Annotated in this window: 100 protein-coding genes (1 of these 100 running past the window's edge); 40 read left to right on the top strand and 60 right to left on the bottom strand. The window is 62.9% G+C overall.

The window, feature by feature from the left end:
* Positions 1-969, top strand: the 3' portion of a protein-coding gene (locus tag AO692_RS28925; RefSeq protein WP_054313494.1) for a YeaH/YhbH family protein. It extends 342 nt beyond the left edge of the window; 969 of the gene's 1311 nt are visible here — the last part of the coding sequence; its start codon lies beyond the left edge, outside the window; it ends in the stop codon at positions 967-969.
* A gap of 111 nt (positions 970-1080) precedes the next feature.
* Positions 1081-2613: a SpoVR family protein gene (locus AO692_RS28920; protein ID WP_054313493.1), complete on the top strand. Its 1533-nt coding sequence runs from the start codon at positions 1081-1083 to the stop codon at positions 2611-2613.
* Positions 2614-2694: 81 nt separating this feature from the next.
* Here AO692_RS28920 and AO692_RS28915 read toward each other — a convergent pair whose 3' ends face one another.
* Entirely contained in the window at positions 2695-11217 is an 8523-nt protein-coding gene (locus tag AO692_RS28915) for an autotransporter-associated beta strand repeat-containing protein (RefSeq protein WP_161808145.1), read from the bottom strand.
* Positions 11218-11548: 331 nt separating this feature from the next.
* Between AO692_RS28915 and AO692_RS28910 the strand changes: the two genes are divergently transcribed.
* On the top strand, positions 11549-13285 hold the full coding sequence (locus AO692_RS28910) for a winged helix-turn-helix domain-containing protein (RefSeq protein WP_244483540.1): 1737 nt from the start codon (positions 11549-11551) through the stop codon (positions 13283-13285).
* A 64-nt stretch (positions 13286-13349) separates the two neighbouring features.
* Here AO692_RS28910 and AO692_RS28905 read toward each other — a convergent pair whose 3' ends face one another.
* Entirely contained in the window at positions 13350-15440 is a 2091-nt protein-coding gene (locus tag AO692_RS28905; protein ID WP_054313491.1) for a TonB-dependent receptor, read from the bottom strand.
* Positions 15441-15776: 336 nt separating this feature from the next.
* Here AO692_RS28905 and AO692_RS28900 point away from each other — a divergent pair, with 336 nt between their 5' ends.
* Positions 15777-16565, top strand: coding sequence for an IclR family transcriptional regulator (locus AO692_RS28900; protein ID WP_054313490.1), 789 nt, complete (start codon positions 15777-15779; stop codon positions 16563-16565).
* Positions 16566-16573: 8 nt separating this feature from the next.
* On the opposite strand, the gene AO692_RS28895 is transcribed toward AO692_RS28900, so the two are convergent.
* Both AO692_RS28895 and AO692_RS28890 read right to left on the bottom strand, forming a co-directional pair.
* On the bottom strand, positions 16574-17848 hold the full coding sequence (locus AO692_RS28895) for an NtaA/DmoA family FMN-dependent monooxygenase (RefSeq protein WP_054313489.1): 1275 nt from the start codon (positions 17846-17848) through the stop codon (positions 16574-16576).
* On the bottom strand, positions 17845-18669 hold the full coding sequence (locus tag AO692_RS28890; protein ID WP_054313488.1) for an ABC transporter ATP-binding protein: 825 nt from the start codon (positions 18667-18669) through the stop codon (positions 17845-17847). Before AO692_RS28890 ends, AO692_RS28895 begins: the two co-directional genes overlap by 4 nt.
* Before the next feature lie 182 nt (positions 18670-18851).
* Here AO692_RS28890 and fepB point away from each other — a divergent pair, with 182 nt between their 5' ends.
* Genes fepB through AO692_RS28875 form a run of 3 tightly spaced genes read left to right on the top strand, consistent with a single transcriptional unit; the run spans position 18852 to position 21900 of the window.
* The gene (gene fepB, locus AO692_RS28885; protein WP_244483539.1) at positions 18852-19811 is read left to right on the top strand and encodes a Fe2+-enterobactin ABC transporter substrate-binding protein; all 960 of its coding nucleotides are present in this window, start codon (positions 18852-18854) and stop codon (positions 19809-19811) included.
* Between the two features lie 2 nt (positions 19812-19813).
* Positions 19814-20863 carry an iron ABC transporter permease gene (locus tag AO692_RS28880; RefSeq protein WP_054313487.1) on the top strand — a complete coding sequence of 350 codons (1050 nt, stop codon included), beginning with the start codon at positions 19814-19816 and terminating at the stop codon, positions 20861-20863.
* Positions 20860-21900, top strand: a complete 1041-nt coding sequence (locus tag AO692_RS28875) for an iron chelate uptake ABC transporter family permease subunit (RefSeq protein WP_054313486.1) — start codon at positions 20860-20862, stop codon at positions 21898-21900. The genes AO692_RS28880 and AO692_RS28875 overlap by 4 nt, the downstream gene beginning before the upstream one ends.
* On the opposite strand, the gene doeB is transcribed toward AO692_RS28875, so the two are convergent.
* The 10 genes from doeB to AO692_RS28825 all read right to left on the bottom strand — a co-directional run bounded on the left by doeB (position 21897) and on the right by AO692_RS28825 (position 31683).
* Complete coding sequence (doeB, locus tag AO692_RS28870) at positions 21897-22901, bottom strand: N(2)-acetyl-L-2,4-diaminobutanoate deacetylase DoeB (RefSeq protein WP_200911803.1); 1005 nt, start codon at positions 22899-22901, stop codon at positions 21897-21899. The genes AO692_RS28875 and doeB overlap by 4 nt on opposite strands.
* A 2-nt stretch (positions 22902-22903) precedes the next feature.
* A complete protein-coding gene (doeA, locus tag AO692_RS28865) occupies positions 22904-24082 on the bottom strand; it encodes an ectoine hydrolase DoeA (protein ID WP_054313484.1) in 1179 nt (392 codons plus the stop codon).
* 37 nt (positions 24083-24119) lie between these two features.
* A complete protein-coding gene (locus tag AO692_RS28860; RefSeq protein ID WP_054313483.1) occupies positions 24120-25112 on the bottom strand; it encodes a cyclodeaminase in 993 nt (330 codons plus the stop codon).
* On the bottom strand, positions 25109-26089 hold the full coding sequence (eutB, locus tag AO692_RS28855) for a hydroxyectoine utilization dehydratase EutB (protein WP_054313482.1): 981 nt from the start codon (positions 26087-26089) through the stop codon (positions 25109-25111). The genes AO692_RS28860 and eutB overlap by 4 nt, the downstream gene beginning before the upstream one ends.
* Before the next feature lie 5 nt (positions 26090-26094).
* Positions 26095-26874 (bottom strand): ectoine utilization protein EutA, encoded by a 780-nt coding sequence (gene eutA, locus AO692_RS28850; protein WP_152980017.1) that lies wholly within the window; start codon positions 26872-26874, stop codon positions 26095-26097.
* Positions 26871-27530, bottom strand: coding sequence for an ectoine/hydroxyectoine ABC transporter permease subunit EhuD (gene ehuD / locus AO692_RS28845; protein WP_054313480.1), 660 nt, complete (start codon positions 27528-27530; stop codon positions 26871-26873). The genes eutA and ehuD overlap by 4 nt, the downstream gene beginning before the upstream one ends.
* The gene (ehuC, locus tag AO692_RS28840) at positions 27530-28189 is read right to left on the bottom strand and encodes an ectoine/hydroxyectoine ABC transporter permease subunit EhuC (RefSeq protein WP_054313479.1); all 660 of its coding nucleotides are present in this window, start codon (positions 28187-28189) and stop codon (positions 27530-27532) included. The genes ehuD and ehuC overlap by 1 nt, the downstream gene beginning before the upstream one ends.
* A 175-nt stretch (positions 28190-28364) precedes the next feature.
* A complete protein-coding gene (gene ehuB / locus AO692_RS28835; protein WP_054313478.1) occupies positions 28365-29216 on the bottom strand; it encodes an ectoine/hydroxyectoine ABC transporter substrate-binding protein EhuB in 852 nt (283 codons plus the stop codon).
* 80 nt (positions 29217-29296) lie between these two features.
* Positions 29297-30082 carry an ectoine/hydroxyectoine ABC transporter ATP-binding protein EhuA gene (gene ehuA, locus AO692_RS28830; protein WP_054313477.1) on the bottom strand — a complete coding sequence of 262 codons (786 nt, stop codon included), beginning with the start codon at positions 30080-30082 and terminating at the stop codon, positions 29297-29299.
* A gap of 215 nt (positions 30083-30297) precedes the next feature.
* Complete coding sequence (locus AO692_RS28825; RefSeq protein WP_054313476.1) at positions 30298-31683, bottom strand: PLP-dependent aminotransferase family protein; 1386 nt, start codon at positions 31681-31683, stop codon at positions 30298-30300.
* Positions 31684-31767: 84 nt separating this feature from the next.
* Between AO692_RS28825 and AO692_RS28820 the strand changes: the two genes are divergently transcribed.
* On the top strand, positions 31768-32256 hold the full coding sequence (locus AO692_RS28820) for an Lrp/AsnC family transcriptional regulator (RefSeq protein WP_054313586.1): 489 nt from the start codon (positions 31768-31770) through the stop codon (positions 32254-32256).
* 68 nt (positions 32257-32324) lie between these two features.
* On the opposite strand, the gene AO692_RS28815 is transcribed toward AO692_RS28820, so the two are convergent.
* Positions 32325-32777, bottom strand: coding sequence for an ATP-binding protein (locus tag AO692_RS28815; RefSeq protein WP_244483538.1), 453 nt, complete (start codon positions 32775-32777; stop codon positions 32325-32327).
* Between the two features lie 244 nt (positions 32778-33021).
* Between AO692_RS28815 and AO692_RS28810 the strand changes: the two genes are divergently transcribed.
* From AO692_RS28810 to AO692_RS28800, 3 genes are read left to right on the top strand one after another with little or no spacing between them, the layout of a single operon-like run.
* Entirely contained in the window at positions 33022-34521 is a 1500-nt protein-coding gene (locus AO692_RS28810; RefSeq protein WP_054313475.1) for an NAD-dependent succinate-semialdehyde dehydrogenase, read from the top strand.
* A 30-nt stretch (positions 34522-34551) separates the two neighbouring features.
* Complete coding sequence (locus AO692_RS28805; protein WP_054313474.1) at positions 34552-35931, top strand: aspartate aminotransferase family protein; 1380 nt, start codon at positions 34552-34554, stop codon at positions 35929-35931.
* 9 nt (positions 35932-35940) lie between these two features.
* On the top strand, positions 35941-37038 hold the full coding sequence (locus AO692_RS28800; protein WP_054313473.1) for an alcohol dehydrogenase family protein: 1098 nt from the start codon (positions 35941-35943) through the stop codon (positions 37036-37038).
* Between the two features lie 69 nt (positions 37039-37107).
* Here the strand turns inward: AO692_RS28800 and AO692_RS28795 are convergent, their stop codons facing one another.
* The 6 genes from AO692_RS28795 to AO692_RS28770 all read right to left on the bottom strand — a co-directional run bounded on the left by AO692_RS28795 (position 37108) and on the right by AO692_RS28770 (position 43762).
* Positions 37108-37974, bottom strand: coding sequence for a carbohydrate ABC transporter permease (locus AO692_RS28795; protein ID WP_054313472.1), 867 nt, complete (start codon positions 37972-37974; stop codon positions 37108-37110).
* A complete protein-coding gene (locus AO692_RS28790; protein WP_054313471.1) occupies positions 37971-38867 on the bottom strand; it encodes a sugar ABC transporter permease in 897 nt (298 codons plus the stop codon). Before AO692_RS28790 ends, AO692_RS28795 begins: the two co-directional genes overlap by 4 nt.
* Positions 38864-39982, bottom strand: a complete 1119-nt coding sequence (locus tag AO692_RS28785) for an ABC transporter ATP-binding protein (RefSeq protein WP_054313470.1) — start codon at positions 39980-39982, stop codon at positions 38864-38866. The genes AO692_RS28790 and AO692_RS28785 overlap by 4 nt, the downstream gene beginning before the upstream one ends.
* A gap of 149 nt (positions 39983-40131) precedes the next feature.
* Complete coding sequence (locus AO692_RS28780; protein ID WP_054313469.1) at positions 40132-41394, bottom strand: ABC transporter substrate-binding protein; 1263 nt, start codon at positions 41392-41394, stop codon at positions 40132-40134.
* Between the two features lie 44 nt (positions 41395-41438).
* On the bottom strand, positions 41439-42380 hold the full coding sequence (locus AO692_RS28775) for a carbohydrate kinase family protein (RefSeq protein ID WP_054313584.1): 942 nt from the start codon (positions 42378-42380) through the stop codon (positions 41439-41441).
* Positions 42380-43762, bottom strand: a complete 1383-nt coding sequence (locus AO692_RS28770) for a glycosyl hydrolase (RefSeq protein WP_054313468.1) — start codon at positions 43760-43762, stop codon at positions 42380-42382. Before AO692_RS28770 ends, AO692_RS28775 begins: the two co-directional genes overlap by 1 nt.
* A 161-nt stretch (positions 43763-43923) precedes the next feature.
* On the opposite strand from AO692_RS28770, the gene AO692_RS28765 reads away from it, so the two are divergent.
* A complete protein-coding gene (locus tag AO692_RS28765; protein ID WP_054313467.1) occupies positions 43924-44670 on the top strand; it encodes a GntR family transcriptional regulator in 747 nt (248 codons plus the stop codon).
* 18 nt (positions 44671-44688) lie between these two features.
* Here the strand turns inward: AO692_RS28765 and AO692_RS28760 are convergent, their stop codons facing one another.
* Complete coding sequence (locus AO692_RS28760; protein WP_054313466.1) at positions 44689-45501, bottom strand: SDR family NAD(P)-dependent oxidoreductase; 813 nt, start codon at positions 45499-45501, stop codon at positions 44689-44691.
* Between the two features lie 11 nt (positions 45502-45512).
* Positions 45513-46355, bottom strand: a complete 843-nt coding sequence (locus AO692_RS28755) for an NAD(P)-dependent oxidoreductase (RefSeq protein ID WP_054313465.1) — start codon at positions 46353-46355, stop codon at positions 45513-45515.
* 252 nt (positions 46356-46607) lie between these two features.
* On the opposite strand from AO692_RS28755, the gene AO692_RS28750 reads away from it, so the two are divergent.
* The 3 genes from AO692_RS28750 to AO692_RS28740 all read left to right on the top strand — a co-directional run bounded on the left by AO692_RS28750 (position 46608) and on the right by AO692_RS28740 (position 49141).
* Positions 46608-47252 carry an isochorismatase family cysteine hydrolase gene (locus AO692_RS28750; protein WP_054313583.1) on the top strand — a complete coding sequence of 215 codons (645 nt, stop codon included), beginning with the start codon at positions 46608-46610 and terminating at the stop codon, positions 47250-47252.
* A gap of 49 nt (positions 47253-47301) precedes the next feature.
* Positions 47302-47829: a MarR family transcriptional regulator gene (locus tag AO692_RS28745; RefSeq protein ID WP_054313464.1), complete on the top strand. Its 528-nt coding sequence runs from the start codon at positions 47302-47304 to the stop codon at positions 47827-47829.
* A gap of 112 nt (positions 47830-47941) precedes the next feature.
* Complete coding sequence (locus AO692_RS28740; protein WP_054313463.1) at positions 47942-49141, top strand: amidohydrolase family protein; 1200 nt, start codon at positions 47942-47944, stop codon at positions 49139-49141.
* Positions 49142-49195: 54 nt separating this feature from the next.
* On the opposite strand, the gene AO692_RS28735 is transcribed toward AO692_RS28740, so the two are convergent.
* Complete coding sequence (locus AO692_RS28735; protein WP_054313462.1) at positions 49196-49780, bottom strand: amino acid synthesis family protein; 585 nt, start codon at positions 49778-49780, stop codon at positions 49196-49198.
* On the bottom strand, positions 49777-50361 hold the full coding sequence (locus tag AO692_RS28730) for an amino acid synthesis family protein (protein WP_054313461.1): 585 nt from the start codon (positions 50359-50361) through the stop codon (positions 49777-49779). Before AO692_RS28730 ends, AO692_RS28735 begins: the two co-directional genes overlap by 4 nt.
* Before the next feature lie 239 nt (positions 50362-50600).
* Between AO692_RS28730 and AO692_RS28725 the strand changes: the two genes are divergently transcribed.
* From AO692_RS28725 to AO692_RS28700, 6 genes are all read left to right on the top strand, one after another.
* Positions 50601-51608, top strand: coding sequence for a BMP family ABC transporter substrate-binding protein (locus AO692_RS28725; protein WP_054313460.1), 1008 nt, complete (start codon positions 50601-50603; stop codon positions 51606-51608).
* Positions 51609-51725: 117 nt separating this feature from the next.
* Positions 51726-53306, top strand: a complete 1581-nt coding sequence (locus AO692_RS28720; protein WP_054313459.1) for an ABC transporter ATP-binding protein — start codon at positions 51726-51728, stop codon at positions 53304-53306.
* Positions 53303-54343, top strand: coding sequence for an ABC transporter permease (locus AO692_RS28715; RefSeq protein WP_054313458.1), 1041 nt, complete (start codon positions 53303-53305; stop codon positions 54341-54343). The genes AO692_RS28720 and AO692_RS28715 overlap by 4 nt, the downstream gene beginning before the upstream one ends.
* Positions 54331-55320 carry an ABC transporter permease gene (locus AO692_RS28710; protein WP_054313457.1) on the top strand — a complete coding sequence of 330 codons (990 nt, stop codon included), beginning with the start codon at positions 54331-54333 and terminating at the stop codon, positions 55318-55320. The genes AO692_RS28715 and AO692_RS28710 overlap by 13 nt, the downstream gene beginning before the upstream one ends.
* 17 nt (positions 55321-55337) lie before the next feature.
* Positions 55338-56351 carry a nucleoside hydrolase gene (locus tag AO692_RS28705; RefSeq protein ID WP_152980010.1) on the top strand — a complete coding sequence of 338 codons (1014 nt, stop codon included), beginning with the start codon at positions 55338-55340 and terminating at the stop codon, positions 56349-56351.
* Positions 56352-56359: 8 nt separating this feature from the next.
* Positions 56360-57292 (top strand): nucleoside hydrolase, encoded by a 933-nt coding sequence (locus AO692_RS28700; protein ID WP_152980009.1) that lies wholly within the window; start codon positions 56360-56362, stop codon positions 57290-57292.
* 217 nt (positions 57293-57509) lie between these two features.
* Here the strand turns inward: AO692_RS28700 and AO692_RS28695 are convergent, their stop codons facing one another.
* The 7 genes from AO692_RS28695 to AO692_RS28665 all read right to left on the bottom strand — a co-directional run bounded on the left by AO692_RS28695 (position 57510) and on the right by AO692_RS28665 (position 65054).
* Complete coding sequence (locus AO692_RS28695) at positions 57510-58256, bottom strand: SDR family NAD(P)-dependent oxidoreductase (RefSeq protein WP_054313454.1); 747 nt, start codon at positions 58254-58256, stop codon at positions 57510-57512.
* 37 nt (positions 58257-58293) lie between these two features.
* Positions 58294-59472, bottom strand: coding sequence for an alanine--glyoxylate aminotransferase family protein (locus tag AO692_RS28690; protein ID WP_054313453.1), 1179 nt, complete (start codon positions 59470-59472; stop codon positions 58294-58296).
* Between the two features lie 25 nt (positions 59473-59497).
* Positions 59498-60304 (bottom strand): 4-pyridoxolactonase, encoded by an 807-nt coding sequence (locus AO692_RS28685; RefSeq protein ID WP_054313452.1) that lies wholly within the window; start codon positions 60302-60304, stop codon positions 59498-59500.
* A 47-nt stretch (positions 60305-60351) separates the two neighbouring features.
* A complete protein-coding gene (locus tag AO692_RS28680) occupies positions 60352-61287 on the bottom strand; it encodes an ABC transporter permease (RefSeq protein WP_054313451.1) in 936 nt (311 codons plus the stop codon).
* Positions 61288-61290: 3 nt separating this feature from the next.
* Positions 61291-62388 (bottom strand): ABC transporter permease, encoded by a 1098-nt coding sequence (locus AO692_RS28675; RefSeq protein WP_054313450.1) that lies wholly within the window; start codon positions 62386-62388, stop codon positions 61291-61293.
* On the bottom strand, positions 62385-63947 hold the full coding sequence (locus tag AO692_RS28670) for an ABC transporter ATP-binding protein (protein WP_054313449.1): 1563 nt from the start codon (positions 63945-63947) through the stop codon (positions 62385-62387). The genes AO692_RS28675 and AO692_RS28670 overlap by 4 nt, the downstream gene beginning before the upstream one ends.
* Before the next feature lie 78 nt (positions 63948-64025).
* Complete coding sequence (locus AO692_RS28665) at positions 64026-65054, bottom strand: BMP family protein (protein ID WP_054313448.1); 1029 nt, start codon at positions 65052-65054, stop codon at positions 64026-64028.
* A gap of 99 nt (positions 65055-65153) precedes the next feature.
* Between AO692_RS28665 and AO692_RS28660 the strand changes: the two genes are divergently transcribed.
* The gene (locus tag AO692_RS28660) at positions 65154-65579 is read left to right on the top strand and encodes a hypothetical protein (protein WP_054313447.1); all 426 of its coding nucleotides are present in this window, start codon (positions 65154-65156) and stop codon (positions 65577-65579) included.
* Positions 65580-65613: 34 nt separating this feature from the next.
* Here the strand turns inward: AO692_RS28660 and AO692_RS28655 are convergent, their stop codons facing one another.
* The 14 genes from AO692_RS28655 to AO692_RS28590 form a co-directional block, all read right to left on the bottom strand.
* Positions 65614-66624 carry an ABC transporter substrate-binding protein gene (locus tag AO692_RS28655; protein ID WP_054313446.1) on the bottom strand — a complete coding sequence of 337 codons (1011 nt, stop codon included), beginning with the start codon at positions 66622-66624 and terminating at the stop codon, positions 65614-65616.
* 36 nt (positions 66625-66660) lie between these two features.
* Positions 66661-67470, bottom strand: coding sequence for an ABC transporter permease (locus AO692_RS28650; protein WP_054313445.1), 810 nt, complete (start codon positions 67468-67470; stop codon positions 66661-66663).
* The gene (locus tag AO692_RS28645; protein WP_054313444.1) at positions 67467-68297 is read right to left on the bottom strand and encodes an ABC transporter ATP-binding protein; all 831 of its coding nucleotides are present in this window, start codon (positions 68295-68297) and stop codon (positions 67467-67469) included. The genes AO692_RS28650 and AO692_RS28645 overlap by 4 nt, the downstream gene beginning before the upstream one ends.
* Positions 68298-68355: 58 nt before the next feature.
* Positions 68356-69279 carry a 5-formyl-3-hydroxy-2-methylpyridine 4-carboxylate 5-dehydrogenase gene (gene fhmpcd1 / locus AO692_RS28640; protein WP_054313443.1) on the bottom strand — a complete coding sequence of 308 codons (924 nt, stop codon included), beginning with the start codon at positions 69277-69279 and terminating at the stop codon, positions 68356-68358.
* Entirely contained in the window at positions 69279-70913 is a 1635-nt protein-coding gene (locus AO692_RS28635) for a choline dehydrogenase (RefSeq protein ID WP_054313442.1), read from the bottom strand. Before AO692_RS28635 ends, fhmpcd1 begins: the two co-directional genes overlap by 1 nt.
* 109 nt (positions 70914-71022) lie before the next feature.
* Positions 71023-71745: a class II aldolase/adducin family protein gene (locus tag AO692_RS28630; protein ID WP_054313441.1), complete on the bottom strand. Its 723-nt coding sequence runs from the start codon at positions 71743-71745 to the stop codon at positions 71023-71025.
* 72 nt (positions 71746-71817) lie between these two features.
* Positions 71818-72276, bottom strand: a complete 459-nt coding sequence (locus AO692_RS28625; RefSeq protein WP_054313440.1) for a YbhB/YbcL family Raf kinase inhibitor-like protein — start codon at positions 72274-72276, stop codon at positions 71818-71820.
* 22 nt (positions 72277-72298) lie between these two features.
* Positions 72299-72889, bottom strand: a complete 591-nt coding sequence (locus tag AO692_RS28620; RefSeq protein WP_054313439.1) for an amino acid synthesis family protein — start codon at positions 72887-72889, stop codon at positions 72299-72301.
* Positions 72890-72952: 63 nt separating this feature from the next.
* Entirely contained in the window at positions 72953-74092 is a 1140-nt protein-coding gene (locus tag AO692_RS28615) for an NAD(P)/FAD-dependent oxidoreductase (RefSeq protein ID WP_054313438.1), read from the bottom strand.
* 64 nt (positions 74093-74156) lie between these two features.
* Positions 74157-75011, bottom strand: coding sequence for an ABC transporter substrate-binding protein (locus AO692_RS28610; protein WP_152980008.1), 855 nt, complete (start codon positions 75009-75011; stop codon positions 74157-74159).
* 107 nt (positions 75012-75118) lie between these two features.
* Positions 75119-75886 (bottom strand): ABC transporter ATP-binding protein, encoded by a 768-nt coding sequence (locus tag AO692_RS28605; RefSeq protein ID WP_244483536.1) that lies wholly within the window; start codon positions 75884-75886, stop codon positions 75119-75121.
* Positions 75887-75920: 34 nt separating this feature from the next.
* The gene (locus AO692_RS28600) at positions 75921-76703 is read right to left on the bottom strand and encodes an ABC transporter permease (RefSeq protein WP_082407621.1); all 783 of its coding nucleotides are present in this window, start codon (positions 76701-76703) and stop codon (positions 75921-75923) included.
* Entirely contained in the window at positions 76696-77460 is a 765-nt protein-coding gene (locus tag AO692_RS28595; protein WP_054313434.1) for an ABC transporter permease, read from the bottom strand. Before AO692_RS28595 ends, AO692_RS28600 begins: the two co-directional genes overlap by 8 nt.
* Positions 77461-77478: 18 nt before the next feature.
* The gene (locus AO692_RS28590; RefSeq protein WP_054313433.1) at positions 77479-78315 is read right to left on the bottom strand and encodes an alpha/beta hydrolase; all 837 of its coding nucleotides are present in this window, start codon (positions 78313-78315) and stop codon (positions 77479-77481) included.
* Between the two features lie 181 nt (positions 78316-78496).
* Between AO692_RS28590 and AO692_RS28585 the strand changes: the two genes are divergently transcribed.
* The 4 genes from AO692_RS28585 to AO692_RS28570 all read left to right on the top strand — a co-directional run bounded on the left by AO692_RS28585 (position 78497) and on the right by AO692_RS28570 (position 81659).
* Complete coding sequence (locus tag AO692_RS28585; RefSeq protein ID WP_054313432.1) at positions 78497-79168, top strand: GntR family transcriptional regulator; 672 nt, start codon at positions 78497-78499, stop codon at positions 79166-79168.
* A gap of 148 nt (positions 79169-79316) precedes the next feature.
* Positions 79317-80879, top strand: coding sequence for a GMC family oxidoreductase (locus AO692_RS28580; protein ID WP_054313582.1), 1563 nt, complete (start codon positions 79317-79319; stop codon positions 80877-80879).
* 112 nt (positions 80880-80991) lie between these two features.
* A complete protein-coding gene (locus AO692_RS28575; RefSeq protein WP_054313431.1) occupies positions 80992-81234 on the top strand; it encodes a type II toxin-antitoxin system prevent-host-death family antitoxin in 243 nt (80 codons plus the stop codon).
* Entirely contained in the window at positions 81234-81659 is a 426-nt protein-coding gene (locus AO692_RS28570) for a type II toxin-antitoxin system VapC family toxin (protein WP_054313430.1), read from the top strand. Before AO692_RS28575 ends, AO692_RS28570 begins: the two co-directional genes overlap by 1 nt.
* Before the next feature lie 127 nt (positions 81660-81786).
* On the opposite strand, the gene AO692_RS28565 is transcribed toward AO692_RS28570, so the two are convergent.
* Positions 81787-83757, bottom strand: a complete 1971-nt coding sequence (locus AO692_RS28565) for an oleate hydratase (RefSeq protein WP_054313429.1) — start codon at positions 83755-83757, stop codon at positions 81787-81789.
* A gap of 249 nt (positions 83758-84006) precedes the next feature.
* Between AO692_RS28565 and AO692_RS28560 the strand changes: the two genes are divergently transcribed.
* The 3 genes from AO692_RS28560 (at position 84007) to AO692_RS28550 (ending at position 86595) form a co-directional block, all read left to right on the top strand.
* Complete coding sequence (locus AO692_RS28560; RefSeq protein WP_054313428.1) at positions 84007-84585, top strand: TetR/AcrR family transcriptional regulator; 579 nt, start codon at positions 84007-84009, stop codon at positions 84583-84585.
* Between the two features lie 132 nt (positions 84586-84717).
* The gene (locus AO692_RS28555) at positions 84718-85212 is read left to right on the top strand and encodes a hypothetical protein (protein WP_054313427.1); all 495 of its coding nucleotides are present in this window, start codon (positions 84718-84720) and stop codon (positions 85210-85212) included.
* Positions 85213-85422: 210 nt separating this feature from the next.
* A complete protein-coding gene (locus AO692_RS28550; protein ID WP_082407620.1) occupies positions 85423-86595 on the top strand; it encodes an ABC transporter substrate-binding protein in 1173 nt (390 codons plus the stop codon).
* A 53-nt stretch (positions 86596-86648) separates the two neighbouring features.
* Here AO692_RS28550 and AO692_RS28545 read toward each other — a convergent pair whose 3' ends face one another.
* Positions 86649-88415 (bottom strand): iron ABC transporter permease, encoded by a 1767-nt coding sequence (locus AO692_RS28545; protein WP_244483535.1) that lies wholly within the window; start codon positions 88413-88415, stop codon positions 86649-86651.
* 93 nt (positions 88416-88508) lie between these two features.
* A complete protein-coding gene (locus tag AO692_RS28540) occupies positions 88509-89549 on the bottom strand; it encodes an extracellular solute-binding protein (protein WP_054313425.1) in 1041 nt (346 codons plus the stop codon).
* A 429-nt stretch (positions 89550-89978) separates the two neighbouring features.
* Here AO692_RS28540 and AO692_RS28535 point away from each other — a divergent pair, with 429 nt between their 5' ends.
* From AO692_RS28535 to AO692_RS28515, 5 genes are read left to right on the top strand one after another with little or no spacing between them, the layout of a single operon-like run.
* Complete coding sequence (locus tag AO692_RS28535) at positions 89979-91202, top strand: DegT/DnrJ/EryC1/StrS family aminotransferase (protein ID WP_082407619.1); 1224 nt, start codon at positions 89979-89981, stop codon at positions 91200-91202.
* Between the two features lie 9 nt (positions 91203-91211).
* Positions 91212-92888, top strand: a complete 1677-nt coding sequence (locus tag AO692_RS28530) for a lipopolysaccharide biosynthesis protein (protein WP_054313424.1) — start codon at positions 91212-91214, stop codon at positions 92886-92888.
* Complete coding sequence (locus tag AO692_RS28525; RefSeq protein WP_054313423.1) at positions 92875-93927, top strand: GNAT family N-acetyltransferase; 1053 nt, start codon at positions 92875-92877, stop codon at positions 93925-93927. The genes AO692_RS28530 and AO692_RS28525 overlap by 14 nt, the downstream gene beginning before the upstream one ends.
* Positions 93928-93980: 53 nt before the next feature.
* Positions 93981-95168 (top strand): acyltransferase, encoded by a 1188-nt coding sequence (locus tag AO692_RS28520; RefSeq protein ID WP_054313422.1) that lies wholly within the window; start codon positions 93981-93983, stop codon positions 95166-95168.
* A 21-nt stretch (positions 95169-95189) separates the two neighbouring features.
* Complete coding sequence (locus AO692_RS28515; protein WP_161808143.1) at positions 95190-96278, top strand: acyltransferase; 1089 nt, start codon at positions 95190-95192, stop codon at positions 96276-96278.
* Positions 96279-96346: 68 nt separating this feature from the next.
* Here AO692_RS28515 and AO692_RS28510 read toward each other — a convergent pair whose 3' ends face one another.
* The 4 genes from AO692_RS28510 to AO692_RS28495 form a co-directional block, all read right to left on the bottom strand.
* Positions 96347-97273 carry a glycosyltransferase family 2 protein gene (locus AO692_RS28510; RefSeq protein ID WP_161808142.1) on the bottom strand — a complete coding sequence of 309 codons (927 nt, stop codon included), beginning with the start codon at positions 97271-97273 and terminating at the stop codon, positions 96347-96349.
* Between the two features lie 30 nt (positions 97274-97303).
* Positions 97304-98275: a glycosyltransferase family 2 protein gene (locus tag AO692_RS28505; protein ID WP_054313419.1), complete on the bottom strand. Its 972-nt coding sequence runs from the start codon at positions 98273-98275 to the stop codon at positions 97304-97306.
* The gene (locus AO692_RS28500; protein ID WP_244483534.1) at positions 98272-98793 is read right to left on the bottom strand and encodes a polysaccharide deacetylase family protein; all 522 of its coding nucleotides are present in this window, start codon (positions 98791-98793) and stop codon (positions 98272-98274) included. Before AO692_RS28500 ends, AO692_RS28505 begins: the two co-directional genes overlap by 4 nt.
* A 574-nt stretch (positions 98794-99367) precedes the next feature.
* On the bottom strand, positions 99368-101002 hold the full coding sequence (locus tag AO692_RS28495; RefSeq protein WP_054313418.1) for a hypothetical protein: 1635 nt from the start codon (positions 101000-101002) through the stop codon (positions 99368-99370).
* A gap of 122 nt (positions 101003-101124) precedes the next feature.
* Between AO692_RS28495 and AO692_RS28490 the strand changes: the two genes are divergently transcribed.
* From AO692_RS28490 to AO692_RS28475, 4 genes are all read left to right on the top strand, one after another.
* On the top strand, positions 101125-101610 hold the full coding sequence (locus AO692_RS28490; RefSeq protein WP_054313417.1) for an acyltransferase: 486 nt from the start codon (positions 101125-101127) through the stop codon (positions 101608-101610).
* A gap of 292 nt (positions 101611-101902) precedes the next feature.
* Entirely contained in the window at positions 101903-102928 is a 1026-nt protein-coding gene (locus AO692_RS28485; RefSeq protein ID WP_054313579.1) for a Gfo/Idh/MocA family oxidoreductase, read from the top strand.
* A 3-nt stretch (positions 102929-102931) separates the two neighbouring features.
* Positions 102932-104035, top strand: a complete 1104-nt coding sequence (locus AO692_RS28480) for a DegT/DnrJ/EryC1/StrS family aminotransferase (protein ID WP_054313416.1) — start codon at positions 102932-102934, stop codon at positions 104033-104035.
* Between the two features lie 68 nt (positions 104036-104103).
* A complete protein-coding gene (locus AO692_RS28475; protein ID WP_054313415.1) occupies positions 104104-105099 on the top strand; it encodes an NAD-dependent epimerase/dehydratase family protein in 996 nt (331 codons plus the stop codon).
* A 21-nt stretch (positions 105100-105120) separates the two neighbouring features.
* Here AO692_RS28475 and guaA read toward each other — a convergent pair whose 3' ends face one another.
* From guaA to AO692_RS28455, 4 genes are all read right to left on the bottom strand, one after another.
* Positions 105121-106677 carry a glutamine-hydrolyzing GMP synthase gene (guaA, locus tag AO692_RS28470; RefSeq protein ID WP_054313414.1) on the bottom strand — a complete coding sequence of 519 codons (1557 nt, stop codon included), beginning with the start codon at positions 106675-106677 and terminating at the stop codon, positions 105121-105123.
* 106 nt (positions 106678-106783) lie between these two features.
* Positions 106784-107434, bottom strand: coding sequence for a 5'-methylthioadenosine/S-adenosylhomocysteine nucleosidase (locus tag AO692_RS28465; protein WP_054313413.1), 651 nt, complete (start codon positions 107432-107434; stop codon positions 106784-106786).
* Positions 107435-107529: 95 nt separating this feature from the next.
* Positions 107530-107988, bottom strand: a complete 459-nt coding sequence (locus AO692_RS28460; protein ID WP_054313412.1) for a PaaI family thioesterase — start codon at positions 107986-107988, stop codon at positions 107530-107532.
* Between the two features lie 132 nt (positions 107989-108120).
* Positions 108121-109410: an RsmB/NOP family class I SAM-dependent RNA methyltransferase gene (locus AO692_RS28455; protein WP_054313411.1), complete on the bottom strand. Its 1290-nt coding sequence runs from the start codon at positions 109408-109410 to the stop codon at positions 108121-108123.
* A gap of 177 nt (positions 109411-109587) precedes the next feature.
* On the opposite strand from AO692_RS28455, the gene AO692_RS28450 reads away from it, so the two are divergent.
* Positions 109588-110265 (top strand): MIP family channel protein, encoded by a 678-nt coding sequence (locus tag AO692_RS28450; RefSeq protein WP_054313410.1) that lies wholly within the window; start codon positions 109588-109590, stop codon positions 110263-110265.
* 100 nt (positions 110266-110365) lie between these two features.
* Here AO692_RS28450 and katG read toward each other — a convergent pair whose 3' ends face one another.
* Positions 110366-112543 (bottom strand): catalase/peroxidase HPI, encoded by a 2178-nt coding sequence (katG, locus tag AO692_RS28445; protein WP_054313409.1) that lies wholly within the window; start codon positions 112541-112543, stop codon positions 110366-110368.
* A 232-nt stretch (positions 112544-112775) separates the two neighbouring features.
* On the opposite strand from katG, the gene AO692_RS28440 reads away from it, so the two are divergent.
* Positions 112776-113693 (top strand): hydrogen peroxide-inducible genes activator, encoded by a 918-nt coding sequence (locus AO692_RS28440; RefSeq protein WP_054313408.1) that lies wholly within the window; start codon positions 112776-112778, stop codon positions 113691-113693.
* A gap of 72 nt (positions 113694-113765) precedes the next feature.
* On the opposite strand, the gene AO692_RS28435 is transcribed toward AO692_RS28440, so the two are convergent.
* Together AO692_RS28435 and AO692_RS28430 are read right to left on the bottom strand one after the other, a co-directional pair.
* The gene (locus tag AO692_RS28435; RefSeq protein ID WP_054313407.1) at positions 113766-114203 is read right to left on the bottom strand and encodes a VOC family protein; all 438 of its coding nucleotides are present in this window, start codon (positions 114201-114203) and stop codon (positions 113766-113768) included.
* Between the two features lie 135 nt (positions 114204-114338).
* A partial coding sequence (locus AO692_RS28430) for an ornithine cyclodeaminase (RefSeq protein WP_152980007.1) occupies positions 114339-115343 on the bottom strand: 1005 nt, incomplete at its 5' end.

Here is a 115343-nt window from a genome sequence, read left to right as displayed (position 1 = left end):
CTTTCGCGCGAGGAGTTTCTCGATCTTTTCTTCGAAGACCTCGAACTGCCTGACCTCGTCAAGCTCAGCCTCAAGGAAATCGTCGCATTCAAGCCGCGCCGCGCCGGTTTCACCCAAAGCGGTGCCCCGACCAACATCAATGTCGGGCGCACGATGCGAAACAGCTACGGCCGTCGTATCGCCCTCAAACGTCCCAAGCGCGAAGACATTGAAACGATCGAACAGGAGCTCGCATTTCTGCAAGTCCAGCCACCCAGCGAGGCAATCATCCAGCGCATCGCTGCCTTGAGTGAAGAACTCGAGCGACTGGAGCGGCGGCGCAGAAAGATTGCCTATGTCGATCCGGTCGATATCCGCTTCAACCGCTTCGAACCGCAACCTCTGCCCAATGCCAATGCCGTCATGTTCTGCCTGATGGACGTGTCCGGTTCCATGGGAGAGCGCGAGAAGGACCTCGCCAAGCGTTTCTTTGTGCTGCTGCACCTGTTCCTGCAGCGTCGCTACAAACGCACCGAAATCGTCTTCATCCGCCATACCCACGAAGCGCATGAAGTGGACGAGGAAACCTTCTTCTACTCCACGCAAAGCGGCGGCACGGTCGTCTCCACGGCGCTCGAAGAGATGCATCACATCATCGCCAAGCGCTATCCGGTGAGCGAGTGGAACATCTATGCGGCGCAGGCTTCGGATGGCGACAACTTCTTTTCCGATTCCGAGCGATGCATTGCTCTGCTCGATGGCGAGTTGATGCGCCTGTGCCAGTATTTCGCCTATATCGAGATCATCGACGAACGCGAAAGCGAGATTTTCGGCGCGACCGAAAATGGAACATCGCTGTGGCAGGCCTACAGCAAGGTCGCCGGCCGCTGGCCGAATTTCCAGATGAGCCGGATCGCCAAGGCAGCCAACATATATCCGGTTTTCCGGAAGCTCTTCACCAAACAGCCGACGATCGGCAAAAGTACCTAGAGCGGAATGCGATCAAGATGAACCGTTACTCCGCTCTATCTCTTTGTTTTATCGCATGATCTTTGTCCGAAAAGTCTGTCAACTTTTCGGGATCATGCTCTAGGAGGTACCATGCCAGCGAGCAAGGCGCGCCTGCTCTTTTCCGGTTCCGACTGGGACTTCAAGAAACTGTCGCAGGTTTACGAAGCGATCGAGGAAATCGCCGTCGAGGAACTTCAACTCGATGTCTATCCAACTCAATTGGAGATCATTTCGTCCGAACAGATGCTCGACGCCTACGCATCGGTCGGTATGCCGCTGATGTATCGTCATTGGTCGTTCGGCAAGCATTTCCTCTATCAGGAGTTGCTCTACCGCAAAGGCGGCCGTGGACTGGCCTATGAGCTGGTTATCAATTCCAACCCCTGCATCGTCTATCTCATGGAAGAAAACACGATGGCCCTGCAGGCCCTGGTCACGGCGCATGCGGCGCTCGGCCACAATCATTTCTTCAAGAACAATCATCTGTTCCGCCAGTGGACCGACGCGGCGATGATCCTCAGCTACCTGGACTTTGCGAAGGACTATGTTGCTCGCTGCGAAGAGCGTCACGGTCTTGCCGCCGTCGAGGAGATCCTGGATGCAGCGCACGCATTGAAGGAGCAGGGCGTATTCCGCTATCAGCGGCCGCCCAAACTGTCGTCGGAGCAGCAACGCAAGGGATTGCGCGAACGGTTGGAATACGAAGAACGGTCCTACAACGACCTATGGCGTACACTACCGGCGTCGCGGGGAAGCAGCGAAGACCAAAATCAGGCCGAGCGGAAAAAGAAACTCAATCTGCCGGAAGAGAACCTGCTCTATTTCCTGGAAAAGAACAGTCCGACCCTGGAACCCTGGCAGCGCGAGATCATCCGCATCGTGCGGGTCATCGCACAGTATTTCTACCCGCAGCGGCAAACCCAGGTGATGAACGAAGGCTGCGCCACTTTCGTGCACTATACGCTGATGAACATGCTGTTCGATCGCGGCCGCATCAGCGAGGGCGCCCTGCTCGAAATGCTAAGCAATCACTCGAATGTTGTCTTCCAGCCAGGCTTCGACGATCCCCGTTTTTCCGGCATCAACCCCTATGCGCTCGGGCTTGACATGATGCAGGATATCAAGCGCATCGCGACAGAGCCGACGGAAGAGGATCGCGACTGGTTCCCAGATATCGCCGGTAGTGGCGATTGGCGAAGAATATTGCTGGAAGCCTGGGCCGACCACCGTGACGAGTCCTTCATCCGCCAGTATCTCAGCCCTGCCCTGATCCGAAAATGGCGGTTGTTCCTGTTGGTCGACGGCGCTGACGAACCCCACTACAAGGTGGCCTCCATCCACAACGAACGTGGTTACGAGAAAATACGTTCCGTCCTGGCGCATAGCTACGAGGTCGGTGCAAACAGACCGGACATACAGGTCGTGGATGTCGATCTGCTCGGCGACCGCCACCTGCGGCTGCAGCACGAGGTGAGGAACGGCGTTCTTCTGGAAGACAAAAGCCGCGACGACACGCTGCGTCATATCAGAAGGCTTTGGGGTTACGAGGTCAGCCTGGCATCCGTGGATGCCGAAACCGGAGCGACGATTGCCGATCGCGCAACCAGCCAGATCGCAGGATGAGCCTCGAAGACCATAATCAGTGCTGAATGGACCGCTCTTTCTCGTTAAGCCTCTCGCCACAAGGCCCTGGCCAGTCGTCCCTCACCATTTCATCCCGATTTTTACGGTTCCTGCGATGTTGTGGACATTTCGGGAGACCTCGCCCTGGAGCGTTGCCGCGGCAAAGAAGCCGTTGGCGGTTGCGTATTGGACACCGGCATCGATGAGTGCGCTGTAGCGGTCCGGATTGGCCCCTTCGATGCTGAAGCTGGTGCCAGGCAGGGCCTGGAAGCCGGCGACGAAGCCGATTGCGTCGCCGCCATTGATGGCAAGGGCGGCACGGCCCGAGAGCGTCAGCGTTGCATCGTTGTCGAGGCCGATGCCGTGATCCAGCCTGGCGCCGAGTTCAGTGCGGGTGACGGTCGTGGTGTTGCCCTTGTAGGTCAGCCCGAAGCTGCCGGCACCGGTCTCGGAGTAGCCCGGCATCCGGTAGGCAATGGCCTGGAAGGCGGCATAGGGGGTCAGCGTCGCCAGCGATGTCTCGATGTCGTAGCCGGCCTCGATACGCCCGGAGAAGGCATGGGCGTTGAAATCGCCCGACAGCACAGTGCCGAGCACAGTGCGGCTGGTCTCGACATCGTAGAAGCTGTAGGCGGCGGCAGCCGCGACATAGGCGTTGCCGACCTCCTGCCGGCCAAAGGCACCGGCATTGAAGAAGCGCGCGCTGCCGCTGCCGAGCTTGTCGGCAAGATGGAAGTCCGACGAGCCGCCGCCCAGCGCGATGCCGAGCGTGGCGTCATCCCATTTGCGGGCAATACCGCCGGCCAGTCCAAATGTCTTCAGGTCGGTGTCATGGGATCCGGCAGCACCGTCGCCACCGATCTCGGAGGTGCCGCCATAGGTGGCACCCCAGCTGCGCCAGCGGCTGTCGAAGACCCTTGCGACAGGACCCGCCAGACGATCGGACTTGGCACCGAGGGCAGCCAAGGCTTTGTCACCGTCTCCTGCTGTCTTCTCGTCTGCAAAGGCAGCCACTGTGCTGCTGGAGGAAGTGCCCTGCCCGCCACGATCCGCCAGCGCCTCGCCCGACAGCAGGCCCAGGAACTGATCGGTGCCCTGGATGCCGGCGCCGATCGCACCGGCCGTCGGTTCACCGGAGACCAGCGAGAGGCCGGCGCTGTCGAGCGCACCGAACTCCGCCTGGATGCCGCCTTTGGCATCGAAATAACCGACGATGGCATTGGCCACCGAGCGCTGGTTGCGGTTGAGCGGATCGAAGACCGGCCTGCCGCCAGGATTGCCCGGCTCACGCATGTCGAGATCGAGTGCCAGATAGGCATTGTTGCCGTCATAGGCGAGCTTGTGCGTGAAGCCGGTCGGGGCAGTGCCGGTCAAGCCGGCGAAGGTGGTGCCGCCCAGTCCGCCCTGTGCATTGAGGATGGTGTAGGTCTTCTGGATATAGGTGGCCGCCGCATAGCTGGTGGCGACGGTACCGCCGGAGAGATTGGCGGTTCCTGTCACATTGGTGCGATCGGCGGAAGCCGGGTCGAGCTCGATCGCATAGGTCGAGCCGGCACCCATCACCAGATTGCCGGCGATGTTGACGGTGCCGATCGAATTGCCCGGCGCCAGCGTGCCGCCATTCATCACCGTCACCGAAGCCAATGTGCCGGTGCCGCCGAGCGTGCCGCCTGTTTCGACGGTGATACCCGACGAAGAGGCGATCGAGCCGTTGACCGACAGCGTGCCCTGCTTGACGAAGGTCTGGCCGGTATAGGTGCTGGTTCCCGACAGCATCAGCTTGCCGGTGCCGGACTTGGTGAAGGTGCCGCCGCCGGAGAGAGCGCCGGAGAAGGTCGAGTTGCTGGTCTCGTCGACGGTGAGGTTGCCACTTCCCATTGCGACGTCGCCGGCCCCCGACAGCGTGCCGATGACCTGGTCGAGGCTGCCAAGATCAAGCTTGGCGCCGCCCGCCACCGACACCGCGCTGCGGGCCGAGAAGGAGTTGGCGACACTGGCCTTCAACATGCCTTGCGAGACCGTGGTGGTGCCGCTGTAGTCGTTGTGGCCCGACAGCGTCAGGGTTCCTGCCCCCGCCTTGGTCAGGCCGCCGGCACCGGTGATGTCGGCAGCGACGCCTGCCGCGAAGCCATTGCTGTCGAAGGTGCCGCCGCCTGCCTGGAGCGTGACCGCGCGACTTGCCGCGACATCGAAGACTGCGTCATAGCGCAGCGCGCCGCCATCGAAGGTGAGCGCGCCGGCGGCATCGCCGAGATTGCCGTCGCTCGAAGCGGCGATCGTGCCCTTGTTGAAGAAGGTGCCGCCCGAATAGCTGTTGGTGCCCGCAAGCACCACCACGCCGGTGCCGTTCTGCACGAGCTGGCCATGGCTGCCGGCCTTGTCCGAGACGACACCGGAGAAGGTGTAGGTGTCTGAGCGGTTGAAGGCGAGCGTGCCGCCGAGCTCTACATCGCCAAGGATCGAGCCTGTGGTCCCGCCATTGCCGAGCTGCAAGGTGCCGGCCTCGACCACCGTGCCGTCGCCATAGGTGTTGTCATTGGTCAGGATCAGCGTGCCGGCGCCGGCCTTGTGCAGGGTGCCGGGATCGGTGGCGTCGGCAATCACGCCGGCAATGGTCATGGTGTGGCCGTTGGTATCGACCGTGCCATAGCTCGGGCTGACCTCGAAACGGTTGGCGAAGGAAAGACCATCCGCGCCCGCCTGGAACAGGCCGGCATCGTTCAACAGCACACGGCCACTACCGACCGCATGATCGTTGGTCACGATGAGTTTGGTGCTGCCGGGGGCTCCGAAATACCCCACGGTGGTACCACCGGTGTAGGTGTTGACACCGGTCAAGGTCAGCGTGCCGCCACTCAGCGTGAGCGAACCGCCGGTCGAAGTGTTGAAGCAGTCGGTACCTGTCGCCCCGCAATCGCTGATGACGCCGGAGAAGGTGCCATCCGCATTCACGATGCCGAGGTTCCTGTCGCCGAGATAGACCTGGCCGCTGCCGGTCAGCGCTTTGATCCCCGGCCCGGATCCGGTGCTCTGCGCGGAAATGTCGAAGACGCCATTCGCGATGACACCGCTGGAGGCAAACAAGCTGCCATCGCCCGAGAGCTGCAAGGTGCCCCCCTGCTCGATCGTCGTCGAGCCGGTGAACATGTTGACGCCCGAGAACATCTGGGTCGCGCCATTGGCGATCACGACGTTGCCGCCGGTGCCGCCACCGATGCCGCCCTCGCGGATCGAACCGCCAAACAGGGAGCCGTTGGTGATGGTGAGCGTCTTCGAACCGAGTGCCACGATGCCGTCGCCCGTCGCACTGAACAGGCCGGCAATGCGCGCGCCTGCGGTCGTCTGCGAAATGTCGAGAACCCCGTTGGATACAAAGCCGACATAGGCAGAGCTTGCGATCGACCCGCTGCCCTTCAGGGCCAGCGTGGCACCGGCATCAATCTGGGTGGCGTTGGTGTAGGTGTTGACGCCTGACAGCGTCTGCGTGCCGCCGGCGATCTCCACTCCGCCGCTGCCCTTGATGACGCCGGCGAAATCGGTCGAACCGTTGGTGATGACCAGGCCCTTGCTGCCGAGCTCGACCGTTCCGGAAGAGGTTCCGGCGAGGCTGGTGATGGAAGAGAACGGCAGCGTCGTTCCGGAAATGTCGAATGTGCCGTTTTCGATCGCCACGACATTGGATTTTGCGAGGCTGCCATTGCCCGACAGCGCCAGCGTGCCGCTCTTGATGGTGGTGGCGCCGGTATAGGTGTTGACACCCGAAAGGATCAGCGTGCCGCTGCCGAACTTGTCGAGGCCGATGCCGGCAGCACCCGTCAGCGCCGAGGCGATCTCGGCCGTGGCGCCGCCATTGACGGTGACGAAGCTTGCTGATGTGTTGTTTGCGCTGTCACCGCTCAGCGTCAGATCATCGCCTTCGATCTTGTAGCCGTCGCTCGCGAACTGGATGCCTTCGAAGCCGACAGGTCCGCTGACCTTCACCACGCCGCCAGTTCCCGAAAACACCGCGACAGAGCCACGCCATTGATCGTTGAAATCGGCACTGCCAGGGGCGCCGGTCCAGTTGGTCCCGGCTGCACTCCATATACCGGCGCCACCGTCGACGGTGCCGTTACCGATGCTGTCGCCGCCGTCCCAGAACTGCACGATCTGGAGGCCATTCTGGATGAACAGGTTTACCTGATGCGGGATCGCGGTCTGGACGCTGGCGTTGATCGGCACGTTCACATAGTTGCCGGAGACCGTGCCGTCGACATCGAAGAGCCTGTAGTAGCCCGACACTGCGCCGGGCGTCAGCAACGTGCCGTTGAGCACAAGGTTGCCAGTAACGTAGACGAGGTCATTGGCGGGACCGCCGACAATACCCGGCGCACCCAGTTCGAACAGGCTGGTCGACGTCGAGCCCAGGGTGAGATCGCCGGCGACCGTCAGCTTGCCGGGGCTGTTGCCGGCCGAGAGCGTGCCGTTGACGACAGTGCTGCCAAGCGTGCCGCTGCCGCCGATCGTGGCGCCATAATCCACCGTCACGCTCGAAGACGAGGCGATGGAGCCATTGACCGAAAGCGTGCCAACCGCGACCTTCGTCGCACCTGTGTAAGCGCTGGTGCCGGCAATGGTCAGCGTGCCGGAGCCAGTCTTTGTGAACCCGCCAGTCCCGCCAACGCTCTGCGAAACAGTGGTGGCGAAGCCGTTGGTGTCGATCGTGCCACCACCGCTGTTGAGCATGATCTGGCGCGTGGCGGCGAGATCGAACGACGCGCCCAGCTTGAGCGCGCCGCCATCGAAGGTCAGGGCGCCGGAGGCATCGCCCAGATTGGCGTTCCTCGAAGCCTGCACGACGCCCCCCAGCAGCGAAGTGCCGCCGGTATACGTGTTGTCGCCCGACAGCGTCAGCGTGCCGGCGCCGGTCTTGGCAAGCGAACCGCCGGTGCCTGCGGAGCCGTCCACGATCGTACCGCTGACCTCGGTCGACTGATCGTTGGAGCCGACCGTCAGCTTCTTGGATCCAAGATAATATGTGCCAGCGCCTTCGATCGAACCGGCGGTCGTCCCCGCAGAGGTCAGGTCTCCGATCTCGAAACTGCCGCCATCTTCTATGACAATGCGCGCATTGCCGCCGCTGCTCATGTCGTGGAATTTGACCGAGCCTCCCGAATTGATCGTAACGGCCGCGCTTTCTGCATTGCTGTTGCCTTTGAAATCCACCGTTCCCCTGGCGGAAATTTGGGCCGTTCCCGCCGTGCTGTCGCCTGCAAAAACCGTGATACCGTCGCTTTCGATCCTTGCGCTGCCAGCCGTGCTGCGGTCATCGAAATTCATGGCGGACATGTTGCTGATGTGGGCTTGGTCAGCGGAGCTGTCGCCGTTGAAATTAATCCTCTGAAGATTGAATATCTCGGCGCTTGCTGCCCTGCTGCTGTCGTTGAAATTGAGAACGCCGCTGCTGTTGTTGATGTTAGCGCTGCCACCGGTGGCGGTGTCGTGGAAATTCAGCGTGCCAGCATTGATCCTGATGGTGTCGCCGCTACCGCCGGCGCTTGTGGCATTGCGGAAATTCGTCGTGCCACTGCTGGTGATGGACAGGGCACTGCTTGAGTTGATGTTGACGATGTCGAAGGTGCCACTCGCGGTCACATCGACGGAACCGGTAATCTTGCCCGCAATGCCGCCAACACCGATCGTACCGAGCTGCAGCGTGCCGGCATTGACGGTCGTGCCGCCGCGATGGCTGCTGGTTCCGGTCAGCGTCAGCGTGCCGGCGCCGATCTTGCTCATGGTCAGGGAGCCAGCACCAGCATCCTGGATCGTCCCACCGAAAATGGTGGAGCTGTCATTGCGCCCGACCGTCAATGCCGCATCGGAAATACCGGTGTTGGTGACAAGTCCATCGCCCGTCAGCGAGCTGATCTCCTGATCGAACCCACCGAGATCGATGGTCGCGCCGCTGGCGACGCTAAACGCGCCAATTGACGAAAACGCGTTGACCTTGCCGCCTTGCAGCGTGCCGGCGGAAACCGCTGTCAGCCCGGTATAGGTGCTGGTGCCCGAGAGCTTCAGCGTGCCATTGCCGATCTTGACCAGCGAGCCGCCGGTACCGCTGATCGTGCCACTGACCTCGGTCGAAAGGTCGTTCGAACCGACGGTCAATTCGTTGTCGCCAAGCAGATAGGAGCCACCGCCAGCGATCGAGCCGGCGCCGAGCTTCTTGTCACCGTTGGCGCCAGTCGAACCGGAGAAATCGACGGTGCCGGCAACGTTGTTGATCTCGGCATTGCCGGCATTGCTGTTGAAGAGGAACGCAACATTGGAATTGTTGGTGATTTTGGCACTGCCGGCCGTCGCAGTGGAGCGGAATGTCAGGCTGCCGTTGTTCATGATCTCGGCGGAGCCCGCCTGGCTCGCATCATAAAAAGTCAGATCCTGATCGTTGGTTATGTCGGCATTGCCCGCAGAGCTGTTTCCATAGAATGCCAGCGTGCCGCCATTGGTAATGTGCGCAGCGTCCGCGGAACTGAAATTATCGAAGTTCAGGAAACCACCGTTGTTGTTGGTGATTGCGGCGTTGCCCGCCAGACTGTTCTGATAGAACAGAAGCGTGTTGTTGTTGGTGATATTGCTTGCGCCGGCCTTGCTGCCGTCGTGAAACTCGACAAAGAAGTTGTTGGTGATCCTGGCGCTGGCGGCGCTGCTGGTGTCGTAGAAATACAGCTCGCCCGTATTCGTGATCGTGGCGCTGCCTGCGGTGGTGTTGTTGTAGAAATTCGTGGTGGCCTTGTTCGTGATGCCTGTGATGGCCGTCGTGTCGGCATTGGTCAGGTTGAATGTGCCACTGTTTACGGTCACCGCCCCACGGATGGAGCCAGCCGTGCCGCTGGTGCCCAGTTGCAGCCCACCGCCACCGCTCACGGTGGTTCCACCGGTGTAGGTGTTGTTGCCGGTGAGAATGACCATGCCGGAAGGACCGGTCTTGACCAGGCCGGCGCTGCCCGCCAGCGTCGCGCCAATCGTGCCCGCCCCCAAGAGGTTGAGATTGTTGGCGGCTTCGATGATACCGGTGCCCGAGATAGTGCCGCCGTTGAAGGTGAGTGTCCCCAGGCTGAGCTTCCGGCCGGCATCGATGGTCAACGTCGCGGTGTCGGAGTTTGTAAACGTGGCCACATTGAACATATCGCCGCCGGTGAGCCACACCGAACCGCTACCAAGGTTGTTGAGGTTGCTCATCTGCACGTCGACGGTGGCACCGCCGGCGACGTTGATCTGGCCGCGATTGTTGACGCTATAGCCAACTCCAGGAGAGAGTGTCGCCGTACCGCCCGGGCCGTTGAAATTGATCGTGCCAGTGGCATTGTTGTTGATGTCGCCATTATCCATCACGACGCCGTCGGTAGCGACATTGATGACAGAATCGTTGTTGAGCGTGTTGCCTGTGCCGAAGAGCCTCGCACCGACGCCCAGGGTGATCCCTCCCGCACCGGCATTCGCGATCGTCCCGGCCGACAGCATGCTGCCGGCGCCGATCGTTACAGTGCCGAAATTGTTGAGACTGGTGAACCCGGTCGCATCGCCGGCGGCATCGCTCACCGTGAGTGTGGCGCCACCATTCACCTGAAGGACGTTCGAGTATATGCCGGAAACGGTCGTCGTGCCCGCGGCAAGCTCGATCTTGCCGATATTGCTGCCGGCAAGCGCCTGGATGCTGTTCGTCCCGCCGGTGATGGCGATGGCGGAAGTGAGGTTTCCGGTAAGGCCGCCGGCGCCGCCACGCGCGCCGCCCAAAATGGTCCCGCTGTTGATGATCGTCAGGTTCTGGCCGATGATTCCGTAGCCGCCGGCCTGAGGGCGATAGGGCTGGAAGTTCTGGAAATCCGTGCCGCCACCACCTCCTTGGATCGTACCGGAATTGTTGATCGTCAGGCCATTGGTGGCGGTTGCAGTAATGCCGTTGCCGCCCAGCCCTCCCGCGCCATTGCCAGAGGGATCGGCAAATGGGTTGCTGATACCGGGACCGACCACGGATGCCCCACCACCGCCATTGCCGCCGGTTACGGTGCCAGTATTGGTCAGACTGCTCCCCGTCGTGACAATGATGCCGGACCCGCCACCGCCACCACCGCCGCCGCCAGCATAGTTCCAGGATTGTGAATAGTTCGCGGCGCCGGAACCACCGTTGCCGCCGTTACCTCCCTTGATCGTAGCGCTATTGACAATATCAGTCGTCAGCCTGAGACCGGCGCCACCCGCACCGCCACCGCCGCCGCCCGCGCCTAAGCTATATCCCGCTCCCCCGCCGCCGCCGCCGTCCGAGCCACCTCCTGAACCGCCACGATTGCCAGAACCGCCCGTTGCGCCGCCACCGCCACCAGAGCCCGTCGCGCCGCTGCCGTCCCCGGCATTGCCGGCGGCTCCGCCGCCGCCCGGAGTGGAATAGTTCGGCGCTCCTCCACCGTTTGAGCCATTCTGACCAATACTGTCCGGCCATGCCGGTCCCGCGGCGGCGATCAGCGCCAACGGCGCCACTGAGGCAGTCAACAATGCCATACGCATGACAGCCGACCGCAGCGCAGCGCGGTTGGCTTGCGTCAGGTTCTTCTTCCCAGAAATCACGAAAATGCTCCGCATGCTTTGATGTCGGCGGTGGAATTGGAGAGGGGCGGCCGACGCGTCACGCGAGGCAGATGCACCCGAAAAAAGTCAGGCGCGGCAACTGCGGGATATCTGCCGAAGCGGCGTGCAAATCGCGGCTCCAAGCGGTCAACGCCGCCTTCAACATCCTTGATTTCAAAGTAAGTTCCCCGCACAAGCAGCCCTGCCCTGAAACGGCATCCCGGGCATTTCATCTCATTGAAGGTGCGGAGCCGTCCTGAAGCGGCGTCGAAGACTTTCTGAAGATTTTCTGATATTTGAACGATACGCGGCACTGCTACGGAAGGTGGGGGTGGAAGTGCTCCGGTTCGCCGGCTTTGAGCTCGATCAGCGACGTGCGGAGTTGCGGGATGCCGATGGCAGCCCGGTTCGGCTGCGTCCGAAAACCTTCGACATGCTGTATCTGTTCGCCGCCAATGCTGGACGGATCGTCAGCAAGCAGGAACTGATGGAGGCAATCTGGCCGAACATCCATGTCGGCGAGGACAGCCTGTTCCAGTGCATCCGCGAAATACGGACAGCGCTCGGTGACGAAGAACGCAGCCTGATCAAGGTCGTCTCCGGGCGTGGCTACATGTTCGATGCCGAAGTGACGGGCGCGCCTGCCGATCTTGTTGTTCAAACGGAGTCTGTATCGACCGCGACAAAGGAGGAGCGGACAACTGCCCCGTCAGCGGAAATGCACGCAGCGCCAGCGGCACGACAGCAATCCTTCCGTGGCTTGCGCGGCTGGGCTGCCATCGTCGTGAGTTTCTGCGCGATCCTCGGCTTGGCGGCCGCGGCGCCGGCGATCGCGCCAAACTTGATTTTCTCGCGCAAGCCGCCCGTGGTCATGGTGATGCCGATCGCCGCAGCAAACAGCGATGCGCAATCGGCGTCAATGGCGGGAAATGTGACCGAGCGCCTGAGCGACGGCCTGGCTAGGATCGACACGATCCGCGTGGTCACGTCACGAACAAAACCGGCGACGGCATTGCTGGCCGGTGTGTCGGCCTCCGTCGTCGATGCCGATTTCCTGGTGAACGGCGAGCTGCAGCGAAGCCCCAATGCCTGGACATTGGAAGCGCGCATGACCGACACCGCGACCGGCGAGGTAAAATGGACGACGTCGGTTTCGGTCGGCACAGACGAAATCGAGACGTCCGTTCAGCAATCCAGGCTCGCCGCCGGCCTCGGTCATGAGCTCGCGCTGCGCATCAACGCATCGCTTTATCCCGATGCCGGGGGAATCGCACTCAATTCACCCGCCGACAACGCCAAGGTTGTCGTCGAGCAGGCCGTCGCCTCGATCAACCAGACGACGCGCGAGCGCTTTGCCACGGCACAGGTGATGCTGGAGAATGCGCTGACCGAGGAACCGGACAATGTCGACCTGCAAGTCACGCTCGCAGCGTTGCAGACGCGCGGCATCCAGATGGTCTGGTATGGCCCGGTCGAAATGACTGCGTCGGAAACACGGGCAAGGTCTTTGCTGGAACGCGCGCTGCACGCAAAGCCGCGCTACTTGCCTGGCCTGGAAGCCTATTGCCGTTTCCTGACCGCAACCAACAATTTCGTCGAAAGCCTGGTGGCCTGCGCACGTGTGCTGAACCTCGATCCCTGGAACGGCGGTGCGCTCTACCAGCTTGGCCTCACGCAGCTTCAACTCGGCCGCACCGAGGATGCACTTGCAACGTTCAAGCAGGCAGATGGCTTCGACACCCCTGCCGTCTCCCGCTGGACCTGGAAGATCGGCATCGGCTGGGCCTATCTCATGCTCGGCCGCAATGACGAGGCGGTGGAATGGATCAAAAAATCCATCGCCATTACGCCTGCCTCGGGGCGCCCCTACCTGTTGCTGGCTGCAGCGCTTCAACGCGCCGGCCACCCGGATGAGGCAAAGGCCGCGCTGGCCAAAGGGATGGCACTGCGCCCGAATTCAACCGCGCTGAACGTGCGGCCACCAGACCGCAACGCCAGCCCGGCCTTTGTGGAAGCGAGCGTGGGCATCGTCCAGACGATGGTCGATGTAGGGCTGCCGCGAAACTAAAAGCCCTTCAGAAATCGTTGAGCACAGAGCCACAGGACTCCGCGCTCATTCTGATCGGCTTGCCCTAAAAACTCCCTCTCACGCCAACACCAAGGGTGCGCGGCATGGTCATGCTCGCCTCGACGCCACCGATGCCGCGGTTCTGCTGCATGTAGGTCGGCGCGCGTTCGTCGAAGATGTTCTTGACGTAGCCATAGACCTGCAGGTGCTCGTTGAAGTCGTAGCTCGCACGAGCATCCGCGATCGTATAGGGCTCGATCAGATAACTCGGCGTGTTGGCCGTATCGGAATAATACCTGTCCATGTGGCGGACCTCGCCGGAGAGGTTGAACTTCTCCGTCACGTCCCAGCTGGCGCCGAAGCTCAGCATATAGCCGGGCGACTTGGCGAACTCGTTGCCTTCGTAGCTGACATTGCTGGCGATCCTGTCGATGCGCGTGCGCAGCAAACCTACGCTTGCCTTGAGCGTCAGATTGTCGAGTATCTGGTAATCCGCTCCGACCTCCAGCCCATAGGCATGGGCCTTTTCGGCGTTGATCGTGTAGGACTGCGCAACGCCGGAGGAGATGACGACCGGTATTGTGTACTGGGCGTTCTTGAAATCCATGTAGAACAGATTTCCATTGAGTGTCAGCGTGTCGTCCAGCAGGCTGGCGCGCGTGAACAGCTCATAATTCCAGAGTGTTTCTTCCTCGAAAGGCATCCACTTTCGTGCGTTGAGGTTCAGCGATACGCCGCCCGGATTGTAGCCACGGTTCACCATCGCACCCACGGTGAGGTCAGGCGTCACCGCATAGGCCAACGAGACTTTCGGCAACACCGCGCTGAAGGTGGTGTCGAAATCGACCGACTGCGGCGCAAAGACCGATTTGCCCTCGCGCTGGATATGATCCTGCTGATAGCGCAGGCCGCCGGTCAGCGTCCAAAAATCGGTCAGCCGGTAGCTCGCCTCCGTGAAAAGGCCGAGATTCTGCTTGGTGTCATCGAAGGTCGACAAACCGCTGAGATAGAGCACCTCGTCGCTCTTGGTGTGGGCGTAATAGACGCCCGCCACACCGCTCAAGGCATCGCCCTGCTCGCCGAAGGTCACGCGCGCTTCGTTGGAGGCGTTCTTCTGCTCGACATCGGCATCGCCATTGTTGACGAGCCCGGTGGTTCGGTGAACGGACGATGCCGAATACTGCGTCTGGTTGAAGAATTTGAAGCCGTTGCCGACGTCATAGCTGATGTCGAAAATGCCGGTGTTGGTGTCCTGCTTCCAGGTCGGCATCGTTGTGGTGATGTGTTCGAGGTTCTCGAACGGCATCGACGCAGCTTCCTGCGACGGACGGTTCGACCCATTGTGCGAATAGGTGAATTTCGCTTCCAGGCCGGGGATTTCGGCCGGTTGCCACAACAGCTTGAAGCGGGCATTCAGCGCCTCGAAATCCTGGTCGGTGTCGCCGTGCTGGAATTTGGTGCTGATGTAGTCGATGAAGGTGTCACGGCCGGAATAGTCCACCGCAAGGCGCGCCGCGAGTTCGTTGTCGACGATCGGACCGGACAGCATGAACGAGGCGCGCTTGGAATTGTAGCTGCCGATCTCCGCCTGATAGGCGGCCTCGGGCGTGAAGGTCGGATCCTTGGTGTTGACGATGATCGCGCCGGCGATGGCGTTGGCGCCTTGCGAGGTTGTCTGCGGTCCACGGAATACCTCGATGCTGTCCACATCCCAGGCCGACGCCGCACCGAAATAGAACTCGTTGTAGTTCAGGTAGTGGCCGTCGAGATTGATGGTGGCGCGCGGTACCGTGCCACCCCAGAACGATCCCTGGCCGGTGAGCGGACCCTGCGTGTCCTGTCCACGGATGATCGGCGTGCTGACAGTGTCGGTGAAGACGACATTGGGCACGTCCTGGATCACCTCGGACACGGAAGAATCGCCGGTCTTTTCCTTCGCAATCTGCTTGCCGGTGATGACCGTGACAGACGAGGCCGTGTCCTTGAGGCTGCGTGCGATCTTCTCGCCGGTGATGACGATGCGCTCGAGCAAGGTAGCGCTTTCTGCCGCAGCCGGCGGTTTTTCCTGAGCCGAAGCGGCGGTCGCCGCGAACACCGACAGGATCGAAAGCGCACTGACGCCAAGCTTTAGTGGCGTAATAAGATGAGATGGCATGAAGTCCCCGATCGCCCAGACAAGAAACGCTGGCTAGGAACGGACCGTGGCTCGCGGAAGAATTCCACAATGCATAGCGCATTCCGCATGTCAACATGAGACCAGGCGTCTGAGATGAACCTCGTTGAAACTGTCGCAGGGAAAAAGAGCCCATGAGGAAACCGGGGCAACGGCAAGCCGGAGCGATTGATCGCAGACCCGAAGCACCGTAACGTCACCTCGTCCGTTAGCCGAAACACAGTCGCCGATCTTTATCCTCGCCACTGTCAGCCTTGATCTTGTCCGCATGATTGCCCCAGCCCCCAGGCCCTTGCCGGTCGCCACGGAACAGAACGCGTGAAACCAGACAGGTCCGACGACGAGGAAATCAGCAGCGGCAAACGCTCCACGACCATCCAGTCGGTGTCCATCGCAGCACGCTTCCTGGATATTCTCGCGAGAGCCGACGGCCCACTGGCGCTTGGCGAAGTCGCCCGGCAGGGGCGGACAGGCACCTCGACGGCGCATCGCTACATGCAAAGCCTTGTCCGCGAACGGCTGGTTGCCCAGGACCCGATGACCGGCCGCTACGATCTGGGGCCGGCCGCGCTCAGCATCGGCATCGGCGCGTTGCGGCGCATCGAGCCCATCGAAGTCGCGGCACGCCTGATGAAGACGCTGTCGTCGGAAATCGCGGCCAGCTGCGGCGTCGCGATCTGGACCGATCAGGGACCGACCATCATCCGCTGGTACCGCAGCTCGGATTTCTCGATCAGCACGGTTTCGCTCGGCGATGTCCTGCCGCTTGACAACACCGCCTGCGGCCTGGTGTTCCAGGCCTATCTGCCGCGCGAGACGGTCGCCGCGGCGCGCAAGCGACAACCCGCAACGTTCAGGGGCAGCCCGCCCTCGAAAGAGACGCTCGATGCAGCACGCCAGGCCGCCGGCGTCGAACTCAACGAGCATCTGTTCTCTCTGCTGACCGGCAAGGCAGCACCGGTGTTCAACGCGCAGAACGAGATCGCCTGCGTCGTCACCACCGTCTCCTTCGTCAAGACGGCCGAAGCCACCGGGCACTGGAGCGCTCTGCGCGCCATGGCCACACAGGCCTCGCTCGAATCCGGGGCTTCTCCGCATCGCGGGTGAACAACACCTCACCGGATGCCCAGGTGCCCCCGCAATGTGGAGCTTTCATACTCACCGCGGAACAGGCCGCGCCGCACCAGTTCGGGAACCAGTTCTTCGAAGAAAAGCTTGAGCGAACCCACCGAACCGCCGGGGAGCGCGATGAAGCCGTCGAGTGCACCCGCCTCGAAGCGCTCGACGATGTCGTTCAGGACATCGTCGACTGTGCCGACGGAAACCCAGTGCGCGGAGCCGACGACTTCAGGCCGTGCCAGCACCTCCTCGACAGTCGGGCTGTTCGCAGCAATGAAGCGGCGCAGCAGTTCGGCATGGGTTCGGCTGCGGACGGGATGGTCGGAAGCAGGCAGAAGATCAGGGCTGACGCGGCTGCCCGGGGCAAGCGCGCCGACATCCAGTCCAAGCACGCTCTTCAACGCTTCCACGCGGCGCTCGCGTGTCAGATGTGCGTGCGCGCGTTCGTGCAGTTTCCAGGCTTCCTCGCGCGTCCTGGCAAGGAAGAAATAGAGCCCGGGCAAGACGCGGACGGCATTCGCCGGGCGTCCTTGCCGTTCTGCCCTGTTGCGCAGATCCGCGCGCAGTTCGATGCCGTCGCCGATGTCCGGCATGGCGGCAAAGGTCGCATCCGCGACCGACGCTGCGAAGCTGCGGCCGATTTCGGACGCGCCGGCCTGAAACAACGGCGGCGGGCCGGCCTCATGCCCCGGAACATTGAGAGGTCCCTTCACATGGAAGAACTCGCCGGCATGGTCGATCGTCCGGACCGATGCCGACGACGAAACGCCGGGGTAGCTTGCCCATAGCTGCCGCACGAGATCAGTGAACTCCGCGGCCCTGCGATAGCGGACTTCCGGCGAAGGCATCGGCTCGTTGCCGAAATTCTCGGCACCCTCAATCGAGGTCACGATGTTCCAGCCGGCCCTGCCTTTGCTGATCCAGTGCAGGGACTGGGTCTGGCGGGCAACGACATAGGGCGGATTGAAGGTGGTCGAGGCCGTCGTGACGAGCCCGATCTTCTCGGTCTCCCGCGCGATCGCGGCCAGCATCATCGTCGGGTCGAGCCCGACATGGGTAGGCGAATGCGCCACCATGGCCTGGTTCATGACGAGATAATCCGGCCTGAAGACGAAATCGAGCTTTGCTCTTTCGGCCGCCTGGGCGAGCTCGACATAATACTCGACCGGTCCCATGCCCGCCGAGAGCGCCTCATCCGGATGCGGACGCTGTCCCTTGAGCCAGGTGGGCGTCAGGCTCAATCCGATGTGCAGTTTCCTGTGCGTGCTCATGCCGATTGTTTTCTGCTGTCTGGACCATGGATTGCGGGAACCGGCCGTCCTTTCGGGATGACCAGCGGGGTTGCCGAGACCGGATCGGCGATGATGACCGAAGGCAGGCCGAAAACCGCCTCGACCAGTTGCTCGGTGACGATCTCGACAGCCCTGCCTTCGGCGACGATCGCACCATGCTTCATGGCGATCAGATGGGATGCATAGCGGCAGGCATGGTTGAGATCGTGCAGGACGGCGACGACGGTGTGGCCCTGGTGGTGGAGGTCGGCCAAGAGGTCGAGCAATTCGATCTGGTGCGCGATGTCGAGGAAGGTGGTTGGTTCGTCGAGCAGCAGGATGGGCGTTTGCTGCGCCAGCACCATGGCGATCCACGCCCGCTGCCGCTGACCGCCCGAAAGCTCATCCATCAATCGATCGGACAGATCCGTCATGTGCGTGGCTTCCAGAGCGGCGGCCACGGCTTTTTCATCAGCCTTCGACCATTGCCTGAGGAAGGATTGGTGAGGATAGCGCCCCCGCGCGACCAGGTCCGCGACGGTGATCGCATCGGGAGCGACGGAGCTTTGCGGCAACAGGCCAAGGCGGCGGGCCACTTCCTTCGCCGGAAGCTCGCCGATGCTCCTGCCGTCGAGAACCACGCGACCGGCCGAAGGCGGCAGCAGTCGCGACAGCGCACGCAAAAGCGTGGATTTGCCGCAAGCGTTCGGCCCGATGATGACGGTGAAGGACCCATCGGGAATCGCCACCGACAACCCAGTCGAAATCAAACGCTTGTCGTAGCGAAGCGTCACGCCATCGGCATGCAGACGATGCGCCATATTGCCCTTCCTGCCTGACCGTGGCCCTGTGAGAACTGCGACCTCGATATCGCATTACGGAATGCATATTGCATTGCGGGATACAATGCCTATTGTGGAATAAACAAGTCAAGTTTAACACCCCGTGCGATGACGCAAGGTCGCACCACGGCTTCCCTTCAATCCCGACCCGATCCTCAACGATGATGCCGATCCAGAAATTCGTCCTTTCCCTGCTGGCCGTCGCGGCAATCGCGACGATGCCGGACCGCGCGCTTGCGCAGGAGCAGGACTGGCCGAGGACGATCGCCCAGACAGGCGGCACGCTGACGTTGAAATCGAAACCCCAGCGGATCATCTCGACCACGCCCAGCGTCACCGGCATCCTGTTGGCCATCGGTGCGCCGGTGATCGCCACGGCCGCGACGACACCCACGATCCTGACTGACAAAAAGGGCTTCTTCTCGCAATGGGCTGCGGCGGCCGACGAACGCAGCGTCGAAGTCCTCTACCCCAACCTCAACTTCGACATCGAAGCCGTCATCGGACAAAACCCGGATCTGCTGATCGCCTCGGCAACAGGCGCCGACAGCGTGGTACAGCACAGGGCCGAACTTGCCGCGCAAGGCGTCCCGACGATGGTCGTCAACTATTCCAACCGGAGCTGGCAGGAGATCGCCGTCGAACTCGGCAAGGCCACCGGCCTTGAAGCGAAAGCAGGCGATGCCATCAAGCGGTTCGACGACTATGCCGTGCAGGCAGCAGTCTCGATGACACGCCCGAAAGGAAAGGTCAGCATCGTCGGATACAATATCGGCGGCAGCTATTCGATCGGCCGGCCTGAAAGCCCGCAGGCCAGATTGCTGACGGCACTCGGCTTCGACGTGGTGGGACTGCCCAAGGACATCGAAGGCGATGTGACGCGACGCTCGGACTTCGACTTCATATCGCGCGAGAACCTTTCCGCGGCCATCACAGGCGACACCGTCTTCCTGCTGCGCGGCACCGACAAGGATGTCGATGCCTTCGTCGCCGATCCCATGCTCGCCAATCTGCCCGCCGTCGCGAACGGGAAGGTCTATGCGCTTGGGCCGACATCGTTCCGCATCGACTATTATTCGGGGCGCCAGATGATCGATGCGGTCGCCGGGCACTTCCGATAATCATGGATCGTGGAGACCGGCGGGAAGTCGAGAGGCCGTCTCGGCTTGTTCAACGGCGAAAGCGCCTCTGGGGTCTCGCCGGTGCGGTCCTGACGCTCGCGGTTGTCAGCCTGCTCAGCCTGGCCGTCGGCTCGCGACCGGTTCCATTCGCCGAGCTGCTGGATACGTTCCGGGCCTATGACCCTCTCGATGACCGGCATCTCGTCATCTGGGAATTGCGGGTGCCACGCACCATCGTGGCGATCCTTGCCGGACTGGCGCTGGGGATCGCCGGAGCCGTCATGCAGGCGATCACCCGAAACCCGCTCGCGGAGCCCGGATTGCTCGGCATCAATGCGGGCGCGGCGACGGCCGTGATCATTGGGATCGCGGCATTCCATCTGACGGCGATGATCCAGTATGTCTGGTTCGCTTTTGTCGGTGCGAGCTTGGCGGGGATTGCCGTTTTCATCCTTGGGCAGGCCCACGAAACAGGCACCAATCCGGTCCGCCTCGTGCTTGCCGGTGCCGGCCTTTCCGTGATGCTGGGTTCGCTGACCGGCATCATCATGCTCAACGCACCGCTGGAGGTGGTCGACGATTTCCGCCACTGGTGGGCCGGTTCCATCGAGGGACGCGGCTTCGATGTCGCCGCCATACTTGCCGTCGCGGTGACGATTGGCCTTGCGGTCGCCCTATTCATCTCGAGGGACCTGAACGCCGTGGCGCTCGGCCGTGACCTCGGCGAGGCGCTGGGCGTCAGGCTTGGCCGGACATGGGTACTCGCCTGCCTGTGCGTGATGCTTCTGGCGGGTGCGGCGACAGCGGGCACCGGACCGATCGGTTTCGTCGGGCTTGTCGCACCCCATATCGCCCGGCTCATGACCGGTCCGGACCATCGTTGGCTATTGCCTTTTTCGGCGTTGTTTGCGGCAATCCTGCTGCTGTGCGCCGATATCGTCGGGCGCGTCGTCGTCGCTCCTGCCGAAGTCGCGGCAGGCATCATCGCCCTGCTTGTCGGCGGACCGTTCTTCGTCGCTGTGGTGCGCCGATACCGATTGGCCAGGCTATGAGACAGCCCGGCTCCCTCATCGGGCTCCGCATCGGCGGCCTCTCGTTGCGGCTGCGGCCACGCGCGGTTGTGGTCTGCGGCGCACTCACGCTGATTGGCCTGATGCTTGGCATCCTGCTGCTTGGAACCGGAACGCTGCACTTAACCCCGTCCGAAGTAATCGGTAGCCTGTTCGGAGCCGGCGGCAACCCGACTGCGGAGCGCATCATCCTGCGCATCCGGTTGCCGCGGCTGGTTACGGCTGCGCTGGTCGGCGCAGCGCTCGGTATGGCCGGCGCGATCTTCCAGTCGCTTTCGCGCAACGCCCTCGGCTCGCCCGACATCATCGGCTTCACCACGGGCGCCGCGACCGGCGCCATCCTGCAGATCATGCTTTTCGACGCAGGCCCGCTCGGCGTATCTCTTGCGGCGTTCGCCTCTTGCGTCGCGACAGCCGTCGCCGTGCTCATGCTGTCCATGAAGAATGGCGCGACCGGCGGCTACCGGCTCGTTCTCATCGGTGTCGGGGTCGGCGCGATCCTGTCCGGCATCAACACCATTCTCCTGGTGAAGGGTGGTCTCGACCAGGCCGCAGCCGCCCAGCTCTGGCTGGCCGGTTCCCTCAACACACGCACATGGGCGCATGTGATACCAGTGGCATTGGGCTTCGCGGCGATCGTTCCCGTTGTCGTCCTCAACGCCCGTCAAACGACCCTGCTGGAGATGAGCGACGACACTGCAAGCCAGCTTGGCGTCACTCCGGAGCGCACGCGGCTGACCATGGTCCTGGCAGCCGTCGGCCTGACCGCGATCGCGACCGCAGCCGCCGGTCCGATCGCCTTCGTCGCGCTGGCGGGACCGCAGCTCGCCAGGCGCCTCACTTCCTCACCCGACCTGCCACTGATGAGTGGGGCACTGATGGGGACTGTGCTGCTGCTGCTTGCCGACCTGGTCAGCCAGCGCACACCCTTTCACGTAAACATGCCTGTGGGCCTGACCACAGGCATGTTGGGCGGGCTCTACCTGCTCTGGCTGCTGAAGCGGAAGAGAACGATTTAGACCGGCGCACCTTCGACAACAGCCACCACCGACACACAATCCCCTGCCTTGACCAGGCCGGGGAAATGCCGGGCCGTCAGCAGGCCGGAGATCTTGGCCCTGATCTCCTGTGGCGCCTGCCCGGTGCGGCCGGTCGAATGGATGCGCGCGACCACGGCACCGGCATCGATCGGCTCACCGAGGTCGACCATCGTCTCGATCATGCCATCCTCTTCCGCAAAGCAGAAACAGTCGCCTGAAGGCATATCGAGCCAGGAAGTTGGAGTCTTCTCGACAGCACCATCAACGATGCCTTCATGGCGCAGCACGTTCAGGATGCCGCGCCTGGCGATGCGCACCGTTTCGGCCCGCGAGGTGCCGCCGCCACCAAGCTCGGTGGTGACAAAGACCTTGCCCATCTCCTCCGCGGCGGTGTCGTACATGCCGACCGCATCGATCTCGAGCATCTTCATCGAAAAGGGCGCGGAGAAAGCCTCGACGGCTGCGAAGGCACGCGCCTCCTGCGCTTTGTCCGGCAGGATATGGGCGGCGCAGAACGGCACGAAATCCAGCGTCCGCCCGCCGGAATGGAAGTCGAAGACGACATCTGCGCGCGGCAGCAGTTCACGCTGGAAGTAATCCGCGATCTTCTCCGTGACCGTACCGTCGGGACGGCCAGGAAAGCTGCGGTTCATGTTGCCCTTGTCGACAGGCGAGGTCCGCGTGCCCGCACGGAAGGCCGGATAGTTCATCGCCGGCACGATGATCACCGTGCCGGAGACCGCCTTCGGGTCGAGCGTGCGGGCGAGTTCGTAGAGCGCCAAGGGCCCCTCATACTCGTCGCCATGATTGCCGCCGGTGAGCAGTGCGGTCGGACCGCTGCCGTTCTTCACCACGCAGATCGGGATCATCACCGAGCCCCAGGCGGAGTCGTCACGGCTGTAAGGCAGGCGCAGGAAGCCGTGCTGGACACCGCCACGGTCGAAATCGACCGTGGGAGAAATAGGAGAGGGCCGCGACATCGTCAGTCCTTCACCACCAGCTTGCGCGGCACGTTGGCCAGGCACTCGACCCCGGTCTCGGTGATCAGGATCGATTCCGTGATCTCCAATCCCATCGTTTCCAGCCACAGGCCGGTCATGAAATGGAATGTCATGCCGGGCTTGAGCTCGGTGCGGTCGCCGGGGCGCAGGCTCATGGTGCGCTCGCCCCAGTCCGGCGGATAGGAGATGCCGATCGGATAGCCGGTGCGGTTGTCCTTGACGATGCCGTACTTCTTCAAGACGGCGAAGAAGGCATTGGCGATGTCCTCGCAGGTGTTGCCGGGCCTCGCTGCCGCCAGGCCGGCCTCCATGCCTTCGAGCGTCGCCTTCTCGGCGTCCAGGAAGGCCTGTGTCGGCTTGCCGAGGAAGACGGTGCGCGAAAGCGGGCAATGATAGCGGTGGTAGCAGCCGGCGATCTCGAAGAAAGTGCCCTCGCCCGCCTTCATCGGCTTGTCGTCCCAGGTGAGGTGCGGCGCCGACGCATCCTCGCCCGACGGCAGCAGCGGCACGATCGCCGGATAATCGCCACCGAAGCCATCCGTGCCACGGATGCCGGCATCGTAGATCTCGGCAACGAGATCGCATTTGCGCATGCCGACTTCCATCCTGTCGACGATGCGCTGGTGCATCGCTTCCACGATTCGGGCGGCCTTGCGCATGTAGTCGATCTCGGTCGCGCTCTTGACCGCGCGCTGCCAGTTGACCAGCGCGGTGGCATCGACGAAGCGGGCGTTGGGCAGGTGCTGCTGCAGCGACGCGAAGGCCTTGGCCGAGAACCAGTAATTGTCCATCTCGACGCCGATCCGCTTGCCATCCCAGCCGCGCTTGGCAAGCAGTTCGGCGAGATAGTCCATGGGGTGGCGCTCGGTCGACTGCACATAGTGGTCGGCATAGCCGATGATGTTGTCGTGGTTCAGATAGGCGGTGCGCTTGGCGCCGTTGGCATCCTGGCCGCGCCCGTACCAGATCGGCTCGCCATGCGGCGGCACGATCACCGCCTGATGCACGTAGAAGGACCAGCCATCATAGCCCGTCAGCCAGGCCATGTTGGAAGGGTCCGAGCAGATCAGCACATCGACACCCTTGGCTTCCATGGCCGCGCGTGTCTTTGCGAGGCGCTGCGCATACTCCTCGCGCGAAAACTTCAAGTTGGGCTGCATTCTTCCAGTTTCCTCGTTTTGACCCCTTACAGGGCCATCAGCTTTCAAAGATTGTTCCGGCACCCGCCGCCCTCGCCCGATCCCGCGCGAGCGTGGCGATGGCGGTATCCTGCACACCCGTACCGGTAAGATCGGCAAGTGTGATGTCGGCCGCGGTGCGGCGGCCATGCCTGCGTCCAGCGATGATCTGGCCGAGTTCGGCGACCTCGGCATCGGCCGCGATCAGACCGGCGTCGATGGCGTGGTGCAGTTCGCCGAGCCGGCGTGTCTGCCGGGCGCTGTCGGCGACATAGAGATCAGCCATGCGGATCACCGCCGGCGCGATCTCGTTCTTGTGCTCGGCGTCGGAACCCATGGCGGTGATATGCTGCCCCGCCGAGACAAAGCCGGCATGGATCAGCGGCTCGGTCGCCGGTGTCGTCGTCACGATCACATCCGCGCCGGCTGCCGCTTCCGCCGCATCGGGCTCGGCGCGCACGTCGATGCCCAGCCTCTCGCGCAGTTCGCCGGCAGCCGCCTCCGCCCTTGCGGCATCGCGGGCCCAGATGCGGGCTTCCGTGATCGGCCGCACCAGCTTCAGCGCTTCGAGCTGCAGTTTCGCCTGCATGCCGGCACCGAAGATGGCAGCTCTTGCAGCATCCGGCCGGGCAAGATGTTTTGCCGCCACAGCACCGGCGGCGGCGGTGCGGATATCGGTGAGATAGCCGTTGTCGATCAGAAGCGCTTCGGTGACGCCGGTCGTTGCCGACAAAAGCACCATCAGCCCGTTGGTGCTCGGCAGGCCGAGCGTGGGGTTGTCGAAGAAACCGGGACTGATCTTGATGGCGAAGGCGTCGATGCCGGGCACATAGGCGGTCTTCACATCGACCTCGCCTCGATGCTCGGGAATGTCGAGCCTGAGGATCGGCGGCATCGCCACCTTCTCCGTGGCGAGTGCGCGGAAGGCGTTTTCCACGCAGGCCACGGCTTCGAGGTCGAGTTTGACGAGACGGCGCAGGTCCGTCTCGGTGAGGATGGTCATTGGCCTCATGCCGCCAGTTCCTCTTTCCCGCAGACGATGTCGCGATGCCGGCCCATGTCGATGTTGCGACCGGAGAGCACCAGCACGACCGGGCCATGCGATTTGACCTTGCCGGCCAGCAGCGCCGCGATGCCGACCGCGCCGGCCCCTTCGACGATCTCGCGTTCCTGGCTGTAGGCGTGCGTGATGCCGGCGGCGATCTCCGCTTCGGACAGCAGCACGACATCGTCGAGCAGGTCGCGGCACATGGAAAAGGTCAGCCGGTTGTCCAGGCCGATGCCGCCGCCGAGCGAGTCCGCCAGGGTCGGCACTTCCTCGACTTTCACCGGCCGTCCGGCATCGAGGCTGGCCTTCATGGCCGCACCGCGCTGCATCGAAATGCCGATGATCCTCGTGTCCGGCTTGGCGCCTTTCACCGCCGCGGCGATGCCTGCCGCCAACCCACCGCCGGACAGCGGCACCAGCACGGTCGCGACATCGGCAACGTCGCTCACGATCTCGAGCCCGAGCGTGCCCTGCCCGGCGATCACCGCCGGATGGTCGAAGGGCGGCACCATGACCAGCCCCTCTTCGGCCACCAGCCGATCGACTTCGACCTGGGCATCGTCCTGGCTGTTGCCGACGATGCGGATCTCGGCACCTAGACGCCGGATCTCCTCGACCTTGTTGGCCGGCACCAGCTTCGACATGCAGATGACGGCGCGCATGCCTTCCAGCTTCGCCGCAAAGCTGAGCGCGCGGCCGTGATTGCCGGTCGAAGCGGCGACGACGCCGCGTTTCCTGTCTTCGGCGCCGAGCCACGCGATCGCATTGGAAGCGCCGCGCAGCTTGAAACTACCAGTCGTCTGGCGATGCTCGAGCTTGAGATGCACCGGGACGCCGAAGCGCTCCGATAAGCTGGCCGAAACCACGACCGGCGTCGCGGCGACCTTGCCCACGATATGATCGCGCGCGGCAAGGATGTGCTGGAAGGTGACTGCATCCATGGCTGTCAGCCGCGCGGCAAGGGGCTGGTCATCAGCCGACCCCATTCGGGATGGGGGGTATCGTCGCCACAGAGCCTGAGGCAATTCCAGGCGCTCGCCTGGTTGGACGTGACGACGGGCCGACCGATGGCCTCCTCGATCGCGACGGCCGCGAGTGCCGAGCGCAGCGCCGTGCACGACACGAACAAAGCTTCCGCATCGGCATGCATGGCCTGGCGCGCCAGATCGACCAGCGCCGAAGGCGCGATACGCGCCATCTCGCGATCATCGTCGAAGCCGAGGCAAGTGAAGGACGCGATGTTGAAACCGTGGCGGACAAAATAATCCGCCATCGGCTGGCTGGTCTCGACTGTGTAGGGCGTGAGCACACTGATGGTCTTGGCGCCCAATGTCCTCAGTCCCTGCATGGCCGCCATCGGCGGCGTCACCACGGCCACGCCGGGCTTGGCGGCTTGTATCGCGGCCTCGATCTCGAGGTCGCCGATCACGACCGAGGCCGAGGTGCAGGAATAGCAGATGGCGTCGAGCTTCTCGTCCGGCAGGATAAGAGCGGCGGCCTCGGTCAAGGCCGGCTGCATCTTGCGCAGGTTTTGCGGCGTGGTCGGGTTGGCGTAGGCGACGCGCGCGACATAGACGCCGATACGCTCGCTCGCCACCATGCGCCGATAGTCCGGCTCGGTGGTGTGATCGGTCGCCAGGATGATCAGGCCGACGCGCTTTTCCAGCGGGCGCGGGTCGAGCGCCGGACGGTCCGGATGCAGGTGGATATCGGGTGCCATGTCTATCTCTCCACCTTGCCGTAGCGCCGTTCCAGCCATCGCAGCAGCACCACCGAGAACAGGCTGATCACCAGGAAGAAGGCGCCAACCAGCGTCATCGGCTCGACATAGCGGTAGTAGGTGTTGGCGACGCTTTTGGCCTGGTTCATCAGTTCCAGCACGGTGATGGCCGAAAGCAGCGGCGTTTCCTTGAACATAGCGATGAAATAGTTGGCCAGCGCCGGGATCATCGGCGGGATCGCCTGCGGCAGGATGATGTGCGTCCAGGTCTGGCGGCCGTTGAGGTTGCAGGCCTTGGCCGCTTCCCATTGCCCACGCGGCACGTTGTCGATGCCGGCGCGATAGACCTCGGCCGCATAGGTGCCGTAGTGCAGGCCAAGCCCGATGACGCCCGCCGTCAGCGGCGGCAGCAACAGACCGAAATCCGGCAGTACGTAGAAGATGAAGTAGAGCTGGACCAGGAGCGGCGTGCCGCGGATGAATTCGGCGAGGAAGCCGACCGTGCGCGAGACGATCCGGTTCTCCGAGCGCCGCAGAAGCGCGATGGCAAGTCCGAGTGCCGCCGCCAGCGCGGAGCCCAGAATGGTCGCCAGGATGGTGATCTTCACCCCCTCGAGGAGGGTCGGCATGATCTCGCGAACGAAGGCCCAATCCCATTCCATCAGACGCGCACTCCGTCGAGACCGCGCGACAGGCGGCGTTCCAGGCGGCGCGTGCCCCAGGAAATCAGCAACGCCAGCACGAAATAGATGATGAGGATGGTGGCGAACGGCACCAGCGTGTTGCCGGTCTGGGCACGGACCACCTGCGCCTGGAACGTCAGGTCGGCCAGCGAGATCAGCGACACCACCGAAGTGGCCTTGAGCAGCTCGATGGCATTGTTGCAGAAGGTCGGCAGCATGACCAGGAAGGCCTGCGGCAGGATGACGTGACGCATGCCTTGCCAACGGCCGAGATTGAGCGCCGTGCAGGCTTCATATTGTTCCTTGCCGATGGACTGCACGGCACCGCGCACGACCTCGGCCGCATAGGCGCCGACATTGAGGCCGAGCGCGAGCACACCGGCCTGCAGCGGCGTGAGTTCGAAGCCGAGGATGGGCAGGACGAAATAGGCCCAGAAGAGCTGGACGAAGATCGAGGTCCCGCGAAAGAACTCGATATAGACCGTGGCCAGCGCACGCACCGCGAAGAAACGCGAGAGCCGGCCAAGCCCGGCCAGGAACGCCATGATGAGCGCCAGCACCGACCCCATCAGCGTCAGCTTGATGGTGACCAGCGCTCCTTGCAAAATCAGGTCGAGATATCCGGACCAGGCGGTCATAGCGTCTTCCGGTTGATGAAAACGGGATCACTGCGCTCTTCTCCCCGTTCACGGGGAGAAGATGCCGGCAGGCAGATGAGGGGTGGCATGAACTTCTCAAAACGGACACAGCTCCTCATCCGGCCCTTCGGGCCACCTTCTCCCCGTGAACGGGAAGAAGGAAGGATGCCAAGTCTCACTTCGCCGCGCAGAGCTTGTCGCGCGTCGTCGACAGTGCCGCCTTGGCAGAGAAACCGTAGGGCTCGACGATCTTGGCGAACTCCCCGGACTTCTTCATCTTCGCCAGCTCGACGTCGAAGGCATCGCGCAGTGCCGTGTCCTTCTTGTTGAAGGCAGCACCATCGCAATAGACGGGCGCGCCCTGCACCGGCGCGATGACCTCGAGGTTCGGATCGTTGGCCTTCTTCATCAAGTCGTTGATGGAAAGCACCGGCAGCGAATAGGCGTCGATGCGGCCGTCCTGCAGCATCTTGATGCCGCTCTGGCCATCCGGCACCACGATGACACGGTCGCGCGGCACGCCGGCGTTCAGCGCCAGCTTCTCCTCGGTGCCGCCGCCCGGCGCGCCGATAGTGGCGGCGGTGTCCTTGGCGACATCCTCGTAGCTCTTGAAGCCCTTGGGATTGCCCTTCTTCACCAGCATGGCTTCGGCATCGCACAGCACCGGCTCGGAATAGGCGACGGCGGCGCAACGCTCGGGCTTCATGAACAGGCCTGCGGTCACGACGTCGAAGCGTCCGGCCTGAAGACCCGGGATCATCGCTCCATATTCGGAGATCGAGGCGGCGACGTCGGCCACGCCGAGACGCTTGAAGATCTCCCGCGCGACGTCGGGAGCGGCGCCCGAAACCTTGCCGTCTGCCGCGACCGCCGTATAGGGCGGCTCATTGGCGATCGCCAGGCGGGCAAAACCCTGGCTCTTCAGTTGTTCGAGCTTGCTGTCGTCGGCACGGCTGCCGACGGTCGTGGCAGCCAAAATACCCAGCGCGAAACCGGCGACGGCTACCGTTGTTGTAAATGTTCTCATTGTTCCCAGCTCCATGTTTTTCGGTTTTTGTTGGTGGTCGTGATGCCGCCTGCGCGGCAACCATTCGCTTCCGCCTACGGTCAGACGCGATGTCCTGCCGCGATGATCTTCTTCAGGAAGCTCTGTGTGCGCTCCTGCTTGGGATGACGGAAAATGTCGTCGGGCTTGCCCTCTTCCACGATCTTGCCGCGGTCGAAGAACAGCACCCGGTCTGCGAAGTCATGGGCAAAACCCATCTCGTGCGTGACCAGCAGCATGGTCATGTCTGTCTCGGCAGCGAGCTTGCGCATGACGTTCAGCACTTCGCCGACCAGTTCCGGATCGAGCGCGGAGGTCACCTCGTCGAAAAGCATGATCTTGGGCGATAGAGCGAGTGCGCGGGCGATCGCCACGCGCTGCTTCTGGCCGCCCGAAAGCTGCGCCGGCATTGCCTTGGCCTTGTCGGCCAGGCCCACCATGTCGAGCAGTTCCATCGCCCGCTTCTCGGCGGCGGCGCGTGGCGTGCCCTTGGTCAGCATCGGCGCAAGGGTGATGTTGTCGAGCACGCATTTGTGCGGGAACAGGTTGAAGAGCTGGAAGACCATGCCGATCTTCTGGCGCATCCTGGCCAGATGCCGTTCGCTCGCCGGCACCAGGGAGCCCTCGCGCTCCATGTGGTAGAGCTGTTCGCCTTCGACCTCGATGTGGCCACCATCGATGCGCTCGAGCGTCATCAGGATGCGCAGGATCGTGGTCTTGCCGGATCCCGACGGGCCGATGAGCGCCAGCTTCTCGCCGGGCATGACCTGCATCGACAGTCCGTCCAGCACCTTGAAGGCACCGAAGCTCTTCGAAATCGCGTCGACCTTGATGATGGGCGCGGCCAATCGTCTATCCCCGTGTTGGAGAACTCTTGTCTGCCAGAGCGTTTCCGTTTTTCACGGAAGCGCTCCAACTTTGTTCTTCCGCAATTCCGGACGCAAAACCGCTGCGCACTTTTGCTGGAATTGCTCTAACGATGGGGAAGCAACAAAATCATGTCAATTGCCAAAATAATATCATGACAATTTTTCCAATTCTGCCCGAATTTCGGGCAGAACGGCTAGATCGCCAGCAAGAGATGTTCGGGGTCACCGAGCAGCAGGCGGGTGACGACGCCAAGGCCTGTTCGCAATTCACTCTCGGTGGTGGAGCCGATCGAAATGCGCACTGCCGGATGCCATGGGGCTTCGGAGATACGGAACGATGCGCCGGGCGCAATCGCCACGCCCTGCAGCCGCGCCTGCGCCACGAACCCCTCTTCCGCGCGATCCTCCGGCAGCGGCAGCCACAGGTGCAGTCCATCGTGATGAGCGTGGAACGTTACCCCGGCCAGGGTCTCGGCCGCAATGTCATGACGCCGGCGCACGGCGGCCCGCTGCCAGCGCACCAGTTCCATGGCGGTGCCGTCCGCCACCCATTTGCTGGCGATCTCTGCCACCATCGGCGTCGCCATCCAGTTCGACACCAGATGCCGGTTGGCCACCGCCGCCACATAGCGGTCGGGTGCGGCAAGGTAGCCGATGCGCAGGCCGGGCACGGTGATCTTGGAGAACGAGGTGACGTAGAGCGTGCGCTCCGGGGCGAAATAGGCGACCGGCGGCGGACGATCCTCCAGCAACGGGCCCAGCACATCGTTCTCGATGATGGCGATGTCGTGCTTGCGCGCCACTTCGGCGATCTGCGAGCGCCGGATGCCGCCCATCAGGGTCGCGGTCGGGTTGATGACCGAGGGCTGGACGAAGACGGCGCGGATGTCCGAAAGCTGGCAGGCCTGATCCAGCGCCTCGGGCACGATGCCATGCTCGTCGATCGGCAGGCCTTCCAGATGGAAGCCGAGATAACGCGCCAGCGGCACCAGCGTGTGATGGCCGATGGCCTCGGTCACCACTGTGGAGCCGGGCGGCGCCACGCTCATCAGCGCCACCGTCATGCCGGCGGTCGCCCCGTTGGTGAGGGTGATGTTCTGCGGCGAAGCCTCCAGACCGCACAGCTTCAGCCATTCCGCCGCCACCGCGCGATGCCGCGGGAACACCATGTTCGGCCGGAACGACAGCGCCGAGCTCGCCGGCAGCGTCTCGGCCAGCCAGCCGAGCGCCTGCTTAAGCCGTTCCAGATGCATCGGTTCGCAGACCGGCTTCAGGATCGACAGGTCGATCACCTCGCCCGGCCGCTCCGGCAGGTAGGGCGGGTCCGGCTCCCGGCGCTGCGTCTGCACGAAACTGCCGCGGCCGATTTCCCCCGCGATGAGCCCGCGCCGGATCAACTCCTCATAGGCACGGCTGACCGTCTGCACCGACAGTTTCAGCTCGTCCGCCAGCGCCCGGTGCGTCGGCAGCCGCTCGCCATTTGCCAGCCGGCCATCGTGGATGGCGCGCGCGAACTGGTCGGCCAGCGATAGATAGGCAGGACGGCGGATCAATGCCGGATCGGGACGCCACAATGTCATGACTTCATTAGAGATCGAAATCAGTGCAATTGACAATCGGAATCATGCGCCTGCATGGTGTTGGCGACAGGAAAAGCGATCAATATGACCGGACTGAAACTCGACGCGATCGATCTGAAGATCCTCGACGCCATCCAGCGCGACGGGCGCATCACCAAGCTGGCGCTCGCCGAGCAGGTGGGATTGTCGCCGACGCCCTGCTGGATGCGGCTGGCGAAGCTGGAAAAGGCCGGCATCGTCTCGGGCTATCATGCCCGGATCGCCATGCGCGCCATCGCCCCCATCGCCACGGTGCTGATGGAAGTGACGCTGGGCGCGCATAGGCAGGCCGATTTCGAGCGTTTCGAGCGCGCCATCCGCGACATTCCCGAGATCGTCGCCTGCTGGTCGGTGGGTGGCGGCGTCGACTACCTGCTCAAGGTGATGACCTCCGACATCGATGCCTACCAGCGCTTGGTCGATGCACTGCTGGAACGTGAACTCGGCATCGACCGCTACTTCACCTACATCGTCATCAAGACGGTGAAGGACGAGGCCGTTCTGCCCTTGCCCGAGCTGCTTGCGAGCAACTAATGGCGGAATCCTGACGCTTGGTTCGCGACACAGAAGCCGGCTCCGGTGCGGCCAGCCATTCAGCTTTGCTATGCAGCGAGCTCATCATCCGTAGGGGGCTCGAACATCTCGGACCATTTCAAGATCATCTCATCAGAGACGCGGAATGTGTCGGCCGCATTGCGAGTGGCGAGCCGGCTTAAAATCTCTTCCATCCTCGTCGGCAGGTAATGAACGACAGTGCTGGCCCCCAATTGCGCGGCACGCCTGCGAAAGTCGTCGCGCTCGAACCTGGACCAGAAACCAAAGTCCAAAATAACATCAACACCCTGCGTGAGAATACGCTCGGCCAGCTCCCAAAGCAGCGCTTCTATCGTATCATGCCTCATGTCGTGCTGGGGATGCTCGATGTCCTGACCGAAAAGGCGAAGATGCCATTCATCCGGCGTTAGCCGAATGGCCGGCAATGCCTCTTCCATCTCTTTCGCTCGCGTCGTCTTGCCGGAGCCCGGCAGTCCAACCATCAGATGCAGCGTGGCCAAAAGAACATCCTTCCGCTTTTGTGGCCACGACTTTGTACCGAGTTCTGGGATGGGTCGACCCCTACCGTTCCTCGCGGGCCGAATGTCCAACCAATCATATTCCGAATTCATGACCTGAGCCGCCGTCGAAACTCTCTGTTCCGCCGCGCCTGAAGAGAGAGTTTCTCTGCCAGCCGCATGCGGAATGGTCTTTCTCTCGCATCAGTGCCCCTAGACTGAAGGCATCCGACACGGAGGCCTTATCATGTCCGCCCATGCCCATTTTGCCCGCCAGCAGCGCCATGAAGCGCTCGACGGCCTGACCGACCGGCGGCTCTACCGCGAACATGCCTATGTCGACGGCCATTGGACCGCGAGCGACGTCGCCGCCGGCTTCGAGGTGACCGATCCCGCCACCGGCGCAAGCCTCGCCTGGGTGGCCGCACTCGATGCCGCTCAGACAGGCAAGGCGGTCGACGCGGCGGCACGTGCCCTGCCCGGCTGGAAAGCGCTGCTGCCGCAGCAGCGTTCGGCCATCCTGCGCAAATGGTTCGAGCTGATCGTGGCGGCCAAGGAGGATCTCGCACTGCTGATGACGCTCGAGCAGGGCAAACCGCTGCAGGAATCGCTGGGTGAGATCGACTATGCGGCCTCTTTCGTCGAATGGTACGCCGAGGAAGCGAAGCGGCTGAACGTGGAGACCGTCACCAGCCATCTGCCGGGCGCCGAAATGGCTGTCCGTCGCGAGGCGCTCGGCGTTGTCGGGGTGGTGACGCCGTGGAACTTCCCCTCGGCCATGCTGACGCGCAAGGCCGCCGCCGCACTTGCCGCCGGCTGCACCATTGTTGCCCATCCCTCCTCCGAGACGCCGCTTTCAGCACTGGCTCTGGCCGAACTCGGCGAGCGCGCCGGCCTGCCGGCCGGCGTCTTCAACGTCATCACCGGCGATGCCGCCACCATTGTCGGGCAGATGTGCGCCGATGCACGCGTCCGAGCCATGAGCTTCACAGGCTCGACCGAGATCGGCCGGCTGATCGCGGCGCAGTGTGCACCGACGATGAAACGTTTGATCATGGAACTGGGTGGGCATGCGCCGCTGATCGTCTTTGCCGATGCCGACCTCGACAAGGCGGTGAAGATCGCCGTCGACGCCAAGTTCGCCACCTCGGGACAGGACTGTCTCGCCGCCAACCGCATCTATGTCGAGCGGCCGGTCTATGACCGCTTCTGCGCGGCCTTCGCCGAAAAGGTCTCGGTGCTGAAGGTGGGCGGCGGCCTCGCCACCGACAGCGACATCGGCCCGCTGATGCATGAGCGGGCGGTGAAGAAAGTCGACGAACAGGTGAAGGACGCCACCGCCAAGGGCGCGCGCCTGCTCTGCGGCGGCGAACGTCATGCGGCGGGTGCGCTGTTCTACCAACCGACCGTGCTGGCCGACCTTTCGGACGACGCGCTGATCATGCGCGAGGAGACATTCGGCCCGGTGGCGGCGATCACGCCCTTCGATGCCGAAGACGAAGTCGTCGCCCGTGCCAATGCTTCAGAATACGGGCTCGTCGCCTATGCCGTCACCGAGAACGGCGCGCGCCAGCGGCGGCTGGCCAGCGCGCTGGACTACGGCATGGTGGCCGTCAACCGGGTCAAGATCACCGGCGCACCGATCCCCTTCGGTGGCATCAAACAATCCGGCCTCGGGCGCGAAGGCTCGCGCCACGGCCTGGAAGCCTTCACCGACCTCAAATACATCTGCTTCGATCTGGCGTAAGCCGGCGGCTGAGACGAAAAGGAGAAAAACATGCTGCAGCAATCCAACGAACTCACCGCCTGGGATCGCGACCACTTCTTCCATCCCTCGACCCATATGGGCATGCACGCGCGCGGCGAGATGCCGAACCGCGTCATGGCCGGTGGCGAAGGCGTGACCGTGTGGGATACGACCGGCAAGAAGAGCCTGGATGCCTTTGCCGGGCTCTACTGCGTCAATGTCGGCTACGGCCGCCAGAAGATCGCCGACGCGATCGCCGAGCAGGCCAAGAGCCTTGCCTACTACCATGCCTATGTCGGGCACGGCACCGAGACCTCGATCCGGCTCTCCAAGATGATCATCGACCGCGCGCCGCAAGGCATGTCGCGCGTCTATTTCGGCCTGTCCGGTTCCGACGCCAACGAAACCAACATCAAGCTGATCTGGTACTACAACAATGTCCGCGGCAAGCCGGAGAAGAAGAAGATCATCTCGCGCTGGCGCGGCTATCACGGCTCGGGCGTGATGACCGGTTCGCTCACCGGCCTCGCCGGCTTCCACAACGCCTTCGACCTGCCGCGCGCGCCGATCCTGCACACGGAGGCGCCCTACTATTATCGCCGCGCCGACCGTTCGCAGTCCGAGGAGCAGTTCTCGCAATATTGCGCCGACCAGCTCGAAGCGCTGATCCTGGCGCAGGGACCCGAAACGATCGCTGCCTTCATCGGCGAGCCTGTGCTGGGCACCGGCGGCATCGTGCCGCCGCCCGCCGGCTACTGGCAGAAGATCCAGGCAGTGCTTGCCAAATATGACATCCTGCTGGTGGCCGACGAGGTGGTGACCGGCTTCGGGCGACTGGGCTCGATGTTCGGCTCCGACCATTACGGCATGAAACCCGATCTCATCACCATCGCCAAGGGACTGACCTCGGCCTATGCGCCGCTCTCCGGCGTCATCGTGCGCGACACGATGTGGAAGGTGCTGGTGGAGGGCTCCGACAAGCTTGGCCCGATCGGCCATGGCTGGACCTATTCGTCCCATCCGATCTGCGCCGCGGCCGGCGTCGCCAATCTGGAGCTCATCGACGAGATGGGGCTGGTGAAGAATGCCGGCGAAACCGGCGCCTATCTCAACCAGCAGCTGAGCAAGGCGCTCGGCGACCACAAGAATGTGGGCGAGGTGCGTGGCGAAGGCATGCTGGCGGCGGTGGAATTCGTCAAGGATCGTGACGGGCGCGTCTTCTTCGACGCGTCCGAAAAGATCGGCCCGCAGGTGTCAGCGGCCCTGCTGGAGCGCGGCGTCATTGCCCGTGCAATGCCACAGGGCGACATCCTTGGCTTCGCGCCGCCGCTCTGCCTGACCAGGCAGGAAGCCGACACCATCGTCGAGAAAACCGCGGATGCGGTGAAGACAGTGTTCTCCAAGATCTGAGACCCGACCATGAATGCAATTGCTAAACCTTTGCCCGACACCATGGCCGCCGTGCTGTTGACCGGCCATGGCGGGCTCGAGAAGCTCGTCTACCGCACCGATGCGCGGGTGCCGAAACCTGCCGCCGGGGAAGTGCTGGTCAAGGTGACGGCATGCGGCATGAACAACACCGACGTGTGGGTGCGCCAAGGCGCCTACGGCACGGAAGAAGATGCGGCAGCCGTTTCGACCTGGCGCCGCCAGGGCAACACACTGACCTTTCCGCGCATTCAAGGCACCGACACGGTCGGCGCGATCGTTGCCGTCGGCGAAGGCGTGTCACCCAAGCGGCTCGGCGAACGGGTGATGGTGGATTTCTCCATCTACAACCGCGACGACGATTCATTGGCCGACATCGACTATATGGGCCATGGCCGCGATGGCGGTTACGCCGAATACCAAGTGCTGCCGGCCGAAAACGCGCATATGGTGGACACCGAACTCACCGACGTCGAACTGGCGACCTTCTGCTGCGCCTACCTGACCGGCGAGCAGATGCTGGAACGAGCCGGGCTCAAAGCAGGCGAACGCGTGCTGGTCACCGGCGCTTCGGGCGGTGTCGGCTCGGGCATCGTGCAACTGGCCCGCGCGCGCGGCGCCATCCCCTATGCCGTGGTCGGCAAGGGCAAGGAGCAGGCGCTGCTCGATATCGGCGCTGAAAAGGTCATCACGCGCGGCGTCGCCGATCTACCCAAGGCGGTAGCCGAGGCAACCGATGGCCAGCCGATCGACGTGGTGGCCGACCTCGTCGGCGGACCCGCTTTCAACGACCTGCTGCGCATCCTGCGGCCGGAAGGCCGCTATACCACGGCCGGCGCGATCGCTGGGCCGGTGGTGCAGCTCGATCTCAGAACCATGTATCTGAAACAGCTTCAGCTGCATGGTTCCTCGCAGGGCACGCGTGCGGACTTCCGCCGCATTGTGCGCTACATCGAGGAGAAGAAGATCAAGCCGCTGGTCGGTGGTGTCTACCGCCTCTCGGACTTCCACAAAGCCCAGACCGATTTCATGGCCAAGGACTTCGTCGGCAAGCTCGTGGTTGTGCCTGATGCGATGTGGACTGAGTGAACCGGGGCATCGGCAACGGCATCACCTGGTCCAGGTGATGCCGACCAGGGGATAATCGGGCCGGCGCCCTCAGCCCTTGACGGCGCCGGCGGTCAACCCGGCGACGATCTTGCGCTGGAAGAACAGCACCAGGACGATCAAAGGCAAGGTGACCGTGACCGACGCGGCCATGATCGGACCGAACGGATATTCATAACGCGAGTTGCCGGCCAACAGGCCGATCGCCACAGGCACCGTGCGGCTTCCTTCAGTCAAGGTGAAGGTCAGCGCGAACAGGAACTCATTCCAGGCCAGGATGAAAGCCAGCAGGCCTGTGCTGACGAGCGCCGGTCCCATCAGCGGCAGAAGAATGCTGGTGAGGATGCGCCAGTGCGAACATCCGTCCATGATCGCCGCCTCTTCCAGCTCGCGCGGGAACTCGCGGATGAAGCTGGTGAGCACCCAGGTGGTGAATGGCAGCGTGAAGATGAGGTAGGCGAAGACCAGCGACCAGACGCGGTTGTAGAGGCCGAACCAGCGGATCAGTTCGAACATGCCCGACAGCACCACCACCTGCGGGAAGATCGAGATCATCAGCACGGTCAAAAGCAGCGAACGCCGCTCCGGGAAATTGAGGCGGCCGAGCGCATAGGCCGCAAGCGTGCCCAGCCCCAGTGACAGCGCCGTCGTCGAAATGGCGACGCAGAGCGAATTGAAGATCGAGGTGGCGAAATTGGCATCGCGGAACAGTTCCTTGTAATGCCTGAAATCCAGCGCCGGCAGCAGCACCGAATTGTAGAGCTCTGCCCCCTGCTTGGTCGACGAAACGATCGCCCAATAATAAGGAAAGAGCACATAGAACAGCACGAGTGCGGTGACACAGCCGAGCGCGACCCGGCGCACACGGCGCATGCCTCGATAGTAGGCGGCCGAGCGCCGTTTGATGCGTGTGCTCATCGCTCCGTCGCTCCCGACCTATCGAGCCGCAGCGCGCCGACGATGAAGATCGCCACAAAGGCAATCAGCAGGAAGACCATGGTCGAGGCAGCCGAACCGATGCCGAGCTCCTGGTTGTTGATCAGGCGATCACGCGCATAGATCGACATCGTCATGGCATTCACATTGGCACCGGCCAGCACGTAGGCAAGGTCGAACATGCGCAACGCATCGAGCACGCGAAACAGCACCGCGACGCCGATGGTCGGCGCAAGCAGCGGCAAGGTGATCGACCACAAACGTTTCCACCACGGAATGCCGTCGACCTCGGCGGCTTCGAAGATCTCCTCGGGCAGGATCTGCAGACCAGCGAGGATCAGCAGCACCATGAATGGAGTCGTCATCCAGACGTCGATGAAGATGACGACCCCGAGCAGCAGAGAACCGTTGGCGACCCAGGCGACGCCGTGATCCGCGAGCCCCAGCCCAACGATCGCGCGATTGACCACGCCGAACTGGTCGTTGAGCATCCATTCCCAGATCTTGGTGGAAACGACCACCGGCATCGCCCATGGCACCAGGATAGCCGCGCGCACCAATCCGCGTCCGGGGATGGCTCCATGCACCAGAAGCGCGATCGCCAGTCCGAGAACGGTCTCGATGGCAACGGAGATCGCGGTGAAGATTGCCGTGTTGCGAACGGCGCGCCACCAGACAGGGTCGCCAGCGACCTCGACGAAATTATCGAAGCCGACCAGAACGTGGTTGGCGCTGTCGTCGAGGTAGGCATCGGTGAGGGAAAAATAGAGTGTGCGGGCCAGCGGCCAGCCCGCCACCAGGATGAGGACGACGATCAGCGGCGCGACGAACAGCAGCCCCGAAAGATGCTCACGCCGTTCGAGCCTCGTCTTCACACCCGTCCTCCATTGGCTGCTGCAGAGCGTTCGTGGCTCAGCGAATGGTCGAGCCGGCGGCCATCCTTGCCGAAGAGGAAGAGATCCTCCAAGCGCCAGTCCAGGCCGACCGATGTGCCGGTCGAGATCTTGCCCAGCGCATTCGGCAGCCTGACCGACCAGGCGACATCGGGCGCGATGCGCACATAGGCGAGATGCTCGTGACCGAGGTCTTCCAGCCGTTCGAGCGTGCCGGTGACCTTGCCTTGCCCCTGCGTGGTAATCGACAAGGCCTCGGGCCGGATGCCGATCTCCGCTGGCGAACCGGGCCCCGAAAGCGTGACGTCCAGCGACAGGTTTCCCGGTCCCTGCACGCGGCACTCGGCACCGGAGCTGTTGGCTGAAACAGACATGAAATTCATGCGCGGGCTGCCGATGAAACCGGCGACAAAGCGGTTCTGCGGCGCATGATAAAGCTGTTGCGGCGTGCCGATCTGCTCGATGCAGCCCTTGTTCAAGACGACGATGCGGTCGGCCAGCGTCATCGCCTCGACCTGGTCGTGGGTGACATAGATCATCGTCGCCGCGAGATTGGCGTGCAGCTTGGCGATCTCCATGCGCATTTCCATGCGCAGGTCGGAATCGAGGTTCGACAGCGGTTCGTCGAAAAGGAACACTTCGGGCTGGCGCACCAGCGCCCGGCCGATGGCGACCCGCTGGCGCTGCCCGCCGGAGAGTTCGCGCGGACGCCGCGACAGGAGATGGTCGATCTTCAACGTCGCCGCGACTTCGGCCACCTTGGCGTCGATCTCCTGCCGCGACAGCCCGAGCGTCTCCAGCGCGAAGCCGATGTTGCGTGCGATCGTCATGTGCGGATAGAGCGCGTAGCTCTGGAAGACGAAGGCGATGCCGCGTTTGGAAGCTGGAATATCGGTCACCACCTCGTCGTCGATGACGACATCGCCGACACCGACCGGCACCAGCCCGGCGATCAGCCGCAGCAGGGTCGACTTGCCGCAACCCGACGGGCCGACAAAGACGACCAGCTCACCGTCGGCGATTTCGAGATTGACGTCGGTGATGACCGGAACGTGTCCAAACGACTTGGACACTGACCGTAGGGCAACTGATGCCATGGCATCCTCTGGCTAGAGCATGATCCCGAACCGAAGGTCAGCAAAGCAAGAAGTTGGAGACTTTCGGACAAGGTCATGCGTCAAAAAAAGAGCTGGGAAGGCAGGTGACCGGTTCCAGAGCCAAGCAGCACCGGAACCGGTCTCGAAAACTAGCGGCTTTCCTTCAGCTTCTCCAGCCGGCCGGCAAGATCGGTCAGCGTCTTGTCGGCATCGGCGCCGTCGGCCAGGATCTCGTGGACGGCGCGATAGAATGCCTGCGAGACGCGATTGTAGCTCGACCCGGTGTAACCTGACGGGCGTGCCACCGAACCGTCGAAGGCGGCCTGCGCATCGGCGAGGAACGGCAGTTTCGCCAGAACATCCTTGTCGCTGTAGAGCGACTTTTGCGTCGGATTGTAGGCGCCTTCGATGGCCCGCATCTTCTGAACCTCGGGTCCAACGAGATAGCGCAGGAGCTCGGTCGCAAGTTCCGGCTTGGCCGTATATTTCGAAATGCCGAGATACATCGGGCCAAGACACCCGCTCGACTTCTGGCCATCGGCGCCGACGGGCAGCGCCATCATGCCGACCTTGCCGGCAACCTTGGAGCCGTCGGCCTGCGAGGTTCCCCAGACATAGGGCCAGTTGCGATGGAAGACCGCATTGCCTGCCTCGAACACCGCGCGCGAGGTCTCCTCGTCATAGCCGAGCACGCCTTCCGGGCTGATCGTCTTGACCCAGTCCTTGGCGCGCGTCAGCGCCTTGGCGGCTGCCGGATTGTTGATCGAAACCTTGCCATCCGGCTCGATGATGGTGCCGCCACCGCCGGAAGCGATCCATTCGATGGCGTCGCAGGTCAGGCCTTCATAGCTCTTGCCCTGCCAGGTGAAACCCCAGAGATCCGGACTGCCGGCGGCGCGTTCCTTCTCCTGGATGAACTTGGCCGTTTCGGTCAGCTCATCCCAGGTCTTCGGCGGCTGTTTGCCGTATTTCTCGAGCAGATCCTTGCGGTAGTACATCAGCCCGGTATCCATGTACCAGGGAAGCGCCACCAGCCGGCCGTCCTGTGTGGTGGCGGCATCGATGGTCGACTGGAAATGCTGCGCCACTTCCTCGGCCGGAACCAGCGGCTTGAGGTCCAGCATGTTGCGCTGGAGCATGCCGATCCAGATCACATCGATGAACAGCACGTCGGCATCGGTGGACTGGGCCGCCAGAAGCTGCTGGTAGATCGGGATGGCATCATCCAGAAGCGCCGGCATCTTGGTGATCTTGACGTCATTGCCGGTCTTTTCCTTAAAGCCGGCAGCCGCCTTGGCGCAAAGCTCATATTCGCTGGCACCGCAGAACATGGAGACGCTGTCCGCCCAGGCGGGCACCGCCGTTGCGGAAAAAAGCATGGCCGCGCCGAGCGCGATGGATCTCATCATCATTGTCTTTGTTCCCTCTGTTGCTTCGGATGATGTCGGTGAAATGGCTATCGCGCGTGTTTCTCCTTCCCGTCTTGAGAGACATGCGCGAGCAGATCGGCTTCGCGCGGCAAGGCGCGACCGCCATAGTCGGTGGTGGACAGCGAACCGCAGACAACGGCGTAGCGGAGCGCCTCCTCGAACGGCGCGCCACGCAGCACGCCATAGATCAGGCCGGCATTGAAAGAATCGCCGGCCCCGGTGGTGTCGACGACCTCGACCTTCGGAGCGGGCACCGCGTGGCGGCGCCCGTCATGGATTGCGATGGCGCCGTTCGCACCACACTTGATCACCACGGTGCGAACGTAGCGCGCCAGGATTTCAAGTGCGGCCTCGGCATCCGCTGTTCCCGTAAACTGGACTGCTTCCGTCTCGTTGGGCACGAACATGTCCAGCGCCTGCAGGACATCGACAACACCTTCGGCTTCGATGCCGAAATCGAGGTGCTGGCATTCGCCGCAGACGAGCACGCCGGCCCGGCGCGCGCCGTTGATGAGGGCAAGCCGTTCGGGGCTCCTGGCAAAACCTTGCAGCATCAGCACAAGCGGCTGCACTGCTTCAACGTCCTCAACCGTCGGATCGCTATCATGCTCATCGACATAGCTGATGAAGCCGCGGTCATGCTGAAAGGAGAAAGCGGCGCTGACCCGGCGCAAGGGACCGTCATGCCTCTGGAACAGTCCTTCGTCGATGCCTTCGCGCCGTACCTCGTCCAGCACCATGCGGCTGAAGATGTCGGTGCCGAAACCGCACCACCAGCCGGCCTTCAACCCGAGCCGCGTCAGTGCCAGCGCCGTCGTGTAGCTGGCGCCCGGCAGGTCGTCGAAGCTCTTCGCCCAGATGTCCGTTCCCAGGCTTGGCAGTGTGGGCAGATCGGTGAAGATCAGGTCGTAGTAATATTCCCCCACAACCATGACGTCATAACGATTGGCCGGCGCGGGTCCACTCATCAGCGCCACTCGCCGACATAGGCGGCATGCGCCTTGAGATATTCATCCACCAGGGGCTCGGCACGCGAATAGGACAGCACAAGCGGATGCGCCACCAGCGCCTCCACCGCGACATCGCGGCGCCGTTCACGGATGGCCGCAACCGCCAGCCGTTCGTAATGCTTGACGTTCTGGACAAGCTGGGACTGCGCTTCAGGCATCGCACCGATCTTGGTCGGGCGCACGCCTTCCTTATCGATGACGCAGCTGACCTCCACGACGTCGTCCGCGCGCAGGCCGTCGATGGCATCGCCGTTTCGGATGTTGAGTCCACTGTAGCAAGGCACGCCGGTCTGCAAGGCGTCGACGAGATTGAGCGCGACGCCTGCATAACCCTCGCCTTCATGGCCGGTCGTCTCCTCCGGCATGCCGGTGGTCTGATCGGCTTCCTCCATGCTCGGCGCGTCGCCGCGGGCATAGTGCATGTAGGTTGCGTTGCGGCGCTGCTCATAGGCGAAATAGGCGGACAAGGCCTTGTCGGCGTTCTGTGTGACGCCGATCTCCTTCAGCCGGGCCATAAGGGAGCGGTTGAGGTCGCGTACTTCCTCGCCGCGGGTCCGCTTGTCGTTCTGCACGGCGTCGACCGCCTTCTCCGCATAATAATAGTAATAGAGATATTCGTTGATCCACAGGCGATGCCGGCGCACGACCGATGGCGCGAACATGCGCTGCGAGGTCGAGGCCAGGAAGGCGTCGTCGTCGAGCAGATCCTGCAGGACTTCCTTGCCGTTCACATAGGCCGCCCGCGTGAACGACAGATGGTTCAGGCCAAAGACCTCGGTACGGACATCGTTCTGCGGCACCCGGAAGCGGGATGCGATTGCGTCCTGCGCGCCGTTGGCGCCGTCGCAGATGCCGATGACGCGATCGAAACCGGCATCCTGCAGCGCCTGCGTGACGAGGCCAGCCGGATTGGTGAAGTTGAACAGCCAGGCATTGGGACTGACCCTGCGCAATTGCCTGGCATAATCGAGGATGACGGGAATGCTGCGCAGCGCCATAGCGAAGCCGCCGGGGCCGGTCGTCTCCTGTCCGAGCACGCCGTGGGCGAGCGCGATCCGTTCGTCCTTGATCCGGCCTTCCTCGTCGCCGGGACGGACGGTGGTGACGACATAGGACGCACCGTCGAGTGCCCGCTCGGCGTCCGAAGCTGTCGATATGCGCACCCGTGATTGCATGCGCACGGCGAGCTCCGAACTCAGCGCGCCGAAGGTTTCCAGCTTGTCGGAATTGATGTCGTGCAGACAGATTTCCGTCAGCCCGCTTTTCTGGGCACGCCGCAAAGCCGACCCCACGAACAATGGCGCGCGAACGCCTCCGCCACCGATCAAAGTCAGCTTCATCTGTTCCTCATGCAATGCCGTGACAAGGTCATTAGAACTGGATATAACCAGTGATGTCAACGAACATTTGTTGCTTGGATGCAGTTCCGCGTGTCAGAAGATTTTCCGATGCCATCGACCAGTTTTCGCGGTACAGGCATCCGCCCAACCGGAGATCATCGTTGAAGGACGCTCGTCCCACCCAGCCGCTCGACCGCAACGATCCGGCGCCGCTTTACATGCAGGTTCGGCGGCACATCCTGAACCTGATCGAGAACGGACGGCAGCCGCTCAATTCGAAACTGTCCTCGGAACGCGAGCTGGTCGAACTGCTCGGCGTCAGCCGGATCACCGTGCGCCAGGCGCTGAAGGACCTCGAGCATGACGGCTATGTCGCCAGCCATCCCGGCAAGGGCTTCTACGTCACCGGCGGCAAGGCCAAGCCTTTCGAACTCGATCTCCTGAAGAGCTTCACATCGACGGCGATCACCACGAACCGCAAGCCAGGCAGTCGCCTGATCGAAGGTTGGGTCGGCAAGGCCAACCGTGAAATCACCCGGCCGCTGTTCCTGCCGGACGGCGCCGATGTCGTTTATCTCAGACGCCTGCGTTTCCTGGACGATGTGCCGGTGACGGTGCAGGAAGACTGGCTGTCGCCAGCCCTCGCCCCCGGCCTGCTCGATCTCGACTGGTCGAGCGGCAACCGCTCGCTCTATGGCGAGCTGCGCGAGCGTTATTCGGTCGTGCCGGTGCGCGGGGAGACGATCGTCAGCGCGCGACTTTTGACCAGTGAAGAGGTGGCACTGCTGCAGGTCGACGCGCCCGCGGCCGCCCTGGTCATCGACCAGATCGCCTATGACAACGACAACCGGCCGGTCAATCTCTCGGTCTCGGTGACGCTGCATCCGCAGGTGCTGTCGCAGGCTTGAGGCGATCTTGCCCCAACATCACCTGCGACGGCGATCCGGGAACGCGGCCGCTTCCGGTGCATTGGCCCAGCTCTGCAGGGTCTGGCCACCATCGATCAGCCAGTCCACTCCGGTGATGTGGCGCGCCTCGTCGGCGGCAAGGAACGCGACAGCGGCGGCAACATCTTCCGGCTGTCCGATGCGGCGCAGCGGAATGCGGTCGGCGAAACGCTGGATGCCCGAAAGATAACCGGCCCGATCGGCTGCGGGCACGCCCAGCGTCGTCTCGATGACCCCGGGGCAGATCGCATTGACCCGGATGCCATAGGGCGCGGCGTCGAGGGCTGCGACGCGCGTCAGACCGACCACGCCATGTTTGGTTGATGCATAGCCAGCGCCTCCGGAAAGAACGTCCCAACCCGCCATGGAAGACCCCATGTTGACGATCGCGCCTTCGATACCTGCCGAAATCATCGCGCGGAGCGAAGCCTGAAGCACGATGAACATGCTGCGCAGATTGATGCGCACGATGGCATCCCAATCCTCGATCGGCAGTTCGTGGACGGGAGCGACCTTGCCAGAGATACCGGCATTGTTGAACACGACGTCGAGACGGCCAAAAACCTTCGCGGTTTTCGCAACCGCTTCACCGGCTGCAGTCTCGTCCGAAACGTCGGCGGCGATCGCGATCGCCTTGTCTCCAATGGTAGTCGCTATCGCCTGTGCCCGCTGTTCATCGATGTCGACGATCGCCACGCGGGCGCCTTCCTTTGCGAAACGCAGCGCCGTTGCGCTGCCGATCGCGCCACCCCCGCCTGTCACCAACGCGACCTTGCCTTCGAACCGCTGCATCGTGATCTCCTTCAATTCTCGTAGTCGCGCCAGGAATGGCGTGGCGTGAACCCCAGTGTGGTGCGGGCATGCCCGTTGTCGATGACGGAGGTGAAGCCCGGCAGAGCCGGTGAAACCGGCGTGGTGGGGAATGCCCTGGCGACAAGTGTTTCGGTCGGCTCTTCCGAATATGTGTCGGCGGCGCTCAGGAACGTGCGCAAATGCCCGTCTCCCTTCCAGCCCAAAGCCTTCACAAAGGCATCGGCGGCGTCACGCGCGTCGAGATAACTCCACAAATCCCTCGCAGACTCCTGGAGGCGACGGCGCGGCACGACGGTTTCGTAGAAAGCCTGCGGCGTCTGGATCCACGGCATGCGCAGGCTGACCGCTGAAAACGCACCACGTCGCACAGCCGCCTCGACAATCTCCTCGCCCAGCCATTTCGACAGGCCATAGGCATCCTGCGCCCCGATCGGATGGTTTTCGTCGATCGGAAGATAGGCCGGGGCCGGAAGGATATCGGCGAACGGATATCCCAGGACACTGAAGGAGGAAGCGTAGATGAAGCGCTTCGCCCCGTTCAACGCCGCCGCCTCAGTGACGTTATAGGCCAAGGCCATGTTGGTTGCGAAAACTTCGGAAGGCGCCTTTCCCGTCGGACGCGGAATGGCGGCGATATGCGCGACGGCATCGCATTCCCGGATCAGTTGCAGCGCGATGCCGAGATCGGTCAGATCGGCGCCGACATGGACCCAGCCATGATCGGTCTTTGGCGCCGTCGCATCGATGCCAAGAACCTCATGGCCGGCCGCAATGAAGGCAGCCGCCACGTGATGGCCAAGGAGCCCGCTGGATCCGGTAACGATGATCTTCATGCGATGGCCCTCCTCAACGCGTCATGGAACTGCACAAATATCATTGATGGTCAAACAATCGGAGACCTCAATCCGAACGCGTTGTCAATGCCCTTTGCGCAACTCCTGTAAAGCTTCAAAATCCGGCAAACATCAGGCTGCGCTGCACTGATCCCGGCTTGCACCAGAATTAAAGACGCAAGGATTGACTTGGAAAGCGTAGCGGTTTTTTGTATGACCACCAACAATCGGCAGCGCCGGGGAGGATTGGGCATGGCATTGGATAGTTTCTCGTCGCATCGGCAAGAAGGTGGAGTGACGCTCGATCCGGGCCGGGCCGCAGTCGTTGTTGTCGACATGGTCAATGACTTCTGTAAACCGGGCGGGGCCATGGTGCTGCCCGGCAGCGAAACCCTGTTTGCACCGCAGTTGCGTCTTATTGAAACGGCCCGCGCGATCGGCATGCCGGTAATCTGGGTGCATGACGCACATCGCCCCGGCCTGCGCCGGGATCGCGAATTTCTCAAGCGTTCGCCGCACTGTATCGAAGGCACCTGGGGGGTCGAAATCGTCGATGAACTCGGCGCCCGGCCAAATGAGATCCACCTCATAAAGCGCCGTTTCTCGGCCTTCTTCCAGACGGATCTCGACCTGACGCTCAAGGACATGCTGGTCGACCAGCTGATCGTCTTCGGCGTCGTCACTAATATCTGCGTACGCTCTACCGTGCATGATGCGTTTTTCAACGGCTATCAGGTCGTCGTGCCGGCCGACTGCTGTGCCGCGACCGGGCCGCGCGAGCAGGAAAGCACGCTTTATGACATTTCGACTCACTTCGGAGTCGTCAGCGACTCCGAAGCTGTCGTTCGGGCGCTCACCGAAGGCGCTTTCGTGGAAAACGCGACCATCGCGGCCTGACACTGGCAATTGCCGGCGTCGGGCGTCCAGCAAAAAGGTAAGGCAGTTCGTGACGATCCTCGACAACAACGCCGAAAAATCCAGTCCATCCAAAGGCGACAAGATCAGTCGGGAAGAGGCAGTTATACGCTACGCCGAGACCGGTTATGATCTCGACGCGCATCCTGCTCATGTGGTGCGTCGGGCGCACCAGCGTGCAACACTCTGTTTCCAGCAGATCATGGCGGGCGAAGACCTGTCGCCGACGCAGTTCGCTGCCCTGGCCACCATTCTCAAGCACGGCGAAGTTTCGCAGAACCAGCTCGGCCGCATGACGGCAATAGATCCGTCAACGATAAGCCTCGTGGTTCGCAAGCTGCTCAAGCAGGGGCTGATCAGGCGCAGCCCCTCCAAGACGGATCAGCGCCTGGCGATCATCACGCTCACCGATGAAGGGACCCGCTATACACTCGAACGGCTGGAGCGAAGCGTCGAAGTCGGGAGGCGCCTGCTCGCCCCCCTTTCGGCTCCCGAACAGATCACGCTTCTGAGGCTGCTGCTGCGCATCAGCGAGGACGAAAGCCCCGAAGGCAAATGATCCTCTGACCTGACGCCGACCATTCAATTCCGCAGCAATGAGCCGCCGGCTCCGACGGCGGATGCCGCTGCTCGCGCCCGCAACAAGAAACAAGCAGACAGGAGGCCCTTTCATGGCGCATGACCCGCAAAGCAACGCCACTCAAAGCGGCAGAACACTCATCCGCAACATCGGCCTCATGCTCAGTGGTGATATCGGGCAACCGGTGCTGAGCGCAAACGCAATTCTTGTCGAAGACGGATTGATAGCCGGCATCGGGACGGCCGAGGAACTTGGTGCCGGCGTCAATGCGACCGTCATCGACGCGAATGGCTGCGTCGTCACGCCCGGCCTGATCGACAATCACGTCCATCCGGCGGCGGGCGACTGGACCCCGCGCCAGAACCAGATCGGATGGATCGATTCGACCCTGCATGGCGGCGTCACCACGATCATATCCGCCGGCGAGGCCCACTATCCCGGCCGGCCGAAGGACATCGTGGGCGTGAAGGCACTGGGTATCGCCTCGCAGCGCGCATTTGCGAATTTCAGGCCAGGCGGCATGAAGATCATCGCCGGCGCGCCCGTGCTCGAGCCGGGCATGACGGAAGCTGATTTCAGGGAGCTGGCCGACGCCGGCGTGACATTGATCGGCGAGGTCGGGCTCGGCGGCGTGAAGGATGGCCCCACCGGCCGCCAGATGATTGCCTGGGCACGCAAATACGGCATGACCTCGATGACCCACACCGGCGGCCCCTCCATCCCCGGTTCCGGCCGTATCGGCGCCGACGTCGTCATTGAAGTGGATGCCGACGTGATCGCTCACGTCAACGGGGGGCCGACCGCATTGCCGGACGACGAGATCCGTCGCATCTGCGAGGAGAGCCCGCGCGCCCTGGAAATCGTGCACAACGGCAATTTGCGTACCGGCCTGTTCGTCCTCGACATCGCCAGGAAACGCGATGAGCTTGGCCGTGTCGTCCTCGGCACCGACGGACCGGCCGGTTCGGGGGTACAGCCGCTCGGCATCCTGCGCACCATCTGCCATCTTGCTTCGCTGGGCGATGTGCCGACCGAAACGGCGTTCTGCTTCGCGACCGGCAACACGGCGCGGGTGCGCAATCTTCGTGACCGTGGCCTGATAGAGATCGGTCGAGCCGCCGATCTCGTCTTCATGGATCAGGCCGCTGGCGGCATCGGCGACGGGTTCCTGGAAAGCCTGGCGCTCGGCAATCTGCCCGGCATCGGGATGATCATGATCGATGGCGAGGTGCGTACGGCGCGCAGCCGCAACACGCCGCCTGCGATGCGAGTACCGGAGGTGATCGCGTAAATCGCGTTCCAAAAAAGAAGAAAGGCGGCTCGCAGGCCGCCTTTTTAGTTCGTATCAGTTCACGCCGTCTTTGCCGACGATCTTGTCTTTGGCCAGTCCGCCGACGCGCGGCAAAGGTCGGCCGGAATCGGTAACGGCAATGGCCACGACGATTTCATCGTCTCGTGGCGCATCCGGCACCCGCACTTCCATGCCGTCGAAATGGCTGCGCACCTTGGCCGCGTCCTTGTGACCCAGCGGGATGTCGAGCGGCATGCCCATGCCGCCGCGCTTCTTGGATGACGGAATGAGGGCGGCGCCCTTGCCAAGTACTTGCCGAAAGGGCGCGCCGAGCTTCGGATGCAGGATCGCCGCCGCATGTTCCAGCTCGCCCTCTGCCCCAACGGCTGCGGCCTTGCCAAAACTTTCGATCTCATCGCCGGCAATGCCCAACGCGGCCACTGCCCGGCGCGGCAAAATGTCTCCCAGCGCCTCACCAACGGCGATCAATTCGGAGAGATCGTCGACATACCGACCGGCGTAAGGATTGTGGATGACGGCGATGGCGGCAGCGCGCCTTGTCGGAGGATCGACCGGTCTGGCGCCCTCGGTGCGGACCTCCTCCACAACCGTGATGATCCGGCGGATTCGGGCGCTCATCGCAGGCCGTCCTCGCCCTTGATATCTTGTGCCTGCAGGCCGCCGGCGCGCGCGTGCACGCGGGCTCCGGTGGTCATGGCGAGCACCAGAACCATCTCATTGTTTCGCGGAGCGTCGCTGATGCCAGCCTCGATGGCGTCGAAATGGCTGCGCACATAGGATGCGTTGATGTGGGTGATCGGGATGTCGATGCGAGCACCGGGCCCACCAACCTTTTTGCTGGAGGGAACAATCGCCTTCGCTCCGCCAAGCAATTCGCGCATCGCGTAGCCGCCGGGGTTGTGCCAGAGCGCACCATGCTCGAGTTCGCCGCCACCGCCAACGACGGCACCCTTGCCATAGCCTTCCACTGCCGAGGCATCGCCACCGAGTGCGTCGACAAGCTTCCGCGCCATCTCCAGCCCCAGGGGCTTCAGATCTTCCATGAAAGGCTGGATGTCCTCGACATAGCGGCCCGCATAAGGATTCGCGATCACCGCAAGCACAACGCCCCGCTTTACCGGATCGCGACGCGCCGGCCCTCCCTCGTGAAATATCTCCTCGACCTGTACGACCATTTTCCTGACGACCACATCTGGCATCGCTGTCCCGATCTCCCGGCTGAAACTTGTTAGAGTATCAACAATTATTGTTCCGCGATCTTTGTCAACCCACGTGACAGAAAGCACCCCGTCTCCGAAGCATGGCAACGATTTCGAGCGCATTCTCGCTGATTGACAGTTCGTCTGACCGCCCATAAAGTCATATGACCACCAACAAGTTTTGGATATCGAAAACCGAACCCGAATCTTTGAAGGCGGGAGCTTTAATGGGGAGTGAGATGAAAAGCGTATTCCAAAAGTGCCTGATCGCCGGTGTGGCCCTGGCGACCTCGCTCGGCTCGGCCGCCGCCGCCAACGGCAAAGTGTCCGTCGCGGCGATCTCCGGATATTTCGCGCAAGGCTTCGGCGTTTCGATCGTCAACGGTCTCAACAAGGCCAAGGACGAGTTCGGTGTCGACCTCAAACTCGTCGACACCGGCAACCGCGCGCTCGACTATGAGGAGCAGTTCGCCAATCTGGCAAAGGGCGGCCAGTACGATCTGATCTTCGTGATGGGCTGGGAGCTGGTCGACGCGCTTCAGAAGGCCAGTGCCGCCTATCCGGACCAGCGCTTTGTCTTCATCGACGGCGTGCTCGACAGCGACAAGATGATCTATGCCAACTTCGCCGAGGAACAGGGTTCCTTCATCGCAGGCGCGCTTGCAGGCATGATCGAGAACAAGGGCAGCGCCTTCGACAAGATTGGCGATGGCAAGTCCATCGGCTTTGTCGGCGGCCGCGACATCCCGGTCATCCGCAACTTCCTCGGCGGCTATGAGCAGGGCTCGAAATATGCCGCGCCCGACGTGAAGGTGAACTCCGTCTTCGCCGGCACATTCGACGACCCGGCCAAGGGCAGCGAACTGGCGCAGGCGCTCTACGGGCAAGGCACCGACATCGTCTACAACGTCGCCGGCCCGACAGGCGAAGGTGTGATGCAGGCAAGTGCTGCCGTCGACAAATATTCCATCGGCGTTGACGTCGACATGTGCGCCTCGGCGCCGGGCAATGTCCTTGCCTCCATGCTCAAGCGCGGCGATATCGCCGTCTACAGCCTGATCAAGGATGAGGTCGAAGGCCGCAAGGTCACGGCAGGCACCCGTACGTTCGATCTCGCTTCCGGTGGCGTCGAGGTGAAGATCTGCGACGATATCGCACCGTCGATCCCAGCCGACGTGACCGCCAAGCTCGACGAGATCAAGAAGGGCATCGCCGACGGTTCGATCAAGGTCGAGCGCCACAAATAAATGCGCCCTGTTTCCGGAGCCCGGATTGCCGGTCTCCGGAGCGATCTTTTCCCGAAAATCAGGTAGAAATCGATCAGCCCCATCCTGGGGCTGATCGGCGCAACTTGCGAGGCTCTCGTGTCGGACACGTCGCCAGCCAAAACACAAGAAACGACATCATCGGCCGAAAACGCCGTTGAATTGATCGACGTCACCAAGCGCTTCGGTGCTTTCGTCGCCAATGAAGCTGTCAATCTCCGCGTCAAGCGCGGCGAGATCCATGCCATCATCGGTGAAAACGGCGCTGGCAAGACGACGCTGATGAACATCCTGTTCGGACTGCTGCAACCCGACGAAGGCAGGATCGTGCTCAACGGCAAGGAGACCGTCGTCACCGATCCCGCCACCGCTATCGATGCCGGCCTCGGCATGGTCCATCAGCATTTCAAGCTGGTGCCCTCGCTGTCGGTCGCCGACAACGTCTTCCTTGGCATGGAGATCCGCCGCAACGGCCTGATCGACCACGCAGCCCAGGTCGAGAAGACACGCGAGCTGTCCGAGCGCTTCGGGCTCAAGGTCGAACCGCAGGAGCGGGTGTCGCTGCTGTCGGTCGGCATCGAACAGCGCATCGAAATCCTGAAGGTCCTGGCGCGCGGTGCACGCACGATCATCCTCGACGAACCTACGGCCGTCCTTACCCCACAGGAGAGCCGCGAGCTGTTTCAGACGCTGCGCGGTTTCGTCGCCGACGGCATGACCGTCATCTTCATCTCGCACCACCTCGAAGAGGTGATGGAGGTCTCCGATACGGTCACGGTCCTGCGTCACGGCAAGCACGTGGCCACGCGTCCGACAGCCGAACTTAGCAAGGACGACCTGGTGCGGATGATGGTCGGGCGCGACGTCTCCTTCGACCGACGCCAGCGCACCAAGACCTCCCGCGAGGTCGTGCTCGACGTCAACAACCTGTGGGCACGCGACGAGCGCCGTTTGCCGGCGCTGCGTGACGCAAGTTTTACAGTACGGGCCGGCGAGATCGTCGGCATCGCTGGCGTTGCCGGCAATGGCCAGACGGAGCTCGCAGAAGTGCTCGCCGGCTTACGGCCGGCAAGTCATGGATCAGCCATGCTGAAAGGGCGCGATCTGACGGCATTGACGCCGGCTGCCATTCGCCAGGCCGGTCTCGCTCACGTTCCGGGCGACCGCATGGTGCGCGGGGTCGACGGCAGCGCTTCGATCTCGTCGAACCTTTTGATGGGCCGCCAGTTCAAAGCTCCATGGAGCCGCAACGGTGTCCTCGACTGGAAGGGGGTTGCGAAACAGGCCGTCGAGATGATCAAGCGCTTCGATATCCGGGCGCGTGGTCCCGAGGATACGGTCAAGCGGCTGTCGGGCGGAAATATCCAGAAAGTGGTGCTCGCCCGCGAATTCACCAATGACGCAGACTTCCTTCTCATCGATCAACCGACGCGCGGAGTCGACATCGGCGCGCAGGAATCCATCCATGACGAGATCATGCGCCAGCGTGCCGCCGGCCGCGCCGTGCTCGTCATTTCGGTGCAACTCGACGAGCTGCTCACCCTGGCCGATCGCATCCTGGTGATGTTCAACGGCCGGATCATGGGCGAGGTCGAGGGCGATAGCGCCGACAGCGAAAGGATCGGCATGATGATGGCAGGCTTGAACGCCAACTCTGCAGCAAGCGAGGTGGCGGCATGAGTGACAGGTTGCGTGCATTCTATGGGCAGATCATCGCCCTCGCGATCGCCCTTGCCCTGGGTGCCCTGATCATCGTGCTGATCGACGAAAGCCCCATCAATGTCTTCATGACACTGGTCAGGGGCGCGTTCGGTGACCAGTCCAAGATCGCAGGTACGCTGCTGCAGACGACGCCGATCCTTATCTGCGGCATCGCTGCCTGCATCGGCCTGCGCGGCGGCATGTTCAATGTCGGCATCGAGGGTCAGCTCTTCCTCGGCGGCTTCGCCGCCGCCTGGGTCGGCTTTGCCTTGCCGCTGCCGGCCGGCCTGCATGTCGTGGTCGGCATGGTGGCTGCCGTGCTTGCCGGTGCCGCCTGGGTAGCCATCCCGGCCTATTTCCGCGCCCGTTACAACACCAACGAGGTGGTTTCGACGATCCTGTCGAACTATGTCGCGGTGCTGCTCACCTCCTACTTCACGATCTTCCTGTTCAAACGGCCGGGAGGCTGGTCCGAGACACCGCCAATCCTGCCGACGGCATACCTGCCGGAGCTGTTTTCCTTCTCCCGCCTCAACTGGGGGCTGGTCATTGGTCTCGCGCTGGCGCTCTTCGTCGCCTGGTTCTTCCGTCAGACGGCCAAGGGCTACTCCATCTCGATGGTCGGCTCGGCGCCGAAATTCGCCGAATATGGCGGCATCGACGTCAAGCGCCAGGGCTTCCTCGTGCTGCTCGCTTCAGGGGCCGTTGGCGGCCTCGCCGGCGGCGTGGAGACACTCGGCGTCCATCACCGCTTCATGGAAGGTTTCGCACCCGGCTTCGGCTTCGACGGGCTGATCGCGGCCCTGCTCGCCAACGGTTCTCCGATCGTCACCATCTTCACGGCACTGTTTTTCGGCGCGCTGCGCAACGGCTCGCTGTTGCTCGAGACCGACACCAGCGCATCGCGCGAGATCATCACCGTGATCCAGGCGTTGATCATCCTCAGCGTTTCGGCGCAGGTCCTGATGAAGCGCCGCGGCGACAGCACCGCAGGAGAGCGTCGATGGAAGTTCTAGACAAGCTCCTCAACGTCGCCCTGCTGGTAGCGACGCTGCGCACGACCGCGCCGATCCTGCTCGTCGCATTGGGTGGCTCCTTCACAACCAAGGCCGGCATTTTCAACATCGGCCTCGAAGGCCAGATGCTGGTGGGCGCCTTCTTTGCCGTGCTCGGGTCGATCTGGTCCGGGTCGGCGCTGATCGGCGTTGCCTGCGGGATCGCCGCCGCACTCGTCTTCGCCCTCGCCTTCGCGGTGCTGGTGGTCTCCTTCCGTGCCAATGAGGTGGTGGTCGGCCTGGCGCTCAACATCCTCGCCGGCGGCATGACGATCTCGCTGATGAAGGCGATCTTCGGCACCCGCGGTTCGATCGTCGGCCAAAAGATCGTGGGGCTCCCAAAGGTTCAGATCCCTGGCGCCCGTGACCTGCTTGGTTCCTGGGCGCCGCTCATCTCGGGCTACACGCCCATGGTCTATGTCGCCTTCATCGCCGTTCCGCTTCTGGTGCTGTTCTACAAGCGCACCAGGCTCGGCCTCTATATTCGCGTCGTCGGCGAAAAGCCGGAGGCTGCCGAGGCACTCGGCATCTCGATCACCCGTGTTCGCTATACGGCTTCGCTGTTGTGCGGCCTGCTCGCCGGCCTTGCCGGCGCGCATCTGTCGCTCGGCTACATCACCATGTTCACCGAGAACATGTCGTCCGGCCGTGGCTTCATGGCCGTCGCCATCCTGATCTTCTCGGCTGGCGATCCGCTCAAGGTGCTGGCGGGTTGCTTGTTGTTCGGCTTTGCCGACGCGTTTTCATTGCGTCTGCAGACCTTCGGCTTCCCGTCCTACCTCATCCTGGCGGTGCCCTATCTGGTCGCGCTGGTGGCGCTGTTTGCGCTGTCCTATCGCAGCCGACCCAGGATCATCCGTGAAACCTTGGAGAGCATGAAAAAGATGCTCTCCGTCGAGACCAAGCCGGCCGAAACCGGCAGCAACCACCCGCGCTGAAGGATCCCACCAAGCCAATGGAACGCATAATCCTCGACGTCGATTCTGCCGGCGACGATATTCTCGCGGTGCTCTTCGCCGCCGCAAATCCGAACGTGAAGCTCGAAGCGGTAACGACCGTCACAGGTGCTGCCGGTCCGATCGAGCAAGTCACCGATGTGGTGCTCAACACGCTCTCGCTCGCAGGTCGTGACGACATTCCGGTTCATGCAGGCGCCTGGCGGCCAATCGTCGGCCATTCCAAGGCCGCCATGGAAGCGCCGGTGCATTTCGAAAAGACGCTGACGGCACGCTTCGGCGATCGGTTGAAGAAGTTCAATCCGCCGGCGCCCAAGCCGAAGCGCGCAGCAACGCCGGGCCACGCCGTCGACTTCATCATCAAGACCGTCATGGCAAACCCTGGCGAGATCACTCTCGTCACCACGGGGCCGCTCACCAATGCCGCCATGGCGCTGCTCCAGGAGCCGCGGCTTGCGCAGGCGCTCAAGCGCCTGCTGGTGCTCGGTGGTACCTTCACCACGCCCGGCAACATCACGCCGGTGACCGAATACAATATCTGGGCCGACCCCGAGGCATCGCGCATCGTGCTCAACGCCGAGGTCGACAAGATCCTGGTGCCGCTCGACATTTGCGAGGACAACCGCGTCGCCACCTCCATGCTGACGCGCGACGACATCGCCGACATGCAGGCAACCGCAAAGGACAATCCTGTCCTCGAGATGATCGCCGACGTCTTCCCGATCTACATCGATATCTGGCGGGAGTTCTTCGGGCTTGTCGGTTTCCCGCTCGACGACGTCATTACCGTGGCACTGGCGTTCGATCCGGGCCTCGCCACGCTCACCGACCCGCTGTTCGTCGACGTGCTGATCGACGGTCATGTCTCGCGTGGCCAGACGGTCGCCTATCGCGGCTTCCAGATCCTGCCCGGTGGCGGTCCGAAGACCACACGCATCGGCACCGATCTCGACGGACGCCGCTTCCTTGAAATGTTCAAAAAAACCATCGCGCGCTACGAGCGGGCGGCCTGATGAGTGCAATGATGAAGCCCACCCCCATTCTTTTCGACTGCGATCCCGGTCACGACGACGCCATCGCGCTGGTCATGGCGCATCGCTCGCCGGCCATCGAAATGCTCGGCGTCACCACCACCTGCGGCAATGCCGAACTGGAGAAGACGACGACCAACGCCCTGCGCATCCTGGAATATATCGGCGCCGGCGACATACCCGTCGCCGCTGGCTGCCATCGCCCGCTGGCGCGTCCCCTGGTACTCGGAACCGCAGATGGCCCGAGCGGCCTCGAAGGCTCGCCCTACCTGCCGCAGGCGACCATCAAGCCGGTCGACCAGCATGCGGTCGACTTTCTGGCCGACAAGCTGATGGCTTCGCCAGAACCGTTGCTTGTCGTGGCGACAGGCCCTCTCTGCAACATCGGCCTGATGATCCTCAAGCATCCCCATGTATTGCCCAAGATCAAGGAACTGATCTGGATGGGCGGCGTGTTCTATCGCAAGAGCGAGATCATAACGCCGACGGAATTCAACGCCTTCTGCGATCCGGAGGCGCTGAAGATCGTGCTTGATTCCGGTGTCCCGATCACCATGGTCGGCCTTGACGTCACCATGCAGGTGCTGATCGAAGAGCCGCAATATGCCGAGCTCGCCAAGATCGATACGCCGCTCGGAAAACTCGTCAACGACTGGCTGCTGTTCTACGAGAAGCTGCATCGCAACTCGATGGGCGTCGGCGGCGCCATGCATGATCCGCTGGCGCTGGCGCTGGCGATCGACCCGACCCTGGTCAAGACGCGCCCTGCCCACATTGCGGTGGATCTTCAGGGTAGCCACACATTTGGAGCGACGGTCGCCGACTTCTGGAGTGAGCGTGGCGAGAAGGACAACGCACGCATTGCCTACGAAGTCGACGCCGACCGCTTTTTCAAGCTCATGTTCGACCTGCTGAGGGACTAGCAACTGCAAAAGGTGAGCGCTGAGCGCTCACCTTTTCAATTTTCGCTGCCATGCTCGACCGCGGCCCCGCAGAGGCTGAGCGCTATAGCGCTCGGTCAGCCGTGCGCGACGTTGCTGGAGCATTTTGTAGCCAAGTGGGATCACTTGGCGTCACAAAAATGCGGCGAAAACAAAAACTTAGAGCGTTTCCGCGTTTCGGTGAAAAAACGGAAACGCTCTAGTGCCGAACCATGCCGGCGTCGACGTTGATCGTCTGGCCGGTGATCCAGCGTGCGTCGTCCGAGGCGAGGAAGGACACGACGTCGGCGATATGCTCCGGCTGGCCCTTGCCCTTCATGGCCTGCAGCATCTCGACGAAACCGAACGCCTCATTGTGCGGGCTCGCCTTGACGCCGTCGCTTTCGATCAGGCCCGGCGTCACCGCATTGGCCGTGATGTTGTATTTGCCGAGCTCCGTCGCCAGCGCCCTGGTGAAGCCGATGACACCGCCCTTGGCCGCGACATAGGCCGCCATATTGGGCGTGCCAGCGAAGAAGGTGTTGGAGGCGATGCTGATCACGCGCCCGGCCTTGTCTGCCGCCCGCATCTGGTCGGTCGCCGCGCGGCTGACGATGAAGGTGCCGGTCAGGTTGACGTCGATGATCTTGCGCCAGTGGTCGAGGTCGACATCGTCCCAGGCGATGAAAGGCACGATGCTGGCGTTGTTGACCAGGATGTCGATGCCGCCGGACAGCGCCTGGATTTCGGCAAACAGCGCCTTCACCGATGCCGGATCTGAGATGTCGGCGGCGATCGCCTTCGCCTTTCCACCGATCGCGGCGGCGGCAGCCTTGGCGCCCTCGGCGTTGACATCGCTGACGATGACGGTCGCGCCATCGGCTGCCAGCCGCGTCGCGATCGCCTTGCCGATGCCTTGTGCGGCGCCCGTCACAAGGGCCGTCTTTCCCGCAAGCCGTTCAGTCATGAAATTTCTCCCTTATGCCCATTCTTATGGTCTGTGTTCAGGCGTCGGCGTCGATGACGGCCAGCGCCGCGTCGATGCCCTTGCCGATTGCAAGCTTCTGACCGGCGGCATTCATGGCGCCGCCGAGTGCCGTGAGCGCCGCGATCGCATAGATCGGCTGCGCGGTCGGGCCCATATGGCCGATGCGCGTCAGCTTCCCCAGCGTTTCGCCGCGCCCCGACGAGAACACCACGCCGTAGCGGGCGCGCGCGGCCTGACGCAGCGCCTTCTCGTCGACACCGGCCGGTGTGCGCACAGCGGTCGTGGTCGGCGACGCGATCCCCTCGCTGGCGGCCCAGATCGACAGGCCCATCGCGGTGACACCGGCACGCATGGCCTTTGCCGTCAGCGCGTGGCGCGCCCACACCGCTTCAGGCCCCTCGTCGAGATAGAGGTCGAGCGCCGCGTCGAGCCCGTTGACCTCCGCGACCGATGGCGTGAACGGGAAAGGCTGCTCGCGCGACCACGCGTTCTCCCAGTCGACGATGCTCAGCATCGAGGCGCGCGGTGCCGCCTTGTTGGCCTTCATTTTTGCCCAGCCGCGCGCACTGACGGCCATCAGCGTCAGGCCAGGAGGCGCTCCCAGGCACTTGTTCGGGCCGGTGACATAGATGTCGGCCTTGCAGTCTTCCGGATGCGTCTTCATCCCGCCGAAAGACGAGACGGCGTCGACGATGAGATAGGCGCCATGCGCCGACACCAGCGCGCCGATGGCATCGATCGGGTTTATGGTGCCTGACGGCGTGTCGTGATGGCAGACCGAGACGACGGTGATCTCCGGGTGCTTCTTCAGCATGTCGGCAACCGCCTGCGGGTCGATTGCCTCGTTGTAGGGCACTTCGATCTCGAGCAGGTTGGGCGAATAGCGTTTCGCCCAATAGCCGAAGCCCTTGCCGTAGACGCCCGAGGCCAAGTTCAGCACCACGTCGTCTGGCGTGATCAGCGACGCTGCAGCGGCTTCCAGGCCGAGGACCGGTTCGCCGTGCAGGATGACCGGCTTGGTCGACAGCCGCATCGCCTTCTGCGCCTTGTCGACCACTTTCTCGTAGAAGAGCTGGAACGCCGGATCGTAGTCGTAAAGCACCGTGCGGCCAAGGCCGCGCAGCACCTTTGCATAGGCGTCCACCGGCCCTGCGGTCAGGGTGATCACCGGATCGGCATGTTCAAGGTAGCGCATTTTCTGTCTCCGGATTGGTAGGCTTTCAGCCGTAGAACTGCGTGCCGGTTCTGTAGGTTTTGAAGTTTTCCATGTCGTGCGAGTACATCAGCTCGGCACCATGGTCCTCGGCCAGCTTCTTGACCTTGCGCATCGAATTGACGCCGGCGACCGGGTCGATGTGGAAGGCTGCCTGGCACAGCGTCTCCAGGCTTTTCTGGGTGTAGGCGGCGTCGATCGTGAACATGATCGGCTTGCGCTTGGGAAACTCCACGAGAAGGCTGTAGTGGCCGATCGAATGGCCGGGCGTCGAGATCAACTTGACGCCCTTGGCGAGTTCGACGTCGCCGTCGATCCCTTCGAAGGTCGAGTTGGCGCGCGTGGTGCCTTCCAGGAGTTGCGCGGTGGCGCCGCGTGCCTCCGCCGCTTCCGCCGAGAAGCTCAAGTCCGAATAGCCGAGATGTTCGAACGGCTGCGGATTGCAGGCCTGCGGCACCTCCGTGCGGTGGCAGATCTTCTTGGCATGCGGGAAATATTTGTTGCCGCCGCAATGGTCGAAATGGAAATGCGAATTGACGACGACGTCGATGTCCTTCGGCTCCAGCCCGAGCAGCGCCAGCGCGCCCGGAATGGTCTGGTGCTTTTCCTGGATCGGCTTTTCGAAGGGCAGCACCTTCATGACGTGGTCGTAGTCAAAGCCTGTGTCGATAAGGAAGCGGCCCTCGGCATGTTCGATCAGGATCGAATAGACCGGAAAGCGGACTTCGCCGCCCGGGCCGCGGTTCCAGAACACATGATAACCGTCGAGGACGAGCGAGCCGCCGTCGAGCAGGTAGACCTTGGTATCCGACATTCTTGCCTCCTGTGTTGGCGCGGCTCCCGTCCGCGCATCCGTTGTCGTCAGCGCGCACCGCGCTCATAGGGAATTCCGAGTGCCGCCGGCAGGCTCGCCCGCCGGCCGAACAGCACCAGCATGATCATCACTGCCAGGAACGGCAGCATCTGGATGACGTCGGTCGGTATGTTGATGCCCGCCACCTGCATGGCCGTTGTCAGCGACAGGCAGACGCCGAACAGTAGGGCGCCGAACAGCACCCAGACCGGCCGGCCGCGCGCCAGCATGGCAAGCACGATGCCGAGGAAGCCGGCGCCGTTGGTGATGAAGGGAATGAACAGGCCTGCCCCGACATTGGCGAGATAAGCTCCGCCGAGCCCTGCCAGCGCGCCGGTCGACAGCACGGCGATGGTGCGCGTCCGGATGACGTCGATGCCGGCGACATCGAGTGCGGCCGGCTTGTCGCCTGCGGCCTGCAAGTTGAGGCCAAGTTGCGTGCGCCGGTAGAGGTAGCCCATGGCGAACACCAGGGCGACGGCCAGGTAGACGATCAGGTGATGTTTGAAAAAGGCCGGCCCGATCACCGGAATGTCCACCAACGTCGGAATTACGGTGGGATTCGGAGCCGGCAAACGGGGATAGCTGCGCGAGAACTGGAAGTGGTGCAGCAGCGCCGTCAGGCCTTCGAGGCCGAGCGTCAGCGCAATGCCGATGACGATCTGGTTCAGGCCGATGCGCACGCACAAGAGCGCCATGACCAGCGCCACCGCCACGCCACCGGCGGCACCGGTGAGGAAACCCAGCCACAGCGACCCCGAATAGAAAGCGCCGACGAAGCCGAGATAGGCGCCGGCCAGCATCATGCCTTCGATGCCGATGTTGAGCACGCCGGCCTTTTCCGACATCTGCTCGCCAAGCCCCGCGAGCAGCAGCGGGACAGCCGCGGTGACCGCGCCGAACAGCAGCGCGCTGAGAAAGACTTCGCTGAACAGCCCGGTCATGCGTCAGGCCTTTCTCGACTGGTTGTAGCGGTGGTCGACATATTCGGCGAGCGCGAGCACGATCAGCACGATCGAGACCAGCACCAGCGTGAAATGATTGGGAACGCCGAGCCGCCGTGCCGCGCTTTCGCCGCCGATCGACAGCACCGAAAGCAGGAACACGAAGCCGATGGCCGCAAAACCGTTCATACGGGCGAGGAACACCGCCGGGATCACCGCCAGCCCATAGGCCGGGTTCCAGTCGGCGCGGACATTGCCCTGCACGCCGATGATGTCGACAGCGCCGGCAAGGCCGGCCAGCCCCGCCGAAATAGCGAAGACGGCGATGGTCAGGCCAGGCACGCCGAGCCCGGCATGAACCGCCGCTCGCGGATTGGCACCGACGACTCTCAGCCTCAGTCCGAAAGCCGTTCGCGTCATCACCAGATGCACGATGATGATAGCCGCCAGGCCGAACAGCAGGCCGCTGGTGATGGTGGTGTCGAACAGGCGCGGCAGCCTGTCCTCCACCGGCAAGGTGCGGGTCTGCGGCACCGTCGTGCCGGGATCGCGAAACAAAAGCTTGACCAGCACATTGGCGAGCGAAGTGCCGAGGAACGTCATCATCAGCGTGGTGATGATCTCGTTGACGCCCTGATAGGCGCGCAGCAGTGCCGGCACCAGCGACCAGACCATCGCGACAAGCGTGGCGACGACGAAGGCGCAGAACAGTGCCAGCCAGGCCGGCATGACCTCGACGAACATCGGCGCGCTGGCTGCCGCCGTGACGGCGCCAAGCAGGAACTGGCCGTCGCCGCCGAGGTTCCACATGCCGGCGCGGAAGGCCACGATCAGACCTGCGGCGAGGAACAGAAGCGGCGCCATGCGCGTCAGCGTCTGCTGGATGCCGAGCGGCGAGAACAGCCCCTTCTCCAGCACGTAGCCGTAATAGGCGAGCGGATCGACGCCGACGGCGAGTAGGATGCAGCCGGCAATGACGAGCGCGACGAGGATCGGGCCAAGCGTCATCAAGAGCCGGCGCAGCACGTCGCGACGCGTGCCGACGCTGCTGGTGGCATCGAGTGCGGTGGCGCCGGCGGTGGGGGCAGTGTCGATGCTCATGCGGCTAGTCCGATCATCAGGCGACCGACCCGGGTGCGGGCATCGTCGGCATTGTCGACGGTGCCGACCAGCGACCCGTTGGCCATGACGGCAATGCGGTTGCACATGCTAAGCAACTCCTCGAGGTCGGTGGAGATCAGCAGCACGGCGAGGCCGCGTTGGGCGGCGTCACGAATGCGCTGGCGCGATGCCAGCGTGTTGGCAAGGTCGAGCCCATAGGTGGGCTTGTTGAAGATAACCACCTTCGCGCCGTCGGCCAGTTCGCGTGCCAGAAGCACTTTCTGGATGTTACCGCCCGAAAGCCGCGCGACGGGCGTCTTCAGGCTCGGCGTGCGCACGTCGTATTCGCGCACCAGCTCGCCGGCGCGCCTGTCGATCTCGGCGCGCTGCTCGACGCCATTGCGCCAGAACGGCGCTGCGCCGACCTGCTTGAGGAAGAAGTTGATCGAGACCGGGAAAGTGCCAACCGTGCCCTCGCCCAACCTGTCGTCGGTCAGGTAGCGAAGACCGCGCCGGCTGCGCTCTCCAACGCTCAGCTTCTCAATGGCGGTTCCCTCCAGCCGCACCGAACCGCTGGTCGCCGTGCGCTGGCCGGCCAGTGCCTCCGCCAGCTGCTTCTGGCCGTTGCCGTCGATGCCGGCGATGCCGAGGATCTCGCCCGGACGGATGTCGAAGGAGATCGACGACAGGCCGGGCGCATTGTCGGTCGGAGCCACCTCCAGATCGACAACCTGAAGCAGCGGAGCGGCCTCAGTGTGGACCGAGGCAACGGAACGCTCGGCCGCTTCCGGGTCGTCCTTCTGCTTGCCGAACATCAGTTCCACGATTTCGGAGATGATCTCCTGTTCGCCGAGCGCACGAAAACGCTCCGGCGGGATCTCGCCGACCTTGCGGCCGAGTTTCAGCACCGAGATGCGGTCGCCGAAGGCGGCGGCCTCCTTGAGCTTGTGGGTGATGAAGACGATCGCCAATCCCTGTTCGACGAGGCGGCGCATCAGCGCGCCAAGCTCCTCGATGCCTTGCGGCGTCAGCATCGACGTGGATTCGTCGAGGATCAGCAGCCTGCTGTTGCGCACCATGGCGCGCACGATCTCGACCTGCTGCTGTTCGCCGAGCGAAAGCTCCGAAACCCTGGCATTGAGCTTGACCACGATGCCGAGGCTCTTGCTGATCTCGGCGACACGCGCCTCGAGCTCCTCGGTCCTTGGTCGTTGCCACCAGGGGCCACCAAGCAGCAGGTTCTCCGCCACGGTCAGTGTCGGCACCAGCATCATGTGCTGGAACACCGTGCCGATGCCGAGCGCCAGCGCCTGGCGCGGCGAGGTGATCGGCGTCGGCTTGCCGTCGACCAGGATGCGTCCTTCATCGGGCTGCTGCAGGCCGGACAGCATGCCGATCAGCGTGGATTTGCCCGCCCCGTTCTCGCCGAGCAGCACATGCACTTCGCCCGGACGGATCGACAGGTCGATGCTGTCATTGGCGACGATACCCGGAAAGCGTTTGGTCACGCCTTCGAGTGCGACGATGTCGCCGACGGGCGACGGAGTGGTATTGCTCATCTAAGCCCAGCCCTGAAAAAGGGGAATCGTCCGAAGGGGCGATCCGATCGCCCCTTCGGCAACCGACTTCTCGCCGCCTTACTTGGCGACGCTTGTCATCAGCGCCCTGACGGCGGCGGCGTCATAGACCGGCTCGACCTTGATCTTGCCGGAGATGACGTCCTCGCGCACGGCCTGGATCTCGGACCAGACGTTGTCCGGGATCGCGGCGGTCTTCAGCAATTTCACGGAATCGTCCTTGAGGCCGATCGTGTAGTGCTTGGTGCCGAACGTGTCGGCCTTGAGGTCGGCGATCATCGCGGCGTAGACCGGCTCGATGTTCCATACCACCGATGACAGCAGGAAGCCCTTGTCGATCGGCGACTTGTCACCGATGACGTCGATGAAATAGACCTTGCCGCCATCGGCGGCCTTGGTCGTCTCAACCGCCTGCAGCATGCCGAAGCTCGAACCGTTGCCCTGGCCGAAGATGATGTCGGCGCCCGAGGCGATCACGCTTTCGGCGACACGCTTGCCGCCGGCCGCATCACTGTAGGCGGCGGGCCCGATCACCGCATAGGTGATCTTGACGTCGGCGTTCTCCGCCTTCACGCCCTGCGCGAAGGCAGCCGATTGCGAGTTCCAGGACGGCGGCTCGCCGGAAACCACGATGCCGACCGACTTCGAGCGCGACATCTTGGCAGCGAGACGGCCGGCGAGATAGGCGCCCTCGTGGCCGCTCAGCGTGTAGTCGGCGACGAGGCCTTTCTCCAGCCCGGCCGGCGTATCCACGATCGCCACCGGAACCTTCGTTTCCTTGGCGATCTCGGGCGCCGAGGTGTTGTAGCCGCTGGCATGTGCGATCAGCAGGCTGGCGCCGTCGGAGGCGAGTTCCCGCAACGTGGGACGGACGTCGCCATAGCCGAGGCCCTGGGCCACGACCACTTCGACGCCGGCGGCCTTGCCGGCCGCCTTGGCGGCATCGATGCCCTGCTGGTTCCAGCCATAATCCGTGCCCTCTTCGGGCGTCAGAATGGCGATCGACTTGACTTCGCCAGCGAGAGCGCCACCCATCAAGACGCTTCCCAGTATAACTGCACTTACGCTGCTTTTCAGAAGCTTTAACATGTTACCCTCTTTTTGCTGTCTTCCCATGGATATTGTTATTGTCATTACGAAGAAGAGAGATAGACTTTCAGAATAAATCGCATCCGGAGCCTATTCGAAGTGAAGATCCGTTATGTCCTCCCGTTAGCGCTGGCGTTCGTATCCTCTGCCAACGCGGTTGAGTTGCACCATGTCACCGTCCGCACCGGCACCGATGGGCTCGCCATGGTGCCGTTGACGATCTCGAATTCCGGCAAGGACGGCCTGTCCTGCAGTGCCGACTTCGCCCACTGGTATTCGGCAGGGATCGCGACAGTCGAACCGGGCGAGAGTGCCCGTGTCGAACTCTGGTTCGAAGCCGAGACCGGCACCTTCACCATTCTCAACGACAAGCACGAAAACCTGCCGGTCGAGCGCCTGTGGTGTGGCCTGTCGGGCCGCGCATATGCGACCCGCGCACAGATCACGCTCGACCGTGCCGATGCGCAGAAGGGCACGCGCGCCGTATCCTGCGGCATGGAGCAGGACAGCCTGGCCTGCCGGTAGGCGCTCATCGAGCCGTGGCCCTCAAGCATCGCGCCTATTCCTTCGCCAGGAATTTGTCGGTGAAGATATCGTCCGCCGACAGCGCCGCTTTGAGCACGCCCTGATCGCTCAGCGTCTTCAGCGTCTCTTCCCATTGCGTCTTGCTCATCCAGCCGAGGCCGTGTTCCTTGGTTTCGGGGCTGGTGAAGGTCGAGGCGATATCGGCGTTGATCTGCGCCAGCAGCACGTCCTTCTTGTCGGCATAGCCGGGCGCTGCCTTGGCCGTGATCTCGGCAGCCTCTTCCGGATGGGCGACGACATAGTCGAAGGCTTCGCGGTAGGCCTTGACGAAGCGGCGCACGACGTCGGGCTTGTCCTTGATCATCTTCTCCGAGGTGAACAGGCCGGAGCCGTAAGCCTTCCAGCCATGGTCCGCACCCATCATGATGCTGAGCGAACCCGGACCGCCCGCCTTGGCTTCCAGTTCGGGAACCTCCGCGTCCACGTAGCCGACCACCGTCTGGACCCGTCCGAGCAGCAGGTAGCTCTCATAGGGCGGCGACACGCTGTTCAGCGTCATGTCCTTCTCGGTCAGTCCATTGGCGGCCAGGAAGCCCCTGAAGAAGATGTAGGTCGATCCTGCCGGGTGGATGCCGATGGTCAGCCCCTTGAGATCCTCCGGCTTGGTGAGCTTCAACGTCTTGGCCAGCGAAAGGATCGCCAGCGGCGAGCGCTGGTTGACGGCGGCGAGCGCCACGACCGGGACTTTCTGCGACCGTGCGACGGCGAGCGTGGGAAGATCGCCGAAGCCGAAATCCGCGTTCTCATTACCCACCAGCCGCATGGCGTCCGGCGAACCCGAGCCCTTGCGGATTTCGGCCAGGTCGATGTCGTTCTTGGCGAAGAAACCCTTTTCCTTGGCCACGAAGAACATGGCGTGGTTGCCGCGCACCACCCAGTCGAGCTGGACGTTGACCGTGTCGGCGGCCAGTGCTGCACCGGAGAAGCCAAGCGCACTGGCAAACGCCGCAAGCGTGGCTGCCTTGATAAGTGAGCGTCTCAGCATTGTTCGATCCTTCCCTGTCGTTGACTGCCCAAAGTCTTAGGCATGGCTGAATTTCGGTGCCCACGGCACCACGATGCGTTCGAGGATCTCGGCCGCGTAGTAGAAGGCGATACCGAGCACGGAGACGAGCAGCAGCGCCGCGAAGACCAGTGCGGTGTCGAGCTGGGTCGAGGCGAACTGGATGACGTAGCCCAGCCCGTCCGAGGCGCCGGCAAATTCACCGACGATGGCGCCGATGACGCTCAGCGTTGCGGCAATCTTGGTTCCCGCCATCAGGTTCGGCAGCGAGTGCGGGACCCGGATCCTGAACAGGATCTGCGTGCGGCTGGCGCCGACCGAATTCATCAGCGACAGTAGCGAGCGGTCCACCGATTGCATGCCTGCCAGCATCGACAGCGTCACCGGGAAGAATGCGATGACCAGGATCAGCCCGATCTTCGGGGCCAGCCCATAGCCGAACCAGAGGATGAAGATCGGCGCCAGCGCCACCTTCGGCACGTTCTGGAACAGCACCACCAACGGATAGAGCGCCCGGCCCAGCCAGTCGAAACGCACGATGACCAGCGCGATGGCAACGCCGACCACGACCGAGACGACGAAGCCGAGCAGGATCTCCGCGGCGGTGACCAGCGTGGCCTGCATCAGCGTTCCCCATTGCGCGACCAGCGATCGCCCGATCTCCGACGGAGCGGGGATGATGAAGGATGATATGGCGAAGATCCGCACGATCGCTTCCCAGGCCACGATCGTGCCCAGAAGGAGGATGACTGCCGGCAGCCAGCTGCTCGTCGCGGCGGCAAAACTGGAGGCCAACCGAGGTTCGGACGTGATGGGTTGATCGCTCATGACGCGTCTCCCGGTTGATGGCTGGCGCGCAGCATGGTGCGCAACTGCACGACCAGCCGGACGAATTCCGGATCTTCCGTTACCGCCAGGTCGCGCGGATAAGGCAGACCGATGTCGATGCTGCCGGTGATGCGTCCGGGCTTGATGCCCAGCGCGTGGACATGACGCGACAGGTGGATGGCTTCGTCGATCGAATGGGTCACGAGCACGATCGTCTTGCCGGTGCGCTGCCAGATCTCCAGCAGCGACTGGCCCATCGAGTCGCGGGTGATGGCGTCGAGCGCGCCGAAGGGCTCATCCATCAAAAGCACCGCCGGATCGAGTGCCAGTGCGCGGGCGATGGCCACCCGTTGCCGCATGCCACCAGACAATTCGTTGGGCCGCTTGTGGGCGGCATCGCCAAGCCCCACCAGCTCCAGCATTTCCTGTCCGCGCGCCCGAAGCTCGGCGCGCGAAAGCGACTTGTCGGCAATGGAAAGCAGCATGGAGGCGTTGTCGACGGCATTCTTCCATGGCAGCAGGTTGGCATCCTGGAAGACCACGCCGATCATACGCTTGCGCGCTGCCTCGACCGGCGAAAGCCCGCCGATCGATACGCTGCCGCTTGTCGGCTCGACCAGCCCTGCCAGCACCTTGAGCAAGGTGCTCTTGCCGCAGCCGGAGGGCCCGATCAGCGAGACGAAGGACCCCTTCGGCACCGAAAGGTCGATGTTCTGGAGCACCAGTTGCCGGGCATAGACCACCGAGACGCCTTTGACGGAGATGAGGTCGTCATGGCGGATGTGGGCAGGCTTGCCGCCGTCTGCCCGGATCGTATCAATGCGCATGGCTTGTACCTCCGTACGCCCCGATCCAGCCACTTCTTGGTGTGTTGCGAGCCATCGGCTACTCCCGGCCTTCCAGGATGCGTCGCACCGCGACGAGCTTGCGTGCGCGTTCGGCCTGCAGCGCCTTTGTCTGCTCGGGCGTGTAGGAGAACATGCCCTCGCCCGACTTGATGCCGAGCTTCGAGGCGCCGGTTTTCTCCAGCACCATCGGCGCGACATCGTCACGATTGGAAAGATCGGCGTTCAGGAAGGACGAGACCGATTTGTAGATATCCAGCCCCGCCATATCGAGCAGCGCCATCGGACCGACGACGGCGATCTTGTAGCCGATGCCCCAGGACACGCAGGTGTCGAGATCTTCCGGCTCGATGACGCCGCGTTCGACGAGATCGACCGCCTCGCGCAGCAGCGCATAGAGCACGCGGTTCTCGACAAAGCCCGGCACATCCTTCTTCACCACCACCGGCAGCAGGCCGATCGAGCGGATGAGGTCGCGAATGGTCGTTACGGTCTGCGGCGCCGTCCTCTCGCCGCCGATCACCTCGATCATCGGGATGATGTGCGGCGGGTTCGACCAATGCATGCCCACCATCCGCTCGGGATGCGAGATATGCGCCTGCAGCTGGGTGATCGGGATGCCCGACGTATCCGATGCCACGATCGTGTCCGATGCAATCAGGCCGTCGATGCTGCGATAGACCTCGGCCTTGATCGCAATGTTCTCGGGAACGTTCTCGATGATGAGGTCGGCGCCGGATACCGCCTCGTTTATATCGTCGGTGAAGCGAACACTTCCGGCACCGGTTGCCACGATGCCGAGGGCATCGAGAACACCCTCTGCCGTGCCCAGCATGGTGCGCGCGCGTTCGATCGCGGCGGGTGCGACATCGTAGGCGGTCACCTGCAGGCCGCCCCTGGCGAGCCTTGCGGCCATGCCCGGCCCCATCGTGCCCAGACCGATGATGGCGATACGTTGGATCATCACGCTGCCCTGCTTTCGATTGTTGCTTTCGATGCCGCGATGAGGTCGGCGGCCTTCTCCGCGATCATGATCACCGCCGCGTTGATGTTGCCGCAGACCAGGTCGGGCATGACGGAAGCGTCCACCACGCGCAGGCCGTCGATGCCGCGGATGCGCAGTTCCGGGTCGACGACCGAGCCGGCATCGGCGCCCATCCGGCAGGTTCCGGCCGGGTGATGCACGGTGATGGAGGTCTTGCGGATATGCTCGTCGATCTCGTCGTCGCTCTGGCACTTCGGACCGGGAAAGAACTCCGCCTCGATGAAGGGCTGCATGGATGGCTGGGCGGCCAAGTCCCTTGCCACCCGGAAGCCGGCCCGCAGCGATTGCCAGTCCTTCGGCGAAGCCAGGAAGTTCTGGTGGATCAGCGGGGCCGCGGCGGGATCGGCCGAGGCCAGTTTCACGGCTCCCCGGCTCTCCGGCTGCGTCGCCACGATCCGGGTCGCGAAGCCGTCTGCGAACGGCGCCTTGAATGGCTGGAAATATGGCCATGCGGCGAGCGGAGCCGCGGTGAACAGCAACTGCACATCCGGCAACGGCCGCTCCGGACCGCTTTTCAGGAAGGCCACGACCCCGCCGGGCACGTCCCCCGAAAAACCGCTTCCCGTCAGATAGGTCTTGAGGAAATCGAGCCCGATCCGGTCGGCGCGCATCTTGTGCAGGAACGGGCCCGGGGTCTTGCGACGGTACATCAGGATGACCGAGACGTGATCCTGCAGGTTCTTGCCGACCGAAGGCAGGACGACCCGCGTCTGGATGCCGTGTGCCGCCAGCTCGTCCGGGGCGCCGATGCCGGACAGCATCAGCAGCTGCGGCGTGTTGATCACGCCGCCGGAGAGCAGGACCTCCCTGCGGGCGATGACCGTCCGTTCGGTGCCACGATGCCTTATCGTCACCCCTTTGGCGCGCGTGCCTTCCAGCACGATCTTCGTCGCCATCGCTTCGGTCAGCACTGTCAGGTTGGGCCGCTTCAGGGCCGGCCGCAGATAGGCGGACGCAGCCGAGCTGCGCCGGCCTTTGGCGATCGTCATCTGCAGGCGGCCGAAACCCTCCTGCTGCTCGCCATTGTAGTCGCTGGTCTGCGCATAGCCGGCCTGCACGCTGGCCTGCGCAAAGGCTTCGATCAGCGTGTCCTTGTAGCGGCAGAACTGCGTGCTGAGCGGGCCGCTGCCGCCCCGGAAGCGGCTTCCGCCCTTTTCCCAGCTTTCCTGTTTCTGGAAATAGGGCAGCACCTTCTCATACGACCAGTCGCTCAGTCCGCTGGCGGCCCATCGGTCGTAGTCGCCGCGGTTTCCCCGCACATAGGCCATGGCGTTGGTCGACGACGACCCGCCGATGACCTTGCCGCGCGCGCACTCGACGCGGCGTCCGCCGACATTGTCCTCCGGCTCGCAGAAATACATCCAGTCATGGCGGCGCTCGGTCAGGATCTTGCCCCAGCCGAGCGGTATGTGGATCATCGGGTCACGGTCCCAGCCGCCGGCCTCGATGAGCAGCACGGAACATCGCGGGTCGGCGCTCAGCCGATTGGCGAGCACGCAACCGGCCGATCCGGCCCCAACGATGACGTAGTCGTAGTTTTCTGCGTGCGGCATGGTTCTACTGCTTTCGCCTGACGCTCTGGCCCCGGAGAGTTTCAAGATCGGGGCTGGATACCCTGGCAGGGCTCTGATCCCGCCAGAGGTGTTCAAAGACCTGCTGGCGCTAAGCCAGGCCCTTTTCCTTGAGGCGCTGCGACCAGTGATCCCATCCCCGGTCGATCTGTTTGCCGACAAGCGCGCCCGCCGTCTTCACCTCGCCCGGTGTCAGGTACTTGATCTTGCCGATCTGGAGTCCGGCCGTGAGCGCCTTGGCTTCCTGCTCGAGATAGAAAGCGCGGAACACGACCTCGCGGACAGAACTGCCGACGTTCACCACGCCATGGCGTGCCATGAGGACCACTGTCTGGTCACCGAGGCTTTCGGCGATATCCGCGCAGACGCCGTGGCCGCCGCCGAAGAGATCGGTCTCATCACCCTGCTTGTCGCGGATCTCATAGACGGGTACGGCCTCGCCCATGAACGCACCCATATGCGTGACCGGGCGCAGCGGCGTGTCGGTAAAGCAGTATGGGAGCACGGCCGGCGAATGGCTGTGGAGCACGCACTGAACGTCCGGCCGTGCCTTGTAGATTTCGCTGTGGATGTAGCGTTCCAGGTAGGACGGCCGATTGTCGGACGTTTCACCGTCGAGATTGAAACGCAGGATGTCGTCGGTCGTTATCAGGCTGGGAGCAAGCTTTTGAGCGAGGAAGAAGCTTTGGGGATCCTCCGGGTCACGGGCGCTGATGTGCCCGAACGTGTCCAGGATGCCCTCGTTCAGCAGGATCTTGGTCGCGGTGACCAGTTCCTGGAAGACCTTCTGGCGCGTGGCGTTGCTGTCTGTCATTCTTGAATCTCCCATTCCGCAGCGCTGGCGATCGTTTTTTATTGTTGTTGTCGATCGCCAGGGTCGCGCTGTTCACTTGTTTTCGTAGATGCCGACGATCCGGTTCTGCTCGATGATGTTGCCGGCATATTTCTGCAGGAACTCCTCCCGGGTGGGCGTCCCTTCGACCTTCGTGTCGAGGGCATAGACCCAGAAGTAGTAGTGATGTTCGCCATGGCCAGCCGGCGGCTGCGGCCCGTAATACTGCATGTGACCGGCGCCGTTGGGTCCGACGCGGAACTTCTGCTGCGCGTCCGAAAGATCGGTGGTCGACGGATCGATGCCGTAGACGACCCAATGCGTGAAACCGTTGGCCAAGGGCGCATCGGGATCGTGGCAGATGACCGCGAGCTCTTTCGCGCCTGCTGGAACGCCGCTGACGGTCAGCCTGGGCAACACGTTGCCTTTGTCGCCGGCATGCTCGTCGCGCAGTCTCCCGAGCGGCTGGAAATCCGCCGAGATGATTTTGAGGTCCTTGATGTTCAGGGGCATGGAATAGTCCTTTTCGATCGAATTAGGCAGTGGCCGCGAGATCAGCGACGGTCTTGCCCCCGACGCGCTGATGCACGCGCGGACCAGATGCAACGGCGACGCAGATCAGAAGCTCGTCCGGACGCGGGCCATCCGGCACGGAGAAGGTGACGGCGTCGTAATGGGAACGGATGTAGAGCTCGTCCTTGTGAGCGAGCGGGATGTCGATGGCCGTGCCGGCGGCGGCAACCTTGCTGACCGACGAAATCCAGGCCCTGCCACCGCCCACCTGCTCACGCAGTGGATCTCCAAACAGCGTGGTGATGCAGGCTACGACATGTTCCTGTTCGCCGGCCGTTCCGGCGATGCCGCCCTTGCCATAGCTGTTGACCGGCCGGTTGCCGAGCAGCGCCGCCGCCCGTTCACCGAGCGCATGGCCAATGGCCGCGCTGGGATTCACGATGTCGGACAGGTCGGCAACAAATTTGCCGGCAAAAGGATTGCGAATGACGACGCCCACCGCGACCTTGATGAGCGTGTCGCCGGGTTCTCCGCCGTCATGCCGGATCTCATGGACAGTCGAATACCAGCCTCGCACGTCGTAGTTTTTTTCAACTTCCAATGAATGGTCCATTCTAATCTCCCGAGGAGAGCACAGCTTCTGCCGCACCAATTGATCTGTTGGGCCGGGTCGAAATCATTGCGGCCATGAGAAGACGCGGCGCAGCGGGTCGTAACGCGCTGCTTCCAGGGCTGCCGGCGTGAACATGTTCCCGTTCGAGAGCGAGCGGTTGGCCGCGTACTCACCGGACAGCGCCTGGCAGCGATCGGTGATCGGGCGAATGCGCTTCTCCCATGCGACGAGCGCATCTTCGACCGAAGAACCGGCTTCCATGTCCTGCGACAGGCTGAAGGAATTGACCATCGCGCAACCGGCGCCCTGGGCAAGAGCCGGACACATCGCATGGGCGGCATCACCGACAAGGGCGACCTTGCCTCTCGTCCAGCTGTCCAGCTTGGTCGTCTCGTATTTGTCGTAGCGGGCGGTCTTCAGCTTCGCCGCCTCGATCAGGCACGGCTCCAGGAAGGGGAACATCTCGACCCACACTTCGAGGTCGATCGGTACTGCCGATCCGCGCGGATCGGCGGCTGGAGCCATCAGGCCGAGATAGAGCTCATTCTCGTTGCAGGGCGAATAGAGGATGCGCTGGACGCGCGGCCAGAAGTTCCACATGTCGATGGTGTTGTCCCACTCGCCATGGCCGAGTTCCTTCTTCATGCGCGGGACGATCAACCGGATGAGGCCGTCCTTCGATATCCAGCGATCCTGCTTGAAGCCGATGGAGTCCCTGACCTTGGAACCGACGCCGTCAGCGCCGACGATCAGGTCGGCTTCGAGGACCTCACCGGTCTGGAGGGTCAGGCGGCCGGCCGGATCGGCGGCGACCGCCTCTGAATTGGCACGAATTTCGACACCGACCGCGCGGGCACGGTTGACCAGCGCGTCATGCAGATGGCTCCGGGTCATGATGCGCCAAGGCAGCCCGTTGAACGTCTCCTTGGAGACGGACTTGTTGTGCATCCAGGTTTCGTAGGTCGGCGGCGTGTGGGAGCCCTGGAGAACCTCGTCCAGCGCGCCCAGCCCTTCGAGCACGCGAAGGCCGTTGTGCCAGAGATAGATGCCTGCGCCGAAAGCCCTGAGCTCGGAGCTCTTTTCGTGCAGCCTGACATCCCAGCCATTCTGCCGCAGAGCGATCGCGGCTGTCAGGCCGGCGAAGCCGCCGCCGGCGACCTCGGCACGGCGCGTCTTGCCTGGAGTGTTGTTTACATTGGGCATTGCCTTATCCGCTATTTCTGTTCGAGATGAAGATACGGGTCGTCCGGTGCATCCAAACGGCTCGTTACGGCTTCCAGATGATATCGTTGAGGTCGACAGCGTCCGTGAGGATGCCTTCCTTCTTGGCGGCGTCGATCCAGAACTGAATGGACTCCGGCGGCGCATCCTTCTTCCACTCGCCAATATTCATCTTCGACACGACTGACGCGGGTATCTTGGTGTTGGCCGCAATCGTTTCGCGCACGATCGCCGGATCCTGGAAATCATCGATCGCGCGATTGATGGCTCGTACGAACCGCTTCACGATTTCGGGATTCTCCTGGACATAGGGCAACATGGCCGTGACGCCGGACAGAACAATCGGCGATTTCACGTCGGTGAAATAATGGCCGATGACGCGCGCGCCCTCTGCTTCACCCAGTGTGACGAACGGTTCGGTTGCGCCGACTGCCGCAATCGTCTTGCTGCGAAGCGCGGCCAGCATGTCTGGAAACGGGATTTCCTTGAAAGTGATGCTGTCGACATCGGCCTTCTGCTGGCGCAGCCACTCGCGCATCATGGTCCAGTCGGTGTTGTAGCTCAGATTTGTCGCTACATCCTTGCCAGCCAGATCTGCACCCGACTTGATATTCGGATCCATCGTGAGCACTGCGTGGACGGGATCGTCGGCCGTCTGCTGGAAATTGAACGAGACATAAGTGACAGGGATTCCGCCGTTACGCGCGTTCAGGACACCCAGGGCATCCGAAATGCCAAATTCGAGGCTGCCCGACTGGAGAGCCGGAATGATCTGACCGCCGCCCGCCATCGGGACCAACTCGATCTCGATGTTCTCCTCTTTGAAATAGCCGGCGTCGCGGGCGCGCCAAAAATAGCTATAGACGCCGATGGGCAGGTAACCGACGCGAAGTTTGGTCATCTCCTGCGCAAATGCCGGCGATTGGACAGATGCCGCGGCAAGACCAATCGTGGCTGCCAACGCAAAGACAGTAGATCTGACAAATCCCACCTTCGTAGCCCCCTGTATCAGTTGTTGTTCGACTTGGCCTGAGCCCGGATCAGCGTGTAAACCTGATGCCTGAGCCGCAAGAAGTCCGGCGTCTCTTTCGTCGCGAGTTGATCCCTCGGATATGGAAGGTCGACGGTAATCTCCTCGACCACTCGCGCTGGACGGGTTGAGAGAACGACGATGCGGTCGGACATGTAGACTGCTTCTTCGACGTCGTGCGTGACGAGCAGCGTTGAAAGGTTCATCCGGCGCGAAAGGTCGATGACCAGGTCCTGCAGATCGATTCTGGTTTGAGCGTCGACGGATGCGAACGGCTCATCGAGAAGCAGCAGTTCCGGGCGCACGACAATGGAGCGCGCCAGCGAGCACCGTTGCTGCATCCCGCCCGAAAGCTGCCACGGATAGAGATCAATCGCGTGCGTTAGATTAACCGCCTGGACTGCAGCCTGGACGCGTTCATCCCTCTCCCGTGAACCGATATGGTGCAGGCCGAAAGCCACGTTTTGACGAACAGTCAGCCAGGGGAACAGTGCGCGGCTGTAATCCTGGAAGACGATCGAGAGCCAACTGGGCGGTTCGGCAAATGTATTTCCCTTGTGTCGGACCGAACCCGAGTTGGGCTGCATCAAGGAGGCGATGCATCTGAGCAGGGTTGATTTTCCGCATCCGGATGGGCCGACTATGGATAGGAATTCGCCAGGCCTCTGTTCGAATTTCAGGCCGTCAAGGACGGGGGCCGATCCATAGTTCTTGGAAATACTTTCGACGGCGAGGATCGAGGGCACCGCGACGCCCTCCGAAGATGACCGGAATGCTCGATCAGATCGCATCGGCAGCTCCTCGCCATCCCTTGTACCAGGCCAGGAAGCGCCCCTCGATCGCCAGCATGCACGCGGTCAGGACAAAGCCGATCGCGCCCAGCAACAATACGCCTGCGTACACGTTCGCGGTCTGGAACAGCCTCTGGCTGCGCAGAATGAAGTGGCCAAGACCATCGTTGGCGGCGATCAATTCCGAAATCACCATCATCACGAGCGCAATGCTGAGAGCGATCCGGATGCCGGCAAATATCGCAGGCAGCACCGCCGGCAGGATTACCCTGAAGATGCGCTGAGGGATCGTCAGTCCGTTGACCCTGGCGACATCAATCAGGACCTGATCGACACGGCGGGCTCCATCCATGGCGGCGAGGATGACCGGGAATATCGATCCGAAGGCGATGACAAAGATACGCATTCCATCGGTGGCGCCGAAGAGCAGCAGCGCAGCGGGAAGAATGGCAACCGTTGGCAGGAAGCGCAGATATTCAAGGATGGGGCGAACCCACTCATTCAGGCCGCGCAGATAGCCAAGCGTCAAGCCTATGAAGCTTCCCAGGAGGACGGCGACGCCGAACCCGATCGCAAATCTGTAGAGACTGGGCAGCACAGCCGAAAACAGCAGATTGCCGTGAAAGAAATTCAGGAAGCTCGCGAGAACGGTCTGCAGCTTCGGCAGGTAAGGGGCCGGCCACAATGTCGCCGAGACCTGCCAGGCAGCGAGAAGCATGCCTATCAGGCATAGCTGCCATAACAACGCGCTGGTTCCCCATGACCTAGACATGATGTTCGGCGCTCCACGGAATGAGACGCTTTTCGAGCATCAAGAAGAGGCCGTTCACCAGGTAGCCGACAATTCCAGTCAGAACGATCGCGCTCCACATTTCCGTGACGAGGCCATTCAACCGCACGTTTTCAAGGAAGGAGCCGATCCCCGGACGACCGACCAGCATCTCAACGGTGATCGTAAGGACGAGCGCAATCGCCGACGCCGTCCTGATACCCGTCGCGATATTCGGCAGCGCCGCCGGAAGCACGATGCGCCAAATGCTCGCCAATCGCGACAGGCCGAACACGCGTCCAGTTTCCAATTGTCTGGGGTCGACACCCTCCACGCCGGCCTTTGCGGAAAAGATGACCGGCCAGATCGCCGCAAAGACGATCATGAACAATTGCATCGGAAGTCCGATGCCCAGGACAAGGAGCGCGACCGGGATCAGGGCCACCGAGGGAACCGGCCGAAGGAACTCGACGATCGGCCTCGTAACGGTCTCCACGAGCGGAGAGAGCGCCAGAGCCACGCCGACAACAGTTCCCAGGATGGAGGCAATGACCAGCCCCATCGACCAGGTTCGCAGGGTAGCCAGCACCGACGGCATCAGACCGTCCGAAGTTGCGAGGCCGGAGATCATCGACTGCAAGATCGCACCAATGCCGGGCAACGATCTTGAATCGATCGTTCCCGTCGCGCGAACCAGTTCCCAGACTGCAATAGCAGCCAGGAAACCAGCCATACCCTTGATGATCGCGATCGTACGCAAAAGCTCTCTCAGCTGTCGTCAGGCATCGATGAAATTGGTGATGGCTTTCAGCGTGATCTCGGGCGAGACCTCGTTGACGTAATGGTCGGCGTCCGGGACGACGACCACGGGCAGGTCCGGCCGCAGCCGGCTCGTCTTTGCCAGTGCCGCCGCCGAGACCAGCTTGCTTTGTTCGCCGCGGACGATGAGGACGGGTTTCGCCACATCCCGATAGGTCTGCGTCAGGTCTGCCCGCAGCCCCTTGGCGGTCTGGGCCATGGCAGAAGGCGACGCCAACGGACGCAGCCCGCCGTCGACCCGCTGATAGCCGCTTTCGGCCCTGATCCTGATGGCGTCCGCGGGAATATTGGGATAGCGCGCGGCCAGATAGGCCTCGACGGCTTTGACATCCTCGAAAAGCCGATCTCCCCCATTCACCCTGGCCTCCAGCGCGTCCAGCACCTCGCTCTCGATATAGGGCGTGAAGTCGATCGCGATGACCGATCGCACCAGGTCCGGATTTCGCGCGGCGACCGTGACGGAATTCCTGGCGCCGAGCGAATGTCCGACGAGGACGGCAGGGCCCTGGTCGAGCGTGCGTATCAGGCTGGCAATATCGTCCGCGTAGTCAGTCGCCTCGTAGCCGCTTTCCGGCTTGTCGCTGAGGCCATGTCCACGCTGGTCGACAGCGATGGTCGTGAAGCGGTCCGACAGCCGCGCCATCAACGGTTCGAAAACCGCGGAGTTGGAAGTGATGCCGTGGAAGAACAGCATCAACGGGCCGTGACCCATCTCGCGTACATTCAACGCGATGCGGCCCGTATCGATGCGCCGCGAATTCAGCTGATTTGAAAGCATATCCGCCGCCATGTTTATGACCCTTGTTCTTGCGGCCTGTCTTTCTCAAGAGGATCATATTAGCCAGAAGCCGTCAACCAGATTGTCTGACATTCTTGCAATCTTGATAATTGACAATCTGACTATTCCTGCTGTCCAATATGTGCGACGTCGCATATGATGCGTCCGATCATGACCCTGAGCCCAAGAGACGTAATCAATGTCGGCAGATCTGAATTTGCGGATTTCTCCACGGACAGTTCAGCAGGAGACGGTCGACAAGTTACGGCTCGCCATCCTGTCTGGACTGTTCCAGCCCGGAAGCCGTCTGATCGAGAGCCAGTTGTGCGCGCAGCTCGGCGTCAGCCGCCCCTCGCTGAGGGAGGCATTGCGCAGCCTCGAGGCCGAACGCCTGATCGAGATCGTACCCAACCGCGGACCGGCGATACCGGCACTTTCGTGGGAGGAAGCAACCGCCATCTACGAGGTTCGAGAGCTGCTGGAAGTCGAGGCGGCGGGACGATGCGCGCTAAGAATTCCCGCGGAACAGCTGCGTGAGCTCGAAAAATCTCTTCTCGCCTTCGAACAGGCGGCAGCCAGCCATGACGGCCTGGCGCAAGTCATGACCGCCGCGGACTTCTATTCGATCATATTGGCGAATTGCGGCAATCCCATCCTGGAGGAGGTCCATCGTGGTCTGGTCGCCAGGATCAGCTTCTTTCGCGGACGGTCGATGTCATTGGATGGGAGAGCGCAAAGCAGCCTGGCGGAGATGAGGGATATCTACGAGTCCATCGCCGCCGGCGACGAGAAAGCCGCCCGCAAAGCCTCGAAGAAGCACCTTTTGAAGGCGAAAGCGGCCGCGAAGATATCCATGGAAAACGGGGCCTGAATTCCGGGAAGGGAGAGCTACCCGCCCGAGGTCCCGAAATCCTTCATCACGTTTCGGAATCCGCCGAACGCAGATCAGCGCGCCGGGGCCTTGCTGTGCGGCGCCGGACATGCCGGCTACCGAAGCCGGCACGCGCAATGGAGTTGTGATGACCAAGGCGACTATCGAGTGCGAACGGAATGCCGATGTCATCATCGTCGGCGGTGGCTCGGCGGGCGCGTTGCTTGCAGCGCGTTTGAGCGAGCAGCCGGCCCGTCGTGTCCTGCTGATCGAGGCGGGCGAAGAGGCGAACGACCCCGATATCTGGAACCCCGCCGCCTGGCCGGTGCTTCAGGGCCGCAGTTACGATTGGGACTATCGCACGGAGCCACAAGCCGGGACCGCGGACCGGGTACATCACTGGGCGCGCGGGCGGCTGATCGGCGGTTCGAGTTGCCTGCACGCGATGGGCTACATGCGCGGCCATCCTTCGGACTTCCAGGCGTGGGTCGACGCGACCGGCGATCACCGATGGGGCTGGGACGGACTGCTGCCCGCGTTTCAAGCCATCGAGGATCATCCGCTCGGCGGCAACGGCCTTTACGGCAAGGGCGGGCCGATGCCCGTTCATCTGCCGGAGGACGAGGTGAGCCCTGTCGCGCACGCCTTCATCGAAGCCGGAGCCTCTCTGGGGTTGCCGCGCCTCCAAGGCCACAACAGCGGACAGATGATCGGCGTCACCCCGAACTCGCTGAACATCCGCGACGGGCGGCGGGTCACGGTGGCCGATGCCTGGCTGACGCCGGCCGTCCGAAGCCGCGCAAATCTGACCGTCCTGACGGGAACCCGGGCGCGGCGGCTCGCGCTGGACGGCGGCAATCGAGTACGCAGCCTTGAAGTCGTTGGGCCGCAAGGCACCCCTGAGCAAGTCTTTTCGGATCAGGTGGTGCTGTGCGCCGGCGCGCTGGAAAGCCCGGCTTTGCTGATGCGATCGGGCATCGGTCCGCACGATGTTCTCGCTGCCGCGGGCGTTGGTTGCTTGGTCGATCTGCCTGAAATCGGCCGCAACCTCCAGGATCACCTGCTGGGCGCCGGGAACCTTTACGCGGCCCGCAAACCCGTTGCGCCGTCACGCCTTCAGCATTCGGAATCAATGGCCTACATGCGGGCCGGCGACTTCACCGCGATCGGGCAGCCCGAAATCGTCGTTGGTTGCGGCATCGCGCCGATCGTGTCCGAATGTCTCCAGGCGCCGGCCGCCGGCACGGCCTATTCGCTGCTGTTCGGCATCACCCATCCGACCAGCCGCGGCAGCCTGCGCATCAGCGGGCCGGAGCTCGGCGACCGGCTGATCATCGACCCGGCCTATCTGCAGACCGGGCGGGATCGTGACTTGTTCCGCCAGGCTCTCGCGGCGGCAAGAGAAATCGGCCACCACGACGAACTCGCCGGATGGCGCGAGCGCGAACTCCTGCCAGTGTCCTTCAAGGACAAGGCCGACATCGACGACTTCATCGCGCAGGCGGTCATCACCCACCATCACCCCTGCGGCACCTGCAGGATGGGCCGGGACGCCGACGCCCCCGTCGATGCAGACCTGCGGCTCAAGGCGCTCGACAATCTTTTCGTCGTCGACGCTTCGGTCATGCCCAGCCTGACCGCAGGACCGATCCATGCCGCTGTTCTGGCGATCGCTGAGACCTTCACCAGGGGCATGACCGCAGAAGGCTGAAATGCGAGTGTCTCTCGACAGTCGACATGAACGACATCGGGGATGTCCTCGATACGCTGGAAATCAAAGGCCTGACGCGCTATATGACCATCTACATGGTCAGGAGTGCGAGATGGCTGCGGTCAATCTGGCAGATGCCAAAACCCATTTAAGCGAGTTGGTCGACAGGGTTGAAGCGGGCGATTCGGTGGACATCACCCGACGGGGCAAGCCTGTTGCGCGGCTCACCGCTGTCACCAAGCCACGCCGACGGATCGACGCAGCTCTGCTTGAAGCATTGACCGCAAGCATGCCGGCGCAACCCCAGGCCGCTGCCGACCTGCTCCGATCGATGCGCGATGGCGATCGCTACTGATGCTCTATCTCGACACGTCGCTGATCGTGGCCGCACTCTCCAACGAAGCGATGACGCCGATCATACAGGCTTGGCTGGCTGAGCAGGATCCGGAACAGCTTCTCATCAGCGATTGGACCATCACCGAGATGTCCTCCGCCCTGGCGATCAAACTGCGGACCGGACAGATCAACCTCGAACAGCGCGCGGCTGCACTCGCCATGTTCAACAAACTGGTCACCGATAGCTTCACCGTTCTGACGGTGACGGGTAGCCAGTTCCGCACGGCAGCGCGGTTCGTCGATCAGCATCTGCTCGAGCTTCGCGCCGGCGATGCACTGCACCTTGCAATCGCATCGGAGCATGGCGCCACTGTACACACGCTCGACCTGCGGCTTGCCGAGGCTGGCCCGGAGCTCGGCGTGCCTACGAAATTGCTCGCATGAACTCATTCGGTGAAATTCCCCGAAGCGCAGGACTTCTTTCCGAAGAGATTTCGCGACGGAGCTGATCGCCGCGACCCGAGACCTTCGCGGAACATGAACACGCCAAAGCTGCGACACGCGACGTGAACTATGGACGTTTCCTGCGCGAGGCCAGGTTCTCCCGCATCGTTTCCAGCCAACCGGCGATCCGGCCGAACGCTTGGCCTCCCGCGCCAAGCAATTCCGCCAGTTCTCCTTCTGCCTTCTCACGCCACGCGGATTCCTGATCCGGGAGCGGCGGCAGGATGTGCGCGAAATAGGTCTTGTCCAGCAACCGATGGAGCAGTCGCTCGCCCGGAAAGGGTTCGTCATTGTTGAGCGCCCGCGCCGCCTTGAGGAGCGTGCGGATATCGTACTGCACAGGGCTGATGTCCGGGACCTGCTTGCGCAGGCCCAGAAGCGTGTACACGCCGACGCGCGCCGTGCGGATCGAACTGTCCATCGTGAAGATGATGTCGTTTGCGGTCTCGACGAACTGGCCCATCAGCGCCAGGTTGGTGCATCCCGCCGGCACCACGTGCGGCCGGTCTCCGGCGGCGCGTGGCATGAACATGGCCGTGATGTAGGGCATCAGGGCAAGGCGCGCCTTGGTATTGGCGACGACAGCGTCGACCTGGTCCTCGATCCCCAGGTGATAGCAGAGCTCAGCGATGATCTCCTTGCCCGTGCAGGCAGGCATCGGCTTCTTCACATAGTTGCCATCCTTGTCCATCAGCAACGCGTAGACCCACAGAACCAGCACATCGCCCGGCTGATCCGGGAAATGCGGCTGCCGGTTGCAGGTGAAGCTCATCACCCAGTTGGAATCGGTGAAGGTGATGATGCCGCCAGTCACCGTCCTGCCCGAATACGGATCGTTGACCGAGAGTTCCTTCAGCTTTTCGACAAGAGGCGACGGCTTGCAGGTGAGCGTGACCGATTCCCACATCGAGCCGTCGACATTGCCGTAGAATTTCTCGGGCCTGCCGAAGATCGGCGATTTCTTGGCCAGGTTCTTCCACAGTGCCCAGTCGCTCGTTTCGCCCGGTTCGTGCTTGCCGCGCTCCAGCACCGGCACAGTGTCCATGTCGCCATAGGCGGTGCCTTCGGTCATCGATCCCGTCAAGGCGAATACAACGTCGTTCGGCCCGACCGGAATCGAGGTGTCCTTGCCCTTCACCTTGGCGCGGATCGCAGTGACGGTACGACTTTCGCCCTTGACCGCAATGTCGAGGTCAAAGGCGCGCGTGTCGAACTGCACGACCACCCCGCGTTCCTTGAGATGGTCCACCAGCGGGCGCACGAAACTGTCGTACTGGTTGTATTTCGGGAAGACGAGCGCGGAGAGGTCCGTCAACCCGTCGATCGCATCCAGGAACCGATGCATGTAGAGCTTCATCTCCAGCAGGCTCTGCCAGTTCTCGAAGGCGAACATGGAGCGCCAGAGGTACCAGAAGTTGGTCTCGAGGAAGCCCGGGCTGAAATATTGCTCGATGGTGACGTCGTCCAAATCTTCCTTGCGCTTCAGCAGCAATCGGATCAGTTCCCATTGCTGCGAACGCGAAAGGCCGAGGGTCGAGAAGTCACGTATCTGACCTCTTTTGTGCATCAGTCGGGACTTCGAATAGTTGGGATCGTTGTCGTTGACGAGGCGGTACTCATCGAGCACGCTGTATCCCTGCGGCAGCTCGAGAGCCTGGACGTCCTGGAACATGTCCCACAGATTGTCGTAGTTCCAGTTCATCTCGCGACCGCCGCGGATGATGTACCCTTCCTCGGGATTGCCGGCGCCATCGAGCGATCCGCCTTCGATCTGCATCGCGTCGAGGATGGTGATGTCCTTCCCCGCCATGCCGCCGTCGCGGATCATGTAGAATGCGGCTGCGAGGCCGGCGATCCCGCTGCCGATGATCCACGCCTTGCGGCCCTTGACCTGGTTTCCGGGCACCGGCCGGTTGCGCATGTAGGCACCCATCATGTCGGGTGGCGGCAGGGTGTTTTCTGCACGGTGGTGCCAGTATTCCGCGGTGGTGTCGTTCTCCACCTTGAATGTCCTGTTGGCGTCGGGGGCTTGGGTCATGGCAACTTCGCTCCGCTGAAAGACAACATTGCCAAGCGCTGGGATCGGACATCGGTCGATACCAGCACCTGTCCTGGCTTATTCGTGCATGGCGGGTACGGAAATACAACCGGATCGACAGCCCCGACACGATGGCGTCCCCCTGCCGCCAACCGCATTCCTTCGAAAATACAGCGAGCGCCATTCAACTCTACGTGCGCGCAACGCATCGATAATTGACACCCTTCCTACTAGTTGGTAGGTAACCCTATGGAACACCCTCAATCCAAGGCCGACGAGATTCTTCGCTGCGCCCGCTCCCTGATCATCAAGGGCGGCTACAACAGTTTCAGCTATGCCGATATCTCCAACGTGGTCGGCATCCGCAATGCGAGCATTCACCACCATTTCCCCAGCAAATCGGACCTGGTCCGTAAACTCGTCGCACAGTACCGCGAGGAAGCTGCTGCCGGGATCGCCGAACTGGAACGAAATGTCTCCGATCCGTTTGAACAGCTTCGCGCTTATGTCGGCTATTGGGAGGGCTGCATCGCTGACGCGACCCACCCCTTCTGCGTCTGCGCCTTGCTCGCCAGTGAGATTCCGGTTCTCCCCGAAGCGGTCGTCCTTGAGGTGCGCGCACATTTCCGAGGACTCTCGGACTGGCTTGCCTCCGTCCTGGAGCGCGGCGCCGCACAAGGCCGCCTCACTCTGACCGGGACTGCAAGGGCGGAAGCTGAAATGTTCATGGCGACCGTGCATGGCGCGATGCTTTCGGCGCGCGCCTACGGCGATGCCAGGACCTTCGGCGCAATAACCCGTCCTTTGCTGGATCGCATCGCTGCCTGAAAATTGGAGACTTCGCCAAGAGCGTATACGCATGACCAAGATACCTACCAACTAGTAGATAGCTGAACCAATCTCGCGGATATGCCATCGGCTGTCTGCCTGCTCCCCCTTTGACAAGAAAGGCAATCTCTCATGTTCGGAATTTCCCCGCTCGGCTGGGTCCATACGCTCGGCAGCCTGCCAGCCATTCCCGTGGCGTTTTACATGTTTGCCTGCCACGGCCGGATCGTTCCCAAATCCGCGCCAGGCGCCGTCTATTTCGTCTGCATGCTTATCGGCGCCGCAACGGCCTTCCTCGTGGCGCATCAGCCGGTCAGCTACATCATCGGCGCCTTGACCATCCTGCTCGTGCTTGCAGGTTACGGGATCGAACGCATCCTGGGTCCGACGCGCATAGCCAGATATGTCGAAACTGTCTGTCTGAGCCTGAGCGCGTTTCTTTTGATGGTGCCGACCGTTACCGAGATCTTGCGCCGCGTTCCGGACGGCCACCCCCTGGTGACCGACCTGAAATCGCCGCTGCTTCTCGGCGCCCAGGGTGGGCTGCTGGCCATTCTCGTGATTGGCCTGACGGCCCAGATCGTCTACCTGGCAAGACAGGGTAAGACTGCTGCAAACCGGCCGTAGTGCCACTGCGAACGACGCCGGCAGGACTGAGTGCTGGAGCAATTCCGGAAAGCCACACTGCGCTTTGGCTGAAGGTCCACAACAGCAAGAATCGAGCCTGCGCTGTCCACTCCCCTTTGGCATTTTTCCGCCTGGCCATGAACGCCACCGGCAGCGATGGCCGCGAACTACTCGGACGGGAGGCAACACACACGATCACGGGAGGATATGATGATCAAGACACTGCTTGCTGGCGTCGCGATGGCGTTGGCACTCGCGGAACCAGCCTTCTCGGAAACCTTGAAGATCGGCTTCATGGCCTCGCTGACCGGACCAATGGGATCGATCAGCCAGGACGCGCGGGACGGCTTCCTCCTGGCCGTCGAGCAGCGCGGCGGCAAACTGGGCGGGCTGCAGGCAGAAGTGATTGTCGAGGACGATTCCCTGAAGCCGGAACTGGCGGTTGGCCATGCGCAAAAATTCATCGAGAGCGACAAGGTGCATTTCGTGGTCGGAATGATTGCGTCCAACATCCTGCAGGCAGTCTTCCACCAGATCGCAGAAAGCGAGACCTTCATGATCGGTGTCAACGCCGGTACTTCGGTCTATGCCGGCAGCAAATGCAGCCCCTTCTTCTTCTCCACGTCCTCCGAAAACAACCAGATCCCGGAGACCATGGGCAAGCATGCGCAAGACGCAGGCCATAAGCGGATCGTCATGATGGTGCCCAACTATCAAGCTGGCCGCGACGCGGTCGAAGGCTTCCGACGGCACTATCGCGGCGAGGTTCTGGAGGAAATGTTCGTCACGGTCGGCCAGCTCGATTTTGCGTCCGAGCTGTCGCGCATACGCACTTTGAATCCCGATGCGTTGCTGGTCTTCATGCCGGGCAGCATGGGCGTCACCCTGGTACGCCAGTTCAAGCAATCGGGAATGGCTGAAAACCTTCCATTCCTCTCAGTCTGGACTGTCGACGAGACCACGCTGCCGGCCACGCAACAAGCTGCCGCCGGGCTCTATAGCGCCTCGCAATGGGCCCCCGACCTCGACGTCAAGGCCAACCTCGAATTTGTTCGCCAGTTTAAAGCCAGATACGGTCACACCCCGTCTGCTTTCGCTGCCCAGGCCTATGATGCCGCGCTGCTGATCGATTCGGCGGTGGCAACGGTCGGGCTCGCCGACAAAGACAGGCTTCGGCAAGCTCTGCAGGCTGCGAACTTCGCCTCGACGCGGGGTGGTTTCCGTTACAACACAAACCACTTTCCCATCCAGGACTACTACCTTGTGCGGGCAGAGCAGTCGCCGGACGGCTCCTATGCGACCGCGATCAAGGAGAAAGTGTTCGAGGATCACGCGGATCAGAAGGCGGCCGAGTGTCCGATGACCGCAGAGACGAAAAACTAAGATGCCCTTCTCCGGCGACGACGAGATCATTTCCGCCACCACCCAAACGGATCTCATCTGCCGAATGCCGCCCCCGAATTGCGTCGTATGAAGACGTAAGCAACTCCGGCAATGAAGGTCATCAGACCAGCCCAGACCAACCCGAAAGCCGCCAGTTCTCCTTCTTGGCCGTTTGTGGCCTTGTCGAACATTGCAACTGCAATCGTCTGCGAACGTGGCCCTGACAGCAGAACGGAAATGGCCAGCTCCTTGCCGACGCTGAGAAAGACGAAAAGCCAGGCCGAGACGATGGCTGGCGATAGCAGCGGCACGACGATGCGGCGAATGAGCTGGAGCGGTGAGGCTCCCGAGATGGCTGCCGCCTCCTCGAGCTCGCGATGGATCTGCAGCACGCCGGTATAGGTATAGCGCAGGCTGAACGGCACCGCCCGGATGACAAACGCAAAGGCCAGCAGCCAGATCGTGCCGTAGATCGCGAACGGCACCTGCAGCCCGATCTGCATGACCGCTGCGCCCATCACGATGCCGGGAAACAGCATCGGCACGGTGCTGAGCTGGTCGAGTATGGTGCTGCCGGGCGCGCGGCGCGCCGTCAGCCATCCGATGATGATCGTCAGGAAGACAGCTACCGAGGCAGCGACGGCTGCGATGGTGATCGTGTTGCTCGCATATTCGAGATAGGAAGTCTCCTCGAACACTGCATTGAAGTTCTTCATCGTCAGCAGCTTCAGGTTGGACCAGCGCATCGGCGCCATGAACGGCGTGGCGGCGATCCAGACCAGCGCCGCGATCGGCACCAGCAGAACGACGAAAAAATCGATCACGATGAACGCACCGGCCAGCCAGCGCAGGCGACCGAGATCGATCGGGCGCGGCCGGTAGCCCTTGCCGGTCACGCTGGCAAAGCGGTCGGCATTGCGCGACAGGCGGCCGTACCAGACCATCAGGCACGATATTGCGAGGATCAGCAGGATGGAAAAGGCACTGGCCTGGTCGAGCCTCGGCGGCACCTCGCGTATGGCGAAATAGATGTCGCTGCTCAGAACATTGATGTTGCTCGGAACCCCGACGAGGATCGGCACGTCGAAAGCTTGGAGCGTGTTGATAAACACAAACATCGCTACAGCTGCCATCGCCGGCCACACCAAAGGTATCGAAACCCGCCAGAACATGTCGAACACCGATGCGCCGCTCATCCGGGCGGCTTCCTCCATTTCCGCGTTCGCGGCGCGAAACGCGGCGGAGAACATCAGGAAAACCAGCGGCATCCAGACGAAGGTCTCGATCAACGCCATGCCCCAGATCGTATGGACGTCGAACAGCAGATCGGCTCGGCCGGTCAGGGTCCGATAGAGGTCATTGACCGGCCCTGCCCTTCCGAGCACGTAAAGCCAGGCGGCGGTGTAGAGGATGAACGGCGTGCCCAGCGATATGATGGTGGCAAGGTAGGCGAGCCCCTTGAATGGCGCGTTGGTCCGCTCGACAAGCCAGGCCAGGAAGGCGCCGATGATCAGCACCATGACTGTCGACAGCCCGGCGAACTGAACTGTGTTCCAGGTGCTGACGTAAAGATCCGGTTGCGACAAGATACGGGAATAGTTCTCGAAGGTGAAAGCGCCGCGCGAGCCGTCGGGATTGGCCACCGTCAGGCTGTTGCGCAGCAGGATGAGCAGAGGCGGCAGCATCAGCACCGTCATGACCGCGATCATCACGCTGCTTACAACGGAGATCGGTTTCGCCCGAAGCGGTTTGAGGATGTCGGGCAAATTCCCTGCCGGGGGCTTGCCGAGCGGCCGCGCCGTCATGATGTCATCGCTCATCGTCGCGCCTCATCCGTATGCCCGCATCTGCCGTTCCTCGCCAAGTCTGGTCACGGAGCCACTTCCGCGACTCCGTTGCGATTTCAGGAGGAACTAGCCGGCGACGAACAGCCGCTTGTAGATTTCCAGCCATTTCGGCAGCGAGTCCTGGTTCATCGAAGGCAGGATCGGGACCGCCGTGAAGCCGCCTTGTTCGGGTTTCAGTTCCGGCACCTTCGCCGGCACGTTCGGATCGGCCGGCAGGTAATTGGCCTCCCGCAGCACATTCTGCCCTTCAGTCGACAGCAGGTAGTCGAAGAGCAGTTTAGCCGCATTCGGGTGTGCCGCCCCCTTCACCAGGCCGACCGTCTCAGCAGTGCTGGCCACAGGTCCGATCTTCAGCCACTTGATCGGAGCACCCTGGTCGGCACTGATGACGACGTGATGGTTGAGCGCCGTTATCGCCAACGGGTATTGGCCGAGAATGACCTGGTCGAGAGCCTTGCGGGCGTTGCCGGGAACGCGGGCTATGTTCTGCTTCGCCAGTTTTTCGAGATAGGTCATGCCGGCCTCTTCCCCCATCGAGATCAGCCTTGCACCGATGAAGCTCGGAGGACCGGCAAAGTTCTCGTTGTTTTGCCAGACCATCTTGTCCTTCCATTTCGGATCGAGCAGGTCCTCATAGCTCTTTGGTTCGTCCTCGGGCTTCACCATGTCGGTGTTGATCGCCACCGTGTAGAAGAACACACAGCATGAGGCCCAGTAGTTCTCGGCGTCCTTGTGCTCGGGGCGATATCTGGCTGTTTCCGGAGAGGCATAGGGAACGATCAGATCGGCCGCGCGCATGGCCGAGATGGTATCGCCGGCATTGTCGAAAATATCGATCGTCGGCTTACCCGCGCTTGCCTCGTTGGTCATGCGCAACAGGAGGTTGTCGGCCGTGGCGATCTCGACATGGATGCCGTATTTCTTCTCGAAGGCGGTGGCGACAGGCCGGACGGCCTGATTGACGATAAGACCACTCGCCCAGGTAACGGTACCTTCCGCCTTGGCCGCCTCAATCAATGCCGGGTCGGATTCGGCCCGTGCGCCCCCAGCATATGAAAAAGACAACGCGGCGATGATTGCCGCCACCCATAATTTCGCCTGCAACATTCCGTTCTCCCATTTTCGACGCGACCTCGCCTTGCGCCGGCGCGTTCGAGACGCGCGCGGCACTTGCTCACGATCGCAATGCGATGGCCATGCTCCCTGTCCGCCCCTCAAGCGGCAGGGAAAACCTGATCTTGGGCAGGGAGTCCGTCAAACGACTAAACGAATGGACTGCTTGAGTTCTCCTCAAGCGCGATCAAAGCGAGGAGCCAAGCAGAAAGGCACTGAAGGCACATGTCATCTACCGGATCTCGCCTCACGGGTTCGAAACCGAGAAGCATCACGCTTGGGTGACCTGTCCGCTGACCGAAAGCGGTATCCGTATCGCCGGCCACCCACATTCGGCCAAGGTGAGCGACAGGTCTTATCATGATACGACAATCGCAACTTCTGGCGCCGAGGTAGAACTTCCGTTCAGCTGAGGACCCTGACATGATTCCGATCATCAAGCCCACGATGGATGAGGCCGAGGCCGACGCGGCACGCCGCGTCATCCTGTCCGGCTGGGTCACACAAGGCCCCGAGGTCGCGGCCTTCGAGACGGAGTTCGCCACCTTCACGGGAGCGCCGCACGCCGCGGCCGTCTCGAACTGCACCACGGCCCTGCACCTGGCCCTGCTGGCAGCCGGGGTGAAGCCCGGCGACGAAGTGGTCACGGTCAGCCACTCCTATATCGCCACGGCCAATTCGGTGGCTTATTGCGGCGCGATCCCGATTTTCGTCGACATCGATCCGGCCACCTACAACATCGACCCGACCCTGATCGAGCAGGCGCTTTCGGCCAAGACCAGCGCGATCCTGGTCGTCCACCAGATGGGCCTGCCCTGCGACATGGCCGCGGTGGTCGACATCGCCAAGACCAAGGGCCTGCCCGTGATCGAGGACGCGGCCTGCGCCAGCGGCAGCGAGATCCTATGGGACGGCCGGTGGGAAAAGGTCGGCAAGGTGCACGGCGACGTGGCGTGCTTCTCCTTCCATCCGCGCAAGATCATGAGCACCGGCGACGGCGGTATGTTGACCACCAGGCACGCCGACTGGTCCGCCAAGTTCAAGCTGCTGCGCCAGCACGGCATGAGCGTGCCCGACACGGTCCGCCACGGCTCGGCCCAGGTGATCTTCGAGACCCACCCGGTTCTCGGCTACAACTATCGGATGACCGACATCCAGGCCGCCGTCGGCCGCGAGCAGCTCAAGCGCCTGCCCGGCATCGTGGCCCGCCGCCGTGCGCTGGCCGCCCGCTACGCCGAATTGCTCGGCGAGGCGCAATGGCTAGGCTTGGTCCGCGAACCGCCCTACGCGCGCACCAACTGGCAGAGCTTCTGCGTCCGTCTGCCGGATTCCGCCGACCAGCGCACCGTCATGCAGGCCATGCTGGATGCCGGTATCTCCACCCGGCGCGGTATCATGTGCGCCCACCGCGAGGACGTCTACGCTTCCCACCCCCTGCGCATGTCCCTGCCGGAGTCGGAGGCGGCCCAGGATCATGCCATCGTCCTCCCGCTCTATCCCCAGATGACCGACGAAGATCAACGGAAGGTCGCCTCGGCCCTGATCGAAGCCACCCGATTCAAAATCCACAGCCCAAGACCCCAGTTCTGGGATTCAGGGCGAGATGTGGTGGCGGTCCGGTATCGAGGCCAGTCTTATCGAAGGTGAGCGATAGAAATGGCGAGCGTTCGGCGCGCGGTGGTCGCGGTCTATTTCGAGAAGTACGCCACCCTCATCCTCAATTTCGCGACACTTTACGTTTCGTCGCGGCTTTTGACACCCAACGAAATCGGCGCTGCCTTTCTTGGCGCCAGCCTCATCGCGCTAGCCGAGGGTCTGCGGGACTTCGGTGTCACCAACTACATCGTCAGCGCCGAAAATCTCTCGAAGCAGGAAATACGCACCTCTTTCACCTTGATGCTGGCGGTCGCCATCGTGCTGACGACCGCTTTGGTCGCGACGGCAGGCCTCTACGCCGACTTCGCCCATGAACCGCGCCTGGAGAACTTTGTCCGCATCGTGGCATTCGGCTATCTGTTCTCCAGCATCGGTTCACCGATCGTGGCTCTGCTGCGCCGCGACCTGAAATTCTGGAGCATCGCGACCATCAACCTGGGCTCAGCCCTGGTCGGCAACATCACCACTATCAGCCTGGTGATGATGGGGGTGGGCTATATGAGTTTTGCCTGGGGCTCGCTGAGCTATCCGCTCTCCACTTTCATCTTCGCCATCCTCATGCGCCCCGACTTGTCTATCTTCCGGATCGAGTTCACCAAATGGCGCGAGATTCTGGCGTTTGGCGGCTTCAACACGGCGACCGGCCTCCTGACCGCCCTCAGCGCGGTCATTCCGACCTTCATGCTGGGCCGGGCCAGCGGCAGCACCGACGTCGGCCTCTACAGCAGAGGCCAACAGGTCACGGAGATGCCCAGCCGCCTGGTCATATCGGCCATCTCGGCCGTGGCCCTGCCGGGGTTCGCCGCCCATGCGCGCACGGGTCGTCCTCTCAAGGACCCCTATCTCAAGGCCGCCGCCAGCCTGACCGCATTCCACTGGCCGGGCCTGGCGATGGTCATCCTCTTCGCCTATCCCCTGGTGTACACCATGCTGGGGTCGCAATGGGACACAACCATCCCGCTGGTGCAGGTGATGGCGGCGGCCACCATGCTCTACTTCCCCGTCCCCCTGATGTTCCCGGCCCTGGTAGCCGCGGGCGGGATCCGCGACACGGCCAAGGCCTGGGTCATCTCCCTGCCGATCACCAGCCTGATCATGATCCTGGCGGCCCAGCATGGCCCCTTCGTCCTGGCGCTCTCGATCTTTGTCACCACACCGATCCAGGTGGGCGTTGGCCTCTGGTTCCTGATGCGCCGGCTGAAACTGAGCGTCGGCGAATACCTGCGCGCGCTGGGGCCCAGCGCCGCCGTCACCATGGCCACAGCGCTGGGCCCGCTTGTCGTCATCGGGCTGAACGGCCTCGACATGAACATATCGGTTTTGCTGGCACTCCTGGGCGGCGGGCTTGGCGGCGTGTTCTGGTTCCTGGCCATGGGCTGGACCCGCCATCCCTTCGCCGGCGAACTGGCCTATCTGCTGGGCAGGGCCCAGGCCTTGGCGCCCGCGCGCCTGCACGCCCCCCTCGCCTCCATCCGGCGTTTCCTGGGTGAAACCACAGAACCGGGACAGGTGCCTGCGCCGGGCCGTGCGGACAGCGAAATCAATACCATGGGCCGTCTGGGTGGCGTGCAATCTGTTTGGTCTGTGGTCAAGGAGCGGTCCGGCCGCCTCTTCGAACGATCGCCTGGATGGCCAACAAGCAAGGAAGGCAGGGGAGTTGGTGATGAGTCACTTTGACGCCATAGATTCCGCCGGTCCGAACCCAGCCGGCTCGGGTTTCGAGCGTGCGCTGGGCCACGTCGCCGCGCCCGCCGTGATCTCTGCTGCCCGCATCGTCACCCGCTTGACGACGCGGGGCGTCCACATCGCCTGGTTCGATGCCTGGAACCCAACCCTCGACCAGGCCCTGGACGCCCTGCCGGCCATTCCCGGCTGCGCGCGCGACCTCTATCGTGAGCTCACCCAACCCACGAGCGTCCGAAAGCGCCACGCCCTGGCGACGGAGAACGGTCGACCAACCGCGCTCATCTCTCTGCGCCGCCGCCGCCGATACTGGGAGCCCGTCACCTATCAGGCGCTTCCAGGCGTGATCGCGCCGGCTTCCTCTCCAGCTGCCCTTGGCCGAGCGCTGCACGCATTGGGCGTCGAGGTGCGGGTCGAGGCGGGGCTCGACAAGAGCGTCGTGGATCTCAATCCGCGATGCCACTGGTCCTCGGACAACTACCGCGTCGACCTGCGGGGCGACTATGAGGCGCGCTGGAGCCGCAACCACCGCAAGAATGTACGCAAGGCCTGCAAACGTTGCGATGAGTTCATGCGGCTTCGCATCGACGACGTGGGCGACCTGGAATGGTCCTGCGCCCAGTGGGAACGCACGTGGGAAGGCGCCGACGCCGGGGAGACCGTCGCCACCGAGGACCGCCTGCGGTTTTGGCGCGCCTTCGTAAAACAGCAAAGCGCCGACAGTCCGATCCAATTCCGCACCCTGCACCTGCTCGACGGCAATCGGCGCTCGGCCGGCGTCGTCCTGATGTGCAAGGACGGCGTCGCGCTCGGCCAATGCATCGTCCGCGACCCCGAGTATGACCGTTTTTGGGTCGGTGTCCGCATCATGGAGGCATCGATCAAATGGGCGGCAAGCGCTGGGCATCGCCAGTTCGATCTCGGCTCCGGGCAAGACTACAAGCAGAGTTGGGGTGAGGCTGTGACCGGGCGGTACGGTGCAATCTTTCGCCCACGCGCCGTCAGCGCACTCTATCGGTTCGGACTTCTATGATTTCGCTGTGTGAAGCTGTTCGAGATGCGGAGTATCGGCTCGGGTATTGATCCATGGCAACGGTTGATCAAAATGCGATCTTCGCCGCCCAGCCCGCCAAGGCGATCGCCCGGCCGGCGGAAGACCGCATAGCCGGCTTCGACGGCGTTCGTGCGATCGCCGTCCTGATGGTCTTCATCAGCCACAAGACGACCCTGCCGCACCACGATTCCTACGGCTCCGTCGGCGTCTGGCTCTTTCTCGTGCTCAGCGGCATGCTCATCTCCTCAATCCTGTCGGAGATGCGCGGAAAGGTCGAAGCCGGGACCCAGTCCAGCTGGCGGTCGATGGGGGACTTCTATATACGCCGCAGCCTGCGCATCTTCCCGCTTTACTACGCCTGTCTCGGCGTTTTCGCACTGGGGTCGCTGTTCACCTCATTCGTCGGCTTCTCGCGCATGGAAGCGACGATCTATGCCCTCTATGGCACCAACATTTATATCGAGATGACACCGGCTGCGGACCACGGCCATTTCGGTCACCTCTGGTCGCTGGCGGCGGAGGAACAGTTCTACCTGCTCTTCGCGCCGATCCTGCTGTTCACCCCACGCAGATACCTGGCTCGGATATGCGTCGGCTTCATGCTTGCCGGCGCAGGCATGCTGGCTTGGCTCGTGTCGGTGAAGGCCCACCCGAACGCCATCCACGTCGATCCGCTGATCGCCTTCGGCATGCTCGGCGTCGGCGGCTTCGTCGCTTCCTTGAAAAACCTCAAGCCGCCCGCGTGGCTGGTGAGTGCGCTCGCCCAAGCGGCGGCTGGCCTGGCGCTGATCGTGATCCCGCTGGTCTTCGGATACTTCCGAGCCACATGGAACGTCTGGGGACCGCTAACCTGCATAGTTGCAGGCCTGTTCCTGTTCCAGATCGCCCGGAACCAGCAGACGCCAGTCGTGGCTTTCCTCAACCTGTGGCCTTTGCGCTCACTCGGCCGGGTGAGCTATTCCTTCTACGTCCTGCACCAGTTCATCCATTTCTACGAGGTCCAAGCGGTCTTCCGTAGACTTCACATGGACCTCGACGCGCCGCTTGTCGTGCAACTGGCCCTGGAGCTTTCCATCACCGTCGCGCTGGCGACGCTCTCCTGGCACTTCTTCGAGCGGCCGTTCCTGCGGTTGGGCGCAAGATTGACCGCGCGGGAGGGCGCCGAGGCCAGCAGCGCGACCGCTGCCTTGTCCCCGAACCGACAAAGGGCCATGCGATAGATGCGGGCGGAACTGCGGTCGATGCGACTGAATGACGAACGCCGCATCAGAGGGTTCGATGGCCTGCGCGCGATCGCCTTCATCTTCGTATTCATCAGCCACAAGTTCCATCAAGGGACGTATGGATCCCTCGGCGGCGACGGGGTCATGCTCTTCTTCGCGCTCAGCGGCCTCTTGATCACTCGTATCCTGGCTCGCACGCGGGTGGCGATCGAGGCGGGCGAGACGACGACGCTCGCAGGTCTGGGGCGCTTCTATCTTCGGCGCTCGGCCAGGATATTCCCCATCTACTACGCGACGATAGGCTTCTTCCTGATTGCCTCGCTGTTCGTTCACTTCGATGGCTTCGAAGGCGGTGCGCCCCTGGCCATGCTGCTCTACGCCACAAACATCTATGTGTTCACGACCGGCCACTGGGTGGGCCATTTCAACCACTTCTGGACGCTGGCGATCGAAGAGCAATTCTATCTGTTGTTTGCACCCTTGCTGCTGTTCACTCCCAGCAAGGCCGCCAGACACATCTGCGTTGCCTTCGTCGTTCTGGGTCTTGTCACTCAGGCGAGCCTCGAATGGGCCGGAGTATCGGCCAAGGTCGTCGGCCTGAATCCCATGACCGGCTTTGGTTATCTCGCCCTGGGCGGTCTGGCAGGACTGAACCTCGACCGGCGGGTGCCAGGATGGCTGGTCTCCACGCCGGCCCAGACCGCTGCCGCGCTCGCTCTTCTCATCGTGCCCCTCACTGTCCTCAAGGACGAGATCGTCTGGCGCATCTATGCGCCAGCAATCGCGGTTACAGCCGCGCTTCTGGTCCTCCAGATCGCGGAGAACCAGGCCTCGCGCTTCGTCGCCTTTCTGGAGACCAGGCCCCTGCGCAGCCTGGGGCGCATCAGCTACGGCTGTTACATCTTCCACGAGTTCGTGCACTTCTATGACATGGAGACCGTACTTCGGAAATTTGGCATCACGCTCGCAACGCCGGATTGGATCTCGGCGCCCATCGAGCTTGTCGCGACCGTCGGCCTCGCGACCGTGTCCTGGCGGTTCTTCGAACGACCAATCATGGCCTGGGCTCACCAGGTGACGCAGAAAGTCGCGCCGGTTGCCGCCTGAGCCCGCTCAGCTCTTTGTTTCGCGCAATTCCGAACGCAAAACCGCTACGCACTTTTCCTGGAGTTGCTTTAGGCGAACAGCTTTCGCAGCAGGCCAAGGTTGTGGTTCAGGCGCAGGTAATACTCGTGTTCGGGCCGGTCGAGCATCTGGAGCATGGCCAGCATCGGGGTGGCGATGAGCATCTTGATCGCGCGCGCGATCTTCTGGCCCGGCGTTTTCAAGCGCCTCAGTTCCACCTCGCCTTCCTTGCGGGCGCGCTCCGTGAGCCATGCGCGCGTCAGACGGCCAGCATGGATCTTGTGGTCCACTACGAAGGCGTCCGAGTACCAGCAGCGATAGCCGGCCTCGATCAGGTCGGTCATCATCTGGGCCTCTTCCCCGCTGGCCAGGTTCGAGCCGACCCGACCGGTCGTGACGTCGAACCCGCCGTGTGCTTCCAGCATGCTGCGGCGGAACAGCATGTTGGCGCCGACGCCGATGGGATGATCGGTCGTGTCCCGGAAGCCGTCCTCGTCGACCACCGACAACAACAGGCGCGCGCGCGGCCCGAGCTGGCTCGGCGGCATTTCAAGGCTGCCGGCAGCGTCGGGCCAGCGTGGGACCACACGCCCGGCCAGGATGGCGGTCTGGATGTCACAGCGGGCCGCGTCGGTGATCGCTGCCTCTACCCAGCCGGGGCGCGGTACGGCGTCGTCGTCCAACAGCGCAATCCATTCGCCCCTGCCAGACTCGAAACCCGCGTTGCGGGCCCGGGCAACGCCTGGCTCGTCGAGCCGGACGAAGCTCAATCCCTCGCGCGCTCTCAGGTTCGCCAGCACCTCGGCATGCGCCGGCGCCGAGGCGCTGTCGATGACGATGACCTCTACCGGCTGGCCCACACATTGCGGCAGCAGGGCGCCGACGTTCTCCAGGACGTCGAGACTGCGGTTGTGCGTGGCTATGACGATGCTGATGACGGGAGCGCCGGTTTTCGGCGCGGCCTTGGCGTCCTGCATGCCCATCCGATCCTTAAGCTCCACGCCTGTTCACTCCAGCGCCGTGTCCTCGGCGGCCAGCGGTCGCGCACCCAGGCCGATCGACCATAAGAATGCCGCGCGCAACGGCGTCGGCATCACGAGCTGCTTTACCGCCCGGAACGGGAACACCAGCAGCGCATGACGCACCGCGAACCGCACGCCCTTCGCATCCCCCTTGGCCGCCCGCTCCACCGCTGCATCGGCGAAATAGGTGTAGAACCCCAAGAGCGTGGCGAAATAGGAATGCAGCCACTCCTTCGGCGAGCGCCACTTGCGCCAGACGGGGATGGCGTGCCGCAGGAACACCTTGCGCGTATAGGGGATTCGCCTCAAGACCAACGCATCGTAGGATCCCGACGGACGCTGGCGGAACAAGACGCAAGGCACCGCCACATGCTCCATGTGCCGCCCGCCGGCGATGCGCAACTGCCAGTCCCAGTCCTGGTCGGCCAGCAGGGTCTCGTCAAAGTAACCGTAGGCATCGCGTACCCCGATACGCGCCATGGTGGCGCCGATCTGCGGGAAATAGCCGTCCAGCATCATCTTCAGGTGGTCACCATCGGGACGGACGTCATCGGGGATGGGGCGCGCGATCGGCCGCAGATCAGGATCAGTCATCACCACCTGACCGAAGACCGCGTCGACCTCCGGATGGCGGTCGAAAAGTTGCAAGTGCGGCCGTATATGTTGCTCGGTCCAGACGTCGTCGTCATCCAGGAAAGCCAGGAACTCCCCCGTGGCCGCCCGCATCGCCGCGTTGCGCGCGGCGCCGGCGCCCGCCGTCGTCACGATGAGGTGCTGCGCGCCGTGGAGTTGCGTCACGGTGCCGGTGGAGTCGTGGTTGGAGCCATTGTCGCCAACCAGAATCTCGAACGTCAGGTCCGGACCCTCCAGCGCGCGGATGCTCGCCAGCGCCTGGTCCAGGAACCGCGGACGGTCGCAGGTCGGGACGATTACCGAAACGATGCGCGCCTGTCTCATCCCCACTCCTCCCACCGATCGAAGACGCCCGTCAGGGCCGCCGAAAACACCCGTATGTTGTCGAAGCGCGTGATGAAGGTGCGCGCGATGGTGCCAGCCGAACGCGTCTCCTCGGCCTGGGCGTAGATCAGATCATAGCCTGCTGCCTTGGCCTCCCGCATGGCGATCGGCGTCCAGTTGGCCGACTGGCCTAGCGGGATCGCGAACGACGTCGGCGCAAAGCCGAGCCGGGCCTCGATCATAGCGCGCGAGCGGTCCAGTTCCTCGCGGGCGGTGGGGCCGTCCAGCAGTCCAAAATCGGGATGGGTCGCGGAGTGGCTGCCGATTTCGGCGCCTCCGGCGGCCAGGCGCTCCAGATCGCGCCAGCCCAGAATCTCGTCGGTGTTCCAGGGCGAGGCGCCTTCGCTCCAGTCGGTGACCACGAAGAGGCTCCACGGCGCCGCGAAGTCCTTCAGGATCGGTGCGGCCTCGGTCATCACGCTGCGCAGGCCATCGTCGAAGGTTATGGCGAGGTCCATCGGGCCGCCTCCCGTCCGCGCAATCTCCGCGGCTGGGACGAACCGATAGCCCCGCACCGCGGCCCACTCCAGCTGGCGCCGGAACAGCTTCGGTGGCACATCGTTATGAGCCATTAGCGGCTGGCCCACAGAATGGTAGGCGAGGATCCGGCCTCCCAAGCGGCGCACGCGTCGTCCAAGAACGGACATGCCTTCACGTTCGAGGACCATGCGCGGGCCGACCAGATGACGCCTTTCGACACCGAACGCGCGGACAGCCCGCTTCAGAAGCTTCGGTGCTCGCGCAAGCGTACCCACTTTCGCCCTCTGTCTTTTCAGTATCGAACAGCAAGCCTCATACTAGCTGTGATGTCCGGCACGCCAACGCCACCATATTGAGCCCGGGGTGCCCATGAGCCTTATCCTTTCGAAGGGAATCGCTCATCAGAGGTAAGGCTCTAACCCAAAAGTATAAATCGCGATGGCTGTCTGAACTGGCGGCCACTTCAGGCGATGGTGGTAACGCATGGTGAGGGCGCAGCAGATGCGGCCGACTATGTGCGCGCCGATCAACCCCGGTTTTGAAACCTCACATTCAGTGGCCGCCCCTCAGCCGGCCCACGAACCGGGGCAGCCATTCGGGCAGCAGGTTGCGCATCGCGTCGCGCGACCCGTCAAAGGTCCTGGTACGCGCCAGGCGCTGCCAGACCCGGAGCCGTTCCGGCAGCGACATCAGGCGCATGGAACGCTTCAGGATCGCCTCGACGCTGTCGAATTCGCCGAACACCTCGTTGAGAAGGATATCGGGATAGCCGTCGTAGAACTCCTCGCCCGCGCGCACTCCCTTTTTGCGCAGCGGCGTGACTGGCGGGATCGCCAGAACCCTGGCGTAGAGCGCCTCCAGGCTTTCGAGCCAATTCGGCGTGGTGTGCAGCAGCTTGACGTTGAGCGCTGTCTCGTCACCCCGCCGACGCAGCGCCTCCGGCTTGGCCAGCCAGTCCGCCAGGATGCTGTTATAGTCCGCCATCGAGGTGGCGAAGCCGATGGTCGGCGCCAGCCCGGGCATATCGGTGCTCATGACGTTCGCATCCGGCGGATAGGGAAACAGCGTCACGCAGGGCGCGCCCAGCCCGCCGGCTTCCAGCATCGAAGTGATCGATACGAAGGGGTAGGAGTCGAGATAGACGTCCGCAGCCTCGAAAGCGAGCGAGGGATCGGGCGTCTCCGGCAGCCCCATGATCCGCCCACCGGTCGCCGCTATGGCCTCCTGCCAGTCGGCCGGCTCTCCCGGACCCACGACCAGTAATCGCGCATCGGGGTGTGCCAGGAGCGTCTCGACATGCATGTCGGCGAACGAAATCCCGCCCACCGTGCGATATTTCACGCCACGGGCCACCGAAACCAGGAGCGGCCCGCCGACCGGAATGCCGAGCTTCTCCCGCGCCTGGAGCCGGCTGTGCCTGCGCATCGGCGCATCGATCTGGATCGGCAGGATGGCGTGACGCTCCGCCGGAATTCCACGCCGCTCCACCACCAGCCGCTCGCCAGACGCGCGTGAACTGGCGATCAGGTCGCACACGGAGAGCCCGACCCAGAAGGCATGGTCAGCGTGGTTGACCAGCACCACCGGCGGTCGGTTGCGCTCGTCGGCGAAGGCTATGCCCGGCGTCGTCTCCTCGTTGCTGACGTGCAGGACCACCAGGTCGAAATCGAGCGACAACTTCCGGAGCGCGGCGGCCCATTCGACAGGTCCGCCGCGCGTCGCGCCGATTATGTGGATCTTGCCACCGCGAGCCTCCACGGCCTGGCGCACCGACTGCGGTGGCTGCCCGGGATGGCGCAACAAGGCCAGGGAGTGATGACGACCCTCGTCGGCAGCGATCCAGCGGCGCATCATCCGCGTCAAGCCGCCGACCTCGTTCAGAACGGTGGCCACGTGCAGCACGCGGTCGATCTTCGTCCGCACCGGCCATGCGACTTCGGCCTTCGCGGGAAGCGTTCGGCGCGCGATCTCGATCAATATTTGCTCGAGCGGCTCGGACCGGTAGAAGCCGCAGTGCCGCTTCCGTGCAAGCGTGACCGCCGCTTCCACATAGGCCGCCGCGGAGTTGAGGTCGTCTGCCTCCAGGCAGCGTTCAGCCTCACCCCGAAGGCTTTGAAACTCTTCGTAGTTGTGACGCATGCGCGCCACCTCGGCTGCGGGCGGCTCGGTATCAGATGGCTCCGGCATCCTTCCCCCCACGGTCGCAGCCTGCCCTAATCTTGTTATCCCGAGTGGCCAAAGCTTGCCAAGCGACAAGGCAAGCTACATAAAACTGTGACCGACCGACAGACGGCCGTAAGGGGGAAGCGATGCCGATTTCGGACAGTGTGGTGCTGCATGGCGAGGTCGTCATCCACCACCCCGATCTGGTCAACCTCTACGGCTGCGAGGTCGGCAACGGCTCGCGCATCGGCGCTTTCGTCGAAATTCAGAAGAATTCCTACATCGGCGAGCGCTGCAAGATCTCCTCGCACACCTTCATCTGCGAGGGCGTGACCATCGAGGACGAGGTCTTCGTCGGCCACGGGGTGATGTTCACCAACGACCGCCTTCCCCGAGCCACCAACCTGGACGGGAGCGCGCAGAGTGAAGCCGACTGGAAGGTCGAGCCGACCCTGGTCAAGAAGGGCGCTTCCATCGGCTCCAACGTCACCATCACCCCAGGCGTGACCATCGGCGAGCGCGCACTGATCGGCGCCGGCGCCGTCGTCACCCGTGACATCCCCGACTTCGCCATCGCTACCGGCGTGCCGGCCCGTGTGGTCGGAGACGCAAGGACCGCAAAGGCCAGCTGACTCCCCTGTCGACACGGCTTCGTACCCCGAATTGCAATCTTTGGGGTAGATCGTTTGAGGTAGTTTCAGCACCTGCCCTCGTCTGCCTGGATGACCCTGGTTGGGTCCTGATGACCCAACGGCCATAGTGACTTCGCGGCTTCAAACTAACAACTTGAAGAGGTCGAGATGGCTTGAAGAGGTCGAGATGGCACGACATTGGACGATCAACGGGCGCTTCCCCTCTCAGCCAGGCGTCCGACGGGACCTCCAGGACTCCAGCGAGCGAGGAGCGGGTGAGGAGCAGGCCAAAATCATCAATATCGGCATCATCGGTTACGGCTACTGGGGGCCGAACCTTCTGCGCAACTTCATGGAGCTCCCCAATGCCCGGGTCCGCATAGTCGCCGACCTGGACCCCAAGAAGCGCGAGTTGGTGGAGCGCCGCTATCCGGGTGTCCAGACCACCGGCGACGTGCAAGCCCTGTTCCAGGATCCCGAGATCGACGCTATCGCCGTGGCGACGCCGGTCAACAGCCACTTCGAACTGGGCATGTCGGCGCTGAAGGCCGGCAAGCATCTCTGGCTCGAAAAGCCGATGACCGAAACCTCGCTGCAGGCCAGGATGCTGATCAATGAGGCCGACAGGCGCGGATTGACCCTGATTGTCGACCACACCTTCATCTATACCGGTGCGGTCCGGAAGATGCGTGAGATCGTCGCCGCCGGCGAGCTCGGCCAGATTTATTATTACGACGCCACCCGGGTGAACCTGGGTCTCTTCCAGAAGGACGTGAACGTCATCTCCGATCTGGCGGTCCACGACTTCGCGATCATCGACCATCTGTTCGAAGAGCATCCGAACGCGGTTTCGGCCAGCGGTATCAACCATTTCCCCGGCACCCCGGAAAATCTGGCCTACATCTCGCTGTTTTACGACTCCGGCATGATCGCGCACATCAATGTGAGCTGGCTGGCGCCGGTAAAGGTGCGCAACATCCTGGTCGGCGGCTCCAACAAGATGATCACCTATGACGATCTGGAGCCTTCCGAAAAGGTCAAGGTCTACGACAAGGGCGTCTCCTTTACCGACGACCCGGCCAAGATCCACGAGATGCGCGTCGGCTACCGGACAGGCGACATGTGGGCGCCCAAGCTCGACTCCGCGGAGGCCCTGCGCATCGCCGGCCAGGAGTGGATCGACTGCATCATCGAAAAGAGGGTTCCGACCGCGGACGGCCAGCTTGGCCTGCGCGTGGTGGAGATCATCGAAGCCGCCACCAGCTCCATGCGCGGGCGTGGCGAAACCATTCACCTGCGACGCAAAGGGGCTGCGTAACATATGATCCCGTTCGTCGATCTGAAAACCCAATACGCCTCCATCAAGCCCGAAGTAGATGCCGCCATCCAGCGCACGCTGGAGACCTGTCTGTTCACTCTGGGCGCCGAAGTTACTGAATTCGAAAAGGAATTCGCCGCCTATTCACAAGCGACCTTCGGCGTCGGCGTCAACACCGGCACCAGCGCCCTGCACCTGGGCCTGCTGGCCGCCGGGATTGGGCCGGGCGACGAGGTGATCACCTCCCCCTTCACCTTCGTGGCAACGGTGGCGGCCATTTACTACACGGGCGCCACCCCCGTTCTCGTCGATATCGATCCTGCGACCTACACCATCGACCCGGCCCAGATCGAAGCCGCGGTCACGCCGGCCACCAAGGCGATCATCCCGATCCATCTCTACGGCCAGCCAGCCGATATGGATCCGATCCTGGCCATCGCCCGGAAGCGCGGCCTCGTGGTGCTGGAAGATGCCTGCCAGGCGCACGGCGCGGAATACAAGGGCAAGCGCGTCGGCGCCATCGGCGACATGGCGGCTTTCAGTTTCTATCCCGGCAAGAACCTCGGCGCCTATGGCGAAGGCGGGATGCTGACCACCGACAATGCCGACCACAACCGCGCGGTCCGCATGCTGCGCGACTGGGGCGCCGAGCGGAAGTACCACCACGAACTCAAGGGCTACAACTACCGCCTCGAAGGCCTTCAGGGCTCAGTCCTGCGCGTGAAGCTCAAGTACCTGGACCTGTGGACCGAGCAGCGCCGCGCCATGGCCGCCCGCTATGACGCCATGTTCGCCGGCACCGGCCTGCCGACCCCTTTCGTCCGCGCCGATGTGCGCCACGTCTACCACATCTACGCCATCCGCACGCCCGACCGCGCCCGCTGGCAGGAGGCGCTGGACGCTCAGGGAATCCAGTCGGGTATCCACTATCCCATTCCGGTGCACCTGCTGCCCGCCTATGCCGACCTCGGCTACAAGCGGGGCCAGTTCCCGCACGCTGAAAAGGCCGCCGCCGAGGTTCTGTCCCTACCCATGTTCCCGGAATTCACGGAGCAGCAGCAGGACGTGGTCGTGGCTGCGGTCAAGGAATTGCAAGCAAGCGTTTGACGAGCAGGATCTCGCTTAAGCTGAAACAGGCCTGCCGAGGCCATCTCCAACCGACAAGGGGAAACACGATGAAACTTGAGGGCTCTCGCATCCTGGTGACCGGCGGCTGCGGTCTGATCGGCTCGACCACCATCGACCTGCTGCTGAAGGATCACGCACCTGAAAAGATCGTGATCCTCGACAACCTGGTCCGCGGTAGCCTGCACAACGTCAAGGACGCCCTGCAGGACCCGCGCGTCCAACTCGTCGAAGGCGACATTCGCGACGTGGAGGCTGTCCACAGGGCCACCGACGGCATGGACGCCGTGATCCACATGGCAACCCTGAGGGTCATCGCCTGCGCCGCCGAGCCTCGCGAAGCCCTTGGCGTCATGTGCGACGGCACCTACAACGTCTTTGAAGCCGCCCAGGCCAAAGGCGTGAAGAAGATCTGCGCGGCTTCCTCGGCCTCGATCTACGGCCTGGCCGACCTCTTCCCCACCCAAGAGAACCACCACCCGTACAACAACCGCACCTGGTACGGCGCCAGCAAAGTCATGCTGGAAGGCCTGTTGCGCTCGTTCAACGACATGTACGGCCTGCCTTACGTGGCCTTGCGCTATTTCAACGTATACGGCCCGCGCATGGACGTGCACGGCAAGTATACCGAGGTTCTGATCCGCTGGATGGAACGCATCGCCGCCGGCCAGCCGCCGCTGATCCTCGGCGACGGGTCCACCACCATGGACTTCGTCTATATCGAGGACGTCGCCCGAGCCAACATCCTGTCCCTGCTGTCGGACGTGGAGGACGACGTGTTCAACGTCGCCAGCGGCGTGGAGACGAGCCTCAACGACCTGGCCGCCTCGCTCCTGCGCGTGATGGGCTCCAACCTCCAGCCGGAATACGGACCCGAGCGCAAGGTGAACCCCGTCTCGCGGCGTCTGGCCGACACGTCCAAGGCGGAGAAGATGCTGGGCTTCAAGGCGACCGTCGACCTCGACGAAGGCCTCACCAGACTGGTCGAATGGTGGCGCGCCAATCGCGATCAGGTGACCGAACGACCCGCTCGAGCGGCGGCTTAGCTAATCGTCTCCTGCCGTCATCTACTCCCACTCGATCGTGCCCGGCGGCTTCGAGGTCACGTCGTAGACGACACGGTTGATGCCGCGCACTTCGTTGATGATGCGGGTGGCGGCGCGGCCGAGGAATTCCATGTCGTAATGGTAGAAATCTGCCGTCATGCCGTCGACCGAGGTCACGGCACGCAAGGCGCAGACGAACTCATAGGTGCGGCCATCACCCATGACGCCCACAGTCTGCACCGGCAGCAGGACGGCGAAAGCCTGCCAGATGGCGTCGTAGAGGCCGGCCTTGCGGATCTCGTCAAGGTAGATCGCATCGGCTTCGCGCAGAATCTCCAGCTTCTCGCGGGTGATGCCGCCCGGACAGCGGATGGCAAGGCCTGGTCCCGGGAAGGGATGGCGGCCGATGAAGCTGTCCGGCAGGCCTAGCTCGCGGCCAAGCACGCGCACCTCGTCCTTGAACAGTTCACGCAGCGGCTCGACGAGCTGCATGTTCATGCGCTCGGGCAGGCCGCCGACATTGTGGTGCGACTTGATTGTCGATGAGGTGGCGCCGGTGAAGGACACGCTCTCGATGACATCGGGATAAAGCGTGCCCTGCGCCAGGAATTCAGCGCCCCCGAGTTTCTTGGCCTCTTCCTCGAACACCTCGATGAACAGGCGGCCGATGGTCTTGCGCTTCTTTTCCGGATCGCTTTCGCCTTCCAGCGCGGAGATGAAACGATCCGAGGCGTCGACCAGGATCAGCGGCAGATTGTAGTGCTCGCGGAACATGGTGACGACGTCCGCCGCCTCGTTCTTGCGCATCAGGCCGTGGTCGACCAGGATGCAGGTGAGCTGGTTGCCGACCGCTTCGTGGATCAGCAGCGCCGCGACAGAGGAATCGACGCCTCCCGACAACGCGCAGATCACCTTGCCTTTGCCGACCTGCTTGCGGATCGCCTCGACGGCGTGCTCACGATAGGCCTTCATGGTCCAGTCGCCCTGGATGCCGGCGATCTTATGCACGAAATTGCGTAAGAGCTTGGCGCCGTCCGGCGTGTGCACGACTTCCGGATGGAACTGGACGGCGTAGAACTTGCGCTCTTCATCGGCGATCGCCGCGAACGGCGCACCGGTCGACGTACCGACGACCTTGAAGCCCGGCGGAATGGCGGTGACGCGATCGCCGTGGCTCATCCACACCTGGTGGCGAGTGCCCTTTGCCCAGACGTCGTCGAAGAGCGCGCAATCCTGCTCGACCTCGAGGAAGGCCCGGCCGAATTCGCGGTGATGGCCGCCTTCGACCTTGCCGCCAAGCTGGGCACACATGGTCTGTTCGCCGTAGCAGATGCCGAGCACCGGGATGCCGGCCGTGAAGACCGCGTCAGGGGCGCGCGGGCTGCCGATGTCGACGGTGGAATGCGGACTTCCCGACAGGATGACCGCCTTGGGATTGATCCGCCGGAAGCCTTCGTCGGCCGACTGGAACGGCACGATTTCGCAATAGACGCCGGCTTCGCGCAAGCGCCTGGCGATCAGCTGCGTGACCTGGCTGCCGAAGTCGATGATGAGAACTGTGTGGGGATGTGTCGTCATGGCGAGCCTTTAAAGAAAGAACCGATTCGACGCAATGGGCTCGCTGGAGCGGAATGCGGACAAGATGAACCGGTATGCCGCTCTCGTGTCGCGGCAATGTCCGCCGTCAAAGGTCCAGCGCGCCGTCGGCAAGTGCCACGCTGAGCAGGTCGACGGCGGCGGCCAGCTTTTCGTCTATGACGTGGAGATATTCGGTCCAGTCGCCGACATGCCTCAGTTCCGCAGCGCCGTCGGAAATGCCGCGTAGCGCAATCAAAGGCAAGGAGAACAGCTGGCAGGCGCGCAGCGCGGCGAAGGTCTCCATATCGACCATGTCTTCGGCAACGGTATCGTAGGCGGCACCCGATACGATGTTGGCGCCGGTGGAGAGCGACGCGCCTTCGATGCCGGCGATGCGATGACCGAGCGGCAAGGTTGCCGGCAGGTCGAGAAACGGCGTGACGCCTCTCTCGAAGCCGAGCGCGGAAGCATCCATGTCGCGATAGGATACCGACGTCGCCTGGTAGATGCCGGTCTGCTCCAGCCGGCGCGAACCGGCGGAGCCGAGCGAGACGATCAAATCAGGCAACCGGTCGGCGGCCTGCAGCCATGCGAATTCGGCGCCCAGCCGCACGCCGGCTTCGACCGGGCCGACGCCGGTCATCAACGGCTTGAACAGGCGCTTGAGGTGCGGACCGTACTCGGCATCCGCCGCCATGACGAACAGGACCTTGCGTCCGGCGAGAGCGACAAGCAGGTCTGCGGAATTCTGGTTCATCGACTTAAACACCTGAGGACATGGCGCACGGCGTGGTTTCGGCCTGCGTAACGTCTCGTCGTGTCAGTTGCGCGACGAAATCGTGAGCCGGCAGCTCACCCTTCGATGCCTTCACGTCCGGTCACCGTCATCATGGTGCCGGTCATTGTGGCGATCAGCTTGGCCTCGCCGTCGGCGGCGAAGGCGTAGGCCTGGCCGTCGGCAACGATGATGGTGCGGCCGGGCTTGGTGACGGAGCCACGGAACAGGAAGCGTTCGCCTTTGCCCGGCGCCAGGAGGTTCACCTTGAACTCGATGGTCAGCACGCCGGAATTTTCCGGCATCAGCGAATAGGCGGCATAGCCGCAGGCTGAATCCAGCGCCGTCGAAATCACGCCGGCGTGCAGGAAGCCATGCTGCTGCGTAAGCTCGGCCGAATAGGGCATCTCGATCTCGATGATGCCCGGGGTAACCAGCGTCAGTTCGGCGCCGATCGTGGCCATGGCTTGCTGGCGCGAGAACGAGGTCCTGACGCGCTCCTCATAATTCGGGGCCGGTACGATCTTGGCTGCCATGGTGCTTGCCCCCAAGGTTATCTTGCACGTGCAATAGAGCCCGCGACTTTTCAGGAAATATGTTCTAGCCGGCTTACCGCAGAGCCACCCCACAGGCAATGCCCATGCTGCATCGCAGCATAGGTCAAGGGATCACGCAGCCTTGCGCAGAGCGCAGAAATAGAAGCCATCGGTGCCGCTCAGCGCCGGCGACAACGAGATGCCGAAGTGCGGGCCGAGGCGAGCCGCAGCGTTATGGCCAGGGAAACGGGCTTGCCACAGCGCGGCATGATCGACCGGCGCAAATCCTTCGTGCCGGGCCAGGAAAGCCGACACCTGCTCGCCATTTTCATCCGGGAAAACCGAACAGGTGACGTAGACGAGCAGGCCGCCGGGTTTCACGAAGTTCCTGGCTACATCGAGTATGGCCGATTGTTCGGCCTTGCGCGCATCGAGCTGGCGGTTGGTCAGCCGCCATTTGGCATCCGGCCGGCGCCGCCAGGTGCCTGAACCGGTGCATGGCGCATCGACCAGCACGATATCCATGTGGCTGGCCAGAGGCGCCAACTCCTGCTCGCGCGCGACGACCTGGATGTTACGGTTTTCGGAGCGGCGCATACGGTCGAAGATCGGCGCCAAGCGCTGCTTTTCCGCGTCATGCGCGAAGACCTGGCCTTTGTTCTCCATCGCCGCCGACAGCGCCAGCGACTTGCCGCCGGCGCCGGCGCAATAGTCGAGCACCTGCATGCCGGGTTTTGCGTCGGCGAGTTCCGCGGCGATCTGCGAGCCCTCGTCCTGCACTTCGAACCAGCCCTTCTGGAAGGCTGGTTCGGCCTGGACATTCGGGTGCCGGCCGTCGCCGGCGATCGGCGCGATACGGATACCCTGAGTGGCGAGACGTGCCGGTTCGGCGCCCGTCTCAGCGAGTTCCGCCAGAACCTTGGCCCGATTGGCCTGCAAGGTGTTCGTGCGCAGGTCGAGCGGCGGGCGGGCGGCAAGGGCTGCACCCTCTTCCACCCATGTTTCGCCGAAAGCTTCTTTCAGCAGCGGCACGCACCAGTCGGGGCTATCGGCCCGCACCTCGTCCGGTGCGTCGGCCAGTCTGCGCCCGGCAACGGTCGCCAATTCGGCATCGCTCAGCAAGGGCGGCGCGAATTTGTCACCTGCGAGCACGGCATTCAGCGACTGCGCCGTCTGCCCCCATTCCAGCAAAAGCGCGCCAAAGCCGACCGCGCGCGGCGTCTCATCATCGAACAGCCAGCCGGCACTGCGTTTGCGGCGCAGGGCGTCATAGACGATGTTGCCGATCGCGGCACGATCGCCGCCGCCGGCAAAGCGGTGTGAGAGGCCCCAGTCGCGCAAGGCATCGGCCGCCGGACGATGCCGGCGATTGATGTCTTCCAAAACTTCGATGGCTGCCGCCAGCCTTCCGCCCAGTCGCATTCGTCCGCCGCGTAGGATTGATTTCGTTTCTGCTCTAAAGGGCGCAACCCGAATGCACAAGGCGTTGAACTGGCGCAATATCCGCCGCTTTAAAACGGTTCGGCTTAAGCTTACGCTCCCGCTTGCGATTCGCGGCTCTTGCCAGGAGCTGGCAGGGCCCTTTCGAGGAGAGGGACTATGAAATCTTATCTGGCTGAAGTTCTGGGTACATTTTTGTTGGTGTTCATCGGCACCGCCTCGGTGGTGACCGGCGGGTTCGGCGGCGCCTTGCCGCTTGGACAGGAAGGCATCGGCCTTGCTTTCGGCATCGGCCTTATCGCCGCCGCCTACGCGATCGGACCGATTTCCGGCGCGCATCTCAACCCGGCGGTGACGCTGGGCGTCTTCCTGGCCGGTCGCTTGCCGGCCAAGGATGTGATCCCTTACTGGATCGCCCAGATCATCGGCGCCATCATCGCTTCGCTGGCGCTGTGGATCATCGTTTCGGGACAGGTCGGCGGCCATACCGGCGGCTTCGGAGCGAACGGCTGGGACGAGACGAAATGGGGCATGAGCTCCGCGTTCCTGTGGGAACTGATCGGCACGTTCACGTTCGTGACGGTCATTCTCGGCGTCACCAGCGGCAAGCACACGACAGCCTTTGCCGGCCTGGTCATCGGCCTGACGCTTTCAGCGTTGCACTTCGCGATCATCCCGGTGACCGGAACCTCGCTCAACCCGGCACGTTCGATCGGCCCGGCGCTGTTCACCGGCGGCGCGGCCATCAGCCAACTCTGGCTGTTCATCGTTGCGCCACTGATCGGCGGCGCCATTGCCGGCGTCGTCGCCAAGACCGGCATGTTCGAGAAGGACTAAGGACACGAAGGCAAGGCGCTCACCTGGGCGCCTTGCCAACCTTCCAATAAGAAACAGGCGCGGATCGCTCCGCGCCTGTTTTATTTTGATCAGCTTGAACTCAGACGAGATCGAAGCGGTCGGCGTTCATCACCTTGGTCCAGGCCGCCACGAAGTCCTTCGCGAACTTCTCCCTGGAATCCGCGCTGCCATAGACTTCGGCGAAGGCACGCAGTTGCGAGTGCGAGCCGAAGATCAGATCGACGCGGGTGCCGGTCCACTTGGGCGCCTTGGTCTTGCGGTCGCGGCCTTCATAGACGCCGTCGCCCGCCGGCTGCCATTCGGTTGCCATGTCGAGCAGGTTGACGAAGAAATCGTTCGTCAGCGTGCCGGGCTTGTCGGTGAACACGCCGTGCTTGGAACCACCGGCATTCGCGCCGAGCACGCGCAGGCCACCGACGAGCACCGTCAGTTCCGGCCCCGTCAACCGCAGCAGTTGCGCCCGGTCCACCAGAGCTTCCTCCGGCTTCATGAACTGGTGCTTCTTGCCGATGTAATTGCGGAAACCGTCAGCGCGCGGCTCGAGCGGAGCAAAGGACTGCACGTCGGTCTGATCCTGCGAGGCGTCGGTACGGCCCGGTGCGAACGGCACCGTCACGTCGACGCCGGCGTCGCGAGCGGCCTTCTCGACCGCGGCGCTGCCGCCGAGCACGATCAGATCGGCCAGCGACACCTTCTTGCCGCCGGTAGCCGAAGCGTTGAATTCGTCGCGGATCGCTTCGAGCTTGCCAAGCACGGTCTTGAGCTCGGCCGGCTGGTTCACTTCCCAATCCTTCTGCGGCGCGAGACGGATGCGCGCGCCATTGGCGCCGCCGCGCTTGTCCGAACCACGGAAGGTCGAGGCCGAGGCCCAGGCGGTCGAGACCAGCTGCGACACCGTCAGGCCGGAGGCGAGGATCTTCGCCTTCAGCGCGGCGATGTCCTGCTCGTTGACCAGCGCATGATCGACGGCGGGAACCGGATCCTGCCAGATCAGCGTCTCCTGCGGGACCAGCGAACCGAGATAGCGGACGCGCGGACCCATATCGCGGTGGGTGAGCTTAAACCAGGCGCGGGCGAAAGCGTCGGCGAACTGGTCCGGGTTCTCATAGAAGCGGCGCGAGATCTTCTCGTATTCCGGGTCGAACCGCAGCGACAGGTCTGTCGTCAGCATGGTCGGCAGATGCTTCTTCGATGGATCGTAAGCATCCGGAATGGTGGCTTCGGCATTCTTTGCCTTCCACTGCTTGGCACCCGCGGGGCTCGCCGTCAGTTCCCATTCGTATTCGAACAGGTTCTTGAAGAAGAGGTTGCTCCACTGCGTCGGCGTCTGCGTCCAGGTCACTTCCGGGCCGCCGGTGATGGAGTCGGCACCAACGCCGGTACCGTGCTTGCTCTTCCAGCCGAGGCCCTGATCCTCAATGGCGCCCCCCTCCGGAGCGGGGCCAATCAGCGACGGATCGCCGGCGCCATGCGTCTTGCCGAAGCTGTGACCGCCGGCGATCAGCGCCACGGTCTCTTCGTCGTTCATCGCCATGCGGAAGAACGTCTCGCGGATGTCCCTCGCCGCCGCAATGGGATCGGGATTGCCGTTCGGGCCTTCCGGGTTGACGTAGATCAGGCCCATCTGCACGGCGCCCAGCGGCTCGGACAGCTGGCGTTCACCGCTGTAGCGTTCGTCGCCAAGCCAGGTGCCTTCCGGGCCCCAGTAAAGCTCTTCCGGCTCCCAGACGTCGGCGCGGCCGCCGGCGTAGCCGAAAGTCTTGAAGCCCATCGATTCCAGCGCGACGTTGCCGGTCAGGATCAAAAGATCTGCCCAGGAGAGCTTGCGGCCGTATTTCTGCTTGATTGGCCACAGCAGGCGGCGAGCCTTGTCGAGGTTTGCGTTGTCCGGCCAGGAATTCAGCGGAGCAAAACGCTGCTGACCGGCGCCGGCGCCGCCGCGGCCGTCGGTGATGCGATAGGTGCCGGCGCTGTGCCAGGCCATGCGGATGAACATGCCGCCGTAATGCCCGAAGTCGGCCGGCCACCAATCCTGCGAATCCGTCATCAGCGCCGTCAGGTCCGCGATGACCGCGTTCAGATCGAGGCTCTCGAACTCCTTGGCGTAGTCAAAGGTCTCGCCCATGGGATCGGACAGGCCTGAGTTGTTGTGCAGGACCTGGACGTCCAGCTGTTCGGGCCACCAGTCGCGATTCTTCGGTCCATGGCCGCTGAACGGGCATTTGCCTGCGCTTTTGTCGTCGGTCTTTGCGTCCATTTCTTTCTCCAATCCTGAACTTCAAACGAGGCCAAACCCCATGCCCTTTCGCGGGGCGCGCGGCAGACGTTGATCTGGAGAGAGGCTGACGATGGCTGCCTCCCTCGTAAATGGGTGGGTTGCCGAAGAGCTGCCGCAGAGGCGCCCGCCGAATTGTGGAACAGAGACAGCGTAAGGGGTCCATTCTATAAAAGCAAATTGCCTTTTGTGTTTTTTACGATAGGTTTTTCTTATGATAAAACTCACACTGCGGCAGATGCAGTATTTCGAGACGCTGGTGCAGACACTGCATTTCGGACGCGCTGCGGTGCTATGCGGAATCAGCCAGCCGGCGCTTTCCGCGCAGATCGCCGACATGGAGGAAAAGCTCGGCTGCAAGCTGTTCGACCGCACGGGCCGCAACGCGATCCTGACGCCGGAAGCGCTGACGCTTTTGCCGCTGATTACGCGGGCGCTGGCAGCCACGCGCGACGTGGAAGAAGCAGCTGTGGCGGGACGCGGTTCTCTGGAGGGCCGCTTCCGGCTCGGCATCATCCCGACGGTGGCGCCCTATCTGCTGCCCTCGATCCTGCCGGAACTGCGGCGGCTCTATCCCGAGTTGCGGCTTGAGCTGCGCGAGGCGGTGACAGACACGTTGGCTGAGGAAGCCGCGCTCGGGAGCCTCGACGCCTTCATCGCGGCGCTGCCGCTCGACCAGCCGGGACTGACCGCCGAAGCCCTGTTCGAGGACCGCTTCTTCCTGGCAGTGCCGCGCGCGGAACCCGACCTCGTGGCGCCGCCTGTACCACCGGAAAGCCCGGTGCTGGAGAGACTGATGCTTCTCGAAGAAGGCCATTGCCTGCGCGAACAGGCGCTACAGCTGTGCGGCAGCGTGCGCCCGACCGCCATGGCGAATTACGGCGCGACCAGCCTGACCACGCTTCTGCAGATGGTCGGACACGGCTTTGGTGTGACGCTGGTGCCGGAGATGGCGGTGGCGCCGACGGCAGCACTGCCCGACCTTCGCGTGGTGCCCTTCACCGAGCCGATGCCTTCACGCATCGTCGCGCTGGCCTGGCGCCGCAACGGCCACCGCCAGGCGGAATGCAAGGCGCTGGTCCAGGTATTGAAAGGCGTGCGAGCGGAACCGGGAACCCCTCCTAAGAGTTAGGCTGACGGCGGCGAGCCGGCTCGAACAGACGGTCGGCCTCGGACGCGCGGGCATTTGTCTTTCGTATTGCACTCAGCTCAGTTCTTGAGCGAGTCCGATGAGAAGCCCTTCAGGCCCACGGATGTAGCAGAGCCGATACGCGTCCTTGTACTGGACGACTTCGCCTACGAGCTGAGCGCCGCGCGTGCGGAGCCTTTCAAGGGTCTCGTCGATGTCGTCCACGGCAAACATGACACGAAGGTAGCCCAGGGCGTTGACCGGAGCGTTCCGGTGGTCTGCAACGACAGGCGGCCTCAGGAAGCGGGAAAGTTCGAGCCGGCTGTGGCCGTCGGGTGTGCGCATCATGGCAATCTCGACATGCTGGCCGCCCAGTCCAGTGACACGTCCGGCCCATTCTCCTTCGATCGTGGCCCGCCCTTCGAGCTCGAGGCCGAGTTCGCGAAAGAAATCAATCGTCCCTCCGAGATCTTCGACGACGATTCCGACGTTGTCCATCCGCTTGAGCGCCATGTTTCCAATCTCCAAGGTATCGCCTGACAACGGCCGCTCGAGAGCGCCGCGCGTCCTTTGCGGACGCGGAAAGGTCACTCTAACACTTGTATCTGGCCTGCGATCCTTTCCGAAAATCGATTGCGATTTTCGGGGTCATGCAGCGGCGGCGCGCAGCAACATGCCGAACAGGTCACGCGGTTCGTCGGGATCGGCAAGCAGGTCGAGCTCTTCATAAAGGCCGGTGGCGTGGAGCTGATCGCGCACATAACGCAGCGCCGAGAAATCCTCGGTAGCAAAGCCGACCGAGTCGAACAGCGTGATCTGCTTGTCGCTGGTCCGGCCCGCCGCCTTGCCTGCCATCACCTGCCACAGCTCGGTCACCGGATGATCGCCATCCAGCTGCTGGATCTCGCCCTCGATGCGCGTCTGCGGCGGGAACTCCACGAAGATATCGGAACGCAGCAGGATGTCGCGATGCAGCTCGGTCTTGCCGGGACAGTCGCCGCCGACCGCATTGATGTGCACGCCCGAGCCCACCATGTTGTCGGTCAGGATCGTCGCATACTGCTTGTCGGCGGTCACCGTGGTGATGATCTCCGCGCCCTCCACCGCTTCCTGGCCGGAAGCGCAGATGGTGATGTCGAAACCCATGCCGGCGAGGTTCTTCGCACAACGCCGCGAGGCCGACGCATCGATGTCGTAAAGGCGCAGCCTGTCGATGCCGGTGATGGCCTTGAAGGCGATCGCCTGGAACTCCGACTGCGCGCCATTGCCGATGATGGTCATGGTGCGGGCACCCTTCGGCGCCAGGTACTTTGCAACGAGCGCCGACGTGGCTGCGGTGCGCAGCGCCGTCAGGATGGTCATTTCGGTGAGCAGCATCGGATAGCCGGAGCCGACATCGGCAAGCACGCCGAAAGCGGTCACCGTCTGCAGGCCCTCGCGCGTGTTCTTCGGGTGGCCGTTGACATATTTGAAGCCGTAGAGATGGCCGTCGCTGGTCGGCATCAGTTCGATGACGCCATCATGGCTGTGCGAGGCGACGCGCGGCGTCTTGTCGAACAGCTCCCAGCGGCGGAAGTCCTCTTCGATATAGGTGGCCAGCTCGGTCAGGAAGCGTTCGACGCCGATGGCCAGCACCAGCTTCATCATGGAATC

It is taken from the genome of Mesorhizobium sp. 1M-11 (genome assembly GCF_001303895.1).
Classification (GTDB): domain Bacteria; phylum Pseudomonadota; class Alphaproteobacteria; order Rhizobiales; family Rhizobiaceae; genus Mesorhizobium.
This window is presented reverse-complemented; position numbering and strand designations above follow the sequence as displayed.

Bases quoted from the DNA above. Each gene is read 5' to 3' on its own strand.
- AO692_RS28715 (WP_054313458.1), top strand. From the start codon at position 53,303: ATGAGTGACAGGTTGCGTGCATTCTATGGGCAGATCATCGCCCTCGCG.
- AO692_RS28610 (WP_152980008.1), bottom strand. From the start codon at position 75,011: ATGACCAAACTTCGCGTCGGTTACCTGCCCATCGGCGTCTATAGCTAT.
- AO692_RS28555 (WP_054313427.1), top strand. From the start codon at position 84,718: ATGTTCGGAATTTCCCCGCTCGGCTGGGTCCATACGCTCGGCAGCCTG.
- AO692_RS28570 (WP_054313430.1), top strand. From the start codon at position 81,234: ATGCTCTATCTCGACACGTCGCTGATCGTGGCCGCACTCTCCAACGAA.
- AO692_RS28740 (WP_054313463.1), top strand. From the start codon at position 47,942: ATGGCGCATGACCCGCAAAGCAACGCCACTCAAAGCGGCAGAACACTC.
- AO692_RS28600 (WP_082407621.1), bottom strand. From the start codon at position 76,703: ATGTCTAGGTCATGGGGAACCAGCGCGTTGTTATGGCAGCTATGCCTG.
- AO692_RS28685 (WP_054313452.1), bottom strand. From the start codon at position 60,304: ATGTCGGATACCAAGGTCTACCTGCTCGACGGCGGCTCGCTCGTCCTC.
- AO692_RS28620 (WP_054313439.1), bottom strand. From the start codon at position 72,889: ATGGACCATTCATTGGAAGTTGAAAAAAACTACGACGTGCGAGGCTGG.
- doeB (WP_200911803.1), bottom strand. From the start codon at position 22,901: ATGTCGCGGCCCTCTCCTATTTCTCCCACGGTCGATTTCGACCGTGGC.
- fhmpcd1 (WP_054313443.1), bottom strand. From the start codon at position 69,279: ATGATCCAACGTATCGCCATCATCGGTCTGGGCACGATGGGGCCGGGC.
- AO692_RS28890 (WP_054313488.1), bottom strand. From the start codon at position 18,669: ATGGCGCATCGTCTGCATGCCGATGGCGTGACGCTTCGCTACGACAAG.
- AO692_RS28630 (WP_054313441.1), bottom strand. From the start codon at position 71,745: ATGACAGACAGCAACGCCACGCGCCAGAAGGTCTTCCAGGAACTGGTC.
- AO692_RS28705 (WP_152980010.1), top strand. From the start codon at position 55,338: ATGGAACGCATAATCCTCGACGTCGATTCTGCCGGCGACGATATTCTC.
- AO692_RS28810 (WP_054313475.1), top strand. From the start codon at position 33,022: ATGTCCGCCCATGCCCATTTTGCCCGCCAGCAGCGCCATGAAGCGCTC.
- ehuB (WP_054313478.1), bottom strand. From the start codon at position 29,216: ATGAGAACATTTACAACAACGGTAGCCGTCGCCGGTTTCGCGCTGGGT.
- AO692_RS28665 (WP_054313448.1), bottom strand. From the start codon at position 65,054: ATGTTAAAGCTTCTGAAAAGCAGCGTAAGTGCAGTTATACTGGGAAGC.
- AO692_RS28825 (WP_054313476.1), bottom strand. From the start codon at position 31,683: ATGACATTGTGGCGTCCCGATCCGGCATTGATCCGCCGTCCTGCCTAT.
- AO692_RS28875 (WP_054313486.1), top strand. From the start codon at position 20,860: ATGAGACAGCCCGGCTCCCTCATCGGGCTCCGCATCGGCGGCCTCTCG.
- AO692_RS28800 (WP_054313473.1), top strand. From the start codon at position 35,941: ATGAATGCAATTGCTAAACCTTTGCCCGACACCATGGCCGCCGTGCTG.
- AO692_RS28540 (WP_054313425.1), bottom strand. From the start codon at position 89,549: ATGTTGCAGGCGAAATTATGGGTGGCGGCAATCATCGCCGCGTTGTCT.
- AO692_RS28435 (WP_054313407.1), bottom strand. From the start codon at position 114,203: ATGGCGCTCAAGCGGATGGACAACGTCGGAATCGTCGTCGAAGATCTC.
- AO692_RS28635 (WP_054313442.1), bottom strand. From the start codon at position 70,913: ATGCCGCACGCAGAAAACTACGACTACGTCATCGTTGGGGCCGGATCG.
- AO692_RS28515 (WP_161808143.1), top strand. From the start codon at position 95,190: ATGCGACTGAATGACGAACGCCGCATCAGAGGGTTCGATGGCCTGCGC.
- eutB (WP_054313482.1), bottom strand. From the start codon at position 26,089: ATGGATGCAGTCACCTTCCAGCACATCCTTGCCGCGCGCGATCATATC.
- guaA (WP_054313414.1), bottom strand. From the start codon at position 106,677: ATGACGACACATCCCCACACAGTTCTCATCATCGACTTCGGCAGCCAG.
- AO692_RS28480 (WP_054313416.1), top strand. From the start codon at position 102,932: ATGATCCCGTTCGTCGATCTGAAAACCCAATACGCCTCCATCAAGCCC.
- AO692_RS28460 (WP_054313412.1), bottom strand. From the start codon at position 107,988: ATGGCAGCCAAGATCGTACCGGCCCCGAATTATGAGGAGCGCGTCAGG.
- AO692_RS28895 (WP_054313489.1), bottom strand. From the start codon at position 17,848: ATGAGCACGCACAGGAAACTGCACATCGGATTGAGCCTGACGCCCACC.
- AO692_RS28770 (WP_054313468.1), bottom strand. From the start codon at position 43,762: ATGAAGCTGACTTTGATCGGTGGCGGAGGCGTTCGCGCGCCATTGTTC.
- AO692_RS28565 (WP_054313429.1), bottom strand. From the start codon at position 83,757: ATGACCCAAGCCCCCGACGCCAACAGGACATTCAAGGTGGAGAACGAC.
- AO692_RS28520 (WP_054313422.1), top strand. From the start codon at position 93,981: ATGGCAACGGTTGATCAAAATGCGATCTTCGCCGCCCAGCCCGCCAAG.
- AO692_RS28645 (WP_054313444.1), bottom strand. From the start codon at position 68,297: ATGCGCATTGATACGATCCGGGCAGACGGCGGCAAGCCTGCCCACATC.
- AO692_RS28690 (WP_054313453.1), bottom strand. From the start codon at position 59,472: ATGCGCTACCTTGAACATGCCGATCCGGTGATCACCCTGACCGCAGGG.
- AO692_RS28475 (WP_054313415.1), top strand. From the start codon at position 104,104: ATGAAACTTGAGGGCTCTCGCATCCTGGTGACCGGCGGCTGCGGTCTG.
- AO692_RS28920 (WP_054313493.1), top strand. From the start codon at position 1,081: ATGCCAGCGAGCAAGGCGCGCCTGCTCTTTTCCGGTTCCGACTGGGAC.
- AO692_RS28880 (WP_054313487.1), top strand. From the start codon at position 19,814: ATGGATCGTGGAGACCGGCGGGAAGTCGAGAGGCCGTCTCGGCTTGTT.
- AO692_RS28650 (WP_054313445.1), bottom strand. From the start codon at position 67,470: ATGAGCGATCAACCCATCACGTCCGAACCTCGGTTGGCCTCCAGTTTT.
- AO692_RS28755 (WP_054313465.1), bottom strand. From the start codon at position 46,355: ATGAAGATCATCGTTACCGGATCCAGCGGGCTCCTTGGCCATCACGTG.
- AO692_RS28490 (WP_054313417.1), top strand. From the start codon at position 101,125: ATGCCGATTTCGGACAGTGTGGTGCTGCATGGCGAGGTCGTCATCCAC.
- AO692_RS28455 (WP_054313411.1), bottom strand. From the start codon at position 109,410: ATGCGACTGGGCGGAAGGCTGGCGGCAGCCATCGAAGTTTTGGAAGAC.
- AO692_RS28735 (WP_054313462.1), bottom strand. From the start codon at position 49,780: ATGAGCGCCCGAATCCGCCGGATCATCACGGTTGTGGAGGAGGTCCGC.
- AO692_RS28775 (WP_054313584.1), bottom strand. From the start codon at position 42,380: ATGAGTGGACCCGCGCCGGCCAATCGTTATGACGTCATGGTTGTGGGG.
- AO692_RS28505 (WP_054313419.1), bottom strand. From the start codon at position 98,275: ATGAGACAGGCGCGCATCGTTTCGGTAATCGTCCCGACCTGCGACCGT.
- AO692_RS28700 (WP_152980009.1), top strand. From the start codon at position 56,360: ATGATGAAGCCCACCCCCATTCTTTTCGACTGCGATCCCGGTCACGAC.
- AO692_RS28695 (WP_054313454.1), bottom strand. From the start codon at position 58,256: ATGACTGAACGGCTTGCGGGAAAGACGGCCCTTGTGACGGGCGCCGCA.
- AO692_RS28785 (WP_054313470.1), bottom strand. From the start codon at position 39,982: ATGGCATCAGTTGCCCTACGGTCAGTGTCCAAGTCGTTTGGACACGTT.
- AO692_RS28805 (WP_054313474.1), top strand. From the start codon at position 34,552: ATGCTGCAGCAATCCAACGAACTCACCGCCTGGGATCGCGACCACTTC.
- AO692_RS28560 (WP_054313428.1), top strand. From the start codon at position 84,007: ATGGAACACCCTCAATCCAAGGCCGACGAGATTCTTCGCTGCGCCCGC.
- AO692_RS28820 (WP_054313586.1), top strand. From the start codon at position 31,768: ATGACCGGACTGAAACTCGACGCGATCGATCTGAAGATCCTCGACGCC.
- AO692_RS28710 (WP_054313457.1), top strand. From the start codon at position 54,331: ATGGAAGTTCTAGACAAGCTCCTCAACGTCGCCCTGCTGGTAGCGACG.
- AO692_RS28585 (WP_054313432.1), top strand. From the start codon at position 78,497: ATGTCGGCAGATCTGAATTTGCGGATTTCTCCACGGACAGTTCAGCAG.
- AO692_RS28670 (WP_054313449.1), bottom strand. From the start codon at position 63,947: ATGAGCAATACCACTCCGTCGCCCGTCGGCGACATCGTCGCACTCGAA.
- AO692_RS28465 (WP_054313413.1), bottom strand. From the start codon at position 107,434: ATGAACCAGAATTCCGCAGACCTGCTTGTCGCTCTCGCCGGACGCAAG.
- AO692_RS28510 (WP_161808142.1), bottom strand. From the start codon at position 97,273: ATGCAGGACGCCAAGGCCGCGCCGAAAACCGGCGCTCCCGTCATCAGC.
- katG (WP_054313409.1), bottom strand. From the start codon at position 112,543: ATGGACGCAAAGACCGACGACAAAAGCGCAGGCAAATGCCCGTTCAGC.
- AO692_RS28495 (WP_054313418.1), bottom strand. From the start codon at position 101,002: ATGCCGGAGCCATCTGATACCGAGCCGCCCGCAGCCGAGGTGGCGCGC.
- ehuD (WP_054313480.1), bottom strand. From the start codon at position 27,530: ATGGAATGGGATTGGGCCTTCGTTCGCGAGATCATGCCGACCCTCCTC.
- AO692_RS28440 (WP_054313408.1), top strand. From the start codon at position 112,776: ATGATAAAACTCACACTGCGGCAGATGCAGTATTTCGAGACGCTGGTG.
- AO692_RS28905 (WP_054313491.1), bottom strand. From the start codon at position 15,440: ATGCCATCTCATCTTATTACGCCACTAAAGCTTGGCGTCAGTGCGCTT.
- AO692_RS28680 (WP_054313451.1), bottom strand. From the start codon at position 61,287: ATGACCGGGCTGTTCAGCGAAGTCTTTCTCAGCGCGCTGCTGTTCGGC.
- AO692_RS28615 (WP_054313438.1), bottom strand. From the start codon at position 74,092: ATGCCCAATGTAAACAACACTCCAGGCAAGACGCGCCGTGCCGAGGTC.
- AO692_RS28725 (WP_054313460.1), top strand. From the start codon at position 50,601: ATGAAAAGCGTATTCCAAAAGTGCCTGATCGCCGGTGTGGCCCTGGCG.
- AO692_RS28730 (WP_054313461.1), bottom strand. From the start codon at position 50,361: ATGCCAGATGTGGTCGTCAGGAAAATGGTCGTACAGGTCGAGGAGATA.
- AO692_RS28525 (WP_054313423.1), top strand. From the start codon at position 92,875: ATGAGTCACTTTGACGCCATAGATTCCGCCGGTCCGAACCCAGCCGGC.
- AO692_RS28675 (WP_054313450.1), bottom strand. From the start codon at position 62,388: ATGAGCATCGACACTGCCCCCACCGCCGGCGCCACCGCACTCGATGCC.
- AO692_RS28450 (WP_054313410.1), top strand. From the start codon at position 109,588: ATGAAATCTTATCTGGCTGAAGTTCTGGGTACATTTTTGTTGGTGTTC.
- AO692_RS28760 (WP_054313466.1), bottom strand. From the start codon at position 45,501: ATGCAGCGGTTCGAAGGCAAGGTCGCGTTGGTGACAGGCGGGGGTGGC.
- AO692_RS28500 (WP_244483534.1), bottom strand. From the start codon at position 98,793: ATGGACCTCGCCATAACCTTCGACGATGGCCTGCGCAGCGTGATGACC.
- AO692_RS28550 (WP_082407620.1), top strand. From the start codon at position 85,423: ATGATCAAGACACTGCTTGCTGGCGTCGCGATGGCGTTGGCACTCGCG.
- AO692_RS28780 (WP_054313469.1), bottom strand. From the start codon at position 41,394: ATGATGATGAGATCCATCGCGCTCGGCGCGGCCATGCTTTTTTCCGCA.
- AO692_RS28625 (WP_054313440.1), bottom strand. From the start codon at position 72,276: ATGCCCCTGAACATCAAGGACCTCAAAATCATCTCGGCGGATTTCCAG.
- AO692_RS28655 (WP_054313446.1), bottom strand. From the start codon at position 66,624: ATGCTGAGACGCTCACTTATCAAGGCAGCCACGCTTGCGGCGTTTGCC.
- AO692_RS28795 (WP_054313472.1), bottom strand. From the start codon at position 37,974: ATGAGCACACGCATCAAACGGCGCTCGGCCGCCTACTATCGAGGCATG.
- AO692_RS28580 (WP_054313582.1), top strand. From the start codon at position 79,317: ATGACCAAGGCGACTATCGAGTGCGAACGGAATGCCGATGTCATCATC.
- AO692_RS28860 (WP_054313483.1), bottom strand. From the start codon at position 25,112: ATGAGGCCAATGACCATCCTCACCGAGACGGACCTGCGCCGTCTCGTC.
- AO692_RS28530 (WP_054313424.1), top strand. From the start codon at position 91,212: ATGGCGAGCGTTCGGCGCGCGGTGGTCGCGGTCTATTTCGAGAAGTAC.
- fepB (WP_244483539.1), top strand. From the start codon at position 18,852: ATGATGCCGATCCAGAAATTCGTCCTTTCCCTGCTGGCCGTCGCGGCA.
- AO692_RS28575 (WP_054313431.1), top strand. From the start codon at position 80,992: ATGGCTGCGGTCAATCTGGCAGATGCCAAAACCCATTTAAGCGAGTTG.
- AO692_RS28750 (WP_054313583.1), top strand. From the start codon at position 46,608: ATGGCATTGGATAGTTTCTCGTCGCATCGGCAAGAAGGTGGAGTGACG.
- ehuC (WP_054313479.1), bottom strand. From the start codon at position 28,189: ATGACCGCCTGGTCCGGATATCTCGACCTGATTTTGCAAGGAGCGCTG.
- AO692_RS28535 (WP_082407619.1), top strand. From the start codon at position 89,979: ATGATTCCGATCATCAAGCCCACGATGGATGAGGCCGAGGCCGACGCG.
- AO692_RS28545 (WP_244483535.1), bottom strand. From the start codon at position 88,415: ATGAGCGATGACATCATGACGGCGCGGCCGCTCGGCAAGCCCCCGGCA.
- doeA (WP_054313484.1), bottom strand. From the start codon at position 24,082: ATGCAGCCCAACTTGAAGTTTTCGCGCGAGGAGTATGCGCAGCGCCTC.